General features: G+C 29.4%; 93 protein-coding genes, 1 tRNA gene, 1 riboswitch and 2 other annotated features. Of the genes, 21 read left to right on the forward strand and 73 right to left on the reverse strand.

Annotation, left to right across the window (positions count from 1 at the left end):
* Nucleotide 1 precedes the first annotated feature (1 nt).
* The 20 genes from NNC19_RS06395 to purR all read right to left on the reverse strand — a co-directional run bounded on the left by NNC19_RS06395 (nt 2) and on the right by purR (nt 19404).
* Nucleotides 2–90: transfer RNA gene (locus NNC19_RS06395), tRNA-Leu, on the reverse strand.
* Nucleotides 91–346: 256 nt separating this feature from the next.
* Nucleotides 347–757: a S1 domain-containing RNA-binding protein gene (locus NNC19_RS06400; protein ID WP_310937794.1), complete on the reverse strand. Its 411-nt coding sequence runs from the start codon at nt 755–757 to the stop codon at nt 347–349.
* A 60-nt stretch (nt 758–817) separates the two neighbouring features.
* Nucleotides 818–1099: a septum formation initiator family protein gene (locus tag NNC19_RS06405; protein WP_310937795.1), complete on the reverse strand. Its 282-nt coding sequence runs from the start codon at nt 1097–1099 to the stop codon at nt 818–820.
* Nucleotides 1100–1175: 76 nt separating this feature from the next.
* Nucleotides 1176–1568, reverse strand: a complete 393-nt coding sequence (gene yabQ, locus NNC19_RS06410; protein ID WP_310937796.1) for a spore cortex biosynthesis protein YabQ — start codon at nt 1566–1568, stop codon at nt 1176–1178.
* A 6-nt stretch (nt 1569–1574) separates the two neighbouring features.
* Nucleotides 1575–1847, reverse strand: coding sequence for a sporulation protein YabP (yabP, locus tag NNC19_RS06415; RefSeq protein WP_310937797.1), 273 nt, complete (start codon nt 1845–1847; stop codon nt 1575–1577).
* Nucleotides 1848–1915: 68 nt separating this feature from the next.
* Nucleotides 1916–2176 (reverse strand): RNA-binding S4 domain-containing protein, encoded by a 261-nt coding sequence (locus NNC19_RS06420; protein WP_310937798.1) that lies wholly within the window; start codon nt 2174–2176, stop codon nt 1916–1918.
* Between the two features lie 67 nt (nt 2177–2243).
* Nucleotides 2244–2543: an HU family DNA-binding protein gene (locus NNC19_RS06425; RefSeq protein WP_310937799.1), complete on the reverse strand. Its 300-nt coding sequence runs from the start codon at nt 2541–2543 to the stop codon at nt 2244–2246.
* 225 nt (nt 2544–2768) lie between these two features.
* The gene (gene mazG / locus NNC19_RS06430) at nt 2769–4220 is read right to left on the reverse strand and encodes a nucleoside triphosphate pyrophosphohydrolase (RefSeq protein WP_310937800.1); all 1452 of its coding nucleotides are present in this window, start codon (nt 4218–4220) and stop codon (nt 2769–2771) included.
* A gap of 19 nt (nt 4221–4239) precedes the next feature.
* Nucleotides 4240–5781, reverse strand: a complete 1542-nt coding sequence (locus NNC19_RS06435; RefSeq protein WP_310937801.1) for a polysaccharide biosynthesis protein — start codon at nt 5779–5781, stop codon at nt 4240–4242.
* Nucleotides 5782–5901: 120 nt separating this feature from the next.
* The gene (spoVT, locus tag NNC19_RS06440) at nt 5902–6456 is read right to left on the reverse strand and encodes a stage V sporulation protein T (RefSeq protein WP_310937802.1); all 555 of its coding nucleotides are present in this window, start codon (nt 6454–6456) and stop codon (nt 5902–5904) included.
* Between the two features lie 196 nt (nt 6457–6652).
* On the reverse strand, nt 6653–7708 hold the full coding sequence (locus tag NNC19_RS06445; RefSeq protein WP_310937803.1) for a SurA N-terminal domain-containing protein: 1056 nt from the start codon (nt 7706–7708) through the stop codon (nt 6653–6655).
* A 143-nt stretch (nt 7709–7851) separates the two neighbouring features.
* Nucleotides 7852–8907 carry a peptidylprolyl isomerase gene (locus tag NNC19_RS06450; RefSeq protein ID WP_310937804.1) on the reverse strand — a complete coding sequence of 352 codons (1056 nt, stop codon included), beginning with the start codon at nt 8905–8907 and terminating at the stop codon, nt 7852–7854.
* 118 nt (nt 8908–9025) lie between these two features.
* Nucleotides 9026–12529 (reverse strand): transcription-repair coupling factor, encoded by a 3504-nt coding sequence (gene mfd / locus NNC19_RS06455; protein ID WP_310937805.1) that lies wholly within the window; start codon nt 12527–12529, stop codon nt 9026–9028.
* 14 nt (nt 12530–12543) lie between these two features.
* Complete coding sequence (pth, locus tag NNC19_RS06460) at nt 12544–13119, reverse strand: aminoacyl-tRNA hydrolase (RefSeq protein ID WP_310937806.1); 576 nt, start codon at nt 13117–13119, stop codon at nt 12544–12546.
* A gap of 255 nt (nt 13120–13374) precedes the next feature.
* The gene (locus tag NNC19_RS06465; RefSeq protein WP_310937807.1) at nt 13375–14784 is read right to left on the reverse strand and encodes a HAMP domain-containing sensor histidine kinase; all 1410 of its coding nucleotides are present in this window, start codon (nt 14782–14784) and stop codon (nt 13375–13377) included.
* A 1-nt stretch (nt 14785) separates the two neighbouring features.
* Entirely contained in the window at nt 14786–15472 is a 687-nt protein-coding gene (locus tag NNC19_RS06470; RefSeq protein ID WP_310937808.1) for a response regulator transcription factor, read from the reverse strand.
* A gap of 147 nt (nt 15473–15619) precedes the next feature.
* The gene (locus NNC19_RS06475; RefSeq protein WP_310937809.1) at nt 15620–16579 is read right to left on the reverse strand and encodes a ribose-phosphate diphosphokinase; all 960 of its coding nucleotides are present in this window, start codon (nt 16577–16579) and stop codon (nt 15620–15622) included.
* A 60-nt stretch (nt 16580–16639) separates the two neighbouring features.
* Nucleotides 16640–18007, reverse strand: a complete 1368-nt coding sequence (glmU, locus tag NNC19_RS06480) for a bifunctional UDP-N-acetylglucosamine diphosphorylase/glucosamine-1-phosphate N-acetyltransferase GlmU (protein ID WP_310937810.1) — start codon at nt 18005–18007, stop codon at nt 16640–16642.
* A 167-nt stretch (nt 18008–18174) separates the two neighbouring features.
* Nucleotides 18175–18462 carry a septation regulator SpoVG gene (spoVG, locus tag NNC19_RS06485; protein ID WP_310937811.1) on the reverse strand — a complete coding sequence of 96 codons (288 nt, stop codon included), beginning with the start codon at nt 18460–18462 and terminating at the stop codon, nt 18175–18177.
* Between the two features lie 126 nt (nt 18463–18588).
* The gene (gene purR / locus NNC19_RS06490) at nt 18589–19404 is read right to left on the reverse strand and encodes a pur operon repressor (RefSeq protein WP_310937812.1); all 816 of its coding nucleotides are present in this window, start codon (nt 19402–19404) and stop codon (nt 18589–18591) included.
* Nucleotides 19405–19610: 206 nt separating this feature from the next.
* Between purR and murC the strand changes: the two genes are divergently transcribed.
* The 3 genes from murC to NNC19_RS06505 all read left to right on the forward strand — a co-directional run bounded on the left by murC (nt 19611) and on the right by NNC19_RS06505 (nt 22595).
* Nucleotides 19611–20987, forward strand: coding sequence for a UDP-N-acetylmuramate--L-alanine ligase (gene murC / locus NNC19_RS06495; protein ID WP_310937813.1), 1377 nt, complete (start codon nt 19611–19613; stop codon nt 20985–20987).
* A 16-nt stretch (nt 20988–21003) separates the two neighbouring features.
* Complete coding sequence (locus NNC19_RS06500; RefSeq protein ID WP_310937814.1) at nt 21004–21822, forward strand: purine-nucleoside phosphorylase; 819 nt, start codon at nt 21004–21006, stop codon at nt 21820–21822.
* A gap of 74 nt (nt 21823–21896) precedes the next feature.
* Entirely contained in the window at nt 21897–22595 is a 699-nt protein-coding gene (locus tag NNC19_RS06505) for a metallophosphoesterase family protein (RefSeq protein ID WP_310937815.1), read from the forward strand.
* A gap of 51 nt (nt 22596–22646) precedes the next feature.
* On the opposite strand, the gene NNC19_RS06510 is transcribed toward NNC19_RS06505, so the two are convergent.
* On the reverse strand, nt 22647–22805 hold the full coding sequence (locus tag NNC19_RS06510) for a hypothetical protein (protein WP_310937816.1): 159 nt from the start codon (nt 22803–22805) through the stop codon (nt 22647–22649).
* A 119-nt stretch (nt 22806–22924) separates the two neighbouring features.
* Here NNC19_RS06510 and asnS point away from each other — a divergent pair, with 119 nt between their 5' ends.
* From asnS to NNC19_RS06525, 3 genes are all read left to right on the forward strand, one after another.
* Nucleotides 22925–24319: an asparagine--tRNA ligase gene (gene asnS, locus NNC19_RS06515; protein WP_310937817.1), complete on the forward strand. Its 1395-nt coding sequence runs from the start codon at nt 22925–22927 to the stop codon at nt 24317–24319.
* 311 nt (nt 24320–24630) lie between these two features.
* Nucleotides 24631–24996, forward strand: coding sequence for a VOC family protein (locus NNC19_RS06520; protein WP_310937884.1), 366 nt, complete (start codon nt 24631–24633; stop codon nt 24994–24996).
* 80 nt (nt 24997–25076) lie between these two features.
* A complete protein-coding gene (locus tag NNC19_RS06525; RefSeq protein WP_310937818.1) occupies nt 25077–25271 on the forward strand; it encodes a hypothetical protein in 195 nt (64 codons plus the stop codon).
* A gap of 61 nt (nt 25272–25332) precedes the next feature.
* On the opposite strand, the gene nrdG is transcribed toward NNC19_RS06525, so the two are convergent.
* From nrdG to NNC19_RS06550, 5 genes are all read right to left on the reverse strand, one after another.
* The gene (nrdG, locus tag NNC19_RS06530; RefSeq protein ID WP_310937819.1) at nt 25333–25842 is read right to left on the reverse strand and encodes an anaerobic ribonucleoside-triphosphate reductase activating protein; all 510 of its coding nucleotides are present in this window, start codon (nt 25840–25842) and stop codon (nt 25333–25335) included.
* 43 nt (nt 25843–25885) lie between these two features.
* Nucleotides 25886–27208, reverse strand: coding sequence for an ATP-binding protein (locus NNC19_RS06535; protein ID WP_310937820.1), 1323 nt, complete (start codon nt 27206–27208; stop codon nt 25886–25888).
* Nucleotides 27209–27275: 67 nt separating this feature from the next.
* A complete protein-coding gene (locus NNC19_RS06540; protein ID WP_310937821.1) occupies nt 27276–29195 on the reverse strand; it encodes an aconitate hydratase in 1920 nt (639 codons plus the stop codon).
* 55 nt (nt 29196–29250) lie between these two features.
* On the reverse strand, nt 29251–30399 hold the full coding sequence (nifV, locus tag NNC19_RS06545) for a homocitrate synthase (RefSeq protein ID WP_310937822.1): 1149 nt from the start codon (nt 30397–30399) through the stop codon (nt 29251–29253).
* A 383-nt stretch (nt 30400–30782) separates the two neighbouring features.
* Nucleotides 30783–32894 (reverse strand): anaerobic ribonucleoside triphosphate reductase, encoded by a 2112-nt coding sequence (locus NNC19_RS06550; protein WP_310937823.1) that lies wholly within the window; start codon nt 32892–32894, stop codon nt 30783–30785.
* Between the two features lie 271 nt (nt 32895–33165).
* Here NNC19_RS06550 and NNC19_RS06555 point away from each other — a divergent pair, with 271 nt between their 5' ends.
* The 5 genes from NNC19_RS06555 (at nt 33166) to thiT (ending at nt 36718) form a co-directional block, all read left to right on the forward strand.
* Entirely contained in the window at nt 33166–34167 is a 1002-nt protein-coding gene (locus NNC19_RS06555) for a DUF3048 domain-containing protein (RefSeq protein WP_310937824.1), read from the forward strand.
* Between the two features lie 160 nt (nt 34168–34327).
* Complete coding sequence (locus tag NNC19_RS06560) at nt 34328–35170, forward strand: DegV family protein (RefSeq protein ID WP_310937825.1); 843 nt, start codon at nt 34328–34330, stop codon at nt 35168–35170.
* Nucleotides 35171–35177: 7 nt separating this feature from the next.
* A complete protein-coding gene (locus NNC19_RS06565) occupies nt 35178–35612 on the forward strand; it encodes a PadR family transcriptional regulator (protein ID WP_310937826.1) in 435 nt (144 codons plus the stop codon).
* A 60-nt stretch (nt 35613–35672) separates the two neighbouring features.
* Nucleotides 35673–35876 (forward strand): hypothetical protein, encoded by a 204-nt coding sequence (locus NNC19_RS06570; protein ID WP_310937827.1) that lies wholly within the window; start codon nt 35673–35675, stop codon nt 35874–35876.
* Nucleotides 35877–35906: 30 nt separating this feature from the next.
* Nucleotides 35907–36005: riboswitch (TPP riboswitch) on the forward strand.
* Between the two features lie 47 nt (nt 36006–36052).
* The gene (thiT, locus tag NNC19_RS06575) at nt 36053–36718 is read left to right on the forward strand and encodes an energy-coupled thiamine transporter ThiT (RefSeq protein ID WP_310937828.1); all 666 of its coding nucleotides are present in this window, start codon (nt 36053–36055) and stop codon (nt 36716–36718) included.
* Between the two features lie 39 nt (nt 36719–36757).
* Here thiT and NNC19_RS06580 read toward each other — a convergent pair whose 3' ends face one another.
* From NNC19_RS06580 to NNC19_RS06670, 18 genes are all read right to left on the reverse strand, one after another.
* Complete coding sequence (locus NNC19_RS06580; RefSeq protein WP_310937829.1) at nt 36758–36946, reverse strand: ferredoxin; 189 nt, start codon at nt 36944–36946, stop codon at nt 36758–36760.
* A gap of 63 nt (nt 36947–37009) precedes the next feature.
* Nucleotides 37010–37852, reverse strand: a complete 843-nt coding sequence (locus tag NNC19_RS06585; protein ID WP_310937830.1) for an Mrp/NBP35 family ATP-binding protein — start codon at nt 37850–37852, stop codon at nt 37010–37012.
* Between the two features lie 17 nt (nt 37853–37869).
* On the reverse strand, nt 37870–38703 hold the full coding sequence (locus tag NNC19_RS06590) for a hypothetical protein (RefSeq protein ID WP_310937831.1): 834 nt from the start codon (nt 38701–38703) through the stop codon (nt 37870–37872).
* Between the two features lie 109 nt (nt 38704–38812).
* The gene (locus NNC19_RS06595; protein ID WP_310937832.1) at nt 38813–39376 is read right to left on the reverse strand and encodes a hypothetical protein; all 564 of its coding nucleotides are present in this window, start codon (nt 39374–39376) and stop codon (nt 38813–38815) included.
* A gap of 11 nt (nt 39377–39387) precedes the next feature.
* A complete protein-coding gene (locus NNC19_RS06600; RefSeq protein ID WP_310937833.1) occupies nt 39388–40710 on the reverse strand; it encodes a hypothetical protein in 1323 nt (440 codons plus the stop codon).
* Nucleotides 40711–40777: 67 nt separating this feature from the next.
* Entirely contained in the window at nt 40778–41620 is an 843-nt protein-coding gene (rsmA, locus tag NNC19_RS06605) for a 16S rRNA (adenine(1518)-N(6)/adenine(1519)-N(6))-dimethyltransferase RsmA (protein ID WP_310937834.1), read from the reverse strand.
* Nucleotides 41621–41623: 3 nt separating this feature from the next.
* Nucleotides 41624–42172: a ribonuclease M5 gene (gene rnmV, locus NNC19_RS06610; protein ID WP_310937835.1), complete on the reverse strand. Its 549-nt coding sequence runs from the start codon at nt 42170–42172 to the stop codon at nt 41624–41626.
* A 111-nt stretch (nt 42173–42283) separates the two neighbouring features.
* The gene (locus NNC19_RS06615; protein WP_310937836.1) at nt 42284–43330 is read right to left on the reverse strand and encodes a 3D domain-containing protein; all 1047 of its coding nucleotides are present in this window, start codon (nt 43328–43330) and stop codon (nt 42284–42286) included.
* A gap of 248 nt (nt 43331–43578) precedes the next feature.
* Nucleotides 43579–44376 (reverse strand): TatD family hydrolase, encoded by a 798-nt coding sequence (locus NNC19_RS06620; protein ID WP_310937837.1) that lies wholly within the window; start codon nt 44374–44376, stop codon nt 43579–43581.
* Nucleotides 44377–44498: 122 nt separating this feature from the next.
* The gene (locus tag NNC19_RS06625; protein ID WP_310937838.1) at nt 44499–44936 is read right to left on the reverse strand and encodes a DUF2383 domain-containing protein; all 438 of its coding nucleotides are present in this window, start codon (nt 44934–44936) and stop codon (nt 44499–44501) included.
* A 210-nt stretch (nt 44937–45146) separates the two neighbouring features.
* Nucleotides 45147–46775: a methionine--tRNA ligase gene (gene metG, locus NNC19_RS06630; protein WP_310937839.1), complete on the reverse strand. Its 1629-nt coding sequence runs from the start codon at nt 46773–46775 to the stop codon at nt 45147–45149.
* Between the two features lie 56 nt (nt 46776–46831).
* Entirely contained in the window at nt 46832–48760 is a 1929-nt protein-coding gene (gene metG / locus NNC19_RS06635) for a methionine--tRNA ligase (RefSeq protein ID WP_310937840.1), read from the reverse strand.
* A 63-nt stretch (nt 48761–48823) separates the two neighbouring features.
* Nucleotides 48824–49072: a binding site (T-box leader), on the reverse strand.
* Between the two features lie 38 nt (nt 49073–49110).
* Complete coding sequence (locus NNC19_RS06640) at nt 49111–50727, reverse strand: AarF/ABC1/UbiB kinase family protein (protein WP_310937841.1); 1617 nt, start codon at nt 50725–50727, stop codon at nt 49111–49113.
* A gap of 221 nt (nt 50728–50948) precedes the next feature.
* Nucleotides 50949–51275 carry a phasin family protein gene (locus NNC19_RS06645; protein WP_310937842.1) on the reverse strand — a complete coding sequence of 109 codons (327 nt, stop codon included), beginning with the start codon at nt 51273–51275 and terminating at the stop codon, nt 50949–50951.
* A 293-nt stretch (nt 51276–51568) separates the two neighbouring features.
* Entirely contained in the window at nt 51569–53191 is a 1623-nt protein-coding gene (locus NNC19_RS06655) for a putative ABC transporter permease subunit (RefSeq protein WP_310937843.1), read from the reverse strand.
* Nucleotides 53178–53909, reverse strand: a complete 732-nt coding sequence (locus tag NNC19_RS06660; protein ID WP_310937844.1) for an ABC transporter ATP-binding protein — start codon at nt 53907–53909, stop codon at nt 53178–53180. The genes NNC19_RS06655 and NNC19_RS06660 overlap by 14 nt, the downstream gene beginning before the upstream one ends.
* Before the next feature lie 77 nt (nt 53910–53986).
* Complete coding sequence (locus NNC19_RS06665) at nt 53987–54514, reverse strand: nucleoside recognition domain-containing protein (RefSeq protein WP_310937845.1); 528 nt, start codon at nt 54512–54514, stop codon at nt 53987–53989.
* An 11-nt stretch (nt 54515–54525) separates the two neighbouring features.
* Nucleotides 54526–55101, reverse strand: coding sequence for a nucleoside recognition domain-containing protein (locus NNC19_RS06670; RefSeq protein ID WP_310937846.1), 576 nt, complete (start codon nt 55099–55101; stop codon nt 54526–54528).
* Nucleotides 55102–55214: 113 nt separating this feature from the next.
* Here NNC19_RS06670 and NNC19_RS06675 point away from each other — a divergent pair, with 113 nt between their 5' ends.
* On the forward strand, nt 55215–55400 hold the full coding sequence (locus NNC19_RS06675) for a hypothetical protein (protein WP_310937847.1): 186 nt from the start codon (nt 55215–55217) through the stop codon (nt 55398–55400).
* A gap of 64 nt (nt 55401–55464) precedes the next feature.
* Here the strand turns inward: NNC19_RS06675 and NNC19_RS06680 are convergent, their stop codons facing one another.
* Nucleotides 55465–56463 carry a LacI family DNA-binding transcriptional regulator gene (locus NNC19_RS06680; protein ID WP_310937848.1) on the reverse strand — a complete coding sequence of 333 codons (999 nt, stop codon included), beginning with the start codon at nt 56461–56463 and terminating at the stop codon, nt 55465–55467.
* Between the two features lie 353 nt (nt 56464–56816).
* Complete coding sequence (gene ileS / locus NNC19_RS06685; RefSeq protein WP_310937849.1) at nt 56817–59930, reverse strand: isoleucine--tRNA ligase; 3114 nt, start codon at nt 59928–59930, stop codon at nt 56817–56819.
* 103 nt (nt 59931–60033) lie between these two features.
* Nucleotides 60034–60278, reverse strand: a binding site (T-box leader).
* Between the two features lie 223 nt (nt 60279–60501).
* Here ileS and NNC19_RS06690 point away from each other — a divergent pair.
* A complete protein-coding gene (locus NNC19_RS06690) occupies nt 60502–61095 on the forward strand; it encodes a 50S ribosomal protein L25 (protein ID WP_310937850.1) in 594 nt (197 codons plus the stop codon).
* A gap of 45 nt (nt 61096–61140) precedes the next feature.
* On the opposite strand, the gene NNC19_RS06695 is transcribed toward NNC19_RS06690, so the two are convergent.
* Nucleotides 61141–62451, reverse strand: a complete 1311-nt coding sequence (locus NNC19_RS06695; protein ID WP_310937851.1) for an aspartate kinase — start codon at nt 62449–62451, stop codon at nt 61141–61143.
* A 203-nt stretch (nt 62452–62654) separates the two neighbouring features.
* Here NNC19_RS06695 and NNC19_RS06700 point away from each other — a divergent pair, with 203 nt between their 5' ends.
* Nucleotides 62655–63830: a class I SAM-dependent rRNA methyltransferase gene (locus NNC19_RS06700; protein ID WP_310937852.1), complete on the forward strand. Its 1176-nt coding sequence runs from the start codon at nt 62655–62657 to the stop codon at nt 63828–63830.
* Nucleotides 63831–63911: 81 nt separating this feature from the next.
* Nucleotides 63912–64997, forward strand: coding sequence for an AI-2E family transporter (locus tag NNC19_RS06705; protein WP_310937853.1), 1086 nt, complete (start codon nt 63912–63914; stop codon nt 64995–64997).
* 125 nt (nt 64998–65122) lie between these two features.
* Here NNC19_RS06705 and NNC19_RS06710 read toward each other — a convergent pair whose 3' ends face one another.
* From NNC19_RS06710 to NNC19_RS06730, 5 genes are all read right to left on the reverse strand, one after another.
* Complete coding sequence (locus tag NNC19_RS06710) at nt 65123–66577, reverse strand: glycoside hydrolase domain-containing protein (protein ID WP_310937854.1); 1455 nt, start codon at nt 66575–66577, stop codon at nt 65123–65125.
* A gap of 165 nt (nt 66578–66742) precedes the next feature.
* Nucleotides 66743–67339, reverse strand: a complete 597-nt coding sequence (locus NNC19_RS06715; RefSeq protein WP_310937855.1) for a DUF1643 domain-containing protein — start codon at nt 67337–67339, stop codon at nt 66743–66745.
* Between the two features lie 47 nt (nt 67340–67386).
* Nucleotides 67387–68106, reverse strand: coding sequence for a 2-phosphosulfolactate phosphatase family protein (locus NNC19_RS06720; protein ID WP_310937856.1), 720 nt, complete (start codon nt 68104–68106; stop codon nt 67387–67389).
* A gap of 11 nt (nt 68107–68117) precedes the next feature.
* Nucleotides 68118–69044, reverse strand: a complete 927-nt coding sequence (locus NNC19_RS06725; protein ID WP_310937857.1) for a TIGR01212 family radical SAM protein — start codon at nt 69042–69044, stop codon at nt 68118–68120.
* A 68-nt stretch (nt 69045–69112) separates the two neighbouring features.
* Nucleotides 69113–70177 carry a hypothetical protein gene (locus NNC19_RS06730; RefSeq protein WP_310937858.1) on the reverse strand — a complete coding sequence of 355 codons (1065 nt, stop codon included), beginning with the start codon at nt 70175–70177 and terminating at the stop codon, nt 69113–69115.
* Between the two features lie 133 nt (nt 70178–70310).
* On the opposite strand from NNC19_RS06730, the gene NNC19_RS06735 reads away from it, so the two are divergent.
* Together NNC19_RS06735 and NNC19_RS06740 are read left to right on the forward strand one after the other, a co-directional pair.
* Nucleotides 70311–71372 carry a transporter gene (locus NNC19_RS06735; protein WP_310937859.1) on the forward strand — a complete coding sequence of 354 codons (1062 nt, stop codon included), beginning with the start codon at nt 70311–70313 and terminating at the stop codon, nt 71370–71372.
* A gap of 62 nt (nt 71373–71434) precedes the next feature.
* Nucleotides 71435–72340, forward strand: a complete 906-nt coding sequence (locus tag NNC19_RS06740; protein ID WP_310937860.1) for a radical SAM protein — start codon at nt 71435–71437, stop codon at nt 72338–72340.
* Between the two features lie 47 nt (nt 72341–72387).
* On the opposite strand, the gene NNC19_RS06745 is transcribed toward NNC19_RS06740, so the two are convergent.
* The 10 genes from NNC19_RS06745 to carA form a co-directional block, all read right to left on the reverse strand.
* Nucleotides 72388–73707, reverse strand: coding sequence for a peptidoglycan-binding protein (locus tag NNC19_RS06745; RefSeq protein ID WP_310937861.1), 1320 nt, complete (start codon nt 73705–73707; stop codon nt 72388–72390).
* A 69-nt stretch (nt 73708–73776) separates the two neighbouring features.
* A complete protein-coding gene (locus tag NNC19_RS06750; protein ID WP_310937862.1) occupies nt 73777–75567 on the reverse strand; it encodes a S8 family peptidase in 1791 nt (596 codons plus the stop codon).
* A gap of 162 nt (nt 75568–75729) precedes the next feature.
* Nucleotides 75730–76422 (reverse strand): helix-turn-helix transcriptional regulator, encoded by a 693-nt coding sequence (locus tag NNC19_RS06755; protein ID WP_310937863.1) that lies wholly within the window; start codon nt 76420–76422, stop codon nt 75730–75732.
* A gap of 4 nt (nt 76423–76426) precedes the next feature.
* Nucleotides 76427–76792, reverse strand: a complete 366-nt coding sequence (locus NNC19_RS06760; protein WP_310937864.1) for a DUF3783 domain-containing protein — start codon at nt 76790–76792, stop codon at nt 76427–76429.
* A gap of 14 nt (nt 76793–76806) precedes the next feature.
* Nucleotides 76807–77328, reverse strand: a complete 522-nt coding sequence (locus NNC19_RS06765; RefSeq protein ID WP_310937865.1) for a peptidylprolyl isomerase — start codon at nt 77326–77328, stop codon at nt 76807–76809.
* 249 nt (nt 77329–77577) lie between these two features.
* Complete coding sequence (locus NNC19_RS06770; RefSeq protein WP_310937866.1) at nt 77578–77850, reverse strand: STAS-like domain-containing protein; 273 nt, start codon at nt 77848–77850, stop codon at nt 77578–77580.
* A 127-nt stretch (nt 77851–77977) separates the two neighbouring features.
* A complete protein-coding gene (gene murI, locus NNC19_RS06775) occupies nt 77978–78736 on the reverse strand; it encodes a glutamate racemase (RefSeq protein WP_310937885.1) in 759 nt (252 codons plus the stop codon).
* 156 nt (nt 78737–78892) lie between these two features.
* On the reverse strand, nt 78893–79159 hold the full coding sequence (locus NNC19_RS06780; RefSeq protein WP_310937867.1) for a hypothetical protein: 267 nt from the start codon (nt 79157–79159) through the stop codon (nt 78893–78895).
* A 326-nt stretch (nt 79160–79485) separates the two neighbouring features.
* A complete protein-coding gene (gene carB / locus NNC19_RS06785) occupies nt 79486–82689 on the reverse strand; it encodes a carbamoyl-phosphate synthase large subunit (protein ID WP_310937868.1) in 3204 nt (1067 codons plus the stop codon).
* 12 nt (nt 82690–82701) lie between these two features.
* Nucleotides 82702–83751: a glutamine-hydrolyzing carbamoyl-phosphate synthase small subunit gene (gene carA / locus NNC19_RS06790; protein ID WP_310937869.1), complete on the reverse strand. Its 1050-nt coding sequence runs from the start codon at nt 83749–83751 to the stop codon at nt 82702–82704.
* A gap of 436 nt (nt 83752–84187) precedes the next feature.
* On the opposite strand from carA, the gene NNC19_RS06795 reads away from it, so the two are divergent.
* Nucleotides 84188–84916: a PHP domain-containing protein gene (locus NNC19_RS06795; RefSeq protein ID WP_310937870.1), complete on the forward strand. Its 729-nt coding sequence runs from the start codon at nt 84188–84190 to the stop codon at nt 84914–84916.
* Nucleotides 84917–84993: 77 nt separating this feature from the next.
* On the opposite strand, the gene NNC19_RS06800 is transcribed toward NNC19_RS06795, so the two are convergent.
* From NNC19_RS06800 to NNC19_RS06840, 9 genes are all read right to left on the reverse strand, one after another.
* Nucleotides 84994–85515: a putative ABC transporter permease gene (locus NNC19_RS06800; protein ID WP_310937871.1), complete on the reverse strand. Its 522-nt coding sequence runs from the start codon at nt 85513–85515 to the stop codon at nt 84994–84996.
* A 58-nt stretch (nt 85516–85573) separates the two neighbouring features.
* Entirely contained in the window at nt 85574–86392 is an 819-nt protein-coding gene (locus tag NNC19_RS06805; RefSeq protein WP_310937872.1) for an HAD family hydrolase, read from the reverse strand.
* Between the two features lie 17 nt (nt 86393–86409).
* The gene (locus tag NNC19_RS06810; RefSeq protein ID WP_310937873.1) at nt 86410–87189 is read right to left on the reverse strand and encodes an SDR family oxidoreductase; all 780 of its coding nucleotides are present in this window, start codon (nt 87187–87189) and stop codon (nt 86410–86412) included.
* Nucleotides 87190–87435: 246 nt separating this feature from the next.
* On the reverse strand, nt 87436–88683 hold the full coding sequence (locus tag NNC19_RS06815; RefSeq protein WP_310937874.1) for a glutamate-5-semialdehyde dehydrogenase: 1248 nt from the start codon (nt 88681–88683) through the stop codon (nt 87436–87438).
* Nucleotides 88684–89502, reverse strand: a complete 819-nt coding sequence (gene proB, locus NNC19_RS06820) for a glutamate 5-kinase (protein ID WP_310937875.1) — start codon at nt 89500–89502, stop codon at nt 88684–88686.
* A gap of 58 nt (nt 89503–89560) precedes the next feature.
* Nucleotides 89561–90625: an AI-2E family transporter gene (locus NNC19_RS06825; protein ID WP_310937876.1), complete on the reverse strand. Its 1065-nt coding sequence runs from the start codon at nt 90623–90625 to the stop codon at nt 89561–89563.
* 290 nt (nt 90626–90915) lie between these two features.
* Nucleotides 90916–91779, reverse strand: a complete 864-nt coding sequence (locus NNC19_RS06830) for a Cof-type HAD-IIB family hydrolase (RefSeq protein ID WP_310937877.1) — start codon at nt 91777–91779, stop codon at nt 90916–90918.
* A gap of 260 nt (nt 91780–92039) precedes the next feature.
* Nucleotides 92040–93722, reverse strand: a complete 1683-nt coding sequence (locus tag NNC19_RS06835) for an ABC-ATPase domain-containing protein (protein ID WP_310937878.1) — start codon at nt 93720–93722, stop codon at nt 92040–92042.
* Entirely contained in the window at nt 93719–94276 is a 558-nt protein-coding gene (locus tag NNC19_RS06840; protein WP_310937886.1) for a DUF1836 domain-containing protein, read from the reverse strand. Before NNC19_RS06840 ends, NNC19_RS06835 begins: the two co-directional genes overlap by 4 nt.
* A gap of 237 nt (nt 94277–94513) precedes the next feature.
* On the opposite strand from NNC19_RS06840, the gene NNC19_RS06845 reads away from it, so the two are divergent.
* Entirely contained in the window at nt 94514–95161 is a 648-nt protein-coding gene (locus tag NNC19_RS06845; RefSeq protein WP_310937879.1) for a hemolysin III family protein, read from the forward strand.
* A gap of 94 nt (nt 95162–95255) precedes the next feature.
* Here NNC19_RS06845 and ybaK read toward each other — a convergent pair whose 3' ends face one another.
* Nucleotides 95256–95726 carry a Cys-tRNA(Pro) deacylase gene (gene ybaK, locus NNC19_RS06850; RefSeq protein ID WP_310937880.1) on the reverse strand — a complete coding sequence of 157 codons (471 nt, stop codon included), beginning with the start codon at nt 95724–95726 and terminating at the stop codon, nt 95256–95258.
* 206 nt (nt 95727–95932) lie between these two features.
* On the opposite strand from ybaK, the gene NNC19_RS06855 reads away from it, so the two are divergent.
* Nucleotides 95933–97525 (forward strand): ATP-binding cassette domain-containing protein, encoded by a 1593-nt coding sequence (locus tag NNC19_RS06855; RefSeq protein ID WP_310937881.1) that lies wholly within the window; start codon nt 95933–95935, stop codon nt 97523–97525.
* An 81-nt stretch (nt 97526–97606) separates the two neighbouring features.
* On the opposite strand, the gene NNC19_RS06860 is transcribed toward NNC19_RS06855, so the two are convergent.
* Complete coding sequence (locus NNC19_RS06860; RefSeq protein WP_310937882.1) at nt 97607–99331, reverse strand: ferredoxin hydrogenase; 1725 nt, start codon at nt 99329–99331, stop codon at nt 97607–97609.
* A 273-nt stretch (nt 99332–99604) separates the two neighbouring features.
* On the opposite strand from NNC19_RS06860, the gene NNC19_RS06865 reads away from it, so the two are divergent.
* The gene (locus NNC19_RS06865) at nt 99605–100492 is read left to right on the forward strand and encodes a phosphatidylserine decarboxylase (RefSeq protein WP_310937883.1); all 888 of its coding nucleotides are present in this window, start codon (nt 99605–99607) and stop codon (nt 100490–100492) included.
* Nucleotides 100493–100568 lie beyond the last annotated feature (76 nt).

Here is a 100568-nt window from a genome sequence, read left to right on the forward strand (position 1 = left end):
TTGGTGCCGAAGACCGGAATCGAACCGGTACGGTGTTTAACCACCGCAGGATTTTAAGTCCTGTGCGTCTGCCAGTTCCGCCACTTCGGCAAGCTGTTCTCTTTATGTTCCCAGCGACAAAGCTAATTATATAACACGTTTTCTATACTGTCAACAACTTTTTCTATACTTTTTATGAAATTATGAATAACTTCTCCTTATTCACCTGTATTTTCCCAATAAAATAAAAAATATCAGCATCAAATATATGACATAAACTATTAACTATATAACATAGACAAAAATAAGATGTCTAGTAATAACTACACATCTTACCAACAAATTTATATAAAACTATAAAATTACTTTATGATTTATTTTTGCTGTTCTTACCTTTAAACTCTTGATGTTTTTTCACATCTTGCATTTTTTCTTCACTATCTTTTAAAAATTTAGATATTTTATCTTCAAAGTTTACCGATCCAACTTTATTAGAACTTTTATCTCCTCCCCAGTCAAATTCTGCTGGTTTAAAAGACTTCTTTTGAACATTTGCTTGTTTGATAGATAAGCTAATCTTTCCATTATCATCTATTGAGATAACTTTAACCTTAACCTTATCTTGTTCATTCAAATGTTGTCTTATATCCTTTACAAATGAATCTGCCACTTCCGAAATATGAACTAAACCGGTCTTACCGTCCACCTCTACAAAAGCTCCGAAATTCGTAATGTTTACCACTATTCCCTCTAATATGTTTCCTGCCGCTAAGGTCATGTTTAAAAGATTCCTCCTTAAATTAAATATATATGTTATTAATATAATAACCTATTGTTGTTAATTTGAGTCAACCCTCTTTATTTCAACAGAAGTTTCACCCTTTTTTATCATATTTAGTCTTTCTCTCGCTAATTGTTCAAGATATTCATCAGATTGTGCTTTTTCACTCTCTTCTTTAAGCCTCTCATTCTTATCTTCAAGCTCTTGGAGCTGCTCTTGTTTGGCTTGTTTATCTTTTTCTATTCTTGACATAGCCTGTTCTTGTCTAACAAATCCTACAATAAAAATAATTGATAGCACTAAGATTATTAAGTTTTTTAATGTTAACTTCTTTTTCATCCGTAGCACCTCATAATAAAATCTATAGTTATATTGTAATCACTATATCTATTTTATTCAAGCTATTTTTATCATGTTATAAATTTTTATTTCCCATTCTTGATAAAAAAATCTTAAATGGATATATAAAATTTTTAAATAGAATTTTTAAAATCTTATATATTACCTTCGCAATAATTTTTTCCCAGTAAATGATATACTTGCTAACTAATTTAAAGTATAAGGTTAGTGATATAAAAATAAATAAATATACATATACGCCTAAGAAAGCATAATTGGTGTAAAGTAAAAATGAAAAAATAGCAAGTGCACAAAGAATCCAAAATAATATGTCTTCAATAAAAATTAAAAACTTAGGAATTTTTAATCCTCTTATTATCCTATATGCATCAAAGAGAATCCCTGTTATGCCTCCTGCTATTAAACTATATATAACTATGTTTAATTGGACATCTAATTTTAATGGCATACTATACTATTGAAAAATCCTTTTTATTATGTTCTCTTTATTTTTTTTCACATTTTTACCACTATAGATGATTGCAAAAATTGTTCCGCATATAATTACATCCCCATTTTGCACATCTAACTTATTCATCTTTAATCCCTCACCCTTTATACTTAAATTGCCTAATTTTGTGTTTAATAATATTTTTTCTTCATCAAAGTTTATAACTTCCAAAACTCCTGTTAAAGTAAGTTTTTTTCTACTCTCTAAAGTTAAATTACTCTTAATTTCTTCCTCCATACATACTTCTCCTATTACATTTATTAATAAACTATATGTATGAAGAAAGATCTTTATTCGAAAAAATGTTATTCTTGATCTTCTTCACCTTCAAGAATAACATACATATCTTTAGCATCTTCTTTTCTTACATGCTCTGCTATATTAATTATCTTTGCTTTTAAAGATCTATTAGCAAATTGTATTTCAATAATATCATTTTCTTTTATGTCATTTGAAGGTTTTGCTACTTTCCCATTAATACTTACTCTTCCAGTTTCACAAGCCTCTTTTGCTACTGTTCTTCTCTTGATAATTCTTGAAACTTTAAGATATTTATCTAATCTCACCTTTTTTCTCCTTTTCTTTATTTATAAAAAAACCCGAGTAAAGCTCGGGTTCTTTTTAACTATTTTTTTATTTTTTCTTTGAATTCTTTTCTACTACGTTTACTTTTTCCTTGAATTCTTTTCCAGCTTTAAATACTGGAACAGTTGAAGCTGCTATCTTAATTACTTCTTTAGTTCTTGGATTTCTTCCATCTCTTGCAGCTCTTTCTCTAGTTTCAAAAGTACCAAATCCAACAAGTTGAACTTTTTCACCTTTTTCTAATGCTTCTTCAACACTTTCAATAAATGCCTTTAAAGCTAATTCTGCATCTTTCTTTGTTAATTGACTTTTTTCAGCCATGCTTGTAATTAATTCTGATTTATTCACGATTACATCCTCCTTAAAATCCAGTTAACCTTTTATATAACTGTGTTTATGTACCACACCTACATTATACTATTATATAACCACTTTTCCGCGTAGTCTATACCATTTAATATATTTTTTTAAATTTCATACAACAATATATAAAGAGATTATATACATAGTGTAGTATAGCAACTTTCAAACTATATAATTCTGCAGGAAAGATAAAATTCCTTCCTAGAATGCTTATTTTTTAAGTTTTTTTGCCTCTTCCCATAAAATATTCATTTCTTCAACTGTAATTTTACCTATATTTGTTTTATTCTCAATAGATTTTTCTTCTATATAGTTGAATCTATTTATAAATTTTTCTATAGTAAAATTTAAGGCTTCTTCAGAGTCAATTTCTAGGAATCTACAAATATTAACACATGAAAATATTAAATCTCCTACTTCTTCTGTTATTTTTGCCTTATTTTCACTTTTATATACACTTAGAACTTCATTTAATTCTTCTTTTACCTTTTCAATTGCTTCATCTACATTTTTGAAATCAAATCCAACTTTTTTAGCTTTATTTTGAACTTTGTTAGCTCGTACTAATGCTGGCAATGATTTAGCAATTCCTTTTAATTCTTCAGTTAATGTGTTGAAATTCTTCTCTTTCTTTTTCAATTCATCCCAATTATTTAATACATCTTTCGAAGTTTCTGCACTTAAATCTCCAAACACATGTGGATGTCTATATATCATCTTATCACATATACCTTGTATCACATCTCCAAAATTGAAATATCCATCTTCTTTTCCAATCACACTATGAAAAATCACTTGTAGTAACACATCTCCAAGTTCTTCAATTAAAGCATTATCATCCTCATTTATGATAGCATCATAAACTTCATAACTTTCCTCAATAATAGCACTTTTTATGGAATCATGAGTTTGCTCTCTATCCCAAGGGCACCCATTTTCCCCTCTTAATATATCTATAATGTTAATAAGATCATATACATCTTTTTTATTTTCTATATCCTTTGGTATATATACATAAGTTAAATAATCCATGTCTTCTTGCATATCCAACTCATAAAGGGGTATCCTCTTTACCCTTTCTTTTCCCTCTATCCCAATAGCTTTACAATAAAGCACTTCAGTTTCATCATTATAATATTCACCAAGCCTAATTTTAACTTCTGAAGCAATAAATTGATTGTATACTTGTGTAATAATAGTTCCCACTCTTTTATCAAATATTTCATTAGATATATCAAAGGCATCTACAACTCTTATCCCATCTGTAAAATCTATTTCCAATTTATTCATCATAATATCTAAAAAGCTTATAGCTGGAATAACATGATATTCTATAGAATTCTCTTTACATAAATCAATCAAATTTGTAACTGATTTCTCAGATTCTAACGGATTTCCTGGGACTGCATACACCAATTCTTTGCATTTAGAATACTTGTCAATTAAATCTCTTGCTATATCATTATAAACTTCATCAAAATCATTTGCCTTTTCATATACATAATCATAACTTACAAAATTAATATTTTCCTTTTTTAAATATTCTACTACTGGATGTCTTTCTGTTCTTAGAAACACATTATTAGCTTCTTTTAATGTTTGAACAGCACCCATAGTAATATCATTTATACTTCCAGGCCCTAATCCTACTATCTTAATCATTAGGCTCTCTCCTTCAACTCTAATTTTTTTGTCTTATATATCTACTTCTAATTTCATTAAAATCAAATACTTTAAGTATAAGTATACTTATAGCATATATTATAACACCTACAGATATAGATAGTAAGCAGGCTATACTATTACTTCTAACACTTCTATATGTCATATTATATATTATTAAAACTCCTATCATCATAAAACTTGCTGCATATGCAGGTTTTATAAAATTTTCATAAAATTTAAACTTAACCCCAAGCTTTATTTTCATTGAAACCACATTAAGCATTGTTGTAAATATATATGCTCCAATACTTGCAATAACAGCTCCATATATGTTTATTCCAGACATAGGAACTAGAATTATGGTTAATATAACTTTTATTATACATCCTAAAAAAAGATTTATTACAGGCAAAACATAGCTTCCTACGCTCTGCAAAATAGATGTGGTAGTTTGTGTTACTATTATAAAAGGTATAGATAATGAAAAATATTTTAATATTTCTACACCATCAAATCTCCCTGGAAAAACAAACTTCATTACTGGCTCTGCCATAAAGAATAATCCAAACATACAAGGAACCCCAATAACTGCAGATAATTTTAGTGACATATCAATTTTATTTTCAACCTCTCTTCTTCTTTTAAGAATATAATTCTCCGCAATAATAGGAATTAGTGAAGTACATAATGCCATTGATAATGTAAGTGGAATATTCACTATTACAGATGCCTTACCTGTAAGTTGTGCATATAGTATTGTTGATTGTTGATTTGAGAAACCTGCTTCCAATAACTTTTGTGGTACTAATATAGAATCAATAAGACTCATTATAGTGCTAACTGTTGCTCCTAACGAAATAGGAATAGCCATTCTTAAAATTTTATTTAAAATCTCTGGATTACTTTTTACTTTTTTTATTCCATAACTCTTTTTTACTTTGCAATACTTAACAAATAAATATATACTTCCAAGAAAAGCCCCTGCTGCTGCCCCAAAAGCAGCTCCACCTGCAGAATACTCTATTCCCTTAGGCAATAGCAATATGGCAATACCCACTCCAAATATTACTCTTCCTACTTGTTCAAAGATTTGCGAAATAGCTGGTGCTGTCATGTTCTGAAATCCTTGAAAAAAGCCTCTAAAGACAGTCATAAGAGAAACTATAAAAGGTGCTATAGAAATACCTATCAGTGAATAATATGCTCTGCTATCCCATTGCAAAAAGTTAATAATTGGTTTTGCAAATAAAAATAATATGAACGATGTGCCTGTCCCAATTATCATCATTAAAATTGTCGATTCCTTAACCACTTGAAAGCTATTTTCTATATTTCCCTTTGCATTATTCTCCGATATCATCTTTGACATAGCTACTGGTATTCCTGAAGCCATAGCTACGAAAAACATATATAAAGGATATGACATTTGATAATAACCTATTCCTTCATCTCCAATAAGCATTATTAGAGGCCATCTGAAGAATAAACCTAAAAACCTAGCTACTATCCCTGTGATTCCTAAAATTAAACTACCTTTTATTAAGGATTGCTTTTTCATAAAATACCTCCAAACTTTATATGTACTAATTATTTTTATTGTAAGTTTAGAGGTATTATTACTATTATATTTTCCTCTGGTATTAACTATCTTATTAAAAATTTAAGTAAACAATTTTATTTATTGTTCCATTTGTCTTCCTAAGAAACCTGCTGCAGTCTCTGCTAATTTTAGTTCCACTTCTCCTAATTTTTCTCCAGATTCTTTAGATAATATAATTACAGCTCCAATAGAATCTCCTTCTGTAATTATAGGAGAAATAACTTGTGAAAAATATTTTCCCTCAATATCTTCTTCATCATTATGTAATGGAATAACCTTTTTTTCATCTCCTAATAAAATAGTTTTTCTATCATCCATTATTTTCTCTAAATCTGGACTAATTTTTCTCTCTATGTACTCTTTCTTTGGAGTTCCACTTGCAGAAATAAATGCATCTTTATCAGCAATTAAAACAATATGACCTATTGCTTGTTGTAAGCTTTCAGCATATTCCTTTGAAAAATCAGTTAATTCTCCTATAGGTGAATATTTTTTTAATATCACTCCTCCTTCTCTGTCTGTAAAAATTTCTAATGGATCTCCTTCTCTTATTCTTAAAGTCCTTCGAATCTCCTTTGGTATAACAACTCTTCCTAAATCATCAATACGTCTTACAATTCCTGTTGCTTTCATTATTAAAACAAACCTCCTTTGTATATCTAATTAACTTGTAGCACTATTATTATTTGACTTAATAGAAATTTTATACACATATACCCATTATTTATATCCAATTAATTGTTTTTTGTTACTACATTATATTTTTTCCCATATAAAAAAACAGAGAATCTTAATTTTTCCCTGTTCTTTTGCAAGTTATATAAAATAATTACAATTTATCTTCATATAATTTAATTTTCATTTTATCTTTTAATTCTTGAATTTTATCTTTATATTCAGTTTGTTGTTTTTCTTGTAATGCTGTACTTTTAATTTGTTCTTTAAGAGCATCATCAAGTGGAGTTACTTCATCATTAGGATATACATTAGTATTAACTATTACATGATATCCAAATTCTGTCTTAACAACATCAGATACTTGATTAGCTGGTAATTTCTTGAATGCATCTTCAAATTCTTTTACCATTCCACTATTTTCAAAACTTACACGACCTAATTCTTCAAACTTTGATGTAAATTTATCTCCACTCTTAAATTCATCACTATTAGATAAATCTTTTAATGAAGTTCCTGCTGCTGCTTTTGCTTTTGCTGCTTCTGCCTTTGCCTTAGCCGCATCATCTCCACCTTCTACTGCATTTCCATTAGCATCTTTTGCTGGTTGGAATAATAAATGTGTAACATCTGCGCCTGCTTTCTTTGTATACTTATCTTTATTGTCATCATAATACTTTTGTATATCTTCATCTGATACTTGAATATCTTCAACCATCTTATTCACTAAAATACCAACCACTACTTGTGTCTTTAAGAATTCTTGGAAGCTATCCTCATTATATCCATATGATTCTATAAATTGTTTATATTTTTCATCTGATCCAAGCCCATCTTTAAAATATTTTACTCTATCATCAACTTGTGTTTGAATTTCCTCATCACTTAAATCTGAATCTAATGTATCTTTGTTTTGCAGTATTACTTCCTGATCTACTAATCCTTCTAATTGTTGCTTTCTTAAATTTTTCAAAGTATCTTTTAACTCTTCTTTTGATTCAAAATCATTTCCATATTGTTGCTTATATTGATCTAAATACGGTTTAAGAGCCAAATCCACATCTGCCTTTGTTATCTTCTTATCTCCAACCTTTGCTAGTACTGTTTTTTGTATAGCCTCTGGTGTTTTTTCTATCAAATTGCATCCTGCAAATGATAATATCATAACTCCTACCAAAGCCATTGTTACATACTTCTTAATTTTTTTCAAAGCTCTTACCTCACTTTACTCTTTATAAAATCTGTTATAACCATATATCAACAGTCTGTCAATACAAGATAATTATACTACAATTTGAAAAAAGCAGAAAAATTTCTCAGAATTTTTCTGCTTTTTAATGACTTATTTAGAAATTATAATTTATCTTCATATAACTTAACTTTCATTTTATCTTTTAATTCTTGAACTTTATCCTTATATGCAGTTTGTTGTTTTTCTTGTAATGCTGTACTCTTAATTTGTTCTTTAAGAGCATCATCAAGTGGAGTTACTTCATCATTAGGATATACATTAGTATTAACTATTACATGATATCCAAATTCTGTCTTAACAACATCAGATACTTGATTAGCTGGTAATTTCTTGAATGCATCTTCAAATTCTTTTACCATTCCACTATTTTCAAAACTTACACGACCTAATTCTTCAAACTTTGATGTAAATTTATCTCCACTCTTAAATTCATCACTATTAGATAAATCTTTTAATGAAGTTCCTGCTGCTGCTTTTGCTTTTGCTGCTTCTGCCTTTGCCTTAGCTGCATCATCGCCACCTTCTACTGCATTTCCATTAGCATCTTTTGCTGGTTGGAATAATAAATGTGTAACATCTGCGCCTGCTTTCTTTGTGTATGTATCTTTATTGTCATCATAATACTTTTGTATATCTTCATCTGATACTTGAACATCTTCAACTATCTTATTAACTATCATTCCTACTACTACTTGTGTCTTCCAATATTCTTGGAAACTCTCATCATCAAAACCATATGATTCTATAAATTGTTCATATTGTTCATCTGATCCAAGAGCATCTTTATAATATTTTATTCTTTCATCAACTTGTGTTTGAACTTCTTCATCATCTGGATTAACTTCTAGTGCTTCTTTATTTTGTAATAACACTTCTTGATCTACTAATCCTTCTAATTGTTGTGTTCTTAATTGTTTTAATGTATCCTTTAATTCTTCTTTTGTTTCAAAATCTTCACCATATTGTTGTTTATATTGTTCTAGATATGGCTTTATAAGTTTATCTACATCTGCTTTTGTTATCTTCTTATCTCCAACTTTTGCTAATACCGTTTTTTGTATTGCCTCAGGTGTTTTTTCTATCATATTACATCCTGCAAATGATAATATCATAACTCCTGCCAAGGCCATTGTCACATACTTTTTAATCTTTTTCAAAGCCTTTCCCTCACTTTTCTCTTTATATTTTAATAGGTTATAACGACATATTTAAACGACATATTACTAGTATAGCAATAATACTATTACAATTCAAATCATTTAGCCTTATAAATTACTAATTTTTTATTAAATTTTCCAACATTTCCTTGAAAAATGCCAACATATTTTCTTTCTTTTGCTCTCCTTGTTTAAATATGAATGATGGTTTTTCTCCAAATCTTAACAGCACATTTTCCTTATAATCATCTACTAACTTTTTAAATATTTTCTTATAAGAATCATCACCTTCTACAAATTTGAAAATAACTTCTTTGTTTGTTTCCTTTATATCTTCAATAGACAACATCTTTGCCCTACTCTTAATATACGCAATATCCATTAAATTATATACAGCATCAGGTATGTCTGAATATCTATCTTCAAGTTCTTCTTTAATATCCATATATTCTTCTAGACTTTCTAAAGCTGCAATCTTTTTATAGACTTCAATTTTTTGAATTTCATCTTCTATATATGCAGATGGTATATAAGCATCTACTTTTAAATCAACAGTAGTTTCAATAGGTTCTTTATCTATTTCTCCCTTAATAAGCTTTACAGTATCTTCAAGCATTCTGCAATACAGATCATATCCTACAGTTGCCATATGTCCATGCTGTGAAGACCCCATCATGTTACCTGCTCCTCTTATCTCTAAATCTCTCATGGCAATTTTAAAACCTGACCCAAGTTCAGTAAAATCTTTTAAGGCTTTTAGTCTCTTTTCAGCTACTTCTGTTAGTACTTTATCTTTAGTGTACAGAAGATATGCATATGCTATCTTATTAGAACGACCTACTCTTCCTCTTAATTGATATAATTGAGACAATCCCATCTTATCTGCATTATAGATAATAATTGTATTTACATTTTGGATATCTATACCTGTCTCAATTATAGTAGTACAAACAAGAACATCATATTCATTAGTCATGAAATCCATCATTTCTTTTTCTAGCTGTCTTTCAGTCATTTGTCCATGCGCTACTGCTACTCTTGCTTCTGGAACTAAATTCTTAACAAAGCTAGCCATCTTATCTATATCTTCTACTCTATTATAAACAAAATATACTTGACCACCTCTGCCTATTTCTCTCATTATAGCATCTCTAATCAATTGGTCATTCTGTTCAACAACATAAGTTTGAATAGGGTATCTTTCTTCTGGTGGAGTTTCTATAACAGATATATCCCTAACCCCTGTTAATGACATATGAAGAGTTCTAGGAATTGGTGTTGCACTTAATGTTAATACATCTACATTTTTCTTTATATTTTTTATTTTTTCCTTTTGTGTTACCCCAAATCTTTGTTCTTCATCAACTATAAGAAGCCCTAAATCCTTAAAACTTATATCCTTTGAAACCAATCTATGAGTTCCTATTAAAATATCAACATTTCCTTCTTTAACAGCTTGAAGTGTTGCTTTTTGTTCTTTTGCAGACCTAAATCTACTTATCATTTCTATAGTGACAGGAAAATCTGAAAATCTGTTTTTTAAGTTTTTATAATGTTGCTCTGCAAGAATTGTAGTTGGAACTAAAAATGCTACTTGTTTTCCTTCCATAACAGCTTTAAATGCAGCTCTTACAGCAACTTCTGTTTTTCCATAACCTACATCTCCACATAACAATCTATCCATTGATTTATCTGATTCCATATCTTTTTTAATTTCTTCTATTGAAGTTAATTGATCTGGTGTTTCTTCAAATGGAAATTCATCTTCAAATTGTCTTTGCCATTCTGTATCTTTTCCAAACTTATGTCCTTTTAAAGTGGACCTAGCTGCATATAACTTAACTAAATCTTGAGCAATTTCATTGATTGATTTTCTTACCTTTGATTTAGCTTTTTGCCATTCAGCTCCACCAAGTTTATTAACTTTTGGTGATTTCCCTTCACTTCCAATATATTTTTGAACAAGGTCTAATTGATCTACTGGAACATAAAGTTTATCTCCTTTATCATATATGATATCAAGATAATCTCTTTTATGCCCTCCAACTTCAATTTGTTTTATTCCCTTATAAACACCTACCCCATGATTAGCATGAACCACATAATCTCCTGGCTTTAATTCAGCAAAACTTTTAATTTTAGAAACACCTTTACTCTTCTTTTTAGCTTTCTTTAATTTTCTTTTTGCTTCACCAAATACTTCTTTATCTGATATAATACAGACTTTATATTTAGAACACTCAAATCCCTTCAAAAGATTTCCAAAGGTTATTACCACTTCTCCTAAAGCCACTTCATCAACAACATCTCTATAAACACTTTCTATATTTCGTTCTCTAAGAGTGCTAACTAACCTTTCTCCACGAGCTCTAGTTCCTGATAAAATTATTGTTCTATATCCTTCACTCTTTTTCTTAATGATATCATCAATAAGCATATCTAATTGACCTTGATAATGGTGCAATGTTGTAGCATTAATCTCAATATTACGTCTTGGCTTTAAAAAATCACTATTCTTAGTTATTGCTTCCAAGGTTAAGCTAACCTTTCTCTCCAATAGTTCTATTAACTTTTCTTTGCCTATCAAGAGCTTTCCTTGAGATGGCAGTATATCTCCCCTCTCTAAGAATATTGAATAATTTTCATCAAATTCTAAAAAAGTACTATCTATCTTTCCTAAAGCCCTTACCTTATCATCTAATATAAACACATAGTCTTCTAAGTAATCAAATAAACTCTCTTCATTCTTATAAAAAAATGGTAAATAACTATCAATAGTCTCAAATGAATGTATCTGCTCTAGATTTTCTAAGTTGTTATTAATAGTAATTCTAAGCTTGTTTTCTCTTTCTTTATCTTTATTTTTCTTTAAAACTTCTTCAAGTTCTGTCTTAATTGATTCTATTGCATAACTAACTATTTCTTCATCCATTACCATTTCCTTGGCTGGAAATATATCTATACCTTTAACTTTCTCTATACTTCTTTGGGATTCTGTATTGAATGTTCTTATAGAATCTATCTCATCTCCAAAAAGTTCTATTCTATATGGATATATAGAATCTGGTGGGAATACATCTAAGAGCCCTCCACGTAGTGAGAACTCTCCCTTCCCTTCAACCATATCAACTCTTTCATATCCACTTTCAACTAACAACTTAGTTATTTCTGAAAATTTTACTTCTTGACCAGCTTCCAAAAAAATTCTATGTTCTTCAAAAAGTCTTTTTGGTGTATATTGTGCAGCAAATGCATCTATAGAAGTAACAATTATATTTTTTTCTTTATTTAATATTTCTTTTATTACATTTAATCTAGCCCATCTTAAATCTCCTGATATAGCATCTATATTATAGAAAACTACTTCTTTAGCTGGAAAGTAATAAACATTACTAGTATATAAATTAAGATCTTCATATAAATTTTTAGCTTCCATGTCACTATGGGTAACTATAACAACTGATCTATTCAATCCTTCATATATACCATTTGCAAAATATGCTTTTGCTGACTCTGATAATCCTTCTATTTCAATAGGATTCTTTCCATTTTCTATAAATTGCTTTACACTAGAAAATTCATCACTACTTATTAAGGGCTCCATTAACCCCTTTAATCTCATTTCAAGCACCATCCTTAACTAGTTTTATTAATATTAAATCCATTAAACTCATTCATAGCTTTTTTTGTATCTTCATGTACAATGACATCAGTTGCAGATACTACAGCACTTAATACTTCATCTAAATATTTTCTATCTTCCTTAGAGAAATTACCTAAAACATGGTTTACTAAATTTCCATCAGGTTGTCCTACTCCTATTTTAATTCTAGAAAATACATCAGTCCCCAGGTGGCTTATTATGCTCTTTATCCCATTATGTCCACCTGCACTTCCTTTTTCTCTAATTCTTAATCTTCCAACTTCTAAACTTATATCATCATATATAACCAATACCTGTTCTTTAGAAAGCTTATAAAAATCCATCACCTCTCGGACACTTTCACCACTTAAGTTCATATATGTAGTTGGTTTAAGAAGCATAACTTTTTCACTTCCAATAAACCCTTCCCCATAAACACCTTTAAATTTTATCCTACTAACCTCTATATTATACCTTTTAGCTATAACATCTATAGCATCAAACCCTATATTATGTCTCGTATTTTCATATTCTCTCCCTGGATTTCCCAGACCAACTATAAGAAACATATTTAATTTCTCCTTTATATATGTAATTATTACTATTATACTAAATTATTTAAACCATAACAAAAAGGACAGAACATAATTAACTTATGATTTTTAGCAAAATATTGATATTCTTTAAAATCAACTTTAAACTTTAAATCTCCATTAACTCGTTAGGTCCTCTTAGTTATCTTTATAATTAAGAGTTATATAAACAATTTTTTCTATAAACAAATTAACTAGTAAATATTATATCCATTTTATTATGATTTATAATTAACTATCTTTTTTTAATAGAGTAAATGTAAAGCTCACTCCATCTTTTTCGTTCTTTACCCAAATATCTTCTCCATGCTGAGTTAAAATTAATCTAACTATAGAAAGTCCTAATCCAGTACTTTCTTTATTAGTTCTTGACTTATCTGCCTTATAAAATCTATCCCATATCTTAACCAATTCTTCTTTTGTTAAGATAGGCCCTTCATTTCTAATCTTCACATAAATCTTATTTCCTTTGTCCTTAGTACTAATTCTAACATTTCCACCATCATAACTATATTTTATTGCATTATCTAAAAGATTTGTGACTACTTGCATTATTCTATCTCTATCTGCGTATACAATACTATAACTATCATCTAAAGAAACTTGAAAATTTAACCTCTTCTTATTAGACTTTGCCTCTGCATTTACCACACATAGTTTTATTAATACATCAATATCCACTTCCACCATATTAAGGCTATATTTCCCATCATCCATAGCCGAAATATCTAACAAATCATTTACTAATCTTGATAATCTGTTTATTTCGTCATAAACAATATTTAAATAGTAATTTTCTTTATCTCTTGGAATTATTCCATCTAATATTCCCGCTATAAATCCTTTTATTGATGTAATAGGTGATCTAAGTTCATGTGATACATTTGATATAAAATCTCTCCTATTAGCATCAACTCTTTCTAAATATTCAGCCATTACATTAAAAGAACGTGCAAGTTCACCAATTTCATCAAAATTTTTAACACGAACCCTATTTTCCACTTCTCCTCTAGCTAACTTATTTGCTATTCTATTAATTTCATTAATAGGATTAACTACAAATCTTCTTGTAAATGCTCCCACTATGGTAGCTGTTGATACTATAGTTATAAAAATAAATGTCCATATTATTTTTTTTGCCTTTTCTAAAACAGGATCAATATTGCTTGCTAGAGTATCCACAATTACTGTCCCTGAAAAATAGCCATTTGTAAAAATTGGTCTAATATACCTATAGACTTCTCCATTGTCTTTAAAATATAAAACCTTTCCATCCTTAATCAAACCCATATTATCTTCAGAAATATTTAGGTTTAATTTATCCTTTTTTATATCTTCATTGCTAGACCTAGTCAAAACATCTCCATTATCAACTACAATGTATATCTCTCCTTTAATAGAATCATTAATTATACTAACTGTATTTTGTAAATCACTTAAATTTTTATCATCCTTAAGTGTAAGATAAGAAGAGGCTCTAGATAATATAGGATAGCTCTGATTATCTAATTCAGTTCTTCTAAAATCAAAGTAATAATTTTTAAACCATGAATTTAAAACTGTCCCTAAGAGTATGAGTCCTATGGATAATACCACCATTAATACAGCTATAAGTTTGCTAATCAAGCTATTTCTCTTCAATCTATTTCACCTCAAACTTATATCCTACTCCCCATACAGTTTCTAGGCTCCAATTATCTCCTCCACTAACCTTTTCCCTAACTCTCTTTATATGAACATCTACAGTTCTTGAATCTCCAGGATAATCATATCCCCATACCTCACATAAAAGTTGTTCTCTTGTGAAAACCTTATTTTTATTACTTGCTAAATAATATAACAATTCAAATTCCTTAGGAGGCATCTTTACCTCTTTACCTTTATAAACCACACTATAAGAATTTGAATCTATAATTATTTGATTATAATGAAGAACTTCTTTTCCTGAATTATCTGAAGAATACCTCCTCATAACAGCTTTAATTCTTGCAATTAACTCCTTTGGTTCAAACGGCTTAACTACATAATCATCTGCACCAAGTTCCAATGCTAATACTTTATCAAAAGTATCTCCTTTAGCTGTAAGCATTATTACAGGAGTTTGTCCCTCTCTTCTAATCCACTTAAGTACATCTATTCCATCTACCATTGGTATCATAACATCAAGAAGTACTATATCAGGATTATACTCAAGAAATTCTTCTTGTGCCTTTTTTCCATCATGAACAATTCTTGTGTCAAATCCTGAACTTTTTAAATATAAATCAATTACTTCACATATGTTTTCATCATCATCAACTAGCAAAATTTTTCCTAAACTGCCATTCATCAATACCACTTCCTTTACTGTCTTATAATAAATTTACCACTAAATACATAATTTAAAAATACATTCATCTAAATGTTACAATTTATTCATTTATTCATTTGTTCTAAAAAGGAGCACCTATAGTGCTCCTTAAGTTTCTATGTAATTTTAAGATTCAAATAACTTACTTATAGGTTCATCATCATAAATCCTTTGTATAGCTTCAGCAAACAATGGAGCTACTGAAAGTGATGTTATTTTTTGAATATCAGCTTCCTTTGGTAATGTGATTGTATTTAACATTACTAACTCTTCAATAGCACAGCTATTTAATCTATCAAAGGCTGGTCCTGATAAAACTCCATGAGTGCAACATGCATACACTGCTGTTGCTCCTAAATCTTTTAATGCATTTGCTGCATTAGCTATTGTTCCTGCAGTATCTATCATATCATCGATTAGTATACATCTCTTACCTTCAACATCACCTATTATGTTCATTATTTCTGATACATTTGCTTTTGGTCTTCTCTTATCTATTATAGCTATTGGTGCATGTAATCTATCAGCAAATTTTCTTGCTCTTGTAACACTACCTAAATCTGGTGATACAACAACTACATCATCTTGATCAGCCAATCCTTTTTCTATAAAGTGTTTAGAAAGAATTGGTGCTCCCATTAAATGGTCAACAGGTATATTGAAATATCCTTGAATTTGGGCAGCATGTAAATCCATAGTTAATACTCTATGAGCTCCTGCAGCAGTTAAAAGATCAGCAACTAACTTTGCAGTAATTGGATCTCTCGATTTTGCTTTTCTATCTTGTCTTGCATATCCATAGTATGGAATAACTGCTGTTATTCTTCCTGCTGATGCTCTCTTAAAAGCATCAATCATTATTAAAAGTTCCATTAAATTATTATTAACTGGTGAGCAAGTAGATTGTACTATAAATACATCTGCTCCTCTAACAGTTTCATCAATATCCACTGATATTTCTCCATCACTAAATGTAGACACAGTTGACTTTCCAACTGGTACGCCTAATATTTCAGCAATATCCTTTGCTAGTTCCGGATGCGAGTTTCCAGTAAATATTTTAATGTTATTTCCGTGAGTTAACATATTTGTTAGGACCTCCTTAAATTTTAACTATTAGGTAATTTGGTATAATTTATATATTAATTATTTCATTAAACCCTTTTTTTCAACCCAGCCCTTTATGTTTCTTTGCTTAGCTCTCGCTATTGCAAGGTCACCTTCTTCTACTTTAGAAGTAATTGTTGAGCCAGCAGCTATATAAGTGTTATCTCCCACCTCTACAGGTGAAACTAAATTTGTATTACATCCTATAAAGCTATTATCTCCAATTATTGTTTTATTCTTTGTCTTCCCATCATAGTTTACTATAACAGTTCCACAACCAAAATTACATCCACTTCCAACCTCAGCATCTCCAATATAAGTTAAGTGAGATACTTTTGTTTCATCACCAATATTTGATTTTTTAATTTCAACAAAATCACCTATTCTAGCATTCTTTCCAATTGTAGATTCTGGTCTTATATAAGCAAATGGTCCAACGCTTGTATTCTCACCTATTCTACTTTCTAATACTACAGATGCTTGAATTTCTACTCCACTTTCTATTACACTGTCCTTTATTCTACAACCTTGTAATATAGTACAGTTTTCTGCAATTACAGTCTTTCCTTCAAATATATTGTTTGGATATATTATTGTATCTTTACCAATTTCAACATCTGCTCCAATATAAGTTGTCTTAGGATCAATTAATGTAACTCCATTGTTTAAGTGTATTTCATTTATTCTGTTTTTTAATATTTCTTCTGCTTCTGCTAATTGTACTCTTGAATTTACACCTATTGTATCTTCATAGTCAGTAACAACTGCACCAACTCTTTTTCCTTTGTTCTTTAAAATACCAATAACATCTGTTAAGTAGTATTCTCCTTGATTATTATCATTTGATAGTTCTTCTAAAGATGATAATAAATCTTTTATATCAAAACAATACATTGCTGCATTCATTTCGTTAACTTTTAATTCTTCCTCGTTACAATCTTTATGCTCTACTATTTTTAAAACTTCATCACCATCTCTTATAATTCTTCCATATCCAGTTGGATCTTCAACATAAGCTGATAATAATGTTGCTGAATTTTTCTTTGTTATATGTTCTTCCATTAAATTATTTATAGTTTCAATCTTTGTTAAAGGAGCATCTCCTGCAAAAATAGCAACCACACCCTCTTTAGCTTCTAGGAATTTCTTTGCACACTTTACAGCATGCCCAGTTCCTAATTGTTCTTCTTGTAAAGAATAAGAAACGTTTCTATCTTCTGTTCCTTTCTTAACAAGTTCTGCACCTTTTCCTATAATTACATTTATATCTTCTATATTAGCATTTCTCATATTATCGATAACATGATTAACCATTTCCTTACCACATACCTTATGCAGTACCTTTGGGATGTCTGACTTTATTCTTTTTCCTTGTCCTGCTGCTAAAACTAGTGCACATTTATACATAACATCACCTCATATATGTTATTCTTTTCATTGGTCCAACTTGCACATTTGTGAAATTGGTCATACCTATTCTATTATATTGGAAAGAGATTTTTATTTCAACCTATGGAAACTTTTTCACAAAAAAATAAAAGGAAGTTATCTTCCTTTTATTCTTCAAAAAACTCTTATTCTTCGATAGCATCCTCGCTAACTTCTTCATTTTTAGCTTTTTCAAAAGCTTCTAAAATTGAAGTTTGGATTCTTTCTCTTGTGTCTGTGTTTATAGGATGTGCTATATCCTTAAACTCTCCATCTGGTGTCTTTCTGCTAGGCATTGCGATAAATAAACCATTTTGCCCTTCGATAATTTTAATATCGTGCACTACAAATTCATTGTCAAATGTAACTGAAACTATAGCTTTCATCTTTCCATCAGTAGCTATTTTTCTAATTCTCACGTCCGTGATTTGCATTTCACACACCTCCCCAAAGTTGCTTTATATATACAATTCTCCATATATACCCAAAATCCTCTTTTAAATTAGAAGTTTTTTCGAAAATTTGTTTTTTATGAAAATTTCTAATATTTTCTTATTTTGTTAACCAAACATCTTAGATGGTTTTATATCTATAATAGCTGATTTATCTACAGACTCAAACTCTACTATAGATACATATTCATCCACTAATTTCTTTTCAACTTCCTTATTATCAAGTAATACTCCAATTCCAACTAACTCACTATCAAATTCTTTAAGAAGATCTTTTATCCCCTGAGCAGTTCCTCCACCCTTCATAAAGTCATCTATAAATATACTTTTACTAGATGACTTCATAGATTTCTTTGATAATGACATTTGCTGAAGCCTTCCACTTGTCCCAGATACATAATTAATTGTAACTGTAGGCCCTTCTGTAACTTGAGTATCTCGTCTTGCAATAACAAGTTGTACTCCTAAATTTCTTGCAACTTCATAAGCTAGAGGAATCCCCTTAGTCTCAACAGTAATGACATAATCAACATCTAACTCCTTAAAACATGATGATAAAATAACACCTGCTTTACTAATAATTTCAGGATTATACATAAGATCAGTCATATATATAAAATTACCCGCTATTACCCTACCATCATCTTTTAATAATTCGCATAATTCTAAAGCAAATTCTCTTCCTTGTTCATATCCTATTGTTGGGATGAATTTTATTCCTCCAGCTGCTCCTGAAATTGTTTCCACACGTCCCATTTCAAGTTTTTGCAAAATTTCTCTGACTATAACTATATCTTCACTTATAGTTGATTTAGCTGCATTTAATAATTCCGAAAAATTATTTAATCCTATTATTTTATTAGGTTTTTCCATTAATATCTTAGTAATAGCAACAACTCTACTATTTCTACTTAATTTTTCCATACACTTCACCTACATTATATATTATTACACGAACTTTACGCTCTTAAATTTCAATTAATATTCATATTTTATTCTATATCTTGTACATTATCAATAGCTTTTATTTACTATTTCTATTCTACTTCAATATTTTCATATAAAATGTGTTCAATTCTAATTTTTTGTATATAATTATAACTATACTAACTTAATAAGGGGTTGATATTTTGTCATTTGATTTTATTAATGATAACCATATGAAAATACATTTCATCGGAATTGGTGGAATAAGTATGAGCGGACTAGCTGCTGTCCTTCTTAATAAAGGATATAGAGTTTCAGGATCAGATTTTAAAGAGTCTGAAATACTTGATAAACTTAGAGCTATGGGTGCTGAAATATACATAGGGCACGATAAAAATAATCTTATAGATGTAGATTTAGTTGTATATACTGCTGCAATTCCAGATTCTAATCCTGAACTTGCAGAAGCAAAAAAACAAAATATACAACTAATGGATAGAGCTGAGTTCTTAGGTTTGATTATGAAAGGTCATAAATATAATGTAGCTGTTGCTGGTACTCATGGTAAAACAACATGTACTTCAATGATTTCTCATGTCGTTTTAGAAGCAGATTTAGATCCAACAATTTCAGTTGGTGGTGAATTGGATATAATAGATGGGAACTACAGAATTGGAAAAAGTGAATACTTTATTACGGAAGCATGTGAATATAAGGAGTCATTTTTAAAATTTTTCCCATATGTAGGCATTATCTTAAATATAGATGCTGATCACTTAGACTATTATAGAGATATAGATCATATCACTGAAACCTTCGAAAAATTCTCTCATTTAGTTCCTGAAGATGGTTATCTAATAGGGTATGGTGGTGACGAAAGAGTAAAAAATGTCATTTCAAAAGCTAATTGTAATACTATTACCTATGGATTTGATAATGAAAATCTAGTAGCTAAAAATATATCTTTCAATAATAGAGGATGTGCAACTTTTACAGTTTGTGAAAATGGAACTGACTTATTTGAAGTAACATTAAGTAATCCTGGAAAGCATAACATTTTAAATGCACTTTCTACTATTGCTGTAGGCCTTATATTCAATATTTCTCATGATACCATAGCTGCTGGTTTACTAAAGTGCAAAGGTGCTCATAAAAGATTTGAATATAAAGGTGAGAAAGATGGAGTTACTATAATTGATGACTATGCTCATCATCCAACTGAAATAAAAGCAACATTGAACACAGCAAGAAAAATTGATCATAATAAGATTTTTTGTGTATTCCAACCACACACTTACACAAGAACCAAAACATTATTTGATGAATTTACAACAGCCTTTAACGATGCTGACGAACTTATATTAATGGATATATATGCAGCTAGAGAAAAGGATACTGGATTAGTATCTTCTGATGAATTAGGGGATGCTATTAGAAAGACAGGTTTAAAGTGTACAAATGTTCATTCACATGATGAAGCAACTAAATACCTAAAAAATATAGCACAAGATGGTGATCTAATACTAACTGTAGGAGCTGGCGATGTAGTTATTGTAGGCGAAAAATATTTAACTAAATAATTTAGGAGTGATTTACATGGATTTACTAAAAAATATAGAAACATCAGCTAAATATATACTTAATAAAAGTAAGTATTCCCCTAAAATTGGACTAATACTTGGATCAGGCCTTGGTACATTAGCGGACCTTATTGAAGATCCTGAATTCTATCCTTATGAAGAAATTCCAAACTTTCCTGTATCAACTGTAGAAGGTCATGCTGGAAGATTAGTAATAGGAACTTTACAAGGAAAAACAGTTATAGCTATGCAAGGAAGATTTCACTACTATGAAGGTTATAAAATGCAAGAAGTAACTTTCCCTGTAAGAGTAATGAAACTTTTAGGTGTTGAAACAATTATAGTTACAAATGCTGCTGGTGCAGTTAATACAGATTTTAAACCAGGAGATTTAATGATAATAAAAGACCATATTAATCTTTCTGGAGATAGTCCACTTATAGGTAAAAACTTAGATAAATTTGGTCCAAGGTTTCCCGATATGTCTACTGCCTATAATCCTGAACTAATATCTTTAGTTAAAGAAGTTGCAAATAATCTTCACATAGATATAAAAGAGGGAGTTTACACACTATTTACTGGTCCAACTTATGAAACTCCAGCTGAAATAAGAATGGCAAGAGTTTTAGGTGGAGATGCTGTAGGTATGTCTACAGTTCCTGAAGTTATAGTTGCAAATCATTGTAAAATTAAAGTTATAGGCATTTCTTGTCTAACTAACATGGCTGCTGGGATATTAGAACAACCTTTAAATCATGAAGAAGTTATTGAAACTTCAAATTTGGTTAAAGATAAATTTATTAACCTTATGAGTTCTCTTATCAAAGCACTTTAAATATTAATGTACAAAAGATTAACTATTTATATATTTACTATTAATAAATTTATGAATGTGTAGGAGGATTAAAAATGAAATTAGCAATTATATCTGATGTTCACGGCAACCTTTATGCCTTAAGAAAGGTATTAGAAGATATAGATGACCAAAATGTTGACCTCACTGTTTGTTTAGGTGATTTAGTTGGCTATGGCCCTCATCCAAACGAAGTTGTTTCTATGATAAAAAGAAGAAATATTCCATGTATAAAAGGAAACTATGATGCTTCTGTAGTAGATGGTGATTTTACTTATATAAGAGAAACAAATATTAACTCATTTTCTCTTCCATGGGCAGTTAATGAAGTAAGAGCTGCAAATAAATATTACTTAGACAACCTTCCAACATCTATGACCTTTGATTTTAACAAAAAGAAAATCAAACTTGTTCATGGAAGTCCTAATGCAGTAAATGAATATTTATTAGAAGATGACGAAAACACAGCTAAAGTAATGGAATCATTGGAGGAAGATGTCTTGATTTGTGCACACACTCATATTCCTTCAGTTAAATCTTTTGGAAGTAAGTTATTCATAAATGATGGAAGTGTAGGGAAACCTAAGATAGGCACTCCAGAATCTACTTATTGCATTTTAGATATAGATAATAGTGGAAGTGTTAAACCTATAATAAGACATGTATCTTATGAGTTGAATGGACTAATAAAAGAAATGAAAATGTTAAACTTTCCAGATGCCTTAATCCGCAGTTTTGAGGAAGGCGCTGAATAAAAATGTACGGTGATTTTTTTCACCGTACATTTTTTTGATTTTTATTTACTTCTAAATATAATTATAATATTCTAGGATAAATTCTAAATCATCAATACTTTTTCTTATCTTTTCTACTATTTCTTCCTTACTTTCTTCACTTCTACCCACCAAAGCAGATTTTAGCTCACAGAGTTCTTTTAGTTTATTATTAAGTATCCTCTCTTGCACCATGAAATCCTCCAAAATTCCTGTTCAATATAGTGTATGTTAGATATGTTGCAATTGTTAGTAAAGTATTGTAAAATCAGAATTAATGTAATAAGTTAGTACTTTTTAGGAGGAGAATTATGAATAAATCTGTATTAGTGAAATCAATTTACAGAAACACAAAGGAATACATTTCCAAAGACGTAAGAATCTCTGGTTGGATTAGAACACTAAGAGCTTCAAATGCCTTTGGTTTTATAGAAGTAAATGATGGATCTTTCTTTAAAAATGTTCAAATAGTTTTTGACAATAAAATAGATAACTTTAAAGATGTATCAAAACTTCCAATAAGCTCATCTATTACTGTAGTAGGTACTTTAGTTGAAACACCGGATGCTAAACAACCTTTCGAAATTCAAGCAAAAGAAGTTATAATAGAAGGCATGTCTCATTCTGACTATCCATTACAAAAGAAAAGACATACTTTTGAATATCTAAGAACAATAGCTCACTTAAGACCAAGAAGTAATGCCTTCTCAGCAGTATTTAGAGTTCGTTCAGTAGCTGCTTATGCAATCCATAAATTCTTCCAAGATCAAGGATTTGTGTATACTCACACTCCAATTTTAACTGGAAGTGACTGTGAAGGTGCTGGAGAAATGTTCAAAGTAACAACACTTGACCTTCATAATGTTCCAAAGACTGAAGAAGGAGCTATAGATTACAAGCAAGATTTCTTTGGTAAAGAAACTAATCTTACAGTTTCAGGACAATTAAATGGTGAAACTTTTGCTTTAGCTTTTAGAAACATCTATACATTTGGGCCTACATTTAGAGCTGAAAATTCAAATACAACAAGACATGCAGCTGAATTCTGGATGATTGAACCTGAAATATCTTTTGCTGATTTAGCTGATGATATGGAACTTGCTGAAGACATGCTTAAGTATGTTATAAAATATGTTATAGATGAATGTCCTGAAGAAATGGCGTTCTTTAACCAATTTGTTGATAAAGGGTTATTGGATAGATTAAATCATGTTATAAGTTCAGATTTTGGCAAGGTTACTTATACTGAAGCTGTTGAAATTTTAAAGAACTGTGATAAAACATTTGACTATCCTGTAGAATGGGGTATTGATCTTCAAACAGAACATGAAAGATACCTAACAGAAGAACACTTTAAGAAACCAGTATTTGTTACTGACTATCCAAAAGAAATTAAAGCTTTCTATATGAGACTAAATGATGATAACAAAACTGTTGCAGCTTGCGACTGTCTAGTTCCTGGTATAGGAGAAATCATCGGTGGTAGCCAAAGAGAAGAAAGACTTGATATATTAAAAGCAAGAATGGCTGAATTGAATCTTAATGAAGAAGATTACTGGTGGTACTTAGAACTTAGAAAATATGGAGAAACTAAGCATGCTGGATTTGGTTTAGGATTTGAAAGATTAATTATGTATGTTACTGGTATGGGTAATATTAGAGACGTAATCCCATTCCCTAGAACTACAGGACAATCTGATTTCTAAGAAGATAATTTAAGGTTGGAGCAAAACATAAACTCCAACCTTTTTTATTTCCTATTGTAGACATAGTCTCTATTCATTCCTTCTAATTAATAATGAACTACCTGTCTAAGTCATTTATTAACCATAAATATGGTAATATTCTACAGAATATATATTCTTATATGGTGATATTCTTCACCATATATATGGTTTTACGGTAATATTCTGAAAAATATGCTGATACAATGCTGCTTTAGAGGATTTTTCATATATAATATTAATATATAACTTAGTTTTATAGAATCTTTTTAGAAAGAAGGATACTTATGGGGATAAATTTAAAATTTGAATTAAACTCTTTATATGTATGTGTAAAAGATATGGATAGAGCAATTAATTTTTATGAAAGTTTACTTGGACAAACTGTTACTGAAAGAAATAATATTTATAGTGTTTTTGATATCAATGGCTTCAGATATGGATTATTTGCAAATGATAAAATGAATGAACATAAAATATGGGGAAATAATTGTTTGCCAAGCTTAAATGTAAATGATATTGATTTATTTTTAAAAAGGTTAAAAGAGTTAAATTGTAAGATTGTTTTTCCATTAACTACTATAGGCAAGAATAAGGTTTTGGAATTTACAGATAGTGAAGGGAATGATATAGAAATCACTTGTCCTATAACTTTGTAACTTATTATTATATGCAAGATTTTTACTTTATATGCTAACCATGTTATAATCTATTTATGAATTTTTATGAGGTGATTTGTATGGTTAAAAAAAACGAAATTAATTCTATTGATGACAAAATAAAAAAATTGCAAGATAAAAAGAGAGCTTTACAAGAAAAAAAAGAAAAAGAAATTGGAAAGTATTTATTGAAGAGTTGGGGAATATCTTCATTAAATAATAAAGATATTTTTTACTTAATTGATAACAATAGTCCTAAAAATGCTTCTAAATAGAAGTCCGTTAATAATATAAAGGAAGTAATATGATCATATTACTTCCTTTATATTATTAAATCTATATTTGGAAAAGAGTTATTTTACCACTGTTCATACTTTCCTTAACATCAATTATTCTTTGATTACTAGAACCCTTGAACCTTAAACCATCTTCCTTTTTAGATTCTTCAAATCTTCCATCAACTATAACATCTAAATTTTCCATAAGACCTTTCCATCCTGGAACCTTATTAATATTATCAATTATATATTCATATGTATACCCAGTATAGCTCCAAACATTTAATCCATGTTCCTTAAATTTCTTTGCCATATACGAGAACTCCTCAGCTCTTTCAAGAGGATCGCCTCCACTAAAGGTTACACCTTTAATCATAGGATTATCTACTACATCTTGAATAAGTTCATCCATATCTCTTTCTTCTCCACCATAAAAATCATGAGTATCAGGATTAAAACATCCGTTACAATTATGCTTACACCCTTGAGAGAAAAACACCCTTCTAAGGCCTGGCCCATTAACTAAACTTTCATATGCTATCCCAGACAATCGTATCATCTTTCCCAAACTATTCACTTCCTAGTCTATAATTTATACTAATATTATAACACTAATCATTTTGTGATGAAAATTCTCCTTCCAACCAATCAACAAATTGAGTAGCTGACCTTGGCGATCTTCCATTATGCCACTTTTCCCACTTTAAGGCTTCTCTATGTAACTCTTCTTCTCTAACTTCTAATTCTCTCTCTTTAACTATTCCATCAACTATAGATAAAAATTCTTTTTGATTAGGTGTAAAGAAACTAATAGTAATACCAAATCTGTCTGCCAGGGATAATTTTTCTTCCATAGTATCCTTAGAATTAACATCATCTCTATCGGAGAATTTTTCTTGAACTAAGTGTCTTCTGTTAGTTGTTGCATAAATTAATATATTACTTGGCCTATTTTCTATTCTTCCTTCTAATATTGTCTTTAAAGCTGAATAACCATCCTCATTTTCATCAAAAACTAAATCATCAACAAATATTACAAACTTCTGCTTTTTGTTTTTAAGAAGTCTTATGATCCTAGTAAAATCATTAAGTTGCTTCTTATCAACTTCTATTAATCTTAAACCATCCTTATAATGTTCATTTAATATAGCTTTAACTGTTGAAGATTTTCCAGTTCCCCTAGCCCCATAAAGCAAAAGATTATTTGCTGGAAATCCTCTTAAAAAGTTTAAAGTATTACTTATAATCTCTTTCTTTTGGCTTTCATAGCCTATTAAGCTTGAAAGTTTTATAGGATCTGGATCTACTATTTCCCTTAGATAACCTTCTTCATCATTATCAAACCTTTCCCATACAAAAGCACTATAAGCTGTAGCTCTACCAGTTCCATTCTTCTTATGGAACCCAATTATAGCTTCAGCACATTCCATCCAATCTTCACTATTTATTAGTAATTCCTTTATATTCTCAAAATCTGTATTGTTTTTGAGTTTATATTCTATCTTTTCTATACCCCAATCTAATAATGACTCTATTCTTCTCTTTATCGATTCTTGCTCTTCACATCTGTTTAAAAGAATATTTTTTATATCCTGACTGTTAATTGATACTATTTGAGAAAGGACTTGAAGTTCATCTCTAACTCCTTTAACAATAAATTCTGGTACATTTTCTTTTTCATCTAATTTTTCGTTAAATGGATTATTAGAAAGTAGCATGTCATGAACCATAATTTCTTTATATGATAATTCCTTACTTGTTTTAAACAACTCATATACAAAATCATTATATGCTATTATACATTCTCCTAAAGTACTATTATCCGCTAAGTTATCCACAAGTACCTTGAACTTATCCCCAACTTTCTCTGAAAATATCCCCTTATACACACAAATAGAATCTAAGTATAATTTAATTCTTTCTTCTCTTTTCATTTTTAATTTGCCCCCTAGTTATAAATTAAAGACACCAATGTCAAAGAGACCTTGGTGCCTATATATATTACATATTTTTTACATAATTAAGTCTTCCGCCAGCTTTAATTACTTCAATCTCTTTTTCTGTTAAATCAACCACTGCTTCAAATTCTGCATTCTTAGTTAAATTCTTTATTTTAGCTATTCCTGTATTTAAAACATCTTGGATTCCTTCTATAACCAATTCATCAAGTAAATCAATATTATCATAATCCCCTTCATTTTTGAAATCAATAGGAATTATTCCATTATTTATTAAGTTAGCTTTATGAATTCTAGCAAAAGATTTTGCAACAACTGCCTTAACTCCTAAATAAAGAGGTGCTAAAGCTGCATGTTCCCTTGAAGAACCTTGACCATAGTTACTTCCTGCAATAATAAATCCACCATCATTCTCTTTAGCTCTCTTAGGAAATTCTATATCTACTGTGTTAAAACAGAATTCTGCAAGATAAGGAATGTTAGATCTAAATGGAAGTAATTTTGAGTTTGAAGGCATAATATGGTCAGTAGTAATGTTATCTTCAACCTTTATTATTACCTTTCCATCTACTTCACTTCCTAATTCTTTTCCTATTGGGAATGGTTTAATATTTGGTCCTCTAACAACTTCAACTTCAGCATTAGTTGGTGCTGGTGCTAAAATCATAGAATCATCTATTATAAACTTTTCAGGCATTTCTATAGTTAAATCTACATCCATCTCAGTTGGATCAGTTAAAACTCCATTAATAGCAGATACTGCTGCTGTTTCTGGGCTAACTATATATATTTGTCCTGTTAATGTTCCACTTCTTCCATAGAAGTTTCTATTTACTGTTCTAAGTGAAATTCCATTTGTTCCTGGCGCTTGCCCCATACCAATACATGGTCCACATGAATTTTCAAGTATTCTAGCTCCAGAGCTTATTATATCTGCTAAAGCTCCATTTCTAGCTATCATCTCCATAACCTGTCTTGATCCTGGCCCTATTACTAAACTTACATTAGGGTTAACTTTATTTCTTTTAAGTATTTTAGCAACTTTCATCAAATCTTCATATGAAGAATTTGTACAGCTTCCTATAAATACTTGATCAACCTTTATATTAGCAGCTTCTTTAACTTCAACAACATTATCTGGACTATGTGGTTTAGCAGTAAGAGGTTTTAATTCACTTAAATTAATTTCAATTTCTTCATCATATACAGCATCTGCATCTGGTTTAAATTCTACCCACTCGTCTTCTCTTCCTTGAGCTTTAAAAAATTCTAAAGTTCTTTCATCACTTGGGAATATAGAAGTTGTAGCTCCAAGTTCTGCTCCCATATTAGTTATAGTAGCTCTTTCTGGAACTGAAAGAGTCTTAACACCTTCTCCAGCATATTCAAATACTCTATTTACTCCACCTTTTACAGATAGTCTTCTTAAAACTTCTAAGATAATATCTTTAGATGCTACCATCTTATTTAATTTTCCAACAAGATTAATCTTAACTACTTTAGGTGTATTTATATTATAAGCTCCTCCACCCATGGCAAGAGCAACATCTAATCCGCCAGCTCCCATTGCAAGCATTCCTACACCACCTGCTGTTGGTGTATGACTATCAGATCCTATTAAAGTTTCTGTTGGTCTTGCAAATCTTTCTAAAAATACTTGGTGACATATTCCATTACCTGGTTTTGAAAAATGTACTCCATATTTTGAAGCAACTGTTTGTATAAACTTATGATCATCTGCATTTTCAAATCCTTGTTGTAACATGTTATGATCTATAAATGCTACTGATCTCTTAGTTTTAACTCTATCTATCCCCATTGCTTCAAGTTGTAAATATGCCATTGTTCCAGTTGAATCTTGAGTTAAAGTTTGGTCTATCTTTATTGCAATAGGTTCTAATGCCTTTAGTTCTCCTTCAACTATATGTTCTTTAAGAATTTTGTATACTAAATTATCGCCCATTTCTTTCCCCCTAAATTATTTTTTTCTTATTGCTAATTTATTTTTATGTTTAATATTATTTAGAATCAGTTAACCTTTTATACATTTGTACTATTTCTTTGTCAAAAAGACTCCTCTTAAGCCTTACTGATGTAGCTCTAACCATTTCTAAAATCCCTGTAGCTTCCTCATCAGTTAAATCTATATTATATTCTTTAAACTTATTTACTATAGCAGCTTTACCTGAATGCTTTCCTATTACTATTTGTCTTTCAAGTCCTACAACTCTAGGGTCAAATGCCTCATAATTTTTAGGATTTTTTATTGCTCCATCTGCATGTATTCCTGATTCATGAGCAAACATATTTGTTCCAACAATAGCTTTCCATATTGGAAGGTCTCTTCCTGATGCCCTTGAAACATATTGAGATATTTCTCTAAACATAGTAGTATCAATATCCACTTCCATTCCATAGACATATTTTAATGCCATTAGTACTTCTTCTAAAGCTGCATTTCCAGCTCTTTCTCCTAATCCATTTACAGTTAATCCAACATGACTAGCTCCAGCTCTAATACCTGCAATGGCATTTGCTGTTGCCATACCAAAATCATTATGAGTATGCATTTCTATATCAAATCCTGTATTTTCATACAAATATCTAATTTGCTCTTCAATTTCAAATGGTCCCATAACACCTACTGTGTCACAGTATCTAAATCTATCTGCACCAGCCTCTTTTGCAGTCTTCATATATGTAACTAAGAAGTCTCTATCTGCTCTTGAAGCATCTTCACCATTTACAGATACATATAATCCATTTTTCTTAGCATATTCAACGCCTTCTACCATCTTTTCCAGTACCCATTCTCTGGATTTTTTTAATTTATTTTTTATGTGTATGTCTGATACTGATATTGAAATTGCTACAGCATCTACACCACAATCAATAGATTCATTAATATCTGATATTACTGGTCTATTCCAAGCCATAATACTACTTTTAAGATTTCTCTTAACTATATCTTTTATTGCTTGTTTTTCATCTCCACCCATTGTTGGAATTCCAACTTCAAGTTGATCTACACCTAAATCACTTAACATGGTAGCAATTGCAATTTTTTCTTCATTAGCAAAAACAACCCCAGCTGTTTGTTCTCCATCTCTAAGGGTTGTGTCTACAATAAATATTCTTTTTCCGTCAATTGATCTTTTAACAGTCATATATAATCCCCCTGTATTTTAATTATTGCTTATTAATGTGTTTTTATCCTCGCATAAAATTCCCCAATTGCATTAAAGGATAGCTAAATACAATTTATTTTTATTCATTAATTTTATCATATAGCTTATTAAATAACAATATAAAATATATGAAATTATTATTTTTTTGCAAGAATGCTCATCTTCACATTCACTATATTCAATTTTTCTTTAATTTTTATGGCTTAACATATTAATTGTTGCAAGTTTTTTTATAAATATTGCATCTTTAAGTCTTATGACTAATTTGTAATTAAATATAATGTCGTAAAATTTTCTCATATTTATTAATAAAAAAAGTTAAGCTAGATTTAATCCAACTTAACTTTTTAACTAATTTCTATTTAAATATATGTGCTGACATGATTTTCTGTATGAGTGATTCTATCTTCTCTTTCATGAGCTTTTCCAGCTCCAAACCTTTCATCTAAGCTTAAATATCCTGTAACTCTTGAAATTCCTTGAATATTAGTACTACTACATTTAGGACATTTTGCTTCATGACTATGAAGTGACTCCCCACACTCTCTGCAGTATCTTATATGAAAATTCACACCCATATAACTTATATTTGTATTTTTATATGCATAATTAATTATATCCATAATTCCTTCCCCTGTAGGGTTATCATCAACTTCAATATAACTAATATGCCCACCATTACATAGCTTATGGTATGGTGCTTCTATCTCTATTTTCTTCTTTATTGAAATTGCATATCCAACAGGGACATGATAGCTATTTGTATAATATTCTTTATCTGTAACACCTGGTATTATACCAAAGAGTTTTTGATCTTGTTTTATAAATTTCCCTGACAAACCTTCTGCTGGAGTTGCATATGCGCTCCAATTCAAATGAGTTTCTTCTGCTATTTTATCTACTTGCTCTCTTAAATATGATATAATTTTATATCCTAACTCTCTTGATTCATCACTTTCTCCATGATGTTTTCCTGTTAAAGCTACAAGAGTTTCTGCAAGTCCTATAAATCCAATTACCCAAGTTCCTTGCTTTAAAATTGGTTCAATGGAATCATCTTGAGATAAATTTTCAGAGCCCTTCATTAGATATTGTCCTGCAACAAATGGTAAATCTTTAACTCTTAAATTCTTTAAAACATTATATCTATGCAATAATGACTCTTTAGCTAAGTCAATTTTTTCTTGAAATAACTTAAAGAACACATCAATATCTTTCTTTGCTAATACACCAATTCTTGGTAGGTTAATTGTTGTAGGTGCAATATTTCCTCTTCCTTTACACCCTGGTTCTCCATTTACATTTTTCATAAGATAAGTTCTACATCCCATAGTTGCTGGCATATAACCTTTATCATAATATTCTTTATTAAAATCTGCATCTATATTCATAAATGTTGGATTCATTCTCTTTGCTGCAACTTTGCAGGCTAATTTATATAAATAGTGATAAGGATCTTTTTCTTCCCTATTAACTCCTTCTTTAACCCTAAAAATTATGTTTGGAAATATTGGTTGTTCACCCTTTCCTAAACCTTTATCATACTCCTCTAAAAATGCTTCACATACTAATGCTGCATCTTTTGAATTTGGAATTCCTAGATTCACTGAACTAAAAGGAACTTGAGATCCAGCTCTTGAATGCATTGTGTTAAGATTATAAACAACTCCTTGCATTGCTTGATGAACTCTTTCCTTTAATTTTGTTTCAAGAACCTCTTTAATCTTTTCTTCTTGAACTCCTAAACCTTCTAATTCTTTAATAATTTCCTGTCTTGTAGGCTCAACAAAAATAGCCATATCATTATCAAAATCTGGATGGGATTGCCCTCCAAACATGTCATTTTGAGTAGATTGTAAAAGTATACATGAAAGTTCAGCAGCAGTCTCAATTCTTTTTGGAGGATTTATAGTTCCATATCCAGTATTAAAGCCACTTTCCAATAATTCTCTTGTAGGTATATGTAGACAGTTCGTTGTTAAATTATAACTATCTAAATCATGATAATATAAATCTCCTCTTTCATGAGCCTTTGATAAATACTTTGGCATTGCTGAAAGGTTATGCCACTTATTTGATTCTGATGCTATTCTTAAAAGCTTGGAACTAAAATTATTTCCTACATTAGCATTATCTCTATCTGTCTCCACACCAATTTTTTGTATAGCTTTCATTAAATCTGATTTAATCTCTCTAATCTTTGTTCTTTCTTTTCTATAACTTGAATATGCTAAAGCAACCTTTCTATGATTGGTATCCACTAATGCTTTTTCCACATAGTTCTGTATATCTTCTACTGTAATTTTATTCTTTTCAGTCATTTCTATATATTTAATGGCTTTTTGTACAGTTTCAAGAATTTCACTTGTTTTTAAACTAAGTCCTTCATCCCCAGATGCACCTTTAATAGCTTGAGTTATTTTATCTGCATTAAACTCAACTTCTCTACCATCTCTCTTTACAACATATAGCACTAACCACACCTCCACTACACAATATATAGTAGTTATTTAAACCACAAATGATATTATACTTCATAGAATTACATATATCAAATTACTCAAAAAATCATTTTATCATCTATATCATTATTTATTACTATATTGTTCTTCTTTTCTCACTTTTTTAAAGTATTATACTTTTCCATGTAATTATCCAAATATTTATGGAAATAATTTTCCAATTGAATTACAATTGAATCATTGGATAATAATAGATAATATAAAATTATTTAGGAGGTTAAGTATGAAAAAAATTTTTTTAGTTATTATTTCATTATCTCTTCTTCTTATTGGTTGTGAAAACAAAAGTACATCAACAAAAAATATTTCTCAAGAGGACAATACAAAAAAATACTATAGTTACTATACTGGTAAAGAATGTTCTGATAGTGATAATGATAAACCTTCTTTTATGACTATAATTGAAAATTCACCACAAGCTCGTCCCCAAAGTGGTCTTTCCTCTGCAGATATTATATATGAAACTTCTGCTGAAGGTGGTATTCCAAGATTTATAGCCCTATTTCATGATAATTCACCTGAAATAATTGGCCCTATAAGAAGTGTTCGACCTTACTTTTTAGATATTGTCAAGGAATTTAATCTTCCCTTTGCCCACTGTGGCGGCTCTGAAGATGCATTAAATAGAATTTCAAAAGATAAGAATTTGATGAGTATTAACGAAATTGCTGAAGGACCTTATTTTCAACGAGATAATAGTAGAAAAGCCCCTCACAATCTATATACCTCTTCAAATAATATAAATAAATATATTAATGATAAAAATATAAAAATACAAAATAAACCTTTTTTAAGTTTTGATAATGACTATTATAAAAAATCATCTTTTACAGATGCTAATAATTTAAGTATTACCATTAACAAGAATTACACTACTTCTTATACTTATAAGGATGGTTTATATACAAAGTCAATGGATGGCAAAGAATCTATAGACGTATTAAATAATACTCCATTAACTTTTTCAAATATAGTAATACAAAAAACAAATATAAATTTAAGCAATGACAATCTGCATTTAAATATAGACCTTATAGGCAAAGGAGAAGGACATATTCTATCTCAAGGTAAAGTTATAGATGTAACCTGGGAAAAAACTTCTGATGACTCAAGAACTGTATTGTATGATAAATCAGGAAGCAAGGTTCCCCTCTCTCCTGGAAAAACTATATGGCATATTATTGATAATAAAAGTAATTTATCTATAGGGTCTTCCTCCAAATAATGTAGTATCAATTAGTTTAATTTCATTTAGACTAACAAACTCATTCATTTGAATTAGTTAAGTTAGTCTATTTTTTTTATTGCCTAACATTATCGCTTCTGATATAGTTAACATTATCACTATTGATAATGTTAATTAAATATATTTTGGAGGTACAAATATGCAAAAGATAGCAATAATAACCGATAGCGGTTCTGATCTATCACCAAGTTTATTAAAAGAACATAATATTTATTCTCTACCTTTTAGAATTATTTATTCTGATAATGAATATGAAGATGGAGTAACTATAACTCCACATGAACTATACAATAATTTAGAAAAAGAAATTCCTACAACTTCTTTACCTAGTAGGGAAAAAATTGAAAATATATTAACTACTCTTGAAGAAGAAGGATACACTCATGTTATCGCTATACATATATCAAGTGCTCTTTCTGGCACAATTAACTCTGTAAGATTAGCTTTAGAAGACCACCCAAAGCTTACAAGTTACGTTTATGATACAAAAACATTATGTATGGCTGAAGGTTCTATAGCCTTATCTGTTTCAAGTTTAATTAAAGAAGGAAAAACTTTTGAAGAAATAATCTCTATGCTTCCATGCATTAGAGAAAAAGTACATACTTACTTTACACTAGCTACTCTTGAATATCTTAAAAGGGGAGGTAGAATAGGTAAAGTTGCTGGAACAATTGGAGAACTTTTAAATCTTAAGCCAATAGTTTTTGTAGGTGATGATGGTGTTTATCAAACCTTTGCTAAAGCTAGAGGTCGTAAACAATCTATAAACAAATTGAAAGAAATTATTGAAAGCTACCTAGATAAAAATAAATGCAACATCTGGATTATCGAAGGAAACGCTATTGAAGAAAGTCAAGGACTTCTTAATTCTTTAAAAGACCACACTAATGTTAATAAAATTTCTATCGCCACAGTAGGACCTGCTTTAGGAGTTCATACTGGACCTGGATTACTTGGCTTCATTATAGAGGAACTTTAATTTATATATGAACGAGAAAGACCTTAAGGCTGAAGAAAAACGATTATATGAAGAATATAAGCAAAAACTTTCTGACTTAAAAAAAATAAGAAAAGAGAACGAAGCCGTAGGTCAGGTGTTTACTAAGGGGTTGCTTCCTATTTATATTCTTTATATTTTAAGTTTAAATCCATCAAACGGAAATGATATTTCTCACAAAATAGGTGAAAGAACTAATGGATTATGGATTCCTAGCACAGGAGGGATATACCCTATTTTAAAAAAACTTGAAAAACAAGGAGATATTGTTGGTGAATGGAATGACCCAAAGAAGAAATTTCAAAAAATATATAGGTTAACTGAAGAAGGAATAAAAAACTTTGAAAACAAAAAAAAATTATTAAAGCCTAAAATTGAAGAATCCTTAGAGGTGTTTAAAATTATTTATAATGATATTTACTAGATATACTTAGGTATATCTTTTTTCTTTTAAGGCATCCTAATATATAGGAGGTACTTATAAATGAAAGTAACAATAATAGATAAAAATAATATGGAAGCCTATGTTGCCCTTGATGATGGAAGTATTGCATCTATTCCATTAAACCAAGTGCCTAATTCAAATATAGGTGATACCATTTGTGTATCAACAGTAAATACAATATGTAGTCCAAATCCCCAAAATTCGTCGAGTATGGTTGTTAATAAGTTAATTGACTTTTTTTAATACAAGGCATAGAATAAAAGCAGAATTAAATTTATCTGCTAGGGGTGCCTAAAGGCTGAGAGATGTGCATCATTAACCCTTGTACCTGATCTGGTTAATTCCAGCGTAGGAAAGCAATTATAATTAATATTATTAAAGCTTTAGGACTTCTAGCAGGATTACTAGGAGGTTTTTTTATGAATTTTTTAAATGATTGGTCAGATAGGCTAACTAATTACTTTACTGGCTTTTCTGCAAAGTTCCAAACTTTAATAAGTAATCCAAGCTTATTTATTGGATTATTTGGATTAGCTATAATTATTGTTGCTTTAATTAGGTTTAAAAAAATAGAGCTTAATGCTAAAATTATGAGTCGTATTGGAATAGCTTTAGCTCTTGCATGTGTTTTACAAGTTTTTAGAATATACCACTTTCCTGCTGGTGGAAGTGTTACACTTGGAGGAATGGTTCCTATTTTATTAATTGCCTTCATTTACGGCCCTGAAATAGGAATGTTAACAGGTTTTTTATATGGACTTTTGAATTTATTCCTTGATCCTTATTTTGTCCATCCTGTCCAAATTTTATTTGATTATCCACTACCATCCTTAGCTATAGGTCTTGCTGGATACTTTAGAAGTAAACCCATATTAGGGACAGCAATAGCTTTTGTAGCTAAATTTATTTGTCACTTTATTTCAGGAGTAGTATTCTTCTCTTCTGATGCTTTATCGGCTGGAATGCATCCATGGATATATTCCTTGGTTGTAAATGCTCCAATGGTAACAGCTGATGCAGTTATATGCATTGCATTGATTGCTTTCCTTCCATTTGCAACATTATTAAAGCAAGCTAAAGCTTAAAATAAAAGGACCTCCTCAATGGAGATCCTTTTATTTTAACTATTCACATTCTATTGCATCAACTGGGCAACTAGACTCTGCTTCTTTAGCTGCATCCTCACAACCTGATGGTACTTCATCTACAATTGCATGAGCCTTACCGTCATCCCCTAATTCAAATACTTCTTCACATACAGATGGACATAATCCACATCCAACACAAGTATCTTGATCTACTTTTGCTATCATAATTAATTCCCCTTTCTTTTAGGATATTTTCATAAACTATTATCCCCAAAGAAAAGAAAATTATTAATATAATCCTTCAAAAATTAATGAATACAAAGGATTGTCTGATACATATTCTTCTGCTTTTCCTTGTTCTAAAGCTTCAGTGAACTCCAAATCTATAGGTAATTCACCTATTAAAGATAACCCTAAATACTCCGCATGCTCTTCTGCAGATTTCTTACTAAACACACGCAACTTTTTTTCACACCCATCACATACTATATAAGCCATATTTTCTACTACACCTTTTACTTTTACTCCTATTTTTTCTGCCATTATAACAACTTTCTTGACTATCATAGAAACCATATCTTGTGGTGTAGATACTATAACCAATTCTTTTATAGGAAAATCTTGCATTACAGTTAATGCAATGTCTCCTGTTCCTGGAGGCATATCAATTAATAGATAATCTAAATCTCCCCATTCTGTATCTATGTACATTTGATTCAAAACTCCAGTGATTACTGGTCCTCTCCATATAACTGGTTGGTCTTCTACTGGTGTAATTAAGTTCATAGACATAACCCTAACCCCACTAGAAGTCTCTACAGGTAAAAATTTCACTGTATTTTCATCTATAGGTGTTATCTTTGCTCTTTGATTATTAATCCCAAAGAATCTAGGCATAGATGGCCCAGTAATATCAGCATCTAAAACTCCAACTTTATATCCTTTTTTTCTTAAAATAGTGGCCATAACCCCTGTTATAGTAGATTTTCCAACTCCACCTTTACCACTAATTACTCCAATTATATTTTTTACATTTCCATACTTAGGTAAAACCTTTATTGAAGTTTCACATGATGTAACTCCTTTTGAAGCACATTGATCTTTGCTTGCACAATTATCACAACTACCCATTTTGACCTCCTTATATCTTACCACCCTTTAGGCTTTTCATTTGGTTCACTTACAGTTATCTTCCATGACTTATCTTCATAACTTCCTTGAACATAATATGTTTCATAACTTTTATCTTTTTTATTATCAACAATTATACTTGTTTTAAATACTTTGCTACTATAACCTCTATTCTTTACTGTAATAGTAGTGTCAAAATCAGCTATATCATTATTAACTAGCTTTGTCCCTGGAACAATTTTATCTAAATTTTTCTCAAAACTTTTAATATCAACAGAAAACATGTACTTTAAACAATCAACATCCCCACTTATGTTTACACCTACTTTATTTTCTGAAGCTGTTAGTTCATCTTTCTTTTTATTAACTACTTCAAGTATACTTTCATAGTATATACTTTCAAAATCTCTAGGTTTTCTTATTGTAGAAAGGTTTTGTTGAATGGTATCATCTAAATCCTTAGGAATTAGATATGATGTATTATCATCATAAAAATTACCTACACCTCTTTCATCCACACTTACTACATATTTATATGTTTTTACTTCTTCTCCCATATAGACTTCAAGATTATAATCTGCATCTAGTGAAGTCTTTTCATCTTTAACTTTACCTTTACTTAAAATATCATATATATCATTAATCGCATTACTATCACTTATAACAAACTTAAACCCCGAATCTCTTGTACTTTGTATAATTATTTTATCTACTCTGCTCTCCTTTATATACTCAAAGTCATTGTTTTTTAAATTTAGTTTTACCATTCCTTTATCTATTACAGTACATCCAGAAAGTGAAGTTATTATAATAATTATTATCCCTATAATTAAGAACTTAGATCTCTTCAATTGTAATACTCTCCTCACCTAGTTACTTATATACATAATTAGGGAAAGCTTATTAGCTTTCCCTAATAACATATAAATTATAATACTTTACTGAACTATTGGCAAATGCTTATTTGATTATAAATTCATCTACAATAGAATTAAATATAATCATCATATCATCTTTATAATAATTCTCTTTAACAATAAAGGTTATTTTACCCATTTTCCCCTCGCTTAAAGGAATATAATAATTAATATTAACAAAATCATATCCTTTATTCACCTTTGTCTTATAAACAACCTTTATGCACTTTCTATCATTTGATTTGTATCTATCTATCTTTTCTTTATCATGTGAAAGCACCATATTATCTAGATCTTTTTGTGCTAATGAATTAACATCATCATTACTATTTATTATTTCTACGTACCCCATAATATTGTTATTATCATCTTTAAATTCCGCCTTATAGATATCATAATTATCAGACTTTAGATTCTTTAAACTCCATGTATTGGGTAAAGAATAAATAAATTCTCCATCTGTTGTTGAATATTCTTTTAGTTCTCCCATATTGCTATTTACCAAAGCTACTTCTTTAAAATTATTTTCAAAAAACCTTTGCGTAAATATTAAAAGAAGCATAAGTGCTCCTAATATTAAAGTCATAGTTAATTGTTTTTTATTCATAATAAATTACCTTATTTCATTGGCACAACTATTGTTGAGTTTCTAAAATCATAGAACATTAGCCAACAACCTTCATTTCGTTCTCCTGATTTCATCCAAGTAACAAACCCAGTTTTTCCTGAATAAGGTTGTTCATTTTCATCTTTTTGACCTGGAACTCCATAAACTATATACTTTAAATTACCCTTCGGATCACATTTATACCCAATTAAGAAGTAGCCATATTTTCTTATATAAGGATAGTAATTTAGCATAGGATAATATGCTACTGTATACTTATTGTAATTACTTGTATTACACATATCATCTAGACTATTCACATTAACCTTATACCATTTACAATATTTTATATCTTTGGATCTAGGACTATATTCTTCAAATCCACTCATAATTTCAGTGAAGAACCTTCCAACATCTCCATCTAAGTTAAAATTCTCTTCATCATATTTACTTTTTTCTATAGTATCCTCGTAATCATCAAACTTAGATCCAGTATCTATTCTTTCATTATGATTATCTCCCATAAATCCATACTCTTCATCTCCATAGTAATCATATTCATAATCATCCTTATTTTTATATTTCTCCTTATGCTGATGAATATGATTATCTTCTTTATTGTCTTCACTGTGTTTTATATGTTTTTCTTCACAATTTTTTTCATGCTCTTCTCCATGTTTATCTTCATGATGTTCTTTATGTTTATCTTCATGGTGTTCTTCATGATGTTCTTCTTTATGAATATCTTTCAAATTTTCATACTGACTTTCACATGGATCTCCCTTGTCCAAATTATCATCACAATCTTTCTTTGGATTCACTTCTTTCTTACTTTCTTTCTCTTTAATTAATGCAACTTCTACTTTAGGAATATCTTCCTTTAATATTTTATCATCTTTATCTGCATGTTTTAATGTTTTACACTTCTTCCAGTCATCTTTAACATTTTCTCCATTCATAAATCCATACATTAAAAATGACAATTCACCATCTTTGTATTTACAGATTGCAGCCCCCGATACTTTTTCATAAGAAAAATCCAAGCCTGCTATGTTATTGATATAGTATTCTTTACAAGCCTCTCCTTTACCTACGTCTGTTACTTCCAAGGAGCCTAAATCTACTATCTGTTTTAAATCTTTCTTGTAGCAAATAAGTACTATGGTGTATTTATCATCTTTATTTAAATTTTGAGCATAAAATGATATCTTGCACTTGTCGCCCTTTGCTTCTATTTTTGCATATCCTGATAGAGGCTTTTCCTCTGAAATACCATGACCCTTTTCATCCTCCTGTAAAATTATAAAATTTCTATACAATTTATTATGCGCCAAGCTCCTATTCCTCCACATAAATTATTTCAATACATTATATGCGAAGGAGTTATAATTATGACATAATCTATCTTAGCTCAATAATTCTATCTGTTAAAGCAGCAAATTCCTCTAAGCTTAATGTTTCTCCTCTTCTCTTTGGATCAATTCCTGCTTTTTCATAAGCTTCCAAAAGCTTTTCTTTTGGCATACTTATAAACTTTGTTCCATTCCACAAAGTCTTTCTTCTCATATTAAAAGCATTTCTGATTATTTCAAACATTAAATTTTTATCACTAACTTCAACTCTTGGTTTTTCTAACCTATCTAATCTTATTACGATTGAGTCAACCTTAGGCCTAGGAATAAAGCTACTAGGTGGTACATTTCTAATTATTTTAGTATTACAATAATATTGAACTAATAAAGATAAAGAACCATATTCTTTACAATTTGGTTCAGCATCAATTCTCTCTGCCACCTCTTTTTGTATCATTATTGTAAGTGATTTGAACTTATATCCTTCTTTCAATAGTCTCACTATAATAGGTGTTGTCACATAATAAGGAAGATTAGCTACTAATTTTACACTTTTTTCATCTCCAATTATCTCATTAAAATCTACCTTTAATGCATCTTTATGTATTAATGAAAAATTATCATATTCACCTAATTCTGTTTCTAGTATAGGAATTAGGTCATTATCTAATTCTATAGATACTACCTTTTTAGCCTTACTTATAAGCTGTGCAGTTAATGAACCTACTCCCGGCCCTATCTCTATTACTAAATCATCTTCTGATACTTTAGCACCATCTACAATATCACTTAAAACCGATTCATCTATTAAAAAGTTTTGTCCTAAACTTTTCGAAAATTTAAAGTTATATTTTTTTACTAACTCTTGTGTTTTATAGTCTTTTATATCCATTAACTATTCTCCTAATTCCTTTTGTATTTTATTAATAGCCTTTACAAATTCCTCTTCAGAAATACCATAGTTATTTAGTCTAGATAACATTTGATTAGCATTTCCATATCCAATTCCTAATTCTTTTCCTAATATTATTCTCCTTTTTTTAGAATCCTTTTGACCTGTCAACTTACAATAAAACATATCATCCATAGTAAAATTTTCATTTTTTTCTTCCAAAGTTACTTTAGCACCTTCTAACGCTTTTAAAATAACTTCTGGTGATGCATTTTCAACACCAATATCTCCATCTTTTAATCCATCTGCTTGAGCTATATATGCATGTTTAACACCTTTAACTCTTTTGGTTATTATGCTTCTTATTTTTTCTCCTGCAAAATCTGGATCTGTTAATACTATTACACCTTTTCTTTTTTGTGCTTCTTTTATTCTATCTATAATCTTAGCATTAATCCCAAATCCACTAGTAGCTATAATTTCTGCTTCAACTGCTTTTTTTACAGCTGTTATGTCATCTCTACCTTCTACTACTATTACCTCTTTAATCAAAATATATCTTCCTTCCACTTTAATATATTCTTAATTTACATATATATATGTATAATGTCAAATAGACAAAAAAGAACTGCCTCATTTTTGAGACAGTTCTAAGCCAATTTTTTACCATTCTCCTGGATACGCTTTTATGTTAACCTCAACATTATGCTTTCTTCCCCAACTTTCACATTCCTCTTCTGTGTTAAGATAAACATCTATTATGTTTCCTTTTATAAGCCCACCTGTATCAGATGCAATCGCTAGTCCATACCCACTTACTTCTACAAGACTTCCAAGAGGTATCACTCTAGGATCCACAGCAATTGTACTTATTCCATTAGGATCATATGCTACATTTTTTCCTGTGGCTGTTAACCCACCACCAGAATAAGCTGTAGCTTCTAAATATAAAGTCTTTTTAGAAAGATATGTTTGTCCACCCCTGTTTGTCTTCTCAATTGCACCACCAACTGTGATTTGCTCTGGTTGGGGTTCACTTACTGGAGTTTCACTTACTTTTTCTTTAGCAATAATTTCGTTATCATGTTTAACAACTTTATACATAACTGCTTTTTTTCCAGTCGCTCCAGTTTTAGTTACCTCTCTATAGGTATTTACTTTGTTATAGTCAACAACTTGTTCAGTTTCAAATGGTATGTCTTCCATATTCTGTACTTCTTCTTGTTGAACATCAACTATCTTAACATTCATATCAGATGTTATTTTAGCATCTTTCCCTGGAATTACTATATCTTCATCTTTATAGTTCATTCCTTCTGCTTTTAAATTATCTGATTCTGCAAGTAGCATGTCCTCTACTGTGTCTTCAGCTGTTAATACCTCTCGCTCTTCACCTGCTATAACAACTTTAACTGGTACAGCTTTCTTAACTGATATCGTATCATCATTTGTAATATTGGCTTGTATTGATGGTTGCACCTTATCTTTTTCTACTAATTCGTAGCCCTTCTCTTGCAACACATCCTTAACAGTCCCCCTATACGTGACAAATGTTTCTTTTTTACCGTCTACAATTATATTTACTGTCTTTCTCATAGAGACTAAAATTGTACTTACACTTATTATGCAAATAATTAGTCCCACCATTATCTTTGCCTTCGGACTGTTAGAAAAAATTCTCTTCAAGTATTCCCTGAATTTTTCTACCATTTATTTCCCTCCTTTGGCAAGAGCGTTTTCTGCATTATATACTAGAAATTACTAGTTTGTCAAATTTCTATACTCTTGCATATGATGAATTCTGATAAAATGCATACTATGCATATAAAAAAAATAATTATTTATGATAGCTAATATTATCAGTTCATCTGGGTACTAATTGGTGAAGATTTTTATTTAGTAACAAGTCCCATGGTTACTATTTTTACCATTTATTTAATTTTTTATTCGCTGTACAGTTAAATTTTACCATATTTTCCCATTTTAATCAACCTATAAAAATTTTCGTTAACTTTCATATTTAATGATTTAGAGTCAATTTCTTTAATTTCAGCTATTCGTTCTATTATATGCTCAATATAATCTGATTTATTTCTCTTTCCTCTATTCGGTTCAGGTGCCATATATGGACAATCCGTTTCCACTAAAAGTCTATCTACAGGTACTTCTTTAACTACCTTAATAAGCTTTTTTGCATTTTTAAATGTTATAACTCCAGTAATTCCAATATAATATCCAAGTTTTAAGCAGTCTTTAGCAAACTCTACACTTCCTGAGAAACAGTGAACCACTCCTATTACTTCTGGAAATTCATTCATTATCTCTAATGTATCTTTATGAGCATCTCTATCATGAATTACAACTGGCAAATTTAATTCCTTAGCTAACATCATATGTTTCCTAAAAACTTCTTTTTGTACTTCTCTTGATGGATTTTCATCCCAATAATAATCCAGTCCTATTTCTCCTATTGCTATAACTTTTGAATTGCTTTTTACTATCTTTTTTATTTCCTTTAATCTTTCTTCTGTTAATTCATTTGCATTTTCTGGATGTATTCCTATAGCTCCATAAATAAAACTCCACTTATTTATTAGTTCACAAGTTTTCTCTATGCTTTCATAACTTGAAGAACAATTTAATATACCTATTACTCCAGCATTGTTTAATTCTTCTATTAATTGATCCCTATCTATATCAAAGGCATCATCATCATAATGAGCATGACTATCAAATATTTCATATTTATTTTCCATAAAAACCACTTCCTAATATTAATTTTATTACAAATATTATATAACCTTGAACTGAAAAGAAACAACTTTATTTATTACAACCCAAAATAAAAAACTCCATTGGAGTTTTTTAATAAAATATTTTATATAAATTCTCTAAGCTTTTTTATATGCCCATTATAGTCATCAACTATTGCTTTAACTTCTTTTAATAAGCTTTCCTCTAAATCTTTATGTTCATCTATAAATTTATTTCCACTTTTTATTCCCATTTCCATAGCATTAATTGCATGCTCTAATATTTCTTCATCTGTATTTGCTGAAATTAACTTAACCTTTTCAAAAAACTCACCCATCATTCCCATTAATCCAACAGTATCAGAAGCATTTCCTCCTAATTGATTTATTCTTTTTGTAATTGCTTCTTCATGTCTTTTAAATGATTCTATTATTTGAGTTAAATCTTCTTTTAATTTAAAAGATTTAGCTTTTTCTAAATAATCTTTGAATGTAGTTCCTCCCATATGAATTCCTTTTAAAAATTTGTTCATTTCATGTATAACCATTTCTTTATCGTTCATAATTTTCACCTCTTATAAGGTATTCTCTTACTTAGTTTCATTTGTTATACACTTTTTCTTAATTTTTTTGACACATAACTGTCATATATATATATTATCATTGTTATTGTAAAGTAGTTAAAGCATTATTATTTACCCCTAAACTGTTCTAGTATGAATGGTTTAACAGAGTGCCTCATCCCCTATTGTAGGCACTCTGTTTTTTTTTATTTATATAGCTTCCTTTTTTAACCTTAACACTTCTTCTATAATATTTTTCTTATCTATTTTTTCAAATAATACTTCGACATTTTTTATGTTTCCGACCTTTTTTTCTACAAAACTCCAACTAGGATTACTCAAACCTAAATATTCTCTTATTTTTTGTGATGATTTTGGCATAAATGGCTCAAGCAAATTGGATAAATTTGCAATATATTGAACACAAATATAAATACTATTAACACACTTCTTTTTATTATTATCTAAAGTTTCCCAAGGTTTCTCTTCATCAAAATATTTGTTAAACTTCTTAATAGCACCAATAATCTTTTGAAGCCCATCCTTAAATTTTCCTTCTTCAATTTTATCTCCAACATAAAAGTAAAGATTAAACAATTCATCTTTTAATTCTTTTGGCATTTCTCCTGATGGAATTTTACCATCAAAGTTTTTAATTAGAAATGTCAATGTCCTATTAACAAAGTTTCCATACAGCCCTACTAAATCATTATTATTGGTATTTACAAAATCTCTCCAACTAAAATCTGAATCTTTGCCCTCTGGTCCATTTAACATTAAATAGTATCTTATTAAATCTGTATCGTAATTATTTGTTATATGGTCTACCCAGATTGCCCAATTTTTTGTAGTTGAAAAATTCTTTCCTTCTAATTTTAAATATTCACTAGATATCTCTCTTATGCATGGATTTTTTATTCCAAGCCCTGCTAACAAACTAGGAAATATTATAGTATGGAATGGAATATTATCCTTACCATGAACAAAATATATCCTACTATCCTCTCCATCCCAATATTCCATGTAATTTTCGTTTCTCTCTTCAGTGCACTTCATACTAGCTGTTAAATACCCCATAACAGCTTCAATCCATACATATATCTTTTTGTCCTCATATCCAACTAAAGGTACATCAACACCCCAATGAAAATCTCTTGTTACAGCTCTATCTCTTAATCCTTCATCTAAATATCTTTTAGTAATAATTTCAGCATTTTCTCTCCAACCTTTTTGCTTTATATATATTCTTCTAACATCATTTTCAAATTTAGATAACGCAAAAAATAAATGTTTAGTTTTTCTTACTACTGGCTCTGACCCACAAAACTTACATCTTTTATCTATCAAATCTTCTGTTTCAAATATCTCTGAACACTCTGTACATTGGTCTCCAGAAGCAACTTCTCCACAATGAGGACATTTTCCTTCTATAAATTTGTCTAACAAATACTCATTACATTGTTTGCAAAAAGTTTGTTCAACTTCTTTTTCATATATGTATCCTTTTTTATATAAATCCAATATAAATTCTTGTACTTTTTCACTATGATATTCAGTATGTGTTTTTGTAAATAAGTCAAAAGAAAAACCTAGTTTACTAAAGCATTCTACAAATTCTTCATGATACTTTTCTGCTATTTCTAAAGGTGATACCCCTTCTTCTTTAGCCTTCATATCTACAGGAGTACCATGAGAGTCACTTCCTGATATAAATATTACATCATCACCCATTAATCTATGATATCTTGCTAAAATATCCCCTGGCATTAACACTGCTATTCTTCCTAAGTGTAATGGACCATTAGCGTATGGCCAAGCATTTCCTATAATTACATTCATACTATACCTCTTATAAATTAAGAGTCCAGTTTCCTGAACTCTTACTAATATTAAAATTATCTTACCACACTACCTGTTGGTAATTCTCCTGGATTAACTACATTTAATATACTATCATCATCTGTTGACGCAGCTAAAATCATTCCTTGTGATAATTCGCCTCTTAATTTTACTGGTTTTAAGTTAGCTACTAAAACAACATTTTTTCCTACTAAATCTTCTGGTTTATAGTCTTTTGCTATCCCTGATACAACCTGTCTTTCTTCTCCACCTAAGTCAACCTTTAATTTAAGTAACTTTTTTGCACCTTTTACAGGTTCACAAGCTATAACTTTAACTACCCTAAGATCTATCTTTGAAAAATCATCTATAGTTATCTCTTCTTTTATAGGTATTATATCCCTTTTATTTGTTTTTGATTCAGCTTCCTTTAATGCCTCTAGTTCTGCAAGCTTTTCATCTATATCTATTCTTGGGAATAAGTTATCTCCCTTAACTACTTTAGTTCCTACAACTGTTCCATTAAACTCTTTTAAAGAATCCCACTCAATGTTAACTACAGCTATTTGTTCATTTATCTTTTTTGCTGTATCTGGCAAGAATGCAGAAATTAATATTGATGTAAATCTTAACGTCTCTGATAAATTATATAAAACAGTTCCTAATCTGTCCTTTTTGGCTTCATCTTTAGCTAATATCCAAGGAGTTGTTTCATCTATATATTTATTCGCTCGTCCGATTAAATCAAATACAGCTTCTAATGCTTCTGGAATCTTTAACTCATTTATACTTTCTTCAACTTTCCTTGGTGTTTCTAAAGCAAGACGGATTAGTTCATCATCTACATCTTCTTTAGCTGATTGGGCTGGAATTATTCCATCAAAATATTTTTCTATCATAGCTACAGTTCTTGATAAAAGGTTACCAAGGTCATTACATAAATCTGAATTAATCTTCTTTATAAATATTTCATTATTAAATAATCCATCTGATCCAAAAGGAATTTCTTTTAACAAATAATATCTAACAGGATCTACTCCAAAAATATTTACAAGAGTTACTGGATCTACTACATTTCCCTTAGATTTTGACATCTTACCTCCATCAACAAGTAACCATCCATGTCCAAATACTTGTTTTGGTAAAGGTAACCCTAAAGCCATTAGCATAATTGGCCAATATATTGTATGGAATCTTAAAATATCCTTTCCTATTAAATGAACATCTGCTGGCCAGAATTTTTTATATAATTCTTCATCACCACCATAACCTAAAGCTGTTATATAGTTTGATAATGCATCTATCCAAACATAAATTACATGGGTTTCATCAAATGTTACTGGAATCCCCCAGTTAAAGCTTGTTCTTGAAACACAAAGATCTTGTAATCCTGGTCTCAAGAAATTATTTAACATCTCATTTTTTCTTGATTCTGGTTGAATAAAATCAGGATGTTCTTCTATATATTGAATTAATCTATCAGCATATTTGCTCATCTTGAAGAAATACGCTTCTTCCTTTGACTTCTCAACTGGTCTTCCACAATCAGGGCAATTTCCATCTACTAATTGAGTTTCTGTCCAAAAGGATTCACAAGGTGTACAATACCAACCTTCATATGAACTTTTGTATATATCACCTTGGTCATAAAGCTTTTTAAATATATCCTGAACAGCTTTTATATGATAATCATCAGTAGTTCTTATAAATTTATCATAACTTATATTCATCATGCTCCATAAATCTTTAATTCCTGCTACTATTTGATCTACATGTTCTTTTGGAGTTATTCCCTTTTCTTCTGCTACCCTTTGAATCTTTTGTCCATGTTCATCTGTTCCTGTTAAAAACATCACATCATAGCCTGTTAATCTCTTAAATCTTGAAATTGCATCAGCTGCAACTGTTGTATAGGTATTCCCTATATGTAATTTAGTTGATGGATAATAAATTGGCGTAGTTATATAATATGGTTTCTTACTCATATCTTTTCCTCCTCTAATTAAAGTATCTTTATAAAAAAAGTCTCTATATAGGTATTTTACCTATATAGAGACGTATTAAACTTAAATTACGTGTTACCACTCTACTTTTTCCTTACCTCACGATAAGAAACTTTTTGGCTGACTATCATCACCCTGCAATATAACGGTTGCTCCCGTAATTACCTAACTAAAATTCAGCTCAATAATTCTGCTCCAAGACCATCTTCATAAAATTCTATGTTGCTGATTTTCACCAAATACCAGCTCTCTTTAAACATTTTCTTCTACTACTCTTCTCTTCATTACATTTCCACATTTATGATAAATCAAAAAAAATTCAATGTCAAATATTATTTATCTTTTCTCCTAAAATCTCCTGCTCTAATCATAGACACTAATAATATAACAGCTAATATTCCTGAAACTAAATATCCCAAAACTCCTAGCAAAGACAAGCCATAATATGTTGGGCCTACTTTATTACATATTATTAATGACGAAGACATTATAAGTGCAGCTATAACAAGTCCACCCGTTATCCTATTCACCATATTTTGCATACTAGATAGAGCCTTATTCAAATCTGTTATATGAAGATTTATCTTACTTCTACCACTTTCTAAACTATTTAATACTTCTAAAGTTTCAGTTGGAATTCTTATAATATCTCTAACAAACGAATAAACAGATATTAATAATTCTTCACCTTTTATTTCTTTCAAGAATACAGACTTACTTTTAGATTTAACAAAAGATATTACTATAGAAAAAATATCAACTTCTGGATCAACCTCTGCAATAACACCTTCTAAAATCACAATTCCTCTAACTAAACTAACTAATTCTCTTGGTAATTGAATATTATTTTTCATAGCAATTGTAAAGACCTCTTGGAACAAAACTTCTATTTTAATATTTTTCAAACTGGTTGTAATATAATTATCAAATAAATATCCTATATCATCATATAAACTTCCTCTATTTATTTTTCCTCTCTTTATCCCTACTGATAAAATAAATTCAATTAATCTTTTCTTATCTTTTGTAGCCAATGCAAACATGGCATCATTTAACCAACTTTTCATATTTTCATTAAGTTCTCCCATGATTCCAAAGTCCACGAAACATAATTTCCCATTAAATATCAATATATTTCCTGGGTGGGGATCTCCATGAAAAAAACCATCTTCAAACACTTGTTTACAGTAACATAATGCTAATTTTCTTGCTACATCACTATTAAAATACCCCTCTTCCTTAAGTTTCTTTCTATCATTAATTTTAAATCCATTAATCTTTTCAAGAGTCAAAACTGTTGAACTCCAAAGTTCCTCAATTACCTGTGGAACATATAAAACTGTCACATTTTTATTATTTTCTTTGAATTTTTTTATGTTTTTTCCTTCAGCTAAAAAATCTAATTCTTTTTCTAAGCTTTCTTCAAGATCTTCTAAGACTTCTAATATATCAACTACTTTTATATCTATCTTAATTCTCGTAAACTTCACTATTCTTTTCAAAATAGATATATCTATTTTCATCTTCTCATAAATATTAGGTCTTTGTATTTTTATAACTACTTCTCTTCCATCTTTTAAAATTCCTTCATGAACTTGTGCTATAGACGCTGCGGCCATAGGATTCTTGTTGAAATATAAAAAATACTCTTCCACTTTCTTATTTAAGGAAACTTCAAAAACATTTTTTATTGAATCATAACTTTCCTCTCTAGCTGAATCTTGTAACTTTCTAAGTTCATTAATATATTCTTCTGGTAAGATATCTGTTCTAGTGCTTAATATTTGTCCAATTTTAATAAAGGTAGGGCCAAGACTTTCAAAGGCTTTCCTTAAATTTTCTGGAGACTTTTTATTATGATTTAATTTGCTATCTATAAGTATTCCAAAACCATAAAATGCAAAAACCTTAATAATCTCATTAAATCTCTCTGCAGACTTACTTTTCATAAATTCAACTCCTAAAGAAATTCCCTCACTTAGGGACATGAAAATAAATAACAAGTCCAAATTTGCCATGAATATTTTTCATCAGTCAAGGAAGCAGATTGGTCTCATAGTGGGCTATTAGAGCAATCTGCTGACGCAGGATGATGGAAAATAGTCTGGCGGATTGACTTGTTATTTTTTTGATTGTCCCTTAACTCCACTATTAAGCAAGGGATTCTAAGTTAGTTATTTTTTTGTTCTAACACTTCTATTCTTCTTTTTAATTCTAATATTTCTGACTTACTTGCATAATTCATCTCTTCTAAAACTTGCTTTAACTCTTCTTTTGTTAATGGTTTTAGATTCTCTATTTTTTCTGCTACTTTCTCTTTAACTTCTTCAGTTGAATTCTTCACATTTCTTTTTAATTCTTCAGATAATTCCTTACCTTCATCTACTGTAATTCTTCCCTTCTCCACTAATGCAGATACAACTTCACTAGCTTTTTCATATGTCATCGCAGCTGCTCCTACACCAGCTAAAAATATCTTTTTTGTGTCATTCATCATAGAACCCACCCCTATCTTAAATTTTCTAAATTTATTATCTCCAACATATATACAATTTATACTAATTTTTAGATATTGAAATATCACCATTATAATAATTATATTGAATTACTAAATTAAATAGAATTAAATCTCCGGCTTTAATTTCCTTGGTATTATCTTTATACTTTAATATAGTTTTTTCTTCTCTGTTACAACTGTAATTTTAAAATATACTCTTCATAATTTTTTACACAAAAAAATCTATCTTAAAGCAATATTTTAAATACTTTAAGATAGATTCTAATTATAATTTAGAAAATTGAAGCTTCACAAACTTTACTTAACATATTTACTATTATAATCCCCACTAAAACTATCACAATAGTTATGATTACAAATATTATTAAATAGTTCTTCAAAATAAATGTTAATGCTAAAAATATTCCTCCAAAAACAAAACTCACTAACATTAACACTAGTGGTAAATAGTTCTTTTTAAACATATCTCTTTCATTTTCCCATTCTAATTTTGGAGACTTGTAATCAAAATATAATTGAATTAATGATATTACAGCTACTGAACTTAATGAAATAATACCACCTAATACCACTAACATTACTGGCAACTTTAAAAACACAATAAGTGCTATAACTATTATGGCACTGATTTCATTTATTAAAAGCGAAGATATAACTTTAGCTATCAGAAAATCTTTTCCTGATATAGGAATGTATTGTGATACTATAATATCCCTTCCTTCTCTTGATATAGCTGTTGATGCAGCCCATCCTGCTGATATACACATTACTGAGAAAAACAATATAGCTACAATCACATATCCATAAAGATTTTCTTTTCCTGCAATCGCTTTTCCTAACCCATCAGATCCCTTAGCAAAAAATGCAATTCCCATAATTGCAGGCATATAAAATAACATAGCTACACAATTTATAAAAAATTGTGGTGTTCTAAATATAAGTTTTATATCTTTTAGCACTAATGCTTTAATAGGTGAATTTGATTTTGTAAGCTTGTCAGCATTTTTAGTTTCTAGAATATTTTCTCGTTTACTATATGTTTCTGAAGCTCCTATAATTCCCTTATAATATAGATTACCACCTACAATGTAGTATATTCCAAACAATGCAACTGCAATAACTATTGCTGCTAAAATAAATAGAAATCCTTTTAATTCTTTATTATATAGTAATCCATAAGATGCTAACTTATTTGTTATCAAAATATTGCTAGCACTATTCATTAAACTATTATTTCCTTGCTGTGAAGCTAATTTAGTTAAAGCATCTTCATTATTTCCAGCAGATTGACTAAAGAAGTTAAATGCAACAAAGAAAACTAGCATAACAGTCCCTGCAAACATCCTAAATGCATCCTTATGCTTAGACAACGAAGTAAACCTCATTAAAAGCATACATATAAGAGAAGCAACTATCATAGGGAGTACAGGAATAATCAAAATAGTCAGTAAAGCATAAACATAATATAGCACACCAGCCCCACTAGCCACTCCATATGCTATAAGAGGAAATAATAATATAAGTGCATATAAATACATATCAATCAAAGCAGCTAAAAATTTTCCAAATACTATTTCAGAACTTTTAAAAGGTAATGGAAGCATATCTTCTATATCACTTGAAAAATAGAAAGTATTTAGTATTGTATTTATACCAAAAATCAAAGTAACCAATGATCCCATTATTAAAACTGTAGTTAATAAGGCACCTTCTTGTCCAACAATTTCTAATGTTTTATACGAAAATGATACCATCATTGCAAGTGGTGAAGATAAACACCCTACTATAAATAGCATTAATAATGCAGCCATCCATGGTTTCATCTTTTTATTACCAAAGTTACTTTCAAGGGCGCTTTTTATAAAGTACTTTGTTATTAATTTAAGCCTTTTCATTGCTTGTTAACTCCAAGAACATATCTTCTAATGATTCATTTGCCTTAAATTCATTTCTAAGGTTTTGTAAGGTTCCATTAAATATTAATTGCCCTTTATTAATTATTGCAACCTTATCACATAACTTTTCTGCTACTTCAAGAACATGAGTTGAAAAAAGTACCGCATTCCCTGCATCGGCATGTTCTCTCATCATTTCTTTTAATGTAAAGGCAGACTTTGGATCTAATCCTGTTAATGGTTCATCAAGTATCCAAACCTTTGGATCATGAATTAACACTCCCATAACTATTATTTTTTGTCTCATACCATGAGAATAGGATTGAATTTTATCTCCAAGTGCAGTACTCATTTCAAATCTCTCTGTTAATTCTTTTATTTTATCTTTTCTAACCTTTGCATCCACTCCATAAACATCTGCCATAAAATTTAAATATTCTATTCCTGTTAACCTTAAAAACATATCAGGATTATCTGGCACATATCCAAATTGTTCCTTAGCCTTTACTGGCTCCCTTGAAATATTTACCCCATTAATTTCTATATTACCTACAGTAGGTTCAATAATTCCAGTTATCATCTTAATAGTTGTTGTTTTTCCTGCTCCATTTGGCCCTAATAATCCAAATATTTCTCCGTCTTTTATTTCAAGGTTTAAATTATTTACAGCCTTATACTCCCCATTATAACTTTTTGTTATATTATCAATTTTTATCATTGCCCTTCACCTCCAAGTATTATCATAGAAATATATTATCACTATTTTCCCCAAATTTATATACCAAAATCTTAATTTTAACTTAAAAAGAATAATCTAACAATAGTAACTGCTGTTATTATAGCAACTAAATCTGCCATAATAGCTGCCCAAACAGTATGTCTAACTTTCTTGACTTTAACTGCTCCAAAATATACTGTTACTGTATAAAAAATAGTTTCTGTTGTTCCCATAATTACAGATGCCATTAAACCTATGCCACTATCTGGCCCATAGGTTTGAACAATATTAGTGAAAATCCCAACTGCTCCACTTCCTGATAAAGGCTTTATTAATATTAATGGTATTAGCTCTTTAGGTAATCCTATTAACCCTACTACTGGAGCTATTAAGTTGTTTAAAATATCTAAAAGATTTGCTTGCTTAAATATTTCAACAGCTACTATCATAGCTAAAAGATAAGGAAATATATTTAAACAAACCTTTAATCCATCCTTTGCCCCTTCAATAAACCATTCATAAACTTTGCCACCTTTAATCATTCCATATCCAATTATTATTATTACTATAAATCCTATTATACTTTTAGTTATATATCCATCCATAAACCTTCCCCCTAAAAGTATCTTTGCAATATCTTACAACATATTATTCCTACTAAAGCAGCTGTTGCTGTTGATATTATAGCAGGCAATATAATTGCTCCAGGATTTTGAGAATTGCAAGCTGCTCTAATTGACATAACTGTTGAAGGAACTAATTGAATACAAGCCGCATTCATAACTAAAAAAAGAGCCATATCATCACTAGCTCTACCTTTGTCTGGATTAAGTCTATCCATTTCCTCCATAGCTTTTATCCCAAATGGTGTTGCTGCATTTGATAGTCCCATCATATTTGCAGTTAAGTTCATGACTATCGCACCAAGTGCTTTTTCATCCTTTGCTGCATCTTTAAATAAAATTTTTAAAATAGGTTTCATAAGTTTTGCCAACTTTTCTGTTAATCCACTCTTTTCTGCTACTTTCATAACACCACACCAAAAACACATTATTCCTACAAGACCAATAATTAACTTTACAGTATTATCAGCCGAATTAACTATACTACTTGATATGTCTCCTCCCTTTCCAGTAACTAGAGACACTAAAAGCCCTAAAAATATAAGCCCGAACCAAATATAATTTATCATCTTTCCTCCATATACTTTATTACTTAATAAAATATATGCCTTGCACTACTCTTTTAGTAGTGATAGGATTATTATATATAATTTTTATATTTTACCTAAAAAGGAGAAACTATATGGAAGATACTAACTTAAAAATGGCTCAACAAGATATTGATGATGCTTTAAAAACTGTAGAAGATTTAGAAATGGTAGCGTCACAAGAAAATCTATCAAAGGATATATTAAGAGAAAAATTTATATCTTTGAATGAAAAAGTAAAGAATTTAGAAAACATATTGAAAACTGAAGGAATAATTTAATTATAAAATAAAAATACCTATAGACTAAAACTTATAAAAGTAACAGTCTATAGGTATTATTTTTTTATCTTGTACTATCTCTATTAATTAACTCATAATCAAGTACATATTGATCTTGCTCCAATTCTTTCTTATTAAGTATTTTAATAAGCATTCTCATAGCAACTGATCCCATATCATAACTTGGTTGAGTTATAGTTGATATTTTAGGATAGAAAATTGAAGCAGCATAGTTATTATTAAAACCTATCACACTTACATCTTCTGGCACCTTAATTCCATTATCTCTAAGTTCATTTATTGCACCCATTGCAATTTCATCAGATGCACAAACAATTCCATCAAATTTTTTACCACTTTCTATGAATTGTTTTACACCTTTTGCTCCTGATTTTACCCTTAATGTATCAAAGCAAACTAATTTATCAACTACTGGTAATTTAGCTTCCTTTAAAGCTCTTTCAAATCCTATGTATCTTTCTCCCCATGCATTTATAGTATCTTCATTTACACCTATGAAAGCTAAATTCTTTAAACCTTGGTCAATAAGATACTTAGTTCCATCATGAACTGCACTTATGTTATCTATAGTAACACTTGGGAAAGCTCCATCCTTATCTTTAGTTTCAACTAAAACAGTCTTTAAATCTAACTCATTAATTAAATCTAAGATATCTTCATTAAGTGAACTACTCATATATATTACTCCGTCCACCATTTTTTCTTTAAGAACTCTTAAATATTCTTTCTCTTTATCTGCATCAAAATCTGAATTACATAATATTACATTATAATCGTATATGTGAGAAACATCCTCTGCTCCTCTTACGATTTCAGGATAAAATTGGCTTGATATATCTGGAATTAATATTCCTATAGTCTTTGTTCTTTGAGTTTTTAAACTTCTAGCTACTATATTAGGTCTATATCCTAATTTTTTTATGGCATCTAAAACCTTTTTCTTTGTGTCTTCATTTACGACATCAATGTCATTTAACACTCTTGAAACGGTTGCAATAGATACGCCAGCCTCTTTTGCTACGTCTTTAATAGAAGTTGCCATTAATTTATCACTCCCATTTTTATATATTCTAATTATTAATTATACATATATATTATCCCAATAACAAGCGATTATCTCTTTATATTTAATGTTTTTCTTAAATTATAGCTTTTTTTTGCGTAATTAAGTTCTTAGTAATCATAAATTGCAACTATATTGGCTAATTTTTACTTTCATACATAGTTTTACTTCTTAACTTTTTTAAATTTAGTATCAAATATTTAAATGGATTTTTAAATCCGTTTTGCGATTAATCTTATTACAAAATATCTTTTTCTTTAAAAAATAAGCAATGCACAACCTAAGATTAAATTTTATTAAAAATTTATCTTAAGTTATGCATTACTATAAAATTACTTAACTACTTCAACATTTATATCCAATTTTTCACCATTGATTACATTTTCTACGTATTCAATGTTTTCATCACCATATACAATCTCAACTGTTAAAGTATCTTTCTTAATTACATCTTCAAACTTCTTAATTACATCTATTAACATATCATTATTTCTAACATATAAATTAATCTTATCTGCAACTTCAAAGCCTTTTTCTTTTCTCATATTTTGAATTTTAGATATCATTTCTCTTAAATGGCCTTCCTGCTTTAATTCTTCAGTTATATGAGTATCTAAAACAACCCCAATTTCACCTTCACCAGCAAAAGCATATCCATCTAAACCCTGCATTGTAACAAGAATACTATCTGCATTTAATTCAATTTCAGTTCCATCTATATTTATAACTTCAATGCCACCACTCTTGATCTTTTGAGCTAACTCCATTTGATTTCTGGATGCAATCTCTTTTCTTATAGCTGGAATTAACTTTCCATAAGCTTTACCAAGTACAGGTAAATTTGGCTTAAGTTCAAAGTTAACATGTTCTGATAAGTCTGCACCAAATTTAATGCTCTTAATATTTAATTCATCTGCTATAATATCTCCATAATACTCAGGAATTGATGCAACTGATACTAATATTTCTGAAAGTGGCTGTCTATTCTTAATATTAGCTCCATTTCTAGCACTTCTTCCAAGCTTAACTATTGCATAAGCTAAATCCATTTCCTTTTCTAATTCTTTATTTATTGCTTTTTCATCTACTTCTGGCCAAACACATAAATGAATACTTTCTTTAGCCTTTTGATCTAAGCTGACAACTAAGTTTTGATATATTTCTTCTGTTATAAATGGTACAAATGGTGCTGCAACCTTTGATAAAGTTACAAGAACTCTATATAAAGTAACATATGCCCCTATCTTGTCATCAGTTAAAGTTTCTGACCAGTATCTAGCTCTATTTCTTCTTACATACCAGTTTGATAATTCATCTGTAAAACTTTCTATTTGAAGAGCTGCGTTTGTTATATCATAGCCATCTAACTTAGCATCTACATCTTTAACTAAAGTATTTAACTTAGACATAATCCATTTATCCATAACATTTTCTGATTTGAAATCAGCATAATCTAATGGGTTAAATCCATCTATATCTGCATATAAAACGTAGAATGAATATACATTCCATAATGTACTTAAGAACTTTCTTTGAGCTTCCCCAACGTCATCTATTGAGAATCTTGTTGGTAACCATGGAGCACTTGCAGTATAGAAATGCCATCTTGTTGCATCAGCACCTTGGGATTCTAAAACCTCAAATGGATCAACTACATTTCCTTTTGACTTAGACATTTTTAAGCCTTTCTTGTCTAAAACGTGTCCTAAAACTATACAATTTTCAAATGGATTTCTATCAAATATAGCTGTTGAAATAGCTAACAATGTATAGAACCAACCTCTTGTTTGGTCAACAGCTTCTGATATAAATTGAGCTGGATAGTTTTGTTCAAATAATTCTTTATTTTCAAATGGATAGTGTAATTGAGCAAATGGCATTGATCCTGAATCAAACCAACAATCAATAACTTCTCTAGTTCTAACCATTCCTTTACCACAATGAGAACATTTTAAATTAACATTATCAATATATGGTTTATGAAGTTCTATATCCTCTGGAACATTTATTCCTTTATCCTTTAACTCTTCAATACTTCCTACACATTCTTTGTGTCCACACTCACATTCCCATATTGGAAGTGGAGTTCCCCAGTATCTATCTCTTGAAATACCCCAATCAATAACATTTTCTAAGAACTTACCAAATCTACCTGTTCTAATGTTATCTGGATACCAATTAATCTTATTATTATTCTCTAAAAGCTTATCTCTTAGAGTTGTCATTCTAACAAACCAACTTTCTTTTGGATAGTAAAGAAGTGGTGTGTCACATCTCCAACAATGTGGATATGAGTGAAGATGCTTTTCAGCTTTGAACAACTTATTATTTTCTTCTAGCCATTTACAAATACTTTCATCGCACTTTTTAACGAACTTCCCTGCCCATGGAGTAACTTCTTCTACAAATTTACCTTCTTTATCAACTAAGTTAATAAATGTGATTCCATTAGCTTTTGCAACTAAGCTATCATCTTCACCATAAGCTGGAGCAATGTGAACTATTCCTGTACCATCTGATAAAGTAACATAGTCCCCATGAATTACTTCAAAAGCTTTTCCTTCTATCTTTCCAAAAGGCATTAATTGTTCATACTTAGTTCCCAGAAGTTCTGTTCCCTTAAATTCTTTAACAATTTCATAATCTTCACCAAGAACTTTATCAGCAAGATCCTTTGCAAGAATTAAAACTTCATCTTCAACTTTTGCTTCTATATATGTGTATGCTTTGTTTATACATAGAGCTAAGCTTGATGGCAATGTCCAAGGTGTTGTTGTCCAAGCTAATATATATTTATTCTCTTCACCAGCAACTTTAAATTTTGCAATAGCAGTTAAATCCTTAACATCCTTATATCCTTGAGCTACTTCATGTGATGAAAGAGCTGTTCCACATCTTGGACAGTATGGCATAACCTTGTGTCCTTCATATAAAAGACCTTTTTCCCACATTTGCTTTAATGCCCACCATACTGATTCAATATAAGAATTATGATAAGTTACATATGGTTCATCCATATCAACCCAATACCCAATCTTATTAGTCATATCTTCCCACATTGAAACATATTTAAATACACTTTCCTTGCATTCAGTAACAAATTTTTCAACACCATATTCTTCAATTTGTTCTTTACCTGATATTTCCAACTTCTTCTCTATTTCAAGTTCAACTGGTAGCCCATGAGTGTCCCATCCAGCTTTTCTAATAACCTTATACCCCTTCATAACTTTATATCTTGGAACGATATCCTTCATAACTCTTGTTATAATATGGCCTACATGTGGCTTCCCATTAGCTGTTGGTGGGCCATCATAGAAAGTGAAATATTCACCATCTTTATTCATATCAAAATTTTTCTTAATAACATTTTTTGCTTTCCAAAAGTCTGCGACTTCTTTTTCCATACCTACAAAACCTTTTGAAAGTTCAACTTTTTTGTACATTTTAAAGATCTCCTCTCTTCTTTCCTATTGTTAAATCTCTTTAAGTTGTTTACATATATCTCTCTTATTAATCATTCTTAATGAAAAATAAAAAAACTCCATCCAAAAGGACGAAGTAATATTCGCTATACCACCTATGGTAAATGCATCTACCTATTACAAGATGCTTAGTTCAAGTACTTTCATACTCTATCCTTTAACGCAGGCCTACGGGAAAACCTACTAAGCTTAAGCTTTTCAATTTCCAGCTCCTAGGTGATTTTTCTTTAAACCCTATACAACTTTACACCAACCAGTTGCTCTCTTTAAGTAGACGACTTAAGTACTTTTCCTAATCATAGCTTTTGTTATTCATTATATATTATTACCTTAATATCTGTCAATTAACTTATAACTTTACTTTAAATATATTTTTTATAGTGATATACTTAAGTTGTATTTCATTAAAGGAGGCGATTGCGATAAGGAAAAAAACCTACAAATTCTATAGAAAGTAGGTTGCCTAATCCTAACGCATAAGATTATAAGCAACTTAATTGCTATAGGGTACATTAAAAGTATAAATAATTTAATGAAAGAAGGCTTTATAATGACAAGTCTAGCATTTGAAGTTAGTGAAAGAGAATCTAATGAAAAATTAAACCCATTAAGAAAAAATGGACAAGTACCTTGTATAATTTATGGAGGAAGTTTAAAGAAAAACATTCCTATAAAAATAAAAATGAATGAATTACTTAAGCTTATTAGTTCAAACACATCTAGTTCCCTAATTTCTTTAAAAATAAATGGAAAAACCAAAACTTGTGTAATAAAAGAAATTCAAAAAGATATTTATGGGAAAGTTATTCATGCTGATTTTCAAGCCGTTAGAAAAAATGAAGTTATAAGATTAAAAATTCCTGTAACATTTTTAGGAGAAGAAGACTTAGAAAATAAGAGATTAGTTTTAGAAACTTTTTCCCATGAAATAGAAGTTCAAGGTGTTGCTTCAAGTATGCCTGAAACTTTAGAATTTGATGTAAGTAACATGAATTTTGAAGATAAAGTTTTAGCAAACAACATAAAGTTACCCAAAGGAATATCTTTAATAACAGACTCTGAAATATTATTAGCTATAGCTGCTAGTTCAGATAATAATCCAGAAGAAAATGATGAAGAAGTATAAATAAAAATGCTAAAAAAGGGAGGTTATCTACCTCCCTTAAACTATCTAATTGAAAGCTCCATAAATAGCTCTTATAGCTCTTTCAAAATCATCATTTTCAATTCCTACTAGAATATTCATTTCTGATGAACCTTGATCTATCATTCTTATATTTACATTAGATTCTGATAATGAATTAAATATTTTTGTTGCAACACCTGTTCTTTTAGCCATTCCTTTTCCTACTGTAGCTATTAATGCCATATTAGGATGAACTACTACTGAATCTGGGTCACAGGCTCTATGTATTTCTTCTACTATTTTCTCAGTCTTGTTTTTAAGCTCACTATCTGAAATAACCACACATACTGTATCAATTCCTGATGGCATATTTTCAAATGATACATTATTCATCTCTAATACTGAAAGTACTTTTCTACAGAATCCAAGTTCTGAATTCATCATAGCTTTTTCAATTGATATAACAGTAAAATCTTTTTTTCCTGCTATTCCTGTTATTGTTTTACATTCTTTTTCATCTGTATCTTGTACTATATATGTTCCTGCATCCTCAGGTCTATTAGTATTTTTAATATTTATAGGTATTCCAACATGTCTAACTGGAAATATAGCTTCTTCGTGAAGGACGGATGCCCCCATATAAGATAATTCCCTTAATTCTTTATATGTAATACGGCTTATAGCCTTAGGATTTTCTACTATTCTTGGGTCTGCCATTAAGAACCCTGAAACATCTGTCCAGTTTTCATATAAATCAGCCTCAATACTTGCTGCTACTAATGCTCCTGTTACATCAGATCCACCTCTTGAAAATGTAACTATATTTCCATCTTTATCTGCCCCATAAAAGCCTGGAATAACAGCTTTTTCAACATTTTCTAATGTTTCTTTTAATAATTTATTTGTTTTTTCTGAATCTAAAAAGCCATCTTTATTAAAAATAATAACATCTTTTGCATCAACAAATTCATAGCCTAAATAATCAGCTAATATTAATCCATTTAAGTATTCTCCTCTACTAGCTGCATAATCTTTTGAAGCACCATCTTCAATATCTTTCTTTACTATATTTAAGTGCTTTTCAATGTCAAAATCTAACCCCAAATCTTTTACAATTCCAATATATCTATCATAAACATGCTTAAAAACATCATCTAATGATATTCCTGTTGTAACATGTGCATGACAGAGATATAGCAAATCTGTTATTTTTGTATCCTTTGAAGTTCTTTTTCCTGGTGCTGATGGCACCACATATCGCCTATTGCTATCTGCAAGTACTATTTCTTTAACTTTGTTAAACTGTGAAGCATCTGCTAAAGAGCTTCCTCCAAATTTTGTAACTACAAAACTCATTTTATTGCCCCCAATATTTTAAATTTCTAATGCCTATTCTATCAATTTTCGAATTTTTTTCAATAGTTTTTATATAAATTTTCGTGTTTTTTTGAAATTACATTTCAATAATCTTAATTAATCTTAATTATGTAAATATAAACTCCATTTTTCCTATAAATACTGTTATAATCTTAGAGGAGTCTTTTTGAAAGGGGATAATTATGACTAGCAAGTTTTATTTACATAAAGGAAAAAATAAAAGGGCTGAAGGTGGTAGACCTTGGATTTACATTGATGAAATAAATGAATATGATGGTGACTATGAGAATGGAGATATAGTTGAAGTATATAACCACAAAAATTACTTTATTGGAAAAGGCTATATAAATGATAGAAGTAAAATAACAATACGAATTATGACTAGAGATAAAGATGAGGAAATTGATAAAGATTTCTTTAGAAAAAGGTTTAAAGCTGCATATGAATACAGAAAAACTGTCATAGATACTTCTTCTTGCCGATTTGTATTTGGAGAAGCTGATTTACTTCCTGGTTTAACAATAGATAAATTTGAAGACTACTATGTTTTACAAATTTCAACTTTAGGAATGGATAAATATAGAGATACTATAGTTGATATTCTTGTAAATGAATATCATGCAAAAGGTATATTTGAAAGAAGTGATATAGCTACTCGTGAAATTGAAGGATTAGAGCAACGAAAAGGTTTTTTAACTGATGAATTTGACACTAACATTCAAATTATTGAAAATGGAGTTAAATATATCGTTGATATTGAAAATGGTCAAAAAACAGGATTTTTCTTAGATCAAAAAGAAAATAGAGCAGCTATACATAGAATTTGTAAAGATAGAGATGTTTTAGATTGCTTTACTCATACTGGTTCTTTCGCATTAAATGCAGGTATTGCAGGTGCAAAATCAGTTCTTGGAATAGATGTATCTGAACATGCTATTCAATGTGCAACAAAAAATGCTGAACTTAATAATTTGCAAGATACAGTTAAATTCGAATGCCATAATGCCTTTGATGTATTATCTACATGGTCAAAAGAAGGAAGAAAATTTGATGTAGTTATTTTAGATCCTCCTGCTTTCACTAAATCTCGAAATACTATTAACGGTGCTAAAAGAGGATACAAAGAAATCAACCTTAGAGGATTAAAAATGGTTAAATCAGGAGGGTATTTTGTGACTTGTTCCTGTTCTCACTACATGAATGAAGAATTATTAAAATCTACAATAAACGAAGCTGCACATGATGCACATAGAATTTTAAGACAAGTAGAATTTAGAACTCAATCAGCTGACCATCCAATATTATGGAATTCAGATGAAAGTTATTACTTAAAATTCTTTGTATTTCAGGTTGTATAAACTTTAAAATTAAAAAAGTAGTAATCAATCAATTGATTTTACTACTTTTTATGTAAAATTTCTATAGGGAGTGACTAAAGAATGAATTTTTTAAGAGAATTTTTTAAAAAAGATATAGTTAAACGACTTGCTGTATTAGCTGTAATAATATTTTTCATGTTTCTATTGAGTTCAATGCTTAATTTATTTTTACTCACATTCATTTTCACATATATTACATATAGTTTACAAAAAGCAATTAGTAACAAACTAAATAAGTTTATAAAAGTAAGTCCCTCAGTGATAACTATATTCTTATATTTGCTATTAACTGCAGCTATTGTATTTATTATTTCTACTTATATACCAATAATTATAAACCAATTAGGAGAAATAATTACTGAAATATCTAGCTTTGACTTTGATTCTATTAAATTAGGCTTTCTATCTCCATATATAGCAAAATATATCCACGAAATTGATTTCATCTCACTTATAAAAGGTGCTGGATTAGATCAATTCTTAAAATATGTTTCTAACTTAGGTGCTTGGGGATTAAATGTTTTTATAGCTTCTATATTAAGTTTATTCTTTGTTCTTGAAATGGATAAGATAAAAGAATTCTTTTTAAAATTTGAAGATAGCAAAATTTCTGGTTTTTACAAATATACATTAGATTTTGGAACTAACTTTTTAAACTCTTTTGGTAAGGTAGTTCAAGCTCAATTGATTATTGCATTTGTAAATAGTATTCTATCTTCAATATCATTATTTCTTTTGCATTTTCCTCAAGTTCTAGGCCTTGGTGTTATGATTTTTATATTTAGCTTAGTTCCTGTGGCTGGAACTATAGCTTCATTAATTCCACTTTGTATAATTGCCTATACTATTGGTGGTATAAAAATGATTGTTTATATACTACTCCTAATAGCTGTTTTACATGCTTTGGAAAGTTATGTATTAAATCCTAGGTTTATGGCTAACAAAACTGAACTTCCTGTCTTTGTTGTTTTTGTAACACTTTTAGTATCAGAGCATTTTATGGGGGTTTGGGGATTACTTCTTGGAATTCCACTTCTAATGTTTATATTAGATTTATTAAATGTAAATTTAGTTCCTACTCATAAAAAGGATAAAAAAACATTAAAAAATATAAAATTACTGCCTTATAACAAAGAAAAAAAGTAACCTCTTCATTAAGGTTACTTTTTTCTTAATTATTTTTATGTTTTAATTGTAATATTTATAAAAATTGTTTATCATATTTTTCTATAAAAACATCTTTACTATCTGAAATTTTAGATTTCATAAAGTTATCTTGATATTCCCAAATCTCTTCCTGAGCTAATATTATTATCTATCTCTATATTTCCCTCTCCACTTCCTATGGTTATTGTTGATATTTGATCTATAGCCCAATCACTAGGTAGTGGATGTCCTTTATTCCCTTTAAATGCTGAAGACATATCACACACAAAACTACTACATGAAAGTTTTTCTGATGCAATAATACTGCATACCTTCCTTGGCGCATATATACCTATCTTGTAATTTGTTTCATTTGTTGTAAATATATTATTAATTTCAGCAAAATATCTTCTAATTTTATTAATTTCATTCTCTGAAACATCAAAATCAACTGCAAAATATATAATTCCTGGCTTTAGTCCTAAACTCTGAGCTGCTTCAATTGCCACTTTTGCATCACTAATCCCCTGACCTTCATTAAAATAATCTATTTTATATCCACCAGTTTCATATATAGGAATAACCCTAAGACCAGAATCAAAAATAATATTTAATTCATCAGATGTCATTTTAAAATTGCCAGTAAGATATCTTCCAACTACTTTATATCCATTCTCTTTTATTGTTTGAGCTGTCTTTATAGTAATTGTATTTGAACAATCACAAATTGTACCTTTCCTAGATTTATCTCCTGTACTTACAAATAATGATGCCCAAGTTTGTGCTCCTACAACTCCATTAGAAATCAGACATATAAATTTCTGAAATTCAATTACTGCTGTCTTAGTTCCACTTCCAAATTGACCATCAAATCCATTTGTATTAAACCCATAGCAGTATAAAGCATATTGTAATAAGTATATAAATCTTGTTTTTGAGCTGCCTTCTATTAATTTAGGACAATAAGATTGTGTTGTTAATCCAAATTGACCATCTACATTAACACCTTCTTCAATCTGTAATGCATAAACTAAAGCCTTATATGTTAACTCTCCATATAATCCATCAGTAATAAGTATACCTATATCTTCCATAAAGTGTTTATTGGAAGAATAGTCATGATTCAAATTTTGTTGAACTTTACGAATATTTGGATCTCCTCCAGTTGATAACTTAAAGGAATTCCTATTTAATAATTGTTTCATTAAAAGTGAATTAACACTTCCACTTTGACTAAATCCAATATCTAATTGAAAATTCATTATTGCTGATTTAGTGTTTTCTCCAAAATTTCCATCAAACCATTTTATATCATATCCCTTACAAAACAAAGCTCCCTGTAATATATAAACTTGATTTGTTCTTGTTGAATTAATTGATAACTCTCCAAAAGCTGCAGTTGTTGCAGGTCCAAAAACTCCATTTGGAGTTGTTATTCCAAGTTCAATTTGCAATGCCCTAATTAATGCTCCTATTGTTTCATCCCCAAATGTATTATCTTCACGTATTAAATTATAGCCTGATTTCCCCCTATATGTTTTATTTAACCATTGTTGAATTTGTAACACTGTAATCTCCATATTAATTCATCTCCATTTAATTTTTTAATTAGCTAATTCATAAATAGAAACAAATTTATTATCAAATGTGTAAACCATATTTTTATATTTTTTCAATAAACTTCAAAAACAAAGACATTATTTCATGTATATTACATAAAATAATGTCTAAACATTAATAATTATTCATTCAAATAAATTTTCAAGATTATCTTTATAAGACCAAGCCAAACAATGCTTAGGATATCCTTTTTTGCTCATTTCGCCAACTCTAAGAATATGCTTTTTGGCTGAACTATTCATCATTTCATACCTTAAAGACTTTAATATCAATTCTACCCTACTTACATATATTTCATCTAACCCCTCTAAAGGTTCTCCCCAAGCAGCAATTATATAATCAGCATCATGTATTTCTTCAGCTATTATCTCATCATTACAAAGAATATCTTCATTTCCTTCTAGATATTCTTTTCCTCTTAAAATACATTCTTCATATAAATCTTCTCTTGAATATTCATATACAGTAAATAAATTTACTATTGTTAACTTTTGTATTTCCTTAATTTCATCCTTATTTTCTTGAAGGAATTTAACTATTCTCTTGTATATACTATTGCAGCTATCTTCCTCTAATCCTTTAGGTGCTCTAGAAATAACTAAAACATTTTCACCCTTTTTTCCTAGGCTAAATGAAATTTTATAGCATCTCTCACCTTTTTCATCTTCAACAATATTAATACCTTTTTTTTTAACATATTTAGGATACTTGCATCTATACATAGCTATTCCCCTTTATATTACATTACTAATTAATATTTAATAACCTTTTAACTTATTCCTATAATATGCCCTTTGGTATATTCTGGTACTATTTTAGTTATATTTTTTTGAACACAGTAATTAATATCATCTTCAAGCCCTAGACTCATCATGACATTATAATGTCTTGCATCTCTTATATACTCTATAACTATAGGATATCTTTCATAAAGTTTTAGAGATGTTAAAGATATATCTGTCAATTCTAACTTATTGATATTTTGGGTAATTTCTTTAATTATAAAGCCTGTACATATATAATCATCTATAGAAAACTGTCCATTAGTTCCTGCATTAACTATAACTACATCTCTATTAAGTTCTAACAATTTATTTGCAATAGCTCTTGCATTAAGCATACACCCAACTAATATCCTATAAGCTGATGTACAATTAGTTATTGTTCTTGTCCCATTAGTAGTTGTAATTATTACTGTTTTTCCTTCAACTTGTTCTCTTGTATATTCTAAAGGAGAATTTGATAAATCAAATCCTTCAATTTTAACAGCTTTTCTTTCCCCCCCTAAAATGCAATGTTCTTTTCCTAGTTTATTTCTCATTTTAAAAGATTCTTCTATAGTCAGTAAGGGTATAACTTTTTTACACCCATTCATTAAGGCTGTGGTTATTACTGATGTGGCTCTAAGCATGTCTATAACCACAACCACTTTATCCTTGATAATATCTTCTCTTATATAGTCTGCTGAAATTATTACATCAACTTTCATAATCCTGTCTCCTATCTGAAACTTTTCCCTTGATAAACATCATTATCTAACATAGCTTTATCTATAGCATTTAAAACTTCCCACTTTTTTAAGCTCCACATAGGTCCAATAAGTAAATTTCTTGGAGCATCTCCTGTTAACCTATGTATAACCATATCTTGTGGTAATATTTCTATTGACTTACATAATAATTCTATGTAATCTTCTTGTGATAAGAACTTTAATTCTCCTTTTTCATATAATTTAACTAATGGAGTATTTTTCATCAAATGAAGCAAATGAAATTTAACTCCTTTTGCTCCCGAATGTGCAATATATTCTACAGTTTTTAACATATCTTCTTTACTCTCACCTGGTAATCCAAAAATACTATGAACAACAAAATCTATATTTCTATCCTTTAATTTTTTTATAGCTTCTTCAAAAACTTCTAACTTATATCCCCTATTAATTTTTTTTGCAGATTTATCATTACAAGTTTGTAATCCTAGTTCTATCCAAATATAAAACTTTTTATTTATTTCTTCTAATAAATCTAGTACATCTTCTCCCAAACAATCAGGCCTTGTTGCAATAGCTAATGCTACTACATCATCTTGTTTAAGTGCTTCTTCATACTTAGATTTTAGTACATCTATTGGTGCATAGGTATTAGTATAAGCCTGGAAGTAAGCAATATATTTACCATTTTTCCATTTCTTAGCCATCATTTTTTTTATATCATCAAATTGCTTACTAATAGAAAAATCTCTATCTCCTGCAAAATCTCCTGAACCTCTTTCACTACAGAATAAGCATCCACCACTACTTATGGTTCCATCTCTATTAGGACAAGAAAATCCCCCATCCAAAGAAATTTTAAAAACTTTCTCTCCAAATCTTTCTCTTAAAAAATAATTTAAGCTATGATATCTTTTCCCATTCCACTCTTTAATCATGGTTTATCTCCCTTCGAATAAAAATATCATACTTATAATAACAGATTAAATTGAAAATTGCTAAAATTCTAATCTTCTATATCCTTTTTAGTCACTTTTAAATCCTTTAAATCTATTAAATATACTCCCTCAGATTCCTTTTCTTCTTTAAGTGCTGTAGATTTTATAAATACACCTGCACTTGTAACCCTAAGTATATCTAATGAATATTTATCATTAGGAAAAACCACATTTAGTTTTAATGGTAATAATTCTCCTTTAGGATTTCTATATATTTTTATAGTTGTTCCTTTATCTTTCTCTTTTAATTGTACAATCAATTCTCCATCATCATCTGAAAATAGTACTTTCTGAATTTCTACATTCTTTAACATGTCATACCCTACAATATTCTCAGCTATTGGTTTTTCTAATAATCGTTCTATATTTTCATCTATATTTATATCTCCGCTTTCAGCTTCTCCAACAGTTTGTTTAAGCTTATTTACCTTTGCCAATGATATCAATTTATTGCCTCCATTTGATGATATCATTGCAATAGATTCTCCTTGAAAACCTATATTAACAATAGAGAAGTCAGTTTCTGGAACATCTTCTTCAGTTAATACTATATTTTCTTCCTTTGGATACACCTGTTTTGGCATATCTCTTCTTCTTAAAAGCAGCTGACTTTTTCCTGTATCTTCATCTAATAATCTTAATGATGTTTTATCCTTATATACTTCCTTTAATCCTTTAGTTTTTACTTCATCTATTAAATAACTATCATCCACCTTAGCTACTCTTAAATCTAAACTTTCTAAATTAGCCCTAACATTATTTTCATTTCTCCTTATTAATAAATATCTTATATATGAATAATTAGGTCCTTCAGATACAAAATCAATTTTATATGAATCTATTTTGTTTTCTCTCATTTTAATTACTTCATCTGTATCTATAGTTTCATTCCTACAATATTTATTTGCTCCCTCTATATCCTCATTTGATAAACTCTTCATGAAATTATTAGATGTCTTTACTGCCTCATTTATATCAAATAAATATAATGGTACCTCTCCTACTACTCTTTCACATCCAACCATTGTAATTGATAATATGAAAATTAAAATAAATGTTATAAACCTTTTCACAAAGAACTCCCCTTTCTTACTAATATAAATTTAGTTTTCCTAAGAAAAATTTCCTTATACTTCTTAATTAGAATAAATACCTATACTTCATTAATATATTTGTTAATAGAAACAACTTAAAAAGGAGTAAATTGTGAATAAAGAAATTACAAAAATATTTCAAATTGCTGTAGTTTTTATAGGCACTATAGTTGGAGCTGGATTAGCTTCTGGAAAAGAAATAACTCAGTTTTTTACATCATTTGGTGCTAAAAGTTTTTTAGGCATAATTTTATGTGGTGCATTCTACATAATAATGGGGACTATTATTTCAAAAATAAGTGTTAATTACAATCTAAATTCTTATAGTGATGTAATGAAAATAATAAGTCCCAACATTTTAGGAAAACTTACTGGGGTCATAACCACACTTTATTTAATTTCTAGTGCATCAATAATAATCGCTGGAAGCGGGGCTTTAATTAATCAATTTTTTGGTATCCCTAAAATTGTAGGTTCTCTTCTCATGATAGTTTTTGCATCTTTCTTCCTTCTTAGAGGAACTAATGGTTTGATTGAAGTTAATTCATTTATTGTACCAGCATTAATAATTACTATATCCTTAGTAACTATTTTATATTTTATGTTTTGTAAAGAAATGGTGAGCTTTAATAATATTTCTAGCTTTGAACCTAAAAAAAAGGGTATCTTAATTTCAACTATTCTTTATGCTGGCTATAATATACTTTGTTCATCTGGTGTATTAGTTCCATTAAGTAATCAAATGAAAAAATCTAGAACTATGATTATTGGCATTATATTTGGTGCTATAGGCTTAAGCCTTCTTTGTTGTATGATTAATTTTATGTTAACTATTAATCAACCTTATATTTATGAATATGAGATACCCCTTTTATTTGTAGCTCAAAGATTTGGTCCATTCATGCAAGCCCTACTTTTAATGATTATTTTACTAGAAATGTTCTCTACAGAAGTTTCAGATGTATACTCAATAAGTAAAACATTAGAACAAACATTTAATATACACTTTAAGAAAGGAATTTTTTTAGTTCTAGCTGTAGCTTTGCCTATATCTCAAATAGGTTTCACTAATTTAATATCTACACTTTATCCACTATTTGGTGTACTTAGCCTAATATTTATAATCCAATCTATAATTTTTTATAGAAAACATAAGGATGAAATGGTAGATTAACTTCTTGTTATCTACACCTCTTAGTTTTATAATTTATTAGTAATCCTTAGGAGGTGTGTTTTTTGAAATATTCTAGTTTATTAGAAAATTGTAAGTTGTGTAAAAGACAATGTGGTGTAAATAGATTGAAAGGTGAACTAGGTGTATGTTCTGCTGATAGTAAAATAAAGGTTGCAAAAGCCTATCTTCACCTTTGGGAAGAACCTCCTGTATCTTTAGGTAATGGCTCTGGAACAATATTTTTTTCTCATTGCAATTTGAAATGTGTATTTTGTCAAAATCATGAAATAAGTCAAGAATTTAAAGGTAAGTTTATAACTATTGAAAGATTGAGTGAAATATTTTTGGAACTTCAATGTAAGGGTTCTAGCAATATAAATCTTGTTACTCCAACCCACTATGTTCCTCAAATTAAGGAGGCTATAGAAATTTCCAAAAAAAATGGTCTAACATTGCCTATTCTTTATAATACAAATGGCTATGATACTTTAGATACTATTAAATCCTTAAATGGCTTTATAGATGTATATCTTCCAGACTTTAAGTATTACAATGATAAATATGCAATTAGATACTCAAATGCTATATCCTATGAAGAGAATATTATTCTAATTCTCAATGAAATGATTGAACAAGTTGGTGAACCTATTTTTGATTCTGATGGAAGAATTCTAAAGGGTGTTATAATAAGACACCTTATGTTGCCTGGACTATTGTTTGATTCTAAAAAAATTATAGATAAAATATATAATACTTTTGGAGACAAAGTTTATATAAGCATAATGAATCAATATACTCCAATGTATAATTCAAAGAATTATCCTGAAATAAATAAGCTTCTAAATCCAAAGCATTATAATTCTTTAATTGAATATGCAGAATCAATAGGTGTTAGTAAAGGATTTATTCAGGATGTTGGAACAAATAATACAAGTTATGTTCCTAATTTCAATTTTCAGGGAATTTAAGTAATGCATAATGTATAAATTAAAATTTGTACATTATGCATTTTATTCTAGTTGTCTTTTGGATATCTAAAATATGGTTCTCCCTTACTTCTATAATCTATATCATTCACTGGATAAAAAATATTATCAGCCCTTAATTCTGCTATTCTTGTTACTCCTACATAAATATTAGAAATACTATACCATGTTGCATAATCTACAACTCCTGTTTTTGGCAATGTAAATATTCCTTGAAAAACTTTAACAGACTCTTCTGTCTTAGGACCAAATATACCGTCAACTGCAAGTTTAGGAATAAGTGGATAGTTTTGAGCGATTCTGTTCAATTGTTCTTGTATTGTTCTAACTGGCCCCCCCCTTGATCCTCGCTTCAAATCATATCCTGGATAAGAACTAGGACTACCTTTTACTTGTTCAGCTGTTGTCAATTGAAGATCAGTTCCATAATAATAAGTTAATATTTCATATGGTGTTTTTCCTTGATCCCCCAAATACTTACTTCCCCATTGACTTAACCACTGAGGACACTGAACATTCTTACCATCACAGTATTGTGTTAATAAAGGTTGTTTTTTTCCATACCTTTTAACATATGTTGAAAATAGTTCATCTACAATAACACTTATACTATCGTAAATATTTCTTCCATAATTGAATGCATGATCATATGCTGTAGAATTAGTTACATCAAATGTCTTTCCTTTTCCTCTATACCATTCAGTATATATTCTATTTAAAGTAAAGGATATTATACAAAAAACATTAGCTCTTATTGTGTTGGTAGACCAAGTTGAATATATTTCACTTGAAGCAACGTTTTTTATATAATCTTTGTAAGGTACTCTATAATTTGGACCTGCTTGGTCTGGACCTCCTATGTGAACTGTAATAAATTCTGGAACCACTGGTTTTGCTAATACTACTCCACTAGATGGTGGTGGTAAAGGTTTTTCTGGATCTTCTGGAATCTTTGCTGGATAATCACCAAATAATGTATTAGGGAGTACTACTATTTCCTGTGCTACTGCAGGCGCCTCTGCCTTTTCTTTTAGATATATTTTTTGAAATGCTATTTGCTCTGGAAAAACTTGAACCTCCTTTACAATAGTATCCTCAAAGCCATCTCTTTCAACCTTTATATCATAGAGGCTATATGGAGCATTATCTGATGGCTCATTTGAATATTCTATTGGTGGTGCACTTAAATTTACAGTTGATGTTAATCCAGATGAATCTGTTGATAAATCAATCCTAAAATAATCCTTTCTAGTATTATCATTTGAAGGATTTATTGTTACCTTACTTCCTTCTACAGGCACATAACTTTCTCCCTTGAAGCATTGAACTTTTATTTGCCCTTCTGCCATGAATATCTCCTAATATATTTTTTATTGTTTCATCTATATATTATGCAATTGTACATTATTTCGTGAATATCATTTTTTAGGATATCTCACAAATAATTCTCCTATCATATATTCATTACTAATTCTATTTTCATATTTATATCGTGGTGCATTAGTGCTTATTATATTTAATGTATCTATTAAAATATCAATACTACTTTTTATACACACCTCACCATATCCCCAACTAGTATCTGGATAAACAGTATCTCTTCTACCTCTTCTTGCACCCATTATTAAATAATACTTAAGTCTACTACCATATAAAAATGGATCATTTCCTTTTATTATTCCCCATTCCATCATTAATGCACAAATACCAGCAACATGAGGTGAAGCCATAGATGTTCCTGTTTTTGCATCATAGGAACCATTAGGTATTGGTGCTGTTATCCCTTCTCCTGGGGCTACTACATCAGGCTTTGTTTCTCCATATAATCTAAGTACTCCTCTTCCACTAAATGGAGAAATCATCCTAGTAATGTAATTATAACTTCCAACAGAAATAACTGTATTTACTGTAGCAGGTATTCCTAATGTATTATTAATTGTTGGACTTAAAAATTTAGTTTTTTCATTTAATCCTTCAGCTATAGGTAACCACATATCATAAATACCTTTATATTCATTAAGTAATCTAAGCTTAATAGTCCATTCTCCAGATAATATATAGTTTCCTTTTGTAATTAATGATATTCCTATTTCTCCATTAATATCAAATGGTCTTGGTCCTGTATTGTAAATTTGATATCTATTTCTAGATATTACTCCTTCTTTATATCCTTCTTCAATAACCATTGCTCCTGTAGTAGTCCCTGTAGGAGTTATTAATTCAAGACTAACCTGTGAAAGAACTGACTTATACAAATTTATTACTACTGCTGTTTCATCCTCAGCAACGTTAAATTTTATTACATTTTCAATTTCTAATGCTCCTCCAATGTGATGAGAAGCACTTCCTTCGTTTCCTGCAGCTACTACAACAGTTATTCTTTCTGAGGATACTAATGTATTTATATATTGCTCTAAAAGACTTGTTCCTTTATGAGCTCCATCATTGGTACTTAAACTTAAATTAACTACAAGAGGTTTCTTTAACTCATTAGCCTTATCCACTAAAAACTTTAATCCCCTCATCAATTGTGTACTTAGCGAAAAGTTTCCCCTTGCACTTTTCACCATCATTATTGAAGATTTTGGAGCAACACCATAATTTCTAGGGTCAATTTTCCCTCCAGCACAAGCTATCCCTGCTACATGTGTTCCATGTTCAATTACATCATATGAAGGAACAATTGAAGCTGGATCAGAACTCTTTAAAGCTTGATTTATTAAATTTTTATCATAAATTTGTCCACCTAAACTTAAGTCATATATATACTCAATTCGGGTAGTTCCATCCTCATTTTTAAATGCAGGATGTGTAAAATCTATTCCAGAATCTACAAAGCCTATAATAATTCCTTCACCATAAATTCCATAATCATTTTGTGCTTTATCTATGCAAGCTGCCCTATTACTGCCTAGATCTGAAAAATAAAGACTTGCTGGTAACTCAATGTATTGTAAATCAGGATTTTGAGCTAACTTCTCTATATCTTTACGATTTATTGTTACTATACCATAACCATATCCTAAATCTTGAAGCTTCGCCCCAATACTAGTTATGTACTCATTAACATCTTTAAACTTTTCTCCATATAATACAATTACCTCTATGTTTTCATCCATTTGACTTAAATTTGATGTAAAATTCAATTTACTTAATATACTCTCTGGTACATTTTTTATTAAATTGGTTGTTTTAATCCCATTTTCCATAAAAACCTCCAACTAATTAATAATACTAATATATGAAAAAAGATAAATATGTTTCTTATGCTGAATAACAAACTAATTCTAACTTCTAATTTTCTTCAAATAAAAAACTATCTAAAATAGAATTTATAAAAATCCTATTTTAGATAGTAAATACTATTCTTATTATAATGATATTTCTAATCTTTCTAATTTTGCTATTACTTTTATGTTATTTACTTCTATAGTTTCAGTCAATACAGCACCATCATTATTTATTAATAATGCCCTGGAATTTCCTATTAATTTAATTTGCCTAATAGCTCTTTTACCTTTATATTCAATAAGAAATATACCATTGCTTACTTCTTTAACTAAATGTCCAAATGCTATATCATCTTTCATAATTCTAAAACCTACCATATCATTATCTGATACCTTTAAATATAGAACCTTATCAGCAGTATATCCCTCTACTTTGTTTGAATAATTAGGTAGATCTTTTCCCCCTAATATATTCTTCAAACTATAATCATAAATATTTACTCTTTTTAATACTGATGAAAATGCATCTGTCCAAACTTCTGAAGTCTCACCAAGAATCCTTGGAGAAATTTTTGTTTCTTTAACTTTAACATTTAATTTCTCTTGCTTTCTCTCCTCCATTAATACTTCATCAGTTACTACCATACTTATATCATTTAAGTCAACTTTAAGAAACTTTGCTGCTCTATCTATAAAACTTTCTTGAGCAACCTTCCTCCCACCTTCAACTTCATTTATATATTTTTCTGATACACCTAACTTTTTAGCTAAAACTTTTTGTGTAATTCCTGATTTTAATCTTGCGTTTTTTATTTTCTCCCCAACTCTACTCATAGCTTTATCTTCCTTCCTGTCTACTTTCAATCCACTCTTTTTCTTTTATCAAGTGAGATAAAAGATATTCAAAAGTCCATTCATTGGTTAAAGGTGTTACTGTGGCTAATATAACCTTTGGCATCATCTTCTTAATAAACTTTATTAAAACATATAATTCTTGAGATTCACAATTATTAAACAAGACAAGCTTTTCTTCAGTCATATTTTCCTTATAGGTAAATATTCTAATACCATCAACTATATCTTTAACCCTCATACTTGTCATTTCAGGTGTTACTTTTATTAATTTAAGTTTTATCATCTTAAGCATTTCTAGTTCTTCATCTTTAAACCCATAAATTAAGATACACTTACTATTTTCTAGCACACCCTTCACCTCAATTATTCAATTATTTGAGGTTCTTCATATGACTCTCCAAATGTTTCTACTGTTACCGTCTTAATAACTTGATCTTCATATGGTCTATCATCATAATCTCTTTTTGCATTTACTATTTCATCTGCTACTTCTATTCCCTCAATTACCTTTCCAAATGAAGCATATTGATCATCTAAATGAGGTGAATCTTGAACCATTATAAAAAATTGACTTCCTGCTGAATTTGGATCCATTGTTCTAGCCATAGATAACACGCCTCTTGAATGCTTTAATTCATTCTTAAATCCATTACGTGAGAATTCTCCCTTTATGCTATATCCTGGGCCTCCCATTCCTGTTCCTTCTGGACATCCACCTTGAATCATAAAACCTGGAATTACTCTGTGAAAAATTAATCCATCATAATATCCTCTTTGAATTAAATTTATAAAATTATTTACTGTATTTGGTGCTACATTTGGATAAAGCTCTGCTTTAATAACTCCACCATTCTGCATTTGTATAGTAATTATTGGATTATTCATAATATATTTCTCCCTTCAATTCTTATAATAACTATTCTTATCAAATTTATCCTTATAAATTCATTATCATTATTATATATATATACCTATTCATTTTCAATGCACAATTTAAGAGATTTTCAACAAGTTAAATTCTATTTTACATTTCAATTTTTAATGTAAAGAAAAAAATCACCATTTAATAACTTTAAATAGTGATTTTTCATATTAACTTTGAATTTTTCCATTCTAATATTTTCAATCTATCTCCTAACTCGCAAAAGCAGTTCCTAAAACAACTCTTGAATAATCATTTATATTTGATAAATTTTTAACATCTATTCTGCTAAAAATTTCTTTTCTTGAAATTTCATAAAGAATTGGTCCAAACAAGCAATTAAAAAAAGTAGCAGGAACATTTTTTATACCAGCAAAATCTAAAGTAATGTTCTCCATATTATTTTTTATGATAGCCTCTCTTAACAGTATAGCATCCTCTATGCTAAAGTTTTCTCCCAAGTATTCTCTTACGTTAATTTCCATAATACTTCCTCCCAACATTTCTAAATATTCTGATAATTCTTTCTAATATTATAATATCAGTCTTCTATTTTTTTGTCAACATTTTAACAAAGTTTTTTTAGTTTTTCTTATAAAAATAAGCAATAAACTATTTATATAATAGTTTATTGCTTATTTTTATAATTCTATCTTCTTCAAGAGAATTATAGATTGTAATATTTCCTTCCACTGACAAATCATTTAATATGTTTAATTCTTCTAACTTTCTCTTTAATTCCTTAGAAGTTCCAAGTCCACCATCTATTATTGGTACATCTTCTTCTAATATATCTTTAATAACATGTTTAACAAAAGGATAGTGAGTACAACCTAAAACTACAGACCCAATTTTAATATCTTTATACACATTAAACTTATCTTTCAAATAACTTCTTAATTCTTTGCTATCTATGTCTCCCTTTTCTATAAATTCCACTAATCCTGGACATGGCATTGGTAATATTTCTGATTCACCTTTATATTTCTCCATAAGATTAATAAATTTCTTTTCTTGCAATGTTACAGGAGTTGCCATTATAACTACAGATCCATTTCTTTTTAAGTTTACTGCTGGCTTTAATGCTGGTTCTATCCCCACTATAGGTAAAAAAGGATATGATATCCTTAATGAAGAAACAGCCGCACTAGTTGCTGTATTACATGCAATTACAATAGCTTTAGCACCTTTACTTATTAAAAATTCTACTGCTTTATATGTAAGCTCCCTTACTTCTTCTACTTTTTTTACTCCATATGGAGCATTCTTGGAATCTCCAAAATATATAAAATGCTCGTTGGGCATAAGTTTCATAGCTTCTTTTAATACACTAAGGCCCCCTACACCTGAGTCAAAAAAACCTATTGGCATATCATTTCTATTCAAGGTATATCACTCCAATTACTTCTTTTCTATAATTATTTTATTACTTTCTATAAAATAAATCTACATGTAATATTAATTTATGTAATCTATCTTATTTAAAATTAAAAAAAATAAAAATTGTAGATAATAATACCTAAACATTTAACATAGTATTCTTGGAAAAGGTGCTATAATTTCATTAGAATATATTTTACCATTATTAAACTGTGTGTGATTAATTATGTACTCTGCTTCCTTATAATCCTTAGCTTTAAATACAATGGTCCATCCATTTTTATCATACTTTCCTGCACACATTATATATCTACCACTTTCTCTATTTTCAAGCTCATTCTTATCAACAATATGACTTTTAATCTCACTTATATTCTTAATACTTAGCCTTACAAAAACCTCTCTTTTGTTCATCATATATCTCCCATCCAAACACTCGTTCTGTATCTTCATTATAATCGAACTTTTGTTCGACTGTCAATAAAATAGTTGCTCTATTATATAAAAATAAACCACTTCTTGCTTTGAATATTTTATCAATTTCAGTTGTATTTTATGCTGTGTCCACATATATATTAAACGTTTTCTTATTATCTGTAAATAGGACCTTATACACTAATTTTACAGGACTTTGGCCCTATATCCTAATTCTTATTTTAAATTATAAGTATTCTTTTAAATAACCTCAAAAATTGGGGAACTATATTTAGTTCCCCAATCAAATTCACCATATTTTATCTCTACTCAGCAATATTAAATACTTCTAATCCTTTGTTACTTTCCAATCCCTCAGACTTCACTACAACTATAGCTCTTAGTGTGTCTAATGCTGTTATAACTCCAATATTTCTTTCAACTGCAGCTCTCCTTATTAAGAACCCATCTCTTTTAGAGTCATTTCCTTTAGTTGGAGTATTCACAACTAAATCAACTTCTTGATTTTTAATTACATCTAATATATTTGGATGTTCTTCATCAAGCTTTCTAATTACCTTAGCATCTATTCCGGCTTCAACTAATAAATTAGCTGTACCTTCAGTTGCTATAAATTTATAACCAAGCTTTGAAAGTTCTAATGCCATTGGCAAGAATTCAGCCTTATCATGCTTATTTATAGTTGCAAGTATATCTCCCTTTCCTGGCAACATTCCTGCTGCTACAAAGCCTTTATATAAAGCTTCCTTAACATTTCTTCCTACTCCTAATACTTCTCCTGTAGATCTCATTTCTGGCCCTAAAGAAACTTCTACATTGGGTAGCTTTTGAGTTGAAAATACTGGAACCTTAACTGAAACTAATTCTGGCTCTTTATATACATCTATTCCATATCCTAAATCTACAATCTTTGATCCAAGCATTACCTTAGTTGCAAGATCTACTATTGGTACCTTACTTACCTTACTTATATATGGTACTGTTCTTGATGCTCTTGGGTTAACTTCTATTACATAAAGTTGCCCTTCAAATTCTATAAACTGAATGTTTATCATTCCCTTTATTCCTATTGCTAAAGCTAACCTCTTAGTATAATCTAATACCTTATCTTTTATATCATTACTAATATTTTGACTTGGATACATTGTTACACTATCCCCTGAATGAACTCCTGCTCTTTCTAAATGTTCCATTATTCCTGGAATTAATACATTTTCTCCATCAGAAATTGCATCTACCTCAATTTCTCTTCCCATTAAATATTTATCTATAAGAATTGGATTTTTTGAATCTTTCTCAAAAGCATTCTCTAAATAATAAGTTAATTCCTCTTCATCATGTGTTATTTCCATACCTTGCCCACCAATTACATATGAAGGCCTAACAAGTACTGGGAACTGTAATCTCCTTGCTTCTTCTAAACCATCTTCTATTGACCAAATTCCTTTTCCTTTAGGTCTAGAAATTCCAAGCTTCTCAAGTAATTCATCAAACTTCTCTCTATCTTCAGCCATATCTATTTGATCTGCTGTAGTTCCAAGGGTTGGAATTCCTTTTTCTTGCATAAAATTTGCAAGCTTAATAGCTGTTTGCCCACCAAATTGGAGTATAACCCCATCCGGTTTTTCTTTTTCTACTATATTTAATACATCTTCTTCTGTTAATGGTTCAAAGTACAACTTATCAGATATGTTAAAATCTGTACTTACAGTTTCTGGATTATTATTTACTATTATAGTTTCTATTCCCATCTTTTTTAAAGCTAATACACAATGAACTGATGCATAATCAAATTCTATACCTTGCCCTATTCTAATTGGACCAGATCCTATTACCATAACTTTCTTTTTATCCGAAACTTCTACCTCGTCAAATTGCTCATATGTAGAATAATAGTATGGTGATAGTGCTTCAAACTCTCCAGCACATGTATCAACCATCTTATAAGAAGGCTTTACATTCCAAATATCTCTTAACCTATAGACATCTTCTGGCTTTACCTTTAACATATCTGCAATAGCCTTATCAGAGAACCCTTTTTTCTTTAAGTTAAGAAGCCATTCTTTATCTAAATCTTCTATTTTAGAAAGTTTTAGTCTTTGTTCTTCTTCAACTATCCACTTGAACTTTTCTATAAAGAAAATATCTATCCCTGTTATTTTTGCTATCTTATCTACTCTATAGTCTCTTCTAAGCATTTCTGCTAATGCAAAAATTCTTTCATCATCTGGAGTTACTACTCTCTCTTTCAATTCTTTCATACTAAGTTCTCTAAACTTCTTATGTTCTAGAGAATATTTACCAATTTCTAAGCTTCTTATTCCCTTTAATAATGCCTGTTCTAGATTTGCACCTATAGCCATTATCTCTCCTGTTGCCATCATTTTTGTCCCAAGCGCTCTATCTGCTCCAAAGAACTTATCAAATGGCCACTTTGGAATTTTACATACTACATAATCTAAAGCTGGTTCAAAACATGCATATGTTTTTTGTGTTACAGCATTCTTTATTTCATCTAACCCATATCCTAAAGCTATTTTAGCTGCTAGTTTAGCAATTGGATAACCTGTTGCTTTTGATGCTAAGGCTGAACTTCTAGATACTCTAGGATTAATTTCTATTACAGCATATTCAAATGAATTTGGATTTAAAGCAAATTGAACATTACATCCACCTTCTATTCCTACTGCATTTATAATATTTATTGATGCTGTTCTAAGCATTTGATATTCTTTATCTGATAAAGTTTGAGACGGTGCTACAACTATACTATCCCCTGTATGAATCCCTACTGGATCTATATTTTCCATATTACATACTGTAATACAATTTCCATAAGAATCTCTCATAACCTCATATTCAACTTCTTTCCAACCTTTAACTGATTTTTCAAGAAGTACTTGCCCTATTGTGCTTAATTGTAATCCTGATTCTAAAATTTCTTCCAATTCTTCCTTAGTCTCTGCTATTCCGCCACCTGTTCCTCCAAGTGTGTATGCGGGCCTAACTATAACTGGATATCCTATTTTAGCCGCAAATTCTAATCCAGATTCCATATCAGTTACTATTTCTGATTTAATTACAGGTTCTTTTATCCTGTTCATCATGTCTCTAAATAGTTCTCTATCTTCCCCTTCTTTAATTGAAGCTATGGATGTACCAATTACATTAACATTATATTTATCTAAAATGCCTTTATCATGTAGTTCTACAGCTAAATTTAATCCTGTTTGCCCACCCATTCCTGCAAGTAAACTATCTGGTTTTTCTTTAACTATTACTTTTTCTACAAATTCTACAGTTAAAGGTTCTAAATAAACTTTATCAGCTACTTCATTATCTGTCATTATAGTAGCTGGATTTGAGTTAATTAAAACAACCTCAATTCCTTCTTCCTTAAGTGCTTGACAAGCTTGTGTTCCAGAATAATCAAATTCTGCTGCCTGCCCTATTATTATTGGACCTGATCCTATAACTAAAACTTTTTTTATATCTTTATTTAATGGCATATCAAAAACCTCCTATAATGCATATTCCATGAATTTATCAAATATATACTCACTGTCCTTAGGTCCAGCTGATGCTTCTGGATGAAATTGAACTGAGAATATTGGTAATTCCTTATGCTTCATTCCTTCAATTGTTCCATCATTGATATTAATATGTGTAGATTCTACTTCCTCTGGTAAAGTTTCTACAACATATCCATGGTTTTGTGAGGTTATTGTCACCTTATTTGTTTCTAAATCCTTAACTGGATGATTGCACCCTCTATGACCAAATTTCAATTTTTCTGTTTTTCCACCTAACGCCAATGCTAAAAGTTGATGCCCTAAACATATTCCTACTAAAGGTTTTTTTCCTACTATTTTTTTTATATTCTCTATTGCTCCTGGTAAATCTTCTGGATCTCCAGGTCCATTTGATAAGAAAACTAAATCTGGATTAATAGCTAAAACTTCTTCAGCTGTTGTATCTGCATTAAATACTGTAATTTTACAGCCTCTTTTTTGAAAGCATCTTATTATATTTTGTTTTATACCAAAATCCATTATAGCAATATGCTTTCCTGTTCCATCTATTGTATAATTGTTTTTTGTTGTAACATTTTTAACAGCACCAACAGTTGAAAATTCCTTCATTTTCTTATTCATATCTTCATTATCTATTTCATCAACTGCTATGATACCCCTCATAGTACCATTATTTCTTAATACTTTAGTAAGCGCTCTAGTATCTATTCCTTCAAGCCCAACAATCTTATTTTGTTTTAAAAAATCTTCTAATTCTAATTCACATCTAAAGTTATTTGGTAGATTACATTTTTCTCTTACTATAAATCCTTTTACCTTCGGACTACTTGATTCCATATCCTCAAGGTTTATACCATAGTTACCTATAAGAGGATATGTCATTGTTACTATTTGCCCATAGTATGATGGATCTGTTAATATTTCTTGATATCCTGTCATACCTGTTGTAAATACAACTTCCCCAACGCTATCTTTTAAGTATCCAAAGGCTTTACCTTCAAACACCATTCCATTTTCTAAAACTAGCTTTGCTTTCATGCCTAGCCCCTCCTTATTTTATGATTAAGGAAAATACACTTTAAATGACATTATTTTTGAGTATAAAGAAAAGGATATTAAAGAAACTATTGAAAGTCCAGTCTCCTCACTATCCCATTATATTTATATACATTATTGTTTAATGCCTTTAAAGACAAAGCTATGAAATTATTTTTAAAATTATCCATAGTTGCAGACTCCTTTCTGGCCTCACAGGACCAAGTTAAAGTGTATCTTTACCTCATATTTAATTTTATCTTATCTATTATTGTAGTTTATTGACTATTCACTGTCAAGGTAAATGATAAATTAAATAAATGCAATACAACTATTGTCTTCCAAATAGTTAAAAATCATTTAACACTCTATTTAATGGATTATTATACTTTATTGATTTATACTAAATATATAGATATAACAATAATAGGAGGATAATATGAAATACTTATCAGATTTACATACTCATTCAATAGTAAGTGGTCATGCTTATACTACGCTTTTAGAAAATATAAATTATTGCGTTGAAAAAGGTTTAAAAATTTTAGGAACATCTGAACATGCTCCTTCAATGCCAGGGGCCCCACATGCCTGGTACTTTGGCAACCTAAAAGTTGTTCCTAGAATAATAAATGGAATTACAATATTAAAGGGTTGTGAAGCAAACATATTAGATATAGATGGAAATATAGATTTACCCTCAGAAGCTTCAAGATTCTTAGATTATATGATTGTATCTTTTCATGAACCTGTATTTGAACCAAAATCCCTAGAAGAAAATACTAATGCATTAATTAATGCATTAGATAAAAATCCTTTAATTGAGATATTAGGTCATCTTGGAAATCCTTCTTATGAACTCAATTATGAAACTATAGTAAAAAAAGCAAAAGAAAAAAATATCATGATTGAAATAAATAATTCTTCAATTTCAGGTAGTTCCAGAGCAGGTAGTTCTTCTAATTGTAAAAAAATAGCTGAACTTTGCATGAAATATGGAACAAAAATCATTTTAAGTTCGGATGCCCATATAAGTTTTAACATTGGAAATTTTGATGGTTCAATAAAAATCCTAGAATCTATTAATTTTCCTGAAGAATTAATTATGAATGACCCAGATAAATTAATTTCTCACATTAAAAGCAAAGGAAGACTTGCTGACCTTTAATATTTAATAAGGAAAAGAAAATTGATTATAAAAACGTCCTACATTTTTACTACCAATTTTCTTTTCCTTATTTATTTCTAATGTAAATTAACTTTATTATATGCTATTTGTTTTATTGTAAAGAAAATATCAACAATCATACACATCCATATTAATGGAACAATTCTACTCAATATGTTATTAAAATTGAAATAAATTGAATTTAATAATGGTTGTATTATGATTAACACTATAAAAACCAGTACTGTCCAAAATATAGAAAATCTTGCACATACCAATCCTTTAAAATTATATTTAAGTTTACTGTAATCCCAATATATCTTTCCAAAAAACTTCTTTAATCCATATCCACTTAAATATTCTACTAAAGTTGGTATTAATATTAATAATATACCTAATAGTATTCCCCTTAATTTCATTATGTAGTATAAATAAACCAAACTTACCATAGCAAATCCATACATTGGTTTAAACGGACCTTTTAAAAAGCCATCTTTTTTAAAATGTCCTGCTACAAAATAGCTATACAGTTCTTCTAAACACCACCCCAAGAAACAATAGACCTCAAAATTGAACACCAAATATAAAAGCCAATCCATACTAACACTCCTTATATCATTTAAACTTAGTATTAGTAAAATTAGCATTAAAAATTCCTTATTTATATTTTTTTATTTCTTTTTCCATAAATTTAATAACATAATCTATGGGATTATTATCATTAGATGGTGCAATATGTTTTGCCTTCTCTAACACTCTCTCAGCTCCAGTTTTTATACAAAATCCATAACTTGCAGTTTCTAACATCTCTATATCATTCATGTTATCTCCAACTGCAACAACCTTTGTAGAATCCATATTATATCTTTCTATTAATTCCTTTAATGCTCTTCCTTTAGTAACTCCATTTGCTACTATATCAAAGTAATTTGATCCACTCCTAAATGCATTTCCCTCATCATATTTCATCTTATATTCTTTTTCTAAAGCATCTAATTCTTCTTCCGTCCCTATTAATAACACCTTTATCCAATCTTTCTCCCATATATCTTTGGGAAAATCATATATAACATTATAATTATGCTTTTTATATCTCTTAGTCAAATCACAACTTCTATATATGTAAACTACCTCATCTGAAAATATTTCTATTCCAATATGTGGATTCTCTTCATACACTTTTTTTATTGCCTTTTTTCTATGATTCTCTATAAAATGCTCTGATATAACCTTTTCTTTTTCATAATCATAAATTTTTGCACCATTATGTAATATTGCAGGAATATCTATATTAAGTTCCTCTATAAATTCTTCTACAGAAGAAAGCATCCTTCCTGTTGCTACAGTAAACTTTCCCCCTTCTTCAACAAAATATTTTATAGCCTCTTTATTTTCCTTTGATATTTCTTTTTTGCTATTCAATAATGTCCCATCCATATCTGATACTAATAAATACCCTTCAAAAATCTCCTTCATTGTATTTCCACCTATCTCTACTTATTTGAATATAATACTATCTTTCTTACTAAACTTCTTGGTAATAGCTTATTTCCAAACACTAATAACTTATTTTTTATTCCTGGAATTATTATAACTCTCCCTTTATTAAAATCTTTATATGCTATTTCTGCTACATCTTTAGAACTCATTAATAATGATTTTGATTTATCATTTTTAATTATACCAGCTTTACTTTGAAAATTTGTTTTTATAGCACCAGGACATAAACAACTTACTTTAACCCCATATTCTTTAACTTCTTCATATATAGACTCTGTTAGTGACAACACATATGCTTTTGATGCATAATACGTATTCATCTTTGGTCCTGCTGAAAATGCAGCTGTTGATGCCACATTTAATATTCCACCACAATTTCGTTTAATCATGCTTTTTAAAAAATAATAAGTTAATTTGGTTACACTATTAATATTTATTTGAATTAATTTTTCTTCTCTTTTTATATTTGATTCATGAAAAAATCCAAAACTTCCAACACCAGCATTATTTATTAAGTTATCCACAACAAAATTATTTTTTTCCACAAATCTATATACTTCTTCACAGGAGTTATTCACAGTTAAATCTACTGACAAAGTTTCAACCTCTACATTAAACTCTTTTTCAATATTATTCTTAACCTTACTTAACTTTTCTTCATTTCTTGCAACAATAATTAAATTATGTTTATCTTTTGCAAATAACTTAGCTAACTCCATACCAAGTCCCTCTGTTCCACCTGTTATTAGAGTATATCTATTCACCTTCTCCATTTAATCATTCCTTGTATTTTATTTACTTATTATAACAAAAGGTATTGTATTAAATAAGTATTGAAATTAAAAGTAGAATCTTTATTAAAATTAAAACAAAGAATAAGGAACACTCATTTGATTATGATTCATGTTCCTTATTGTTTATAATAAATTTGTTAGGAATATACTTATTAATAGACTTGCTAACGGCATCTAAATATAACTCTGGATTATCCTCCTTATACCTTTCCATGAGTAGTTTCTTCAGCCTCTTATTTGCCCACTTCCATAAACAATATACTTTGTAGTAGTTAGTTCATTTAAGCCCATAGGCCCTCTTGCATGTAACTTTTGAGTACTAATTCCTATTTCTGCACCAAATCCAAATTCATAACCATCAGTAAACCTTGTTGATGCATTTACATAAACAGCTGCTGCATCTACCCTTTGCAAAAACATTTGAGAATTATCATAACTTTTTGTAACTATAGCTTCTGAGTGTCCAGTTCCATATTTATTTATATGTGTTATAGCTTCTTCTACACTAGCAACCACTTTTACACTTATAATATAATCATTATATTCTGTTCCCCAATCTTCTTCTGTAGCTTTTTTGATATCATTAACTATCTTCATAGTCTTTTCATCACCTCTAACTTCAACATTTTCTTTCTTTAATGCTGAAATTATTATTGGCAAAAATTCTTCTGCTATGTTTTCATGAACCAAGAGTTTCTCTTCTGCATTACAAACAGATGGCCTACTTGTTTTTGCATTAATTACAATATTTTTTGCCATATCTAAATCTGATTCACTATCTACATAAACATGACAATTTCCAGTTCCAGTTTCTATTACTGGCACAGTTGCATTTTTTACTACAGACTGTATAAGTCCTGCTCCACCTCTAGGAATAAGAACATCTATATATCCATTTAATTTCATCATCTCAGTTGCAACTTCTCTACTAGTATCCTCAACAAGTTGAACTGAATTTTCAGGTAAACCAGCTTCTTTTATTCCTTCTGACAAAGCTTTAACTATAGCTTTATTTGAATTAATAGCCTCACTACCGCCTCTTAATATAACAACATTCCCAGTCTTTAAACAAAGTCCTGCTGCATCACAAGTAACATTAGGTCTAGCTTCATATATTATGCCTATTACACCCATAGGTACTCTTTTCTTTCCTATTTGTAGTCCATTAGGTCTTTTCCACATAGAAACAACTTCTCCTACTGGATCTGATAATAAAGCAACTTGCCTAAGTCCATCAGCCATATCTTCAATTCTTTTTTTATCTAAAGAAAGTCTATCTAACATTGCCTTTGAGGTTCCTTTTTGTATAGCAACCTCTAAATCCTTTTTATTTTCTTTTAATATCTCCTCATTATGCACTAATAATTTATCAGCCATATTTCGTAATGCTTTATCTTTTTCAGTAGTTCCCATGTTCATAAGTTCATAGGATGCCTCTTTAGCTCTTGTCCCTAAATTTATTAATTCACTCATTTAATTTACCCCCTTTTTTCCTAAAAATAATGTACCTACTTCTTCACCATCTAGTATTTTTAATAATATAGAAGGTTCATCACCATTTGCTAGAACCATATCTACTCCATCCTTAGCTACAACCTTAGCAGCTGCTAATTTGGTAATCATTCCACCAGTTCCTAAATTAGTACCAGCTCCACCAGCACATTCTTCAAGTTCTTGTGTAACTTTTTCTACTACCTTCAACATCTTTGCATCCTTATTAGTTCTTGGATCTCCATCATAAAATCCATCTATATCTGACAATATTATTAATAAATCTGCTTTGCATAAACCTGCAACTATAGCTGATAGATTATCATTATCTCCAAACTTCACTATATTTTCTATTTCATCTATTGAAACTGTATCATTTTCATTTACTATTGGTACTATTTTATTTTCTATTAATGTTTCAAATGTATTGCATACATTTTGTCTAATATGATCATCTTCCACAACATCACGAGTCAATAAGACTTGCCCTACTGTATGACTATATTCTCCAAAAAACTTGCTATATATATGCATAAGTTCGCATTGTCCAACTGATGCAACTGCTTGCTTTTCTCTTATGCTCTTTGGTTTTTCTTTAAGTTTTAACTTACTTACACCAACACCAATAGCTCCTGATGATACAAGAACAATTTCCTTTCCTGAGTTCTGAATATCTGATAAAACTCTAGCTAACTTTTCAATTCTTCCTAAATTAATATTTCCATTATCATATGTTAAAGTTGATGTTCCTACCTTAACAACAATTCTTTTTACATCCTTTAATTTCTTACGAAAACCCATCTTTACAGCCCCTTATTCTTCGATTATTCTAATATCTATCTTACTACACCTTATTTATCTAATCAATATTACTAGGATCAGTTAAAAAACCATTCTCAACTAACTTTTTATAAGTTAATTTTAGCAATGAATAAATTGGAACTACACAAAAAGCTGCTAATGGACCACCTATTGTAGAAGCCCCAACCACCAAAAATATATCTGTAATAGGATGTATTTTCATTGCCCGCCCCATAATAAATGGTACAACCACTCTTCCCTTTAAAGTTTGAGCTATAATAAATAACAAAGTTAATCTAACAAGCATATGGGTTCCAACTGCAGCTGCTATTATATATGGAATTATCATAGAAATAAAAAAACCTACAAATGGAATAAATGCAAGTATAAAAGTTGTTGATGCTAGTAGTAATGCACTTGGCATACCAATCACTTCATAACCTGTAAAAACCATTGCTGCCAGTGATATTGCAACTGTTGCCTGCCCAATTATATATGAAGATAAAACTATATCCCCCTCACTCAATATCTCATTTGATACTTCCTTATATCTTTTAGGTATATATTTCAAAACAATTGATTTAAATTTAGACCCATCTCTAAGCAAAAAGAATGTTATTAGTATAATTAATAATATATTTGAGAAAAGCATCATACCCATATCAAATATTTCTTTTAGATTTGCAAAAACAAAGTTTACATAATTCATAAGCTGTGAAGATATATTTTCAACAAAATTCTTAATACTACTATCTTTTAGATAATCTTGTGCCATTTCCATAAGATTTTTATCCTGTATATTCATTAATACTATATCTTTTAGTATAATTATCTGTTCAACTAAATATTTTCCAAAATAAGTAATTATGATAGCTAATAAAGAAATTGCTATTAACACTGTAATACTTGCTGATATCGATGATTTTAACCTTTTTCTTAAAAAAATATTATTTAATGGCTTAAGAATATAAAATAGAAATACTCCAAATATAATTGGAGTAAATATTACCCATATAGCTACCTGAATAAATTCATGAAATACTTGAAACTTTCCCAACATATATAAAAAGATAAGAATTAGATTGGCTATAATTAAGTTTATAATAACTCTTTTCTTTAACATAACAAACACCCCTTATTCTAAGGTTAGTTTATCCAAATTATTATCCTTAATTCAAAATGTCTTTTTATGAAAAACAAAAGTGAAGTTAGAATAACTCTAACTTCACCATTGTTTTCTGCCTTGGAAATTTACATAATGTAGTATCTGGGGGGTACTACTTAGGGGTTTGTTTGTTCCTTAGCATTTTAACAATTTTATTTTACACTACTTTTATGAAAATTTATAGCGTTAATTTTTTACTTTCTTTAAATAAATAACTATAAGAAAAAAGTGGACAAACCACTTTCAAATTAATTCAATCCTAAGGCTTTATAAATAGCTTTTGCTACTCCAGCATTATTGTTAGTATCAGTTATATACTTAGCAATTTCTTTTATTTCATCTATAGCATTTTCCATTGCATAAGATTCAGTAAATTCAGTAAACATGGTGTAATCATTAAAGCTATCACCAATTACCATAACTTCATCCTTACTTACTCCCATCTTTTTGGCAACTTTTGCTAAAATTATTCCTTTTTGTGCATCTTTATTTGTTATTTCTATATTATCCCTAAATGAAGAAGATACAGCCAAATCTTCTATTTCATCTAGTTTAAATTTCATATCTCTTATTACATTTGTATCATTATAAAATGCAAATATTTTTCTAATTTCTACTGATGTTTCCAAGAACACTTCAAGATTTTCAATATACTTCAATTTCTTAAAGTGTTCTTGATTCCTGGATAATTCTAAAGCCTCTTCAAATGATTCTATCTTTTGAAATGATTGTGCCATATAAGCCATTCCTTTTAAAGCATCTTCCTTACTATCCGCAGTAAATATACCTCTATCTGTAAATATTTGAGCTCTTATTCCAGCTTCATTCATCATTCCTATAACTTTTTTAACTGTACTTTTTTCTATATCTATTTTTTCTAATATATTACCATTCTCATCCCTATATTCAGCCCCATTTGATAATATACATTCACACTTCAATCCATAGCCCTTAATCACTGGTAATACACCATCAATATCTCTCCCTGTTGATATAGTAAAATGTACCCCTAGCTCTTGTGCTTTCTTTATAGCTTCTAAATTTTCTTTAGATATTTCATGATTACTATTTAATAATGTTCCATCCATATCTGAAGCAATAATTTTTATCATACTCTTCCTCCTTCTCCCTAATCTCTATCATAATAATTAAAATAATCTTGAAAGAGCATTTAACATTTGTTTATACCACTTTCATATAATTATAGTGTTTCGTTCTGTATCTAGATAATTAAAACATTGTTTTTAAGAGCATGTCAATTAATTCTTTAATTATATTCTAATATATATAATTTAAAATTTGGATTGTAAAATTTAAAATCTGTACCCACACAAATATAAAGGAACTAACATTTCTGTTAAGTTCCCTTATATTATAACTTTAATTTTCTGTACCTATTAAAAGCAGCCATTATTTCTTGCCTTCTAGGCATAGCTAAATTTCCGTTGCTACTAAAACAAGTTAATCCCCTATCTTTCATTACCTTTAATATTTCATCTGTTATTTGAATTATATCTAATTTTCCATTTACTATATTTTCTTCAGCCCACTTCATTATATATCCAATTGCAGTAATCTGTTCATGATCTATTATCTGCTCTACAGCCCTTAACTCAATTTTTTCTTTATTTATATCCAAAGCATCAATTCCTAATGTCTTTATTTTTATACCTTTAGGACCTCTTTCAATACTTCCTCTTTTTACTATTCTATTAAATCTAATATTTATATTTTTATCATATATTCTATTTAATATTTTACCCGTACTTAATGATTTTGCACTTTCTGTTACATCCTTTGGCTCATAGGAATCCATTTGAATAACAGTATCAGCTATATCAAAAAAATCTCCTGAGCTACCTACAACAATAATAGTTGATATTCCTTTTTGTTCATACAAAGGCCTTACTACTTCAATAAATGGTGTGATAGGCTCCTTTTCCTTTGCAACTAATTTTTGCATTACATCATCTCTAATCATAAAATTAGTTGCAGATGTATCCTCATCTATTAAAAATAATCTTGTTCCACTTTCTATTCCTTCAACTATATTGGCAGCTTGTGATGTGCTTCCACTTGCATTCTCACTATAAAATCCTCTTGTATCCTTCCCATTTGGAAGATTATTTATAAATAATGAAATATCATCATTATGAATCACTCTTCCATCTTCTGCTCTTACCTTTATTGCAGTATTATCAGTGATAACAAACTCCCTTCCATCTCCTTCTATATGATTATATACACCAAGTTCTAATGCTCTTAACAATGTAGATTTTCCATGATATCCACCACCAACAATTAAATTTATCCCTTTTGGAATTCCCATTCCTTTAATCTCCCCCATATTTGGTAGATTGAAAATTACTTCTAAACTCTTAGGCGTTTGAAATTTTTTCCCATCTTTTAACGGTTTAGAAGAAACTCCACTTTCTCTAGGCAATATTGACCCATTAGCTACAAAAGATATTAAACCCCTTCTTGAAAGTTCATTTCTTATATGTGCCTGATCTTCTACTAATCTTACTCTATCCACAAGTTTTTCCTTATCTATATTATTATATATCACAGAATTCTTAACAATTTGAGGCAAAAATTCATATAGTATCTTTTCTAATTCTTTTGCAAGAACACTTCTTCCTCTAGCTGGAAATCCAACTTCTATTCTTACTTGTATCTCTTTTTCGTTAACAATAATAGCTGTTCTATCCAATATTTCTTGTGAACATTTACTTATAGATATTAACCCACTCTTTCCTGAGCCGTATACTCTTTTAGAATAAACATTTATATTATTATAGAATATTCTTGTTAAAAAATCTTGAACAGCAACTTTCTTATGATACTTATTAAACAATTCATTAGGTATATTAGCTACTCTTTGATTCATAATTATTCTAACTCTTGAAGGTGCTGCAAATGGGTCCCCTTGCACATGATCTATTGACAAAATATAATCATTAAAATTATATTGACCTTCTAACGATTTATATGACTTATATCCTCTTCCATCAATACTATAAAGCTCTTTTTTCAAATCATTTAAGTTCTTCATTTACTTTTATCCCCCCCAAAAAACTCGTCAATTAACTGTTCTCCAATTCTTCTATACATATTACTCATAGATACCATAGAAGAAACAAGTAAAAACTTTTCTTCAAAATCATTATCCTTTGATAAATCACTCAATTTATCTACCTTTTTTTTAACCGAATCTTCCATTTCATTACTATCTGCTGTAGTTACTTTTAAATATCTTTCATAAAGACTTCTTAAATCATATTCTTCACCATTTTCATATTTATTAACTATATTATCTAACATAAGCTTAATATCATTTATAGATATAATTCCTTTAAAATCATAAATAAAACTCATTAGTATTAAATGTTCCTTTGAATACTTTTTATTTTTAACAGACATTAAAAGTTTTGCTTTTGCGTAATTATTTATCATAGTCTTAGTTAATACTTTATCTTCTTCTTTACGTCTCATTTTTGATAACTTACTTTCAAATAACTGAATAACCTGATCCATATATAGATCAATTTCTGGAATCTCTTCTAGTTTTATCTTTTCATCTATATTCATATTTTGTATTAAATCCATTGTATCTTCTTTATTCACAGTATCACTCCCTCATGTAGTTTTTAAAACTATATATTATCTTACACATATAATATTAATAGTATTTAAGAGATATTTCAAGAAAATTGGGTAAAATATATATATATAACTATAAAATCAATGAAATTTATATTTGACTTATCAATATATATATATGATAATTTCAATATAACGTCAGGTAGTTTTAAAAACTACATATTGTTTTACGGAGGTGCAAAAATGACAAAACATTTAAGAGAGCCTATAAATGGCTTAACTCATTTAACCGGTGCTATCTTATCACTATTTGGCTTGATTGCCTTAATAGTAAAAGTAGCATCTTCTAATGGAAAACTAATTGATTATGTTGCTATTGTAAGTTTTGGTGTAAGTATGATACTACTGTATAGTGCATCAGCAACGTATCATTCTGTTATTTCAAGTGATTCAGTTATTAAAACTTTAAAAAAAGTAGATCATTCTATGATTTTTATTCTTATAGCTGGTTCATATGCACCACTTTGTTTGATAGCATTACAAAATTCTATTGGTCATGCATTGTTTACAACTGTTGCCATCGCAGCTATTATTGGTATAGTATTTAAGATATGTTGGGTTACTTGTCCTAAATGGATTAGTAGCACTATTTATATAGGAATTGGATGGTTTGCTATTTTTGCAATTTATCCATTAACAAAAGTTTTAGCTTCTACTGGTATATTTTTATTAGTCTTAGGTGGAATAATGTATACAATAGGTGGGGTTATATATGCTTTAAAATCTGAAAAAATTAGAATTGGCTCTTTTGGTGGTCATGAAATATTTCATATTTTTATAATGTTAGGAACCCTATGCCATTTCTTTTGTGTTTTTAATTATGTTTTATAATTGCCTACTCTTCATTAAAAAGAAAATATTTTTCTCTTTTTAATGAATTTAAATAAGCAAAGGTGCAACCTCCATTGCCCTTTGCTTTATATTTTTATACTACTATATTTTCAAATTTTGCTTCAATTACAGATGCTAATTCTAGGGGATTGACTTCAATCTGAAGACCTATCTTACCTGCACTAAATACTATATTAGAAAATTTTTCAGCTGAATTATGTATAAAAGTCTTATAAGCTTTTTTCATTGCCAAAGGAGAACATCCCCCTCTAATATAACCTGTATATTTATTTATATCTTTAACATGTATCATATCCAAATTTTTTTCACCAGCTACCATTGCTGCTTTTTTCAAATCTAATTCTTCAATAACTGGTATTACAAACACATATAATTCCTTTGAATTTCCTTGTGTAACTAATGTTTTAAATACAGTATTTACATCCTTTCCTATCTTCTCAGCAACAGCTATTCCATCTATCTTCCCGTCCTTATTCTCATAAGATATTGTATTATATTTAATGTTATTTTTATCTAATAATCTCATTGCATTAGTTTTTTGCATTTTCACCTACTCCTCAATAATAATATTAAAATTATCTTTATAACTTATTTTAATACTGCTTATAAACACAATTTTCTTTATTTTATACCTTAATTGACAATTTTGTAAATAATCCACCCTACTAAAAAAGTTATGAGTGTTCTTTATATCTTTGTTCTATGGTATAATAACGAAATGAATAAAAAAACGAAATGAGGTAGAAATAATTGATAACTGTATCAAATGTTAGTTTAAGATATGGCGGACGTAAATTATTTGAAGATGTAAATTTAAAATTTACTCCTGGTAATTGCTATGGTGTAATTGGTGCAAATGGTGCTGGTAAGAGTACTTTCTTAAAGATTTTATCTGGAGAAGTTGAACCTAACACTGGTGAAGTTTCATTAGCTCCAAATGTTAGAATGTCTGTTTTGAAACAAGATCACTATCAATATGATGATTTTGAAGTTCTAGAAACAGTAATTATGGGAAATGAACGCTTGTATCAAATAATGAAAGAAAAAGACGCTCTATATGCAAAACCTGACTTTTCTGATGAGGATGGTATTAAAGCATCTGAATTAGAAGGAGAATTTGCTGACCTTAATGGTTGGGAAGCAGAGTCTGAAGCATCTTCATTATTACAAGATCTAGGAATAGGAACTGAATCTCACTATAAAAAGATTTCTGAACTTACTGGAGGAGAAAAAGTTAAAGTTCTTTTAGCTCAAGCTCTATTTGGTAATCCTGGAGTTCTAGTACTAGACGAACCTACTAACCACTTAGATTTAAAATCAGTTAACTGGCTTGAAGATTTCTTAATAAATTTTGAAGGAACTGTTATAGTTGTATCCCATGATAGGCATTTCTTAAATACAGTTTGTACACAAATGGCAGATGTTGATTTCGGGAAAATTAAAATTTATGTTGGTAACTATGATTTCTGGTATGAATCAAGTCAACTTGCTCTTCAGATGTCTAAAGACCAAAACAAGAAGAAAGAAGAAAAAATTAAAGAACTTCAAGACTTTATTGCAAGATTCAGTGCTAATGCATCAAAATCTAAGCAAGCTACTTCTCGTAAAAAGTTATTAGATAAGATAACATTAGATGATATTCAACCATCAAGCAGAAGATATCCATTTGTAGGATTTAAGGCTGAAAGAGAAGTGGGTAATGATATACTTACAGTTAAAGATCTTTCAAAGACTATTGATGGCGTTAATGTTTTAGATAATGTAAACTTTATGGTTAATAAAGGTGATAAAATCGCTTTAATTGGTAATGAAATTGCAGTAACTACATTATTTAAAATATTATCTGGTGAAATGGAGCCAGATAGTGGTAGTTACAAATGGGGAATTACTATTACAACGTCTTACTTCCCTAATGATAACTCTGAATATTTTAATGACTCTAACTTATCTTTAGTAGATTGGCTTAGACAATTCTCTGAAGAAAAAGCGGAAAGTTACATAAGGGGCTTCCTTGGAAGAATGTTATTCTCTGGAGAAGAAGCTTTAAAAGAAGCTAATGTATTGTCAGGAGGCGAGAAGGTTAGATGTATGTTATCTAGAATGATGCTTTCTAATGCAAATGTATTAATGCTAGATCAACCTACTAATCATTTAGATCTTGAATCAATTACAGCTGTAAACAATGGATTAAAGGATTTTAATAGCAATATATTATTTGCTTCTCATGACCACCAATTTATTGAAACTATAGCTAATAGAATAATAGATATTAAATATGACGGTTCTATAGTTGACAGAACTATGACTTATGATGAATACTTAGAATTCTCCAAAAATAACTAATCATAAATAATAAATGGATGTGCTTGCTAAGAAATTTAAAATTCCTTAAGCTAACACATCCATTTTATTTTATACTACTGACTACTTAGTATATTTTAAATGTAATAATTCATGAGCCTTTCCATGTCCTGGTTCCCCCATAAATACTTCATACATCTTCTTAATAGCTGGATTTTCATGTGACTTTCTTATAGTAGCATTCTTATCTTGATTATAAAGTACAGAAGCTCTTATTGCCCTTATATCAATTTTTTCTCTATCTAAGTTATTCACATGAGGTTGACCACCACCATTAACGCATCCTCCCGGACATGCCATAACTTCGATAAAATGATACTTTTTACTTTCCATCTTACCACTTTTCATGAACTCTGCTAGATTTGCTGATCCATTTACTACTGCAATGTTATAATCATTTCCACCAATATTGATAGTTGCTTCTTTGATTCCATCTAATCCTCTTACTTCAGTATAATCAACATTTTCTAAATCTTTCTTTTCTACAAAATCTTTAGCAGTTCTTATAGCAGCTTCCATAACTCCACCAGTAGCTCCAAATATAGTCCCTGCTCCACTATATTCGCCCATTGCTGGATCTACAGTTTCATCTTCTATCTTAGCAAAATCAATTTTCGCTTCTTTTATTAACTTAGCTAACTCTCTAGTTGTTAATACTGCATCTATTTGTCTTAGTCCATTAATTTCCATTTCAGCTCTATCAGCTTCATATTTCTTTGCAGTACAAGGCATTATGGTAACTGTAAATACCTTAACTGGGTCTATATCTGAAATATGTGGGTAATATGTTTTTGTTGCTGTTCCAAAAATTTGTTGTGGTGACTTAGCTGATGATAAATTATCTAATAACTCTGGATAATAATTTTCAACTTGTCTAACCCAACCTGGACAACATGATGTAAACATTGGGAATGGTCCATTTTTTTCAATTCTTTGGATAAGCTCTGTAGCTTCTTCCATTATTGTCATGTCAGCACCAAAATTTATATCAAAAACTTTGTCAAATCCTAATTTTCTTAAAGATGCATATATCTTACCAGTTACATCTTGCCCATACCCCATCTTAAATAACTCTCCCATTGCAGTTCTTACAGATGGTGCCATAGCTACTATAACATGCTTATTATTGTCAGCTAAAGCTTCCTTAACTCTATCAATATGACTCTTTTCAGATAATGCAGCAACAGGACATGCTGCTACACATTGCCCACATAATAAACAATTTGTATCATCAAAACACTTTTGATCTATAGTTGTAACAATTCTCTTTCCATCAACGTTTGCAAGCTTAATTGATTCGGTTGCTGTCTTTTCTTTACACGCAGCTTGGCATCTACCACATAATACACACTTTGTTCTATCTATAACTATTGATTTACTTCTATCATCTAAATATTCACTCTTATCTTCAACAACAAAAGGTTCAGTAGCTCTTCCTTTTGATTTTATAACTAATTTTAATAATTCACAGTTATCTTTTCTATTACATGGACCACATTTAAATTCATGCTTATTAAGTAAAGTTGACACTCTTGACTTTACTCTCTCTTGGACCTTATCAGTATTAGTTTTGATAACCATTCCATCATCTACTTTAGTTAAACAAGCTAAAGCTAAATTATTCTTACCTTCTACCTCAACTGCACAAACTCCACATTTTCCTACATTTCCACACTCTTTTAAATAACATAAAGTTGGTATGTCAATTCCATTTTGTCTTGCTGCGTCAAGAATCGTAATTCCATCCTCGACTTGGTATGATTGTTCATTAATAACAACACTTTTCACGCCTAAGTCCTCCCTAAATTAACATTATAAATTTTTGCATTTTCGATATAATTCTTACACTCATTAGTGTATCATATAAATAATCAAAAACCTTAATTTTCAGACAATTGTTAATTAATTGTCAATCATCTATATCCCTTTCCATATTCCCTATACTTTACTTAATAATTCTATATTATTTGTGCAGAATATAACTATATAGTATACTTTATATTAGATTTATCCTAAAATAAGTATTATATTATACTAAAGAAGTGAGTAAGAGAGGTAATTATGATTAAAGTTTATGATAGAAAAGCGAATACTTATGAAGAAGAAAAAGTTGCTGGAGGTAAATACATAAGTTGGTGTTATGAGTCCCCTATTGGTAAAGGTTTAACTGAGCTCCTTATTAAGAAAAAATTAGTTTCAAGTTTATATGGAAAGTATTGTGATACAAAATTAAGTAAGAAAAAGATAAAGTCCTTTATAGATGATTTTCATATAGATATGAACATATCTACAAAGAAATTGGATGAATTTTCATCTTTTAATGATTTTTTCATCAGACAGCTACACAAAGAATCTAGACCTATAAATAATGATAGTAATGTTCTAATATCTCCTGGAGATGGTAGATTATTTGCTTATAATAACATCTCTATGAATAACTTAATTCAAGTTAAAAATCTTACTTATAGTTTATCTGAACTTTTAGGTGACGATAAAATTGCAAAAGAATATGAAGATGGCATTTGTCTTGTATTAAGATTATGCCCTACTGATTATCATAGATTTCATTTTGTAGATTCAGGAATTTCAACTTCAAGTAAATTCATTGATGGATCTTATTATTCAGTAAATCCTACAGCATTAGAAAGAATTCCAAAGCTCTATTGTCAAAATAAAAGAGAATGGTCTGTTTTTAAGTCTGATAATTTTGGTGATATAATTCATGTAGAAGTTGGAGCAACTTGTGTAGGTACAATAATTCAAACTTATACTCCTGGTGAAAGGGTTCAAAAAGGTGAGGAAAAAGGCTACTTTAAATTTGGAGGTTCTACAACAATATTATTTTTCAAAAAAAATACCATATCAATCTCTGAAGATATTTTAATTCAAAGTTCTCTTGGCTTTGAATGTAAAGTTATGATGGGTGAGACAATTGGGTATAAAAAATAAAGGGGCTGTCGCATTAGCGGATTAAAATCCGTTAGCGATAGCTCCCTTTTTGAATTTTACACACCATTTTATATAT

The organism is Clostridium sp. SHJSY1 (assembly GCF_031626875.1).
Classification (GTDB): domain Bacteria; phylum Bacillota; class Clostridia; order Clostridiales; family Clostridiaceae; genus Clostridium.

What these genes read in the sequence shown, in the direction of transcription:
- NNC19_RS06400 (WP_310937794.1), bottom strand. Translation starts at nt 757, where the DNA reads ATGACCTTAGCGGCAGGAAACATATTAGAGGGAATAGTGGTAAACATT.
- NNC19_RS06405 (WP_310937795.1), bottom strand. Translation starts at nt 1,099, where the DNA reads ATGAAAAAGAAGTTAACATTAAAAAACTTAATAATCTTAGTGCTATCA.
- yabQ (WP_310937796.1), bottom strand. Translation starts at nt 1,568, where the DNA reads ATGCCATTAAAATTAGATGTCCAATTAAACATAGTTATATATAGTTTA.
- yabP (WP_310937797.1), bottom strand. Translation starts at nt 1,847, where the DNA reads ATGGAGGAAGAAATTAAGAGTAATTTAACTTTAGAGAGTAGAAAAAAA.
- mazG (WP_310937800.1), bottom strand. Translation starts at nt 4,220, where the DNA reads ATGATTAAGATAGTAGGATTAGGGCCTGGAAGTATAAATGATATTACT.
- NNC19_RS06435 (WP_310937801.1), bottom strand. Translation starts at nt 5,781, where the DNA reads ATGAAAAAGCAATCCTTAATAAAAGGTAGTTTAATTTTAGGAATCACA.
- spoVT (WP_310937802.1), bottom strand. Translation starts at nt 6,456, where the DNA reads ATGAAAGCAACAGGAATTGTAAGACGTATTGATGATTTAGGAAGAGTT.
- mfd (WP_310937805.1), bottom strand. Translation starts at nt 12,529, where the DNA reads ATGAGATTAAAGGGGTTAATGGAGCCCTTAATAAGTAGTGATGAATTT.
- pth (WP_310937806.1), bottom strand. Translation starts at nt 13,119, where the DNA reads ATGTTTCTTATAGTTGGTCTGGGAAATCCAGGGAGAGAATATGAAAAT.
- NNC19_RS06470 (WP_310937808.1), bottom strand. Translation starts at nt 15,472, where the DNA reads ATGAATGGCAGTTTAGGAAAAATTTTGCTAGTTGATGATGATGAAAAC.
- NNC19_RS06475 (WP_310937809.1), bottom strand. Translation starts at nt 16,579, where the DNA reads ATGTTAACTCACGGAAATAACATTAAAATATTTACTGGAAACTCGCAT.
- glmU (WP_310937810.1), bottom strand. Translation starts at nt 18,007, where the DNA reads ATGTATAAATGTGCACTAGTTTTAGCAGCAGGACAAGGAAAAAGAATA.
- spoVG (WP_310937811.1), bottom strand. Translation starts at nt 18,462, where the DNA reads ATGCAAATCACGGACGTGAGAATTAGAAAAATAGCTACTGATGGAAAG.
- purR (WP_310937812.1), bottom strand. Translation starts at nt 19,404, where the DNA reads ATGGAAAAATTAAGTAGAAATAGTAGAGTTGTTGCTATTACTAAGATA.
- NNC19_RS06500 (WP_310937814.1), top strand. Translation starts at nt 21,004, where the DNA reads ATGGATTTACTAAAAAATATAGAAACATCAGCTAAATATATACTTAAT.
- NNC19_RS06505 (WP_310937815.1), top strand. Translation starts at nt 21,897, where the DNA reads ATGAAATTAGCAATTATATCTGATGTTCACGGCAACCTTTATGCCTTA.
- asnS (WP_310937817.1), top strand. Translation starts at nt 22,925, where the DNA reads ATGAATAAATCTGTATTAGTGAAATCAATTTACAGAAACACAAAGGAA.
- NNC19_RS06525 (WP_310937818.1), top strand. Translation starts at nt 25,077, where the DNA reads ATGGTTAAAAAAAACGAAATTAATTCTATTGATGACAAAATAAAAAAA.
- NNC19_RS06535 (WP_310937820.1), bottom strand. Translation starts at nt 27,208, where the DNA reads ATGAAAAGAGAAGAAAGAATTAAATTATACTTAGATTCTATTTGTGTG.
- NNC19_RS06540 (WP_310937821.1), bottom strand. Translation starts at nt 29,195, where the DNA reads ATGGGCGATAATTTAGTATACAAAATTCTTAAAGAACATATAGTTGAA.
- nifV (WP_310937822.1), bottom strand. Translation starts at nt 30,399, where the DNA reads ATGACTGTTAAAAGATCAATTGACGGAAAAAGAATATTTATTGTAGAC.
- NNC19_RS06555 (WP_310937824.1), top strand. Translation starts at nt 33,166, where the DNA reads ATGAAAAAAATTTTTTTAGTTATTATTTCATTATCTCTTCTTCTTATT.
- NNC19_RS06560 (WP_310937825.1), top strand. Translation starts at nt 34,328, where the DNA reads ATGCAAAAGATAGCAATAATAACCGATAGCGGTTCTGATCTATCACCA.
- NNC19_RS06565 (WP_310937826.1), top strand. Translation starts at nt 35,178, where the DNA reads ATGAACGAGAAAGACCTTAAGGCTGAAGAAAAACGATTATATGAAGAA.
- NNC19_RS06570 (WP_310937827.1), top strand. Translation starts at nt 35,673, where the DNA reads ATGAAAGTAACAATAATAGATAAAAATAATATGGAAGCCTATGTTGCC.
- thiT (WP_310937828.1), top strand. Translation starts at nt 36,053, where the DNA reads ATGAATTTTTTAAATGATTGGTCAGATAGGCTAACTAATTACTTTACT.
- NNC19_RS06580 (WP_310937829.1), bottom strand. Translation starts at nt 36,946, where the DNA reads ATGATAGCAAAAGTAGATCAAGATACTTGTGTTGGATGTGGATTATGT.
- NNC19_RS06585 (WP_310937830.1), bottom strand. Translation starts at nt 37,852, where the DNA reads ATGGGTAGTTGTGATAATTGTGCAAGCAAAGATCAATGTGCTTCAAAA.
- NNC19_RS06595 (WP_310937832.1), bottom strand. Translation starts at nt 39,376, where the DNA reads ATGAATAAAAAACAATTAACTATGACTTTAATATTAGGAGCACTTATG.
- rsmA (WP_310937834.1), bottom strand. Translation starts at nt 41,620, where the DNA reads ATGGATATAAAAGACTATAAAACACAAGAGTTAGTAAAAAAATATAAC.
- NNC19_RS06615 (WP_310937836.1), bottom strand. Translation starts at nt 43,330, where the DNA reads ATGGTAGAAAAATTCAGGGAATACTTGAAGAGAATTTTTTCTAACAGT.
- NNC19_RS06620 (WP_310937837.1), bottom strand. Translation starts at nt 44,376, where the DNA reads ATGGAAAATAAATATGAAATATTTGATAGTCATGCTCATTATGATGAT.
- NNC19_RS06625 (WP_310937838.1), bottom strand. Translation starts at nt 44,936, where the DNA reads ATGAACGATAAAGAAATGGTTATACATGAAATGAACAAATTTTTAAAA.
- metG (WP_310937839.1), bottom strand. Translation starts at nt 46,775, where the DNA reads ATGAATGTAATTATAGGAAATGCTTGGCCATACGCTAATGGTCCATTA.
- metG (WP_310937840.1), bottom strand. Translation starts at nt 48,760, where the DNA reads ATGAGTAAGAAACCATATTATATAACTACGCCAATTTATTATCCATCA.
- NNC19_RS06640 (WP_310937841.1), bottom strand. Translation starts at nt 50,727, where the DNA reads ATGAAAAGTAAGTCTGCAGAGAGATTTAATGAGATTATTAAGGTTTTT.
- NNC19_RS06645 (WP_310937842.1), bottom strand. Translation starts at nt 51,275, where the DNA reads ATGATGAATGACACAAAAAAGATATTTTTAGCTGGTGTAGGAGCAGCT.
- NNC19_RS06655 (WP_310937843.1), bottom strand. Translation starts at nt 53,191, where the DNA reads ATGAAAAGGCTTAAATTAATAACAAAGTACTTTATAAAAAGCGCCCTT.
- NNC19_RS06660 (WP_310937844.1), bottom strand. Translation starts at nt 53,909, where the DNA reads ATGATAAAAATTGATAATATAACAAAAAGTTATAATGGGGAGTATAAG.
- NNC19_RS06665 (WP_310937845.1), bottom strand. Translation starts at nt 54,514, where the DNA reads ATGGATGGATATATAACTAAAAGTATAATAGGATTTATAGTAATAATA.
- NNC19_RS06670 (WP_310937846.1), bottom strand. Translation starts at nt 55,101, where the DNA reads ATGATAAATTATATTTGGTTCGGGCTTATATTTTTAGGGCTTTTAGTG.
- NNC19_RS06675 (WP_310937847.1), top strand. Translation starts at nt 55,215, where the DNA reads ATGGAAGATACTAACTTAAAAATGGCTCAACAAGATATTGATGATGCT.
- NNC19_RS06680 (WP_310937848.1), bottom strand. Translation starts at nt 56,463, where the DNA reads ATGGCAACTTCTATTAAAGACGTAGCAAAAGAGGCTGGCGTATCTATT.
- ileS (WP_310937849.1), bottom strand. Translation starts at nt 59,930, where the DNA reads ATGTACAAAAAAGTTGAACTTTCAAAAGGTTTTGTAGGTATGGAAAAA.
- NNC19_RS06690 (WP_310937850.1), top strand. Translation starts at nt 60,502, where the DNA reads ATGAAAGAAGGCTTTATAATGACAAGTCTAGCATTTGAAGTTAGTGAA.
- NNC19_RS06695 (WP_310937851.1), bottom strand. Translation starts at nt 62,451, where the DNA reads ATGAGTTTTGTAGTTACAAAATTTGGAGGAAGCTCTTTAGCAGATGCT.
- NNC19_RS06700 (WP_310937852.1), top strand. Translation starts at nt 62,655, where the DNA reads ATGACTAGCAAGTTTTATTTACATAAAGGAAAAAATAAAAGGGCTGAA.
- NNC19_RS06705 (WP_310937853.1), top strand. Translation starts at nt 63,912, where the DNA reads ATGAATTTTTTAAGAGAATTTTTTAAAAAAGATATAGTTAAACGACTT.
- NNC19_RS06710 (WP_310937854.1), bottom strand. Translation starts at nt 66,577, where the DNA reads ATGGAGATTACAGTGTTACAAATTCAACAATGGTTAAATAAAACATAT.
- NNC19_RS06715 (WP_310937855.1), bottom strand. Translation starts at nt 67,339, where the DNA reads ATGTATAGATGCAAGTATCCTAAATATGTTAAAAAAAAAGGTATTAAT.
- NNC19_RS06720 (WP_310937856.1), bottom strand. Translation starts at nt 68,106, where the DNA reads ATGAAAGTTGATGTAATAATTTCAGCAGACTATATAAGAGAAGATATT.
- NNC19_RS06725 (WP_310937857.1), bottom strand. Translation starts at nt 69,044, where the DNA reads ATGATTAAAGAGTGGAATGGGAAAAGATATCATAGCTTAAATTATTTT.
- NNC19_RS06745 (WP_310937861.1), bottom strand. Translation starts at nt 73,707, where the DNA reads ATGGCAGAAGGGCAAATAAAAGTTCAATGCTTCAAGGGAGAAAGTTAT.
- NNC19_RS06750 (WP_310937862.1), bottom strand. Translation starts at nt 75,567, where the DNA reads ATGGAAAATGGGATTAAAACAACCAATTTAATAAAAAATGTACCAGAG.
- NNC19_RS06755 (WP_310937863.1), bottom strand. Translation starts at nt 76,422, where the DNA reads ATGAGTAGAGTTGGGGAGAAAATAAAAAACGCAAGATTAAAATCAGGA.
- NNC19_RS06765 (WP_310937865.1), bottom strand. Translation starts at nt 77,328, where the DNA reads ATGAATAATCCAATAATTACTATACAAATGCAGAATGGTGGAGTTATT.
- NNC19_RS06770 (WP_310937866.1), bottom strand. Translation starts at nt 77,850, where the DNA reads ATGGAAATTAACGTAAGAGAATACTTGGGAGAAAACTTTAGCATAGAG.
- murI (WP_310937885.1), bottom strand. Translation starts at nt 78,736, where the DNA reads ATGCCAATAGGTTTTTTTGACTCAGGTGTAGGGGGCCTTAGTGTATTA.
- NNC19_RS06780 (WP_310937867.1), bottom strand. Translation starts at nt 79,159, where the DNA reads ATGAACAAAAGAGAGGTTTTTGTAAGGCTAAGTATTAAGAATATAAGT.
- carB (WP_310937868.1), bottom strand. Translation starts at nt 82,689, where the DNA reads ATGCCATTAAATAAAGATATAAAAAAAGTTTTAGTTATAGGATCAGGT.
- carA (WP_310937869.1), bottom strand. Translation starts at nt 83,751, where the DNA reads ATGAAAGCAAAGCTAGTTTTAGAAAATGGAATGGTGTTTGAAGGTAAA.
- NNC19_RS06795 (WP_310937870.1), top strand. Translation starts at nt 84,188, where the DNA reads ATGAAATACTTATCAGATTTACATACTCATTCAATAGTAAGTGGTCAT.
- NNC19_RS06800 (WP_310937871.1), bottom strand. Translation starts at nt 85,515, where the DNA reads ATGGATTGGCTTTTATATTTGGTGTTCAATTTTGAGGTCTATTGTTTC.
- NNC19_RS06805 (WP_310937872.1), bottom strand. Translation starts at nt 86,392, where the DNA reads ATGAAGGAGATTTTTGAAGGGTATTTATTAGTATCAGATATGGATGGG.
- NNC19_RS06810 (WP_310937873.1), bottom strand. Translation starts at nt 87,189, where the DNA reads ATGGAGAAGGTGAATAGATATACTCTAATAACAGGTGGAACAGAGGGA.
- NNC19_RS06815 (WP_310937874.1), bottom strand. Translation starts at nt 88,683, where the DNA reads ATGAGTGAATTAATAAATTTAGGGACAAGAGCTAAAGAGGCATCCTAT.
- proB (WP_310937875.1), bottom strand. Translation starts at nt 89,502, where the DNA reads ATGGGTTTTCGTAAGAAATTAAAGGATGTAAAAAGAATTGTTGTTAAG.
- NNC19_RS06825 (WP_310937876.1), bottom strand. Translation starts at nt 90,625, where the DNA reads ATGTTAAAGAAAAGAGTTATTATAAACTTAATTATAGCCAATCTAATT.
- NNC19_RS06830 (WP_310937877.1), bottom strand. Translation starts at nt 91,779, where the DNA reads ATGATAAAAATTATTGCTTCAGATATGGATGGAACATTATTAAATAGT.
- NNC19_RS06835 (WP_310937878.1), bottom strand. Translation starts at nt 93,722, where the DNA reads ATGAAGAACTTAAATGATTTGAAAAAAGAGCTTTATAGTATTGATGGA.
- NNC19_RS06840 (WP_310937886.1), bottom strand. Translation starts at nt 94,276, where the DNA reads ATGGATTTAATACAAAATATGAATATAGATGAAAAGATAAAACTAGAA.
- NNC19_RS06845 (WP_310937879.1), top strand. Translation starts at nt 94,514, where the DNA reads ATGACAAAACATTTAAGAGAGCCTATAAATGGCTTAACTCATTTAACC.
- ybaK (WP_310937880.1), bottom strand. Translation starts at nt 95,726, where the DNA reads ATGCAAAAAACTAATGCAATGAGATTATTAGATAAAAATAACATTAAA.
- NNC19_RS06865 (WP_310937883.1), top strand. Translation starts at nt 99,605, where the DNA reads ATGATTAAAGTTTATGATAGAAAAGCGAATACTTATGAAGAAGAAAAA.